Raw genomic sequence first — 115,343 nt, 5'->3', positions numbered from 1 at the left:
CCGACCTCATGATCTCACTGCCCGAGGCGGGCGAGATCGGTGACGTGCTGGGGGCGCTCGACGGACCGGTGGTCGAGCTGTCCACCGAGATCAGCGTCAGCCTCCCCCAGCTCCTCGACGGGTTGAGCCTGTGGCTCGCGGTGCACGAGCCCCGCTGGTGCACGATCTCGGAGGCTCGGCCCGGGTGGCTGGCCTCGCCCCCGCTCGACACGACGGGGTTCAGGATGGCCGTCGGCATCGTCGAGGGCGACAATCTCTGTCTGCTGGAGCCGTCACCGGACGGAACCCTGATCGCGCGCGGTCACGGGCCCGACAGGGTGCGGCTGGCGCGTGAGATGGTCGCCCACATCCAGGCGTGGGACATGGCGGACCGGCCCATGACGACAGGGCTCCACATCGACGCCTACCGGGGCGCCCCTCCGCCCGGCGTACTGGTTCTGCGCAAGCGCCACACCACCCTGGCCCTGTCGTGGCAGGACTCCTGACCTTCGCCTCCCGCGGACCCCGGCCGACGGCCCACGACCGCGCGGAGACCTGACCACCGAGCCCTGGGCACCGATCCGGCGCCCAGGGCTCTCTCGCGTTCAAGCGGCCCGGAGGGCGGCACCGGGTCCCGGAATCTCCGGCGGAAAGAAAAAAATCACACCGTTTCCCATCGCCCCGGCCCGATGGGGAAAAAGCCCAGGCCAGCCCATGGGTCCTTATTCCGAGGAGTTTCGGAGAGAAGATTCCCACCGGTCGAGTGAGCCCGCGTTTCCGCAGGTCAGAGCAAATGTGAATGTATCTTTCACGTTTGCCTCGCCCCGATCGCATGGGTAAGGATGAGTCATCTTCCAGCCGGGCCCCCGACCAGGGGTTTCTTCGGCATGCCACCGACCGCCCACCCCGAGGAGGGGACGATGATCCATGCCCGAGGGCTGACCCGGCGATTCAAGGTCGGGAAAGGAGTCGTCGACGCCGTGCGCGGCCTCGACATCGATGTGGAGGAGGGCCAGTTGGTGGCCTTCCTCGGTCCGAACGGCGCGGGCAAGTCCACCAGCCTGCGCATGCTGACCTCCCTGCTCCCGCCGACGTCGGGAACCGCGATCGTCGCGGGCCGCGACGTCGTGTCGGATCCGGCGGGGGTCCGCGCCCGCATCGGGTACGTCGGCCAGAAGAACGGCTCGGGGGAGAACTTCCGGGTCCGCGACGAGCTGGTGACCCAGGCGCGCTGCTACGGCCTTCGCCGGTCCGAGGCGCACCGGCGGGCCGACGAGGTCCTCGGCCTGCTGGACCTGGAGTCCCTGGCCACCCGCAAACCCGGCACCCTCTCGGGCGGCCAGCGCCGCCGCCTCGACATCGCCCTGGGGCTCATCCACCGGCCCGGCCTGCTCTTCCTGGACGAGCCCTCGACCGGCCTCGACCCGCAGAGCCGCGCCCACATCTGGGAGCACATCCTGCGGCTGCGTGAGCTGCACGGCACGACCCTCTTCCTCACCACCCACTACCTGGAGGAGGCCGACACCATGGCCGAACGGGTGGTGATCATCGACCACGGCCGGATCATCGCCGACGGAACCGCCGATCGGCTGAAGGGCGATCTGGCCGGTGACCGCGTCACGGTCACCGTCCACGACGAGCCACAGGCGGCGAGGGCCGCCGAGGTCGCCGCGCGGATCGCGGGATCGGACGCGGTCACCGTCGCAGGCAGGACGGTGCGGCTGCGGGTCCCCCACGCGGGCGCGGCGCTGCCGGAGTATCTGCGCCACCTGGAGGCATCGGGGGTGAAGGTCGCCACCGCCGAGACCGCCCGGCCCACCCTGGACGACGTGTTCCTCGCGCTGACCGGCCGCAGCCTGCGCGAGAGCGACGAGAGCCCTCGCTCAGACTCGGCCGGCCCGCACGACGCCTGACCCATGGCACCGCGCCCCTCACACCGACCGGCCACGCCCAATGACCGTGACCCGCACATCCCTGCCCGCACAACCCCTCACACCGACCGGCCGCGCCCGACGACCACGACCCACGCGGCCCTCACCCCCACAGCCCTCTCCCCGCCGGCAAGAAAGGCCGCCCCGTGCGCGTACGATCCTTCCTCCGCGACACCGTGACCGTGTTCTCCCGCGAGTTCGCCCCCGTGCCGCGCGAACCCCTCGGCCTCCTGTTCACCATGGGCCAGCCGCTGCTCTTCCTGTTCCTGTTCGGCCCGCTGCTCGGGGGAACGCGGAGCTTCGAGGGCTCGCCGTGGCAGTGGTTCGTGCCAGGCATCCTGATCATGATGTGCCTGTCCGGGCCGATGATGGCCGGATACTCGCTGCTGGTGGAGCTGATCGGCGGCTCGATGGAGCGCATGCTGGTCACCCCGCTGAACCGCACGGCGATGCTCGTCGGCCGGACGATGAAGGAGTTCGTGATCCTGCTCGCCCAGGCCGTGCTGATCATCGTTCTCGCGGTGCCGCTGGGCTTCCGCCCGCACCTGCCGGGTGTGCTGACCGGGCTGGTGATACTGACCGTGTTCGGGATCGGCCTGGGCGCGCTCTCCTTCACCCTCGCGGTCGCCTCCGCTCCGAGCGGCAACCTGTTCTACGGGGTCACCCAGCTGGTGTTGTTTCCGCTGATTCTGCTCTCAGGCGTGCTGCTGCCGATGGACTTCGGCCCGGCGTGGCTCCAGGTCGCCGCCACGCTGAACCCGGTCACCCACATCGTCGACGCGGAGCGGGCGCTGTTCTCCGGCCGTTTCGCGGACGCCTCGGTGCTGTACGGAACGCTCTGGGCCTGCGCCGTCGCCGCGGTCGGTCTCGCTATGGGCACCAGGTCGATGCGCCGCGGCATCTGACCTCGGCGCCTTCGGGAGCGGGCACCGAGGCCGGGCCGGTTCCCTGCGCGCGGGTCGGGGGCGAGCCGGCCCGGCCCGCCCTCGACCCGCATGGAAAGCCGAAGAGCCCCGTCTTCGAGATGAAGGACGGGGCTCTTCGGGGTGCGCGACTACTGGGGGGTGGGGGTGTGCGAGGGCGTGGCGGTGGGCGTCGGAGTGGGGGCGGGGCGCTCCTTCGCCGGCTCCTTGGTGACCTTGCAGTCGTAGGCGGCGATGGCGTACCCGGGCAGCAGCTTGCACGTCGTCCAGACCGGACCGACCTTGTAGGCGTAGACGGCGGGAAGCCCGCCGTCCTCCCCCGCGGGACCCTGGGGTCCTTCAGGCCCGGTCTCACCGGGGGCGCCCTTCGGCCCGGCGGGTCCCTGCGGGCCGGTCTTCCCCTGGTAGCCGCGAGGTCCGGCCGGCCCCTGGGTTCCGACGCCGTCCTTGCCGTCCCTGCCGTCCTTGCCGTCACGCCCGGCGGGTCCCTGGGGGCCGGGGCCGGCGACCGTGCTCTGGCCCTGGGCGGACTGCTTGGCCCACCACGTCTTGACCTCGGTCGGCTTGCACTTGGTGGTGGCGGAGACCAGACGCACCAGACCGGTGCTCTTCAGCTTGCACGCGTAGATGAGGTCGGCGCCTGAGGTCTGGGCGGCGGAGGCGGTGGTGATGCTGGACATGCCGACCGCGAGAACCGCGGTAGCCGCGATCGCCAGAGGCGTCTTGAAACGCATATGGAACTCCAGGAAAGAAGGGAAGGCCGTGGTGCGGCTCGACAAGAGTGGCAGGTGGGAACGGTCCACGCTGCCATATCAGACCATGTGATGAAAAAGAGACCGACTTCCACTCCTGGCTCAGCAGTTTCTGCGGCATTTCACTATTAAATGCACTTTTGTCGAAAATCACACTTATCGTGCTGGGCGCGCCTTTTGGCATTCGGTTGTCTCCGGTGACCACCGCCCGTACCGGAACCCGGACCGCGGGGAGGGATCTCCCCGCGGTCCGACGGCCCCGCGAACCGTGGCACCGACCGTTCGGCCGGTGCCGCCGTGACACCGGCGCCCGCTATGGAGGGGCCGGTGGTTTCGAAGAGCGACGTACGCTCTGCCGCTACGACCGGACGATCACCACGGGGAGGGCGCCGGCGGCGCGACCACCGGCGGGCGGTCGTCGCAGGTGATGGTGTTGGGCAGCATCCACGGGGCGAGCCAGGCCCCGGTGGTGCCGCCCCCGTCGTTGCCGCCGAGGTCGGTCAGGGAGAACTCCGAGCCGGTGGGCGGGAAGTTGAACGAACCGCAGTTGTTGACGCCGACCGCGCCGCCGTTGCGGGCGTCCACGTTCTCGAAGGAGGCCGATCCCTTCACCCGGGCGCTCACCACGGAGGTGCCGGTGCCGTCGACCCTGATGTCCTTGAAGTGGACGTTCGTGATCGAGTACAGGTCCTTCACCCCCCACTCGCTGACCAGCATGATCGCGTTGTAGGTGTTGTCGAGGAAGTGGTTGCCGACCACCTGGATGTCGGCCTCGATGTTCTTGTCGAGCGCGTAGAGCCAGATGGCTCCCAGGCCGATGTTCCAGTTCAGCTCGTACGTGCCGGCCCGGACCGTGGTGTTGTCCTTGATCGCCAGTTTCCCCGCGAACGCCTCGGCGCCGAAGCGGGAGCCGACGTGGATGCCGCTGCCCTCGCGGATCGGGTCGGCGACGAGGTTGCCCGAGACGGTGTTGTCCGAGCCGCCGTAGACGGCGATGCCGTTCGCGAGGGTCGGCGTCTGCACGGTGTTGCGGTCGAAGGTGTTGCGGGCGTTGGCGATCTTCTCGGACCACAGGGCGAGGCCGTCGTCGCCGGTGTTGCGGATGAAGTTGTTCGACACGACCGAGTCCGTGACGCCGCCGTGGAAGTTGAGGGCGTCGGCGATCTGGTCGACGATGATGTTGTTCGTGATCCTCAGGTTCTTCATCGGCCCGTCGAACCACATGCCCACCTTGGTGCGGTGGATGTAGAGGCCGTCGACGGTCGAGTCGCTCAGCGCCCCGCCGATGCCGTTCACCTGGTCGGTGTCGATGCGCTCGCGGACGTCGCCCTCGATCGCGAAGCCGGACAGGTGCACGTTCCTGCTGCCGCCCTTTGACGCGTCCTTGCCGTAGAAGCCGACGCCGGTGTGCACCGAGCCGTCGGGGGCCGGGGAGGGAAGGGCGACCTGTCTGCCCTTGATGATCGTGTACCAGTTGCCGGCGCCCTCGATCGTCACATCGTCGACGACGATGTGACGGTTCACCTGGTAGACGCCCGGCGGGATGTAGACCTTGAGGCGGCCGCGCTTGGCGAAGGCGATCGCCCTGTCGATCGCGTCGGCGGAGTCGCGCCTGCCGAGCGGGTCGGCGCCGAACGCCAGCACGTTCGCCGCGACGAGCCTGACGTGCGGCGCGCCGACGAGCTCCGAGCCGAGCAGGTCGATCACCGTCCACGCCGCGTTGCTCCCGGCCGGGACCGTGAGCCGCACTCTGTCACCCGCGCGGTACGTCCTGCCGAGCAGGAGACGCTGCTCGTCGTAGAAGTGGGTCGGCCGGAACGGCTTCGTGATCGTCGGAGTGGGCGTCGTGGCACTGGGCACGCAGGCGCACTCGGTGATCCACCAGTCGGGGTGCAGCAGGTCGGCGTTCGGATCGTTCGTGAACGGATACTGGTTGTACAGCCACGAGTACTGCGACGTGAGGGTCATCACCTTCCCGCCGCCGCCGTTCACCGTGACATGTAGCGGCGCGGTGATACCACCGCCGTTGGGGGCGTCCGGAATGCTGTAACGCACGGTGATCGCGTTCGCCGCCTTCGGCAGCGTGAACTCGACGTGCCGCCCCGGCGTCAGCCTGACCGCCCTACGGCCCGACGCCTCCCCCGCGAGCGTGTACGCGTCGCGGTCCGGGCCGATGGTCGTGCCGTTCGTCGTGGCGTTCTCGGCCTCCTGCTCGGTGAAGGCGACATCGGCGCCCCGCCCCGCGACGAGTGACGGGTCGAGGGCGGCGCGCGTCACCACGGGGGCCGGGGCACCGCCCGTGCCCGCGAGGGCGGGGGAACCGGGCACGACGCCGAGGCCGGTGAAGGCCACGATCACCGCCGCGATCGCCGCCGGTCCTCTTCGCGGCGCCCTTCGCGGTGGCCCGCCTGTCCGTCTCGCCGCGGCTTCCGTGATGCTCCGTGACATTCGGATGCTCGTTTCTCTCGGGGGAACACCTGAAAACGCTCGGGGCGGAGCGAACGCCACGAGGGTGAGGCGACAGTAGGACTCCGGCGCCTCACCCCACAAGAGTCTTGTGAAATAGTTTCGTAATCTTGCTCTATACCTGCGGACACCTCACAGATTCTTGCAATGTGTGTCATGGATCATTGCGATGTTCCGTAACGCACGGCCCACTCCGATGCGACGCGAGCGACTGGGATCCATGGCCGCGCGGGCACGCGTCCGGGCGCCCGCGGTCACGATGCCGGAAAAGATCAGGGGAAGACGGTTCGCTCCGCCCGCGAAGACTCCGCGGGTGATGTGCGTGCGGAGCGATACCGTCCAGACGGCCGACGCCCCGGCGAACACGAGGGTGAAACGCCGGAGCGAGCCTCGCGTCGTCCCGGTCTCCGGTGCGCGGCGAGCCGGGCGGCGAAAGCGGAAGGGGGCAACGCGCGCTCGCGCCGTGGAGGGACCCGCGGGCCTTCAGCCGCGACCTCAAGACCGGAGCGCCGGCCTGTCGCGGGCAACCGGCCCGCACATGTCAGGGCAGGCCGAGGATCTTGGCGCCGGGACGGCGTCGGCGAACGTCCCGGACCGCCCTCGAAATCACCTACGGCCGGAGAGCCGCTCGGGCGACGGCGAGCCGGGCATCGAGGGCCGATCGGTGCGATATGGGTGTTTGCGCTAACATTGCTGCGAGCAATGTAAGGCCCGCGTTACGGCCGCGTCAATCGTTCACATCACAGAAACCTGCCCGGACTGCACCGGGGTTTTCGGCCCTCCCAAAAGAGGGGCACGCCCTCATGAGCCGGGAGCTCGGCGCCCGCGCCTCTCGTCTCCGCCGAGGCGCCCCCTCCCCCGCCGGACACGTGGAACGACCGTCGATCCGGCGGACACCGGGAGTGGGCGAGAAGATTTCCACCGATCGGTCCCTCCTCCCCAACTTGTCAACCAGGGGTCTTGAGGAAGTCAGCTGTATTCGGTCAGAATTCCATGGTTGCCAACCGGTAACTTCTGTGAAACTTTCACATTCGCAGGCAACGCGACGCGATCTCCCTCTGGACGAATGCCCAGGCCGGGAAACGTTTCGTTAGCAATGCCCAGGTCAGCGAGGGTTGTGACTCGTTGACGGTGGATCGGACCGTCGGATGTACTCCCCGACAACGCACTTACAGGAGCAGGCCATGGAGATCTGGAAGCCCAGATGTTAGCGATAACAAATCTCGATGGCCACTGCCCCCTCGACCTGGCCAAGGAGCGTTGGATGCCCGTCTCACCTCGAACGCGAGCCCAGGACGGACCTTTGGCCCGTCTCCCGGTGTGTCGGCGGCGACCCGCCCACCTCGCGACGACGGCTCTGATCGGCTCTTACCCGCTCTCGAAGCCCGGCCTGCTCCTCCGGACCGACTCCATCCGCTGACGCCTCATCACCCCCCCAAGGAACCGGCATGCTCTTCACCGCGATCCCAGACATCGCCTCGAAAGCACGACGAACCATCACCATCGCGATCGCCGCCGCCCTCGGGGCCGGCGTCGTGGTGGCCGTCCAGCAGACCGCCTCCGCCGCGGAGGCGACGCTCGGAGCCGCCGCCGCCCAGTCGGGCCGTTACTTCGGCGCGGCCATCGCGGCGGGCAGGCTCGGTGACTCCACCTATGTGAACATCCTGAACCGGGAGTTCAACTCGGTCACCGCCGAGAACGAGATGAAGTGGGACGCCACCGAACCCCAGCGCGGCAACTTCAACTACAACAACGCCAACCGCATCGTGAACCACGCGATCGGCCAGGGCAAGTCGATTCGCGGGCACGCCCTGCTGTGGCACCAGCAGATGCCCGGCTGGGCCCAGGGGTTGTCCGGCTCCGACCTGCGCAACGCGGCCATCAACCACGTCACCCAGGTCGCCACCTACTTCCGCGGCAAGATCCACTCCTGGGACGTCGTCAACGAGGCCTTCGCCGACGGCGGAGGCGGCGGGCGCCGTGACTCCAGCCTCCAGCGAACCGGCAACGACTGGATCGAAGCCGCCTTCCGCGCGGCCCGCGCCGCCGACCCCGGTGCCAAACTCTGCTACAACGACTACAACACCGACGGCATCAACGCCAAGAGCACCGGCATCTACAACATGGTCCGCGACTTCAAGGCACGCGGCGTGCCCATCGACTGCGTCGGTTTCCAGAGTCACCTGACCAACTCCGCCCCCAGCGACTACCAGGCCAACCTCCAGCGCTTCGCGGACCTCGGCGTCGACGTCCAGATCACCGAACTCGACATCTCCGGCTCCAACCAGGCCAACGCCTACGCCGCCGTCACCCGCGCCTGCCTGAACGTCGCCCGCTGCAACGGCATCACCGTCTGGGGCATCCGCGACAGCGACTCCTGGCGTACCGGCCAGAACCCCCTCCTCTTCGACGCCTCGGGCAACAAGAAGGCCGCCTACACCTCCGTCCTGAACACCCTCAACTCGGTCACCCCCAACCCGTCCCCCACGCCCACCCCGACCCCCACCCCCACGGTCACTCCCACGCCGGGCCCGGGCGGGCCGTGCCGGGTGGCGTACACCCTCAACGCCTGGAACACCGGACTCACCTCGTCGATCACCATCACCAACACCGGCTCCTCCGCGATCAACGGCTGGTCGCTGGTCTTCGGCCTGCCGTCCGGCCAGACCATCACCTCGGGCTGGAACGCCACCTACTCGCCCTCCAGCGGCCAGGTGACGGCGCGCAACGTGAGCTACAACGGCTCGATCCCCGCCGGCGGCTCGGTCGACATCGGCTTCCAGGCCAACCACACCGGCAACACCTCCGCGCCCTCCTCCTTCACCCTCAACGGAAACACCTGCTCCCGAGCCTGACCTCCCGGTGGGGAGAGGCCGTCCGCCCGGGATCGGCGGGCGGACGGCCATACCACCGGCGACCCGGCGGCCTCGGCCTCCAGCCCGATCACAACGGCAATCCGGCAGCTCCACCTCGTTCTCCCCCCAACGGCCGGACCTGCGGTGTGACCTGACCTCACCCCGCGCCCCCGGTCCCGTCGTCCACCGGACGACGGGACCGGGCACCCCCCCACCTGCAACACCACAGAAAGGAACGCCGTGTCACTGAGCCGTAGGCAGTTTGGCAAGGCCGCCCTGACGTCGGCCGCCCTCGCCACCACCGGCGTGGTCGGCTTCCCCCGAGCGGCGTACGCGGCGAACGCCGCGTACGTCTTCGGCTACTTCACCGAGTCCCCGAGCCAGCAGGCCGCCGACTACGGCCTGCACCTGGCGGTCAGCCGGGATGGCCTGAACTGGACCCCCCTCAACCAGAACAACCCCGTGGTCACCCCCACGGCCGGCCAGCTGGGCCTGCGCGACCCGCAGATCTTCCGGAAGCTCGACGGCACCTTCGTCGTCGTCGCCACCGACCTGAAGGGCCTCAACTTCGGTACGCCCAGCCAGTACCTGCATGTCTGGGACTCGGTCAACCTCACCGACTTCACCGGCTACCGCCGCCTGCGGATGCACACCACCGGCGGCCATACCTGGGCCCCGACGGTCTTCCGCGACAACTCTCGCGGGCAGTACGGCATCGTCTACTCGTTCAACACCGGCGGCAGGGACATCCTGGCGGTCAACTACACCGCCGACTTCCAGTCGGTCAGCGCGCAGCAGACCTTCTTCAGCCCCAGCTTCAACGTGCTGGACGGCGACATCGTGGTCGACGGCTCCACGACGTACCTCTACTACAAGAACCTCAACGACGGAAACCTGTACGGATCCCGCTCCTCCACGGGCCAGCCCAACAGCTTCACGACCTACACGAGCGGGATCCGCATCGGCAACGCCATCGAGGCGCCGTTGCTGCAGAAGACCAACGAGGGCGGCTGGCGCCTGTGGGGTGACTCCTTCAGCCCGGTCAACAACGACTACTACCTGTGGTCGTCGTCGAACATCGGCGCGAACGCGTGGTCGGCGGTGAACCAGCGCGACTACACCCCGCCGCTGAACTCCAAGCACGGTTCGATCGCCGGGATCACCGACGCCGAGTACAACGCCCTCGTCTCCCGGTGGGGCCTGCCGAACTGGGTGCGGCTGAAGTCGTCGAACCTTCCCGACTATTTCGTGCGGCACGCCAACCGGATCGGGCGGATCGACTCCTACCCGTTCGACCCGTATCGAGAGCAGCTGTGGCGGATGGTGCCGGGTCTGGCCGACTCGGCCGGGGTGTCGTTCGAGGCGGTGAGCGTGCCCGGCAGTTTCCTGCGCCACAACAACTACGCGATGCGGCTGGACCCGAACGACAACTCCACGACCTTTCGTGCCGACGCGACCTTCTACCGCGTGGCCGGGCTCGCCGACGGAAGCTGGTCGTCGTTCCGGTCGTACAACTTCCCGACCCACCACCTGCGGCACCAGAACAACCTGCTGCGCATCGACCCGATCAACGCGTCGTCGAGTACCTCCGACCGGCAGGACGCCACGTTCAGGGTGACGTCATGATCGCCATGTTAACGCTAACAAAGACCTCCAGGGGAGGACGTATGCCTTTTATCAGGCGAAATCGCCTGCGCATGCTGCTGGCCGCCATCACCTCGATCATGCTCACCGGCGCCCTGCTCACGCTCGCCAGCCCCGCGGCGACCGCGGCGACCGTCGACACGAACGCCTGGTACGTGCTGGTCAACCGCACCAGCGGCAAGGCCCTGGACGTCTACAACCTCTCCACCGCCGACGGCGGGCGCATCACCCAGTGGACCCGTAACAACAACAACAACCAGCAGTGGCAGTTCGTCGACTCAGGCGGCGGCTACTACCGCATCAAGTCACGCCACTCCGGCAAGGTGCTGGACGTCAGCGGCTTCTCCACCGCCAACGGCGGCGCGATCGTCCAGTGGGCCGACCTCAACGGCACCAACCAGCAGTGGCGCCTCGCCGACTCACCTGACGGCTACGTGAGATTCGTCAACCGCAACAGCAACAAGGCCCTGGAGGTGCAGAACGCCTCCACCGCCGACAACGCCAACATCGTCCAGTACGACGACTGGGGCGGCAACAACCAGCAGTGGCAGCTCGTCCAGGTCGGCGGAACGAACCCGACGCCGAACCCCACCCCCACCCCCACTCCGACGCCGGGTCCCGGCGGCAACTACACCAACCCGGTCGTGTGGCAGGACTTCGCCGACGGCGACATCATCCGGGTCGGCGACGCCTACTACTACTCGGCCTCGACGATGCACTACTCGCCGGGCGCGCCGATCCTGCGTTCCTACAACCTGGTCGACTGGGAGTACGCGGGCCACTCGGTCCCCCGGCTCGACTTCAACTCGAACGCCTACGACCTCAACGGCGGCCGGGCGTACGTGAAGGGCATCTGGGCCTCGACCCTCAACTACCGGCCGAGCAACAGCACCTACTACTGGATGGGCTGCATCGAGTTCAACCGCACCTACGTCTACACCGCCTCGGCGGTCGACGGCACCTGGACCAAGCGCTCCCAGATCAACAACTGCTACTACGACGCCGGCCTGCTCGTCGACGACAACGACACGATGTACGTCGCCTACGGCAACGGCACGATCAGCGTCGCCCAGCTCTCGGCCGACGGCCTCAGCCAGGTGCGCGCCCAGCAGGTGTTCCAGACCCCCTCCAGCGTCGGCGGCACCCTTGAGGGCGCCCGCTTCTACAAGCGGAACGGTTACTACTACATCTGGCTGACCAAGCCCGCGAACGGCCAGTACGTGCTGCGCTCGACCAGCCCGTTCGGCCCGTACGAGATGCGCCAGGTCCTGCTGAACATGCCCGGCCCGATCTCCGGCGGCGGCGTGCCCCACCAGGGCGGACTGGTGCAGACCCAGAACGGCGCCTGGTACTACATGTCGTTCGTCGACGCCTACCCCGGCGGCCGGGTGCCCGCTCTCGCGCCGATCACCTGGACCGGCGACGGCTGGCCCACGATCCAGACGGTGAACGGCGGCTGGGGCGTCAACTACCCCAAGCCGAACATCCAGACCAACAAAACCGTTCAGTCGATGATCGGCCCCGACACCTTCACCTCCCCCTCGCTCGGCCACCGGTGGGAGTGGAACCACAACCCCGACAACTCGCGCTGGTCGACCGGCAGCGGCCTGCGCCTGCAGACCGCGACCGTGACGAACGACCTGTACAACGCCCGCAACACCCTGACCCACCGCATCCAGGGGCCGTCGTCGACCGCGACGATCGAACTCGACTACTCGCAGATGGCCAACGGCGACCGCAGCGGCCTCGCCATCCTGCGTGACCAGTCGGCCTGGATCGGCATCAAACGCGACAACGGGGCGACCCGCGTCGTGATGACCAACGGGCTGACCATGAACAGCAGCTGGCAGACCACGGGAACCGGCACCGAGGCGGCGAGCGCCAACGTCTCGGGCGGCCGGATCTGGCTGAGGGTCAACGCCGACATCCGGCCTGGCTCCGGGCGGCAGGCCCGCTTCTCCTACAGCACCGACGGGACCAACTTCACCACGCTCGGACCGGCCTTCACGATGAACAACGCCTGGCAGTTCTTCATGGGCAACCGCTTCGGGATCTTCAACCACGCCACCCAGGCCCTCGGCGGCGCGGTGACCGTGCGCCGCTTCGACCTCACGACCCCGTAAGAACCGACCCGAGCAGCCCTTCCGCTCCTCACCGGATGAAATCGGAGTAAATCTTGAGATTCAGACCCATGGCCGTCATCATGGCGGCGGCCACGTTGTTGATGAGCCTGTTCGTGGCCGTCCAGACCGCGAACGCGGCGACCGTCGACACGAACGCCTGGTACGTACTGGTCAACCGCAACAGCGGCAAGGCCCTGGACGTCTACAACCTGGCCACCAACGACGGCGCCCGCATCACCCAGTGGACCCGTAACAACGGCAACCAGCAGCAGTGGCAGTTCGTCGACTCCGGTGGCGGCTACTACCGCATCAAGTCCCGCCACTCCGGCAAGGTGCTGGACGTGCACAACTTCTCCACCGCCAACGGCGGCGCGATCGTCCAGTGGGCCGACCTCAACGGCACCAACCAGCAGTGGCGCCTCGCCGACTCGGCGGGTGGCTACGTGCGCTTCATCAGCCGCAACAGCAACAAGGCCCTGGAGGTGCAGGGCGCCTCCACCGCCGACGGCGGCAACATCGTCCAGTACGACGACTGGGGCGGCAACAACCAGCAGTGGCAGCTCGTCCAGGTCGGCGGAACGAACCCGAGCCCCACCCCCACCGTGACCCCGACGCCGGGCACCTGCACCCTTCCCTCGACGTACCGCTGGACCTCCTCGGGCGTGCTCGCGAACCCGAGGTCGGGCTGGGTCTCGCTGAAGGACTTCACCGTCGCCCCCTACAACGGCAAGCAGCTCGTCTACGCCACCACCCACGACTTCGGCACCAGCTGGGGTTCGATGAACTTCAGCCTGTTCACCAACTACTCGGAGATGGCCTCGGCCAGCCAGAACGCGATGAACTCCGGCACCGTGGCGCCGTCGCTGTTCTACTTCGCGCCGAAGAACATCTGGGTGCTCGCCTACCAGTGGGGCGGGGCGGCGTTCTCCTACAAGACCTCGACCGATCCCACCAACCCCAACGGCTGGTCGGCGGCGCAGACGCTCTTCACCGGCAGCATCACCGGCTCCAACACCGGCCCGATCGACCAGGCGCTCATCGGTGACAGCCAGAACATGTACCTGTTCTTCGCCGGCGACAACGGCAAGATCTACCGGGCCAGCATGCCCATCGGCAACTTCCCCGGCAACTTCGGCTCGAACTACACGACCATCATGACCGACACCACGAACAACCTGTTCGAGGCCGTCCAGGTCTACAAGATCCAGAACGAGAACCGCTACCTCATGATCGTCGAGGCGATCGGTTCGCAGGGCCGCTACTTCCGGTCCTTCACCGCCACCAGCCTCGGCGGCAACTGGACCCCGCAGGCCGCGACCGAGAGCAACCCCTTCGCCGGCAAGGCCAACAGCGGCGCCACCTGGACCAACGACATCAGCCACGGTGAGCTGCTGCGCACCAACGCCGACCAGACCATGACCATCGACCCCTGCAACCTGCAGCTGCTCTACCAGGGCCGCAACCCCAACTCCAACGGAGTCGACTACGGCCTGCTGCCCTACCGCCCCGGCCTGCTCACCCTGCAGCGATAACACCATGACACCGATCCGGCTCGAACGTCTCCGACGCTCACCGCGAAGGCGCACACCCCATCGGGTGAACGTCGTCACGGCACGCGATCAGGACCGGTTCGAGCCGGAACGGCGCGAGACCGATCCCCTCTGAACCGCCCCGGACGCGTCGGAGACGCCGAGCCGCCGCGTCCGGGGCCACCAACACCCCCCCAACGAACACCGCCTGAGGGAGACGACCGGTGAGACCCGCACTTCGCACGGCGAGAAGAAAAGCTCGCCACCTGGTCCTCTGGACACTGAGCCTGCTGATGTTGATCGCGTTGTCCCCGCTCTCCGCGAGGGCGGACAACCCGATCGTCCAGACCATCTACACCGCGGACCCCGCGCCACTCGTCCACAACGGCCGTGTCTACCTCTACACCGGCCACGACGAGGACGGCTCGACCTACTTCACCATGCGCGACTGGCGGGTCTTCTCCTCCACCGACATGGCCAACTGGACCGACCACGGCTCGCCCATGAGCCTGGCCACCTTCGCCTGGGCCGACGCCAACGCCTGGGCCGGCCACGTCGTCCCCCGCAACGGGAAGTTCTACTGGTACGTGCCGGTGCGCAACCGGGCGACCGGCGGGATGGCGATCGGAGTCGCGGTCGGCGACAGCCCCACCGGGCCTTTCCGCGACGCGCTGGGCCGCCCGCTCGTCGAGAACGGCGAGATCGACCCGCACGCGTTCATCGACGACAACGGCCAGGCTTACCTGTACTGGGGCAACCCCCGTCTCTGGTACGTCCGGCTCAACACCGACATGATCTCCTTCTCCGGCAGCGCGACCCAGATCCCGCTCACCACCGCGGGCTTCGGCACGCGCAACGGCAACGCGAGCCGGCCCACCCTCTACGAGGAGGGGCCCTGGGTCTTCAAGCGCGGCAACCTCTACTACAACGTGTTCGCCGCCGAATGCTGCTCGGAGTTCATCGCCTACTCCACAGCGCCCAGCGCCACCGGACCGTGGACCTACCGGGGAACGATCATGCCCCGCCAGGGCAGCAGCTTCACCAACCACCCCGGGATCATCGACTTCAACGGCGGATCCTACTTCTTCTACCACAACGGCGCGCTGCCGGGCGGCGGCGGCTACACCCGCTCGGTCGCCGTGGAGAAGTTCACCTACAACGCCGACGGCACCATCCCGACCATCAACATGACCACCGCCGGCCCCCCGCAGGTGGGAACGCTGAACCCGTTCGTACGCCAGGAGGCCGAGACCATCGCCTGGGCGAACGGCGTCGAGACCGAGCCCTCCAGCGAAGGCGGCATGAACGTCGGCTTCATCAGCAACGGCGACAACATCAAGGTCAAGGGCGTCGCCTTCGGCACGGGCGCCTCGTCGTTCACCGCCCGGGTGGCCTCGGCGGCGAGCGGCGGCACCATCGAACTCCGCCTGGGCAGCGCCACCGGCACCCTGGTCGGCACCTGTTCCGTCCCGGGGACCGGCGGGTGGCAGAACTGGACCAGCGTCACCTGCCCGGTGAGCGGGGCCACCGGAACCCGCGACCTGTATCTCCGCTTCACCGGCGGCAGCGGCAACCTGTTCAACCTCAACTGGTGGCAGTTCACCGCCGGTGGCGGCACCGGGGGAAACCTGCTCACCAACGGGAACATGGAGAACGGCACGACCGGGTGGACGGCCTCGGGTGGCACCCTGTCGTCGGCCACGAACGTCGCCTACGCCGGCAGCCGCTCCCTGCTCAACTCCGGACGCACCTCGGCCTGGCAGGGCCCCCACCAGAACGTGACCTCGCTGCTCACCAACGGCAAGAGCTACACCACGAGCGTCTGGGTGCGCTCGCAAAGCGGCACCCCCAGCGCGAAGGCGACCCTGACGTACACGGCCAACGGCACGACGAACTACCTCCAACTCACCCCCGCGCAAACGGTGAACGCGAACGGCTGGACCCAGTTGACCGGTACCGCGACCGTGTCGTGGACCGGCACCCTGACCAACGCCTCCTTCTACGTCGAGACCGCCGCGGGAACCGACGGCCTCTACATCGACGACGCCTCCTTCCAATAACCGGCCCCCTCGCCAGGGGTCCGATCGTCGATCCCCCGACCGGCGGGCCCCTGGCGCCGCGCCCACCCCCCACCCCTGAGGAGCGATCTCAATGAGAAAGAACCGGCTACGGGCGTTAATCGCCCCGGTCGTCACCGTGACGCTGGCCCTCGCGATGGGAGCCGTGGCGCTCTCCACGGCCACCCCCGCGCAGGCGTTGAACAACGGCGTGGGCCGCACCCCGCCGATGGGGTGGAACACCTGGAACACCTTCGGCTGCAACATCAACGAGACGCTGATCAAGCAGACGGCCGACGCGCTCGTCAACAACGGCATGCGCGACCTGGGCTACCAGTACGTCGTCGTCGACGACTGCTGGTTCGATCCCAACCGCGACTCGGCGGGCAACCTCCAGGCCAACCTGTCGCGCTTCCCCAGCGGGATGAAGGCCCTGGGCGACTATCTGCACGCCAGGGGCCTGAAGTTCGGCCTCTACCAGGCCCCCCTCGACAAGACCTGCGCCCAGTACTTCAACTCCTACCCCGGCGCGACCGGCAGCCTCAACCACGAGGTCCAGGACGCCCGGCAGTTCGCCGCCTGGGGCGTCGACTATCTCAAGTACGACTGGTGCTCGCCCACCGGCAGCATCGACGACCAGGTGCGCACCTTCGCCAAGATGCGCGACGCCCTGGCCGCGACCGGCCGGCCGATCCTCTACAGCATCAACCCCAACAGCATTCACTCCAAGACCGGCCCGCAGCGCAACTGGGGCGACGTCGCCAACATCTGGCGCACCACCGAGGACATCACCAACGCCTGGAACACGAACCAGACCAACGGCTACCCGATGGGCATCCAGAACATCGTCAACGTCAACGCCCCCCTCTCCGGCTACGCCGCACCGGGGCAGTTCAACGACCCGGACATGATGGTGGTCGGCCGGGGCGGCATGAACGACACCGAGATGCGCAGCCACTTCGCCCTGTGGGCGATCATGGCCGCTCCCCTCATCGCCGGTAACGACGTCCGGAACATGGACAACGCGACCTCCACGATCATGAAGAACCAGAACCTGATCGCCATCAACCAGGACACCCTCGGCCTTCAGGCCGCCCAGATCAGCAACGACGGCACCCGCCGCATCCTGGCCAAGCGGCTGAGCAACGGCGACGTCGCGGTCGCCCTGTTCAACCAGGGCGGCAGCACCACCACGATCAGCACCACCACCTCCGCGATCGGCCTGTCGGGTAACTCCTTCAACCTGCGCGACGCCTGGACGAACGCCGTCACCTCGACCACCGGCGCCATCTCGGCGAGCGTTCCCGCCCACGGCACCGTCGTGTACCGGGTGAGCGGCGGCACGCCCAACCCCACGCCCTCCCCGACTCCCTCGTCCACGACCCGCATCCAGGGGGTGGGCTCGGGCCGGTGCCTCGACGTGACCGGCGTCTCCCAGACCAACGGGACCCAGGTGGGGATCTGGGACTGCAACGGCCAGACCAACCAGCAGTGGACCGCCACGGCCGCCGGTGAGCTGCGGGTCTACGGCAACAAGTGCCTGGACGTCAACAACAACGGCACCGCCGACGGCACCACCGTCATCATCTGGGACTGCAACGGCCAGAACAACCAGAAGTGGCGCTTCAACGCCGACGGAACCATAACCGCCCTCAGCGCGAACAAGTGCCTGGACGTCGTCGGCAACTCCACGGCCAACGGCGCCAAGACCCAGATCTGGTCGTGCAACGGCGCCGCCAACCAGCGGTGGAACCGCGCCTGACCACAACACGCCCAAGCTCCGGCTCCTCGTACCACGTGAGCCGCCGGAACCCGCTCGCCGCCGCTGTGTGCCCAGCGGCGGCGAGCGTGCCCCCTACGGCCGCCTTCACGACGACGGGCGCGGGTGACCGCGCAGACGTCACGTGAAGGCGGCCGACACGCGTTCGAAGGCGGACGCGGCACGGGCCTGGAGGCACGGGTCGCGCGGGCGGGTGAGCGCCGGTCCCGATGGCGTCAGCCGGCCCGCTCGTGGTCGGCCAGGACCTCGTCGACGACATGCCGGTGCTCCGCGGCCTTCCGCTCGTCCCCGTCGATGTTCTGGGCCAGGGTGATCAGCGCCTTCCACAGTGCCCAGCCACGAGCACGCGCCCACATGGCGTCGTCCTGGGCGACGATGTCACGGAAGACCTCCCGGCTGTGCCCGGAGAACATCGTCCACGCGATCACCAGGTCGCAGGCGGGGTCGCCGACGCCCGAGGTCCCGAAGTCGATGACCGCCCTCAGCTTCCCGTCCCGAACCAGCAGGTTCCCGCTCGCGATGTCGCCGTGGAACCACATCGGCGGCCCGGACCAGGTCGCATCGAGCGCGGCGTCCCACACGGCCGCCGCCCGGACGGTGTCGACGCGGCCCTCCAGGGCGGCGAGCGTACGGCGTGTCTCCTCGTCGTAGTAGGCCGGTGGCGTGCCCCGGTGGAAGCTGTGCGCGCCCGCCGCCGGCCCGCCGGTCGCGTCGGCGCGTCGCAGGGCGAGGACGAACTCGGCGACCGAGGCCGCGAACTCGGACAGGTCGTCGACACGCTCGGGGCTCGCGGTCTCACCGTCCAGCCAGCCGCGGATCGACCAGTTGAACGGGTATCCCTCGCCGGGAACCCCCTTGGCGAGGGGAACGGGAATGTCGACCGGCAACGACGGGGCGAGCACCGGCAACCACCGGTCCTCCTTGTCGACGGCGGGAGCGTAACCGGCCGCGGTGGGAAGGCGCGCCGTCATCTCGTCGCCGAGACGGTAGGTGCGGTTGTCCCACCCGTCGACCTCGACCGGTGTCACGGGAAGGGCGCTCCAGTGGGGGAACTGGGCGGCGACCAGCCGCCTCACCAACCCCGCGTCGATGCCCGCGCGCCCGTCGATGCTCCTGCTCTCCACCACTCCGAGAGTGTGTCGGCCCTCCTCTCCACCACGCAAAAGGTTTTCGGCGTCCGTACGTTCGTCGCAGCTCTCTGGCAGCCACGGCGCCACCGTGAGAAAATCCGCACGAACAAGCCGAACTCCACTTTTGTCCGGTGCCCCGAACGCCTAAAAAAGGACGAACTTTCGATGAGACGATGGGCTGCCCTCGGGGTCTCCGTGCTGATCGCGTCCATGTCGGGCACCATGACCCCCGCCGCCGCCGCGCAGGCGGGCGCCCCCGATCCGGTACGCGCGCTCAAGCAGCACCTCCGAGACGAGCACGGCGTTCGGATCTCCGAGACCAACCGCTTCTTCTATGGCGAGAAGTCGACGGTCTCCGGGAGCGGGATCCTGATCAGAGGTCGTCTCCAGTTGTCCCCGTCGGGTCCAGTGGCCGCGGATTTCACCTGGTGGGACCTCTCCCGGCCGAAGAAGGGGACCCCGTCCAAGAAATCGGACCCCTACCGGGTGATCCGCGTCGGCAAGACCACCTACGACGACGCCACCCGATACCCCGGGCCCGTTCCGGACGGCAAGAAGTGGGTCCGCTTCCCTGACGAGCATCGGGGACGGATGAACCGCGACATGGCCCGGGGCGCCAGCCTGCAGCCGATCGACGTCTACGACCCGTCCATGATGAGGGCCGTACTGAAGCGCTCGGCGAGCAAGGCCGTCTCCGGCGGTTTCCTCTACCGGGGCACCGTGAGCTACCAGGAACTGCGCAGGATCTCCAAGAGTCCCCCCGTCGCCTGGACCTCGGGCAAGCGCATCGGTAAGAAGAGCAAGGGGAAGGTCTCCTGGCGACTCTGGACCGGCCGTGACGGTCTGCCCAAACGCCTGGTCACCGCCGACAGCGCGGGAGCGGGGAAAGCGCCGCTGGTCAAGCGGAGCGACACGCGCTACACCGACTGGGGATGCCCTCTCGTCATCGCCGCCCCGCCCGCCGACGAGGTCATCTCCGAGAAGGACCTGCGGGAGTACGCCCGCAGACAGAACGCCTCCGCTCCGACGGACTCAGGGAACACCTGACACACTCCGTCGATAACGCCGCGCGGTCGCCCGTAACCCCGCTCTGCGGCTCCCCCGGCGGTCCGGACGGCTCGGTGCGCGGGTCGGGCCGACTACCGCGCCGGGTGCGGGTCGGCACGACGGATGTCAGGCGGCCAGAGCCAGCGTCGGAGGCAGGTAGGTGATGTCACTGGTAGCGGTGTAGAGGCGCCAGTTGAGCGAAGCGGGACGACTGACCACGCTCACACGCAGCCCCGCCCCCGCCAGCCAGACGGCCAGGTCGGTGAAGTAGCCGTCTCCCGAACCGATGACGACCCGCTCGAACCGCAGGTCGATCCTGCCGCTCACCGCCGCCTCCGCGAGAGCGCTGTCGGCTCCGTCGGTCCCCGGGCGGATCAGCAGCTGCGCCCCCCGGATCGCGATCCCCGCGTTCACCATGGAGCGGGGGTTCATCGCGACGATGAACTGATCCATGGGGCCGATCGGGACGCGCTCGCGATACTCGTTCATCGTCTGCCTCACCTCGGCCGTCGTCGGCGCGGAGGACGCCGTCAGGTTCTCGATGTCCAGAAGGTGGATCGACCGTCCGTCACGCAGAGATCTCATAGCCCGCCCCACTCACTTCTCATCGTGGCAAGTAAGTCGAGAATAAATTCTGTGAACTTAGTATGCAAGTTTTTTGCCGTCGAGACGTTCACAGTGGAGTCGACCGGAGGACATGGACATCACCCGCTCCTCCCCCGCACCCGGTTGAGCTACGACATCACCCCGCCCTTCTGGAAAAGGACGGGGTGATGTGAGCTTCCCAAGGTCAGGCGATGGTGGCCTTCCATCGGCCGCGCCGCAGGTGGATCGTCCCGTCAGGACTGATACGGACGTGCGCGCCGTACAGCGGCAGCGATCCCTCCCACAGCCAGTGGTCGCGGGCCTCGTCGAGCACGTCCCACAAGCGTCGCGGTCCGCCCTGGTGCACGGTCGGGAGTTCGCGGCCGGTCTGCTCGGCGCGTACCCAGGATCCGTCCCCGTGCACCATGAGCGCGATCCGGGTGTCGCCGTTCTCGCGGTAGTCGTGTTCGATGCCGGGAGCCATGATCTCCAGCATGGAGCGCAGCTCCCAGGCGTTCTCCTCGATGTCGATCACGGGATGTCGGCCGGTCGAGACGTCCTCGCCGTCCGCCGCACTCGCGGTCTCCGTCAGGCCGGCCGGGCCAGGCGAGTAGTCGGCGCCGGTGCCGACGTCGAGGACGGTGCCCTCATCGCCGATGCGGGCGTGCCGATACATCTGCACCACCAGACCCGGCAGCGTGGACGAGGAGGCGGGCCGCCCGGTCGGCCCGCCGTCAGCCTTGGCATGGTCGGCGTGGAGCGTGCCGACCCTGGTGACGAGGGTGCGATCCCGGTAGGCGGCCTCCAGCCATGCCTCCTCGTCGGCCGGACCGTGCCGGAGCTCCCAGTGGCCGCTACTCCAAGCCCACCACGCAGGCACGAACCGGTGGCGGGGAATGGAGGCGACGGCGTCACGCTACCGTGATCCCGGGTGGGTGACGCGGTCGGCGAGCCGCCGCGCGTGAAGGCGCCAGTCCATGACGGTCAGTCTCCTCTTCTACTTCAGAGGCGGGGACGTCATCGGCCGATCCCTCTCGCCGGAATCGGCCTATGATGCCGTGTCGGGTGGAGCCCGTGACCACGAGAGCGCCGCCCTCCTCTTTCACCCCCTGATGGGATGAAAGTCGGCGTCTCCCGTGGTCACGGGGGTCGTGCCCGGCCACCTCCCGCCCGGCGTCGGGTGGAGGTCCGGTCGTCTCTCCCGTACGGCCCGGACGCGCGATGTCGCACCCCCGCGTACGGAATGGGTCGTGACAGGCACGCTGAGACCTGGCTCCACGTGCCGCCACGCGATCAGGGGGCCGGGGCGGCGTGGACGCGTTCGGCGATCCGGCGTGCGACGTCGGCGAGGTCGAAGGCCGGGGCGTCCGCGTCCGGAGCACCCAGGCCGGGTCCCCAGTGGACGACCTCGCCGCTGTAGCCGGTCCACACGGTCAGCGCCTCGCCCACCAGCAGGCGGGGCTGTCCGCCTTCCCGGACGAGTTCGGGGAAGATCTCGTGGTCGGCGAGCCTGGCCCGCAGCCGTTGGAGGGCCGCGATGGCGAGTTCCCGCTGCGTGACGTGTCGGAGGCGGTCGCTCGCCGGGGTGGCCGGTGGCGGAATCATGGTGTGCGTCCTCTCGCGTGGTGGGAGCCGGTGAAGGAGGTGAGCGGCCCCGAGGCCTTCCGGCGTCGGAAACCGGTGATCGTCCCGGGGCCGCCTCTGGCGGGCGCGGGGGCCGGGCGGGGTGGGGTGTAGGCCGCGCCCTGTAGAGGACCCGCCAGAGTTGAAGGGTCAGATGGGCGATGCGTCGGCGGGTTCCATGAGCGCCTCCAGGCATTCCCGCTGATGCCGCAGCCACGGCTGCCGGTCGAACAGCTCCACCAGCAGGTCGGCGGCACCTGCGGGATCGGCCGAGGGATACAGGACCATACGACCGGTGTTGAACCAACGGAACATTTTTGGCACGCTCCAAACGAGCAGGCCCGGAGCGAGGCTCAGCACGTAATGGCCACCGGCCGTTTTCATGACGTCGGAGTCCCGGGTGGGGATACCGCGTTCCGCCAAGGCACGGCACAGTTGCTCCATGGCGAGCTTCGGGAGCCCTCGGCGTAGCTTCGCGCACAGTTCGGCGAGGCTCCGGGTGCCGAAGACTTCCGCGTTGACGGTGGCCTGCCACCGCCCGTCCACACGGGCGAAATCGACGCCGGGGAACTCGCGGCGTGCGGTGTCGAGCACACGATCCATGACGGCGTCGCACTGCTCGGGACGTGAGGTCATTGTCGCTCCGGATGTCCGGCTGACTGATCGACCACACCGTAAGCAGCCGTCACCGTCCGCAACCGAACAGATGCGAACGAACTCTGAGTTCGCCTACACGAGGATCTTGTGGCGCTCGGCGAGGTGTCGTGCCTCGGGCGCCCAGGAGGGTTTCGCACGTCGCGCCAGGGAGGAGACCATCTCCCGCAGCAACCGCTTCTGATCCAACTCCTCGGGACACTCCCGCTCGATCCGCAGGAGGTGAACGAGACTGGCCGCGTCGTCACCAAGGTCCTCGCAGGCTCGCGCGACCTCTGACAGATGCGTGGTCCGGCGCTCCACCGAGATGGTCTGGGTGAGGTCGATCTCCTCGGCGAGCCGCACGATCGCCGCAGGCTGCCGCGTCTCGTACTCGATGCTGACCATGTGGATCGCCACGTTCATCCGCCCGAAGAACAGGCCCATCATGGGTCGCCGCTCGTCAACGCGTCGAGCGAGGTCGTAGGCCGGTCCCCGAAGAAGCTCCCGCGCCCGGTCATCGTCGCCGACGCGGGTCAGCGCGATCGACGCCATCAGGTGCAGGCCGCCGAACACGCTGATGTGGCGGTCGTCGCCTTCGGCGACCGAGGGTTCGATCTGCTCCATGCCGTGGCGAGCGACGTCGTAGGCGATGTCATGCATGTCGTCGCTGAGAAGGCTCTGCCCGAGGTTCCATTGGGCGTAGGCGATCATCAACGGGTCTTCGCTCTCCTCGGCGTAGCGCATCGCCCGGTCTGCTGCCAGGTGCGCCAGGTCCACGCGGCCCAGGTGCTTGAGCACGCCGCGCGCGAGGATGTAGGCGTCCGCCGCGGCCTGGCACGCGGCCAGACGATCCTCACCGCTCGGAGTGTTGAGCAGCAGGTGCTCGGCGTCGCCGAGAATGCCGGGCAGGCTCCGCATCAGGATCGAATACTTGGTGGGCGCGGTGAACCACGCCTCACGGGCCGCGGTGACCCGCTCGACGACCTGTTCGGCATCCGGTGGTTCGAGATCACCGGCCAATGTCCGATAGGTGAACATGGCACGTTCGATGTCGCCGACCTGCGGACGGCCAGGTTCGTGGGAGTCGCGGGGACTCTCACCGAGGAGCACGGCGGTGCGTACGCCAAGGACAAGGGCGATCTGCCGCAGCAGCGGTATCGAGGGGATTCGCTTGCCTTGCTCGATCAGTTCGATGTGCCGGGTTGTGCAACCTGCCCGCGTTGCCAGCGCCGTGGTGCTCATGCCTTTGGTTTCACGTTGGCGCCTGATCATGTGCCCTGTGATGACGTCGCTCATACGACCCCGCCTCCCCTGAAGGCTCTCCCCCCTCAGGCTAGATGTGCGGGGCTCGCCCACGCCCGGGGTTTTTGGCTACATCCCCCTGGCGTTTTCCATACGGGCGAGACATGCCGACAGTTTTCGGATGAGACGGCGCTGAACCATACCCTCAGCAGTTACCGAGGCGATCATAAACATCGAGATTTTCCGGAGATCCCGCTGGTCCGCCTGCCGATCCCACAGGAACGACTCGCCTTCCGGCCTTCTCGCAAAGTCCCAGAAATTATGATCGACTCAGTATTGTCTCGGTCAGTGGAATTCACTCCCCCAACACAGAAGAGCCGATATATGACGAGTGCCGAAAGCGAATCAAGTGCCTCGATCGCCTCTTTCTGGGATGCCTTCGCCGCCTCCTTCGACGAGGAGGCCGACCACGGTCTTCGCGACCCCGCCGTCAGGACCGCCTGGGCAAAGCGCCTGCGCTCCTGGATGCCCGCCTCGCCCGCCGACGTCCTGGATCTGGGATGCGGCACCGGCTCGTTGTCCCTGGTGCTCGCCGAGCAGGGGCACCGGCCGGTCGGGGTGGATCTGGCCCCGCTGATGATCGAGCAGGCCCGGCGCAAGCTCACGGCGGCAGGCTTCGACGCCGCGATGATGGTGGGTGACGCGAGTGACCCGCCCGCGCGGGCCGGGACGTCTTTCGACGTGGTCCTCTCCCGTCACCTGTTGTGGACCCTGCCCGATCCGCGGGAGGCGTTGCGCCGGTGGATCGGCCTGCTGCGGCCCGGCGGGCGTTTGGTTCTCATCGAAGGGCGTTGGGCGTCGGCCGAACCGAGCGAGGATCAGCTCTACGAGGGGAGGTCCGAGCCGCTGCCGTGGGCGGGCGGGGTCGAGGCGGAGCGTCTCCTGGCGGCGCTTCGGCCGCTGGTCGAGACCGCCCGCGTCGAGCCGCTGCCCGATCCCGTCCTGTGGGGACGGGCCATCCAGGACGAGAGATACGCCGTCGTCGCGTTCGCGTAGTCGTTCGCGCTTCAGGCCGGACCCCTGAGAGACGGCAGCGGTACGGCCGGATGAATGCCGTAGAGAGTGATGTCAGCCCTCCACCCCGATGTGCACGGGGCCCGCCTCCGGGGAGACCGCCCTCAGGATGCCGCTCGGGATACGGAACACCCGTCCCGGGGCCGCGGGCCACCACAGTCGTCTGCGAGCGATGACCCGTCCCCCCTGCCGGAGCACGATCCGGGGGAACGGGATGTAACGGTCGCTCCACAGCAGCAGGCGGTGTCGGGCCGGGGCCGGGTCTCCGGGACGGAAGATCTCCGGCGCCACCCAGCGGAAGGGCGCGTCGGCGAAGAGACGGACCTGTTCGGCCGGGGCGCTCCGTCCGGCCAGCCAGTCGATGACGGAGCGTGCCACATGGGCGCCGTCGATCGCCGCGATGTCGGCGGTGTCCACCGGATGGAGCAGATTGCCCACCGCGAACACCCCCGGCCGCTCGGTACGGAGCGCGTTGTCGACCAGCGGGCCCTTCGTGCCGGGGTCCAGGGTGATCCCCGCGGCGCGTGCCAGCTCGTGGTCGGGAATCCAGTCACCGGTGAGGACGAGCGTGTCGCACTCGACGATCCGCCTCCTTCCGGTGTCGAGGTCCTCGATCTCGACGGCCCGCAGCTGTGGCCGGCCGATCACCTTCGTCACCCGGGTGCGGGTGGCGACCCTGGTCCGGAAGAGGATCCTGCCGGGAACGCTGAACAGGGAGTAGGAGTCCGGCCGGGGATACTCGGTGGTCATCAGAACGGTCCGGCAACCGGCTTCGCGCAGGGTCAACGCGGCCGACCAGCTGACCAGCTCGGCGCCGACGACGACGGCCTTCTTGCCGACCTTCCCGTGCCGCAGGTGGACGAGGTTCTGCAGGTGCCCGGTGGTGTAGACGCCGTGGGCCCGGTCTCCGGGGATGAGCCGGGCCGGGCGGGGGCGCTCCCGGGCACCGGTGGCCAGGATGACGGCCCGCGCCTCGACGCGGACGCGCCCTTCGGGGGTGGTGGCTTCGATCACGCGTTCCCCGGCCCAGTTCGTCACGGTGGCGTTCGTCAGGATCTTCGCGCCGGCGGCCTCGGCCTGCCGGACGAGTCTCCTGGCGTAGGCGGGACCGCTCATGAAGCGTCTCATGTCCCTGATCCCGTAGCCCGGATGATCACTGTGCCGGGGGATGCCTCCGGCCGCGCTCTCCCGTTCCAGGACGAGGACGTCGCCGTCGACCTTCGGCGCGAGCGCGCGGGCGGCGCTCAGTCCGGAGGGGCCGGCGCCGATGACGACGACGGCCGGGGTGAGGACGGTGACGTCGCCGGACGTGGCCCCCACCGGGGGTGTCAGCGGTGTCATTAGTGCTCCTCAAGCAGCTTCTTGACCTCGGCGCCGCAGAAGAATCCCTGGCAGCGTCCGTTCATCGCCCGGGTACGGCGGCGCAACCCCTCCAGGGTGGCCGGTGGGATCGGCGACGCGAAGGTGTCGCGGATCTCGCCGGCGGTCACCCGTTCGCAGAAGCAGACCACCCGGCCGTAGGCGGGGTCGGCGGCGATCCGGGCGGCGTCCTGGTACGGGCGGGTGAACGCCTCCCCGAGGTTGGGCATCCGGGGCGGTTCCGGCAGGTTCTCCCGTGGCACGAGCGCCAGGCCGGCGTCGCGGGCGAGTTCGGCGACGTACTCGGCGATGGCGATGCCTGCGGTCAGACCGGTCGAGCGGATCCCGCCGACCAGCACGTAGCGCCGCCCGGCGTCGGCCTCGATGAGGTAGTCGGGGTGGTCGCTCGCGGCCCGCAGACCGGCGTAGGTCGCGGTGACCTCCTCGCGCAGCAGGTCGGGCATCAGCTTCGCGCCCTTGTCCAGCAGGAAGCGCAGTCCCTGCTCCGAGGTCCCGGTGTCGGTGCGGTCCGTGAGGTCCTCGGCGGTGGGGCCGAGCAGCACGTTGCCGTAGACGGTGGGGCTGATCAGCACGCCCTTGCCGCGCGAGCTGGGCACCGGCAGCACGATCCGGTCGACCATCGGGCGGGCCGCCTTGTCGTAGACCAGCAGCTCGCCACGGCGTGGCGTGACCGTGAACCGGTCGTGGCCGAACAGCCGGTCGACGACGTCGGCGCCGAGTCCGGCCGCGTTGACCACCCAGCGGGCCCGCACCTCCCCGCCGGAGGTACGCAGCACCGTGTGGTCTCCGCGGTCCTCGACCGAGGAGACGGCCCGGTTCAGCAGCGGCGTCACGCCGCGACCGACCGCGTCCGTGGCCAGCGCGAGGTTGGTGGTCCAGGTGCAGATGATGGACTCGTCGGGCACGGTGAGGCCGCCCAGTGCCCCCTCCCCGAGGTGGGGCAGCTGCCGGTACACCTCCTCGGGGCCGACGATCTCCGTCCGGTCGTAGCCGTTCTGCTCCGCCTTGTGGCGCAGGCCCGGCAACGCGTCGAGTTCCTCGACGGTCCAGGCCACCAGCAGGGCCCCGGTGCGTTCGACCGGGATGCCGGTCCGCTCGGCGTACTCCGACAGCAGGTGGTAGCCCTCGCGGACCAGCCGGGATTCGAGGGTGCCGGGTCTGGCGTCGAAACCGGTGTGCAGGATGGCGGTGTTCGCCTTGCTCGTGCCGTCACCGACGTCCTCACGCGCGTCCAGCAGTGCGACGCTCAGCTCGTAGCCGGCCAGCTTCCTGGCGATGGCCGAGCCGACGATACCGGCGCCGATCACCGCCACGTCGAACGTGCTGTTCACCGTGCTCCCTCTCCGGGCAGGGTGGTGGCGACCGCCTCTTTCCAGCGGGAGCGGAAGTCGGCCGTCCGGTCGGCGGACCACCGGGGTTCGTAGGTGGTGCTCGGCTCCCACGGGTCCACCGCGTCCGCCAGGGAGAGCGACGGGTCCAGCGCGGCGCGGGCCAGCGCCACCGCCCCCATCGGGGTGGCGTGCTGGGAGGGGTAGACGTCGATCGGGATCCGCGTCAGGTCGGCGACCGACTGCATCAGGACCGCGCTGCGGGTGAGCCCGCCGTCCACCCGCAGCCGGGTCAGCGGCTGCCCGAGGTCGGCGGCGACGAGGTCGCCGAGCTCGGCGACCTGCGCCGCGATCCCCTGCAGTACGGCGAGCACGAGGTGCCCCGCACCGGTGGAGAGGGTCAGCCCGGAGAACGAGGCCTTGGCGTCGGGACGCCACCAGGGCGCCGCCAGCCCGGCCAGCGCGGGCACGCACAGCACCCCTTCGGCGTCCGCCGCCGCGACCGTGTCCAGGTCGGCGGCACCGCGGATGAAGCCGAGATCCTGAATCCACCGTACGGCGGAGGCGGCCGTGTAGACCTGGCCGTCGAAGCAGTACGAGGTCTCTCCCCGGACCCGCCAGGCGACCGAGGCGGCCAGGCGGGCGGTGGAGCGTACGGCGGAGGTGCCGGTGTTGGCCAGCAGGAACGCGCCGGTGCCGAAGGTGCACTTCGCCTCGCCCGCGCTGAGGCAGTTCTCGGCGAGCAGGGCGGCCTGCTGGTCGACCACGAGTCCGCCGACGGGGACGTTCCCGCCGAAGGCGGAGGTGTGGCCGACCACCTCGTCGCAGGCGACGATGCGCGGCAGGCGTTCGCCGCCGAGCCCGAACAGCTCCAGCAGTCCCCGATCCCACTCGCCGTCGTCCAGCCGGGTGACCAGTGACCGGCCGGCCGTGGCGACGTCGGTGACGAACTCCCCGGTCAGGTGGTGGATGATCCAGGAGTCGGAGGTGGTGACCACCCCCTGCTCCGTCACGTTCCGGCGTAGCCAGGCCATCTTCGGGGCGGAGAAGTAGGGGTCCAGGACCAGCCCGGTGGTCGCGGCGATCCGGTCCCCGTACTCCCCCAGCTCCGCGCAGATGCTCTCCGAGCGGCGGTCCTGCCACACGACGGCGGCCGAGAGCGGTTCACCCGAGGCGGGATCCCACGCCAGGACGGTCTCGCCCTGGTTCGCCAGTGTGACGGCGTCGATTCGTACCCCGGCCCGCGCGACGGCCTGACGGCCGGCGTCGAGCACCGAGTCGAGCAGTTCCCGGGGGTTCTGCTCGACCCCGCCTCCGGGCAGGTAGGTGGGGCGGACCGGGAGCTCGGCGAGGCCGAGCACCTGGCCGCGGGCGTCGACGACGATCGCCTTGGTGCCGGAGGTTCCCTGATCTATCGCCAGTACGGTGGTCACCGTCGGTGCGCCCCCTCCGTGTGCCCGCCCTTGGCCGTACCCGAGGCGTCGGCGGTCAGCTCCGCGTCGATGGACTGCATCTTCGGCATCACCAGGCCCTTGGCGCCCCTGGTGAACAGCAGGTAGGCGAAGTACACGGCGCCGATGGCGAGCATGAGGAGCACGTAGACCCACGACTCCACGAACGAGGAGTCACGGAAGAGCAGCAGTTCGAAGGCGAGCCAGAGCAGCGCGACGACGATCACCGGGATCTCCCAGCGGCCCAGGTCGAAGCCCTTGCTCGGCGGCAGCGACCTGCGCTTGACCACGTACATGATGACGGTGCCGGTGTAGATGATCGCCGGCAGCAGGGTGGCGGCGGCGAACAGGCCGAACAGGGCGTCGGTCCGGGTGGAGAAGATCGCCAGGATCAGCTCGCCGACGACGAGCATGAAGACGGTGGCGTTCAGCGGGGTGCCGAAGCGGGGGGAGACCTTGTGCAGGCCCTGCCAGCCGGGGAAGCGCTGGTCGCGGGACATCGCCCAGACCAGGCGGACGCCGGTCATCATGATCACCATGCCGCAGGCGAAGATCGCGATGACCACCAGCACGAGCAGCCCCGTACCCACGACGGGGCCGAGCGACCGGCTGATCACGTCCGCGACCGGGGTGCCGGACTTGGCCAGCTCGATCGGGTCGCCGGCGAGCAGGGTGACCGCGACCAGGAACAGGAAGCCGAGCACACCGGAGGCCAGCACCGCCTGCCACATGGCGCGGGGGACGACACGGGCCGGGTCCTTGGTCTCCTCGGCGAGGTTGGCGGCCGACTCGAAACCGACGATGGTGAACGCGCCGAGCAGGAAGCCCAGCATCCACGGCCCGGCCGAGGTGAGTGTGCCCATGCTGAGGTAGCCCTCGGAGGGGACGGCGCCGGTGCTGAACAGGTTGGCGAAGTTCAGTTCCTTCGCGATGAACCCCACGATCAGCAGCAGCAGGACGAGCGCGATCATGCCGATCAACTCGGCCGTCACCGCGAAGTTGTTGACCCGCTCGGTCCACTTGGTGGAGAGGCCGACGAGCAGCGCCTGGCTCAGGATGACCACGCCGGTGATCGCCCAGGCGTTCATCGCGTTGCCCTCGTAGCCGAGCAGCACGGGCATCACGGTGGAGGCGATGGTGTAGTCGACCGCCACGACCACGACGCCGAGGAACGAGAACGAGACCCAGCCGATGATCCAGCCGAGTACGGGGTTGGCCAGCCGGGACATCCACTGGTAGGAGTAGCCGGTCACCGGGATGCGCGCGGCCAGCGAGCCGAAGATGAACGCCACGGCGAGCTGACCGATGATCACGAGCGGCCAGGTCCAGATGCCCGCCGGTCCCGAGCTGTTCAGCACCGAACCGTACGTGGTGAAGATGCCGGTGGCGATCGAGACGAAGGCGAACGCCACGGCGAACGAGGCGAAACGCCCCGTACCTCGCTTCATCGCCTGCTTGTAGCCGAATTCCGCGACATCGGAGGAAGATCCCCGGCTCTCAGCCGCAGGTGGTGAATAATGGGTCATGGATTCCCAACTCCTGTGTTTCCTGTCAGAGGGTGCATCGGTGCGGTCGTCCGAAGCCGGGTGGCGTTGCCGCGCCGCCCGGCTCTTTCAACGGTCGGGAACGTTCAAGAAAGCACGATCACCCCGCCTTTGCGGGTGAACGTGTCCTGGATGGCGGACGGTGGTTCCGCCTCGGTGACGAGGCCGGTGAACTCGCCCACCTCGGCGACCCGGTGCCGGGCGACCAGGCCGAACTTGCCGGAGTCGGCCAGCACGTACGAGCGCGCCGCGTTCCTGAGGATGATCTTTCGCACCGCGATCTCATCCAGGTGGTAGTCGGTCAGACCGGCCGCGGCGTCGACGCCCCCCGACCCGAGGAACGCGATGTCCGGGTTCAGGTCCGTGAAGAACGTCTGGGCCACCGGACCGGAGAGCGCGAGGTCTCCGGTCCGCAACCGGCCTCCGCAGACGAGAACCTCGATGCCGGGCCGCTCGGAGAGCTCGGCGGCGACCAGCAGGGAACAGGTGGCCACGATCCCGGTGAAGTCCAGTGACAGTGCCCGCGCCACCTGGACGGCGGTGGTCCCCACGTCGATCACCACGGTCTGGCCGGGACGCACCAGGGCGGCGGCGGCACGTCCGATGCGGGCCTTCGCGTCCGCGGCGGTCCCGGTGCGCTCGGCGAACGGGGCCTCCTCGCCACCGACCTGCCCGAGCGCGATCGTCGCGCCCCCGTGGACGCGGGACAGCCTGCCCTGGCGCTCAAGCACCACGAAGTCGCGGCGGATCGTCTCCGCCGACACGCCGAGCTCCTGCGCGAGGTCGTCGGTGCTGACGACACGGGAGGTACGCAGCGCCTCCCCGATCCGCGCGTGCCGCTCAGCGGGCAGCATGCCTGCCCACTTCTGTGGAAATTTGTGCTTGCATGACGGAGATTATGCTTATGTGTGGTTATCCGGTCAATACACAGCGCTCTCGGAGAGGGAAACCTTTACCGGCGGTAGGGATCAGGCAGCGGGCGGGCGTGGCAGCGCGAAGCGCGCGCACGTGGTGGATGGGGCCACCGCCCCCATCCACCACGGCCCGGCCATCCACCACCGGGCGAAGGCCGAGCCGTGGCGGGAACCGCCGGTCAGTGGGTGCAGGTGGCCGAGACGGTGACGTTGTAGATCCACCACGCGCCGCCGGGCGCGGAGTAGACCAGCGACGACGTCGTGCTGTAGCCCGTGCACGCCTGGCCCGCCGCCAGGAGTGCCGCGCGGGCGGCCTGCGAGCCGTTCGCGATGGCGGCGGACGGGCTCGCGCCACCGGCCTGCTGGGTCTCGGTGCGCGGCACGGTGTACGACGGCGGCGTGGACGAGGGGACCTCGCAGTTGCCCGACGCGGTCGCCTCGTAGATCCACGCCGAACCGTCGGGCGCGGTGTAGAGGTGCCTGGTGGTGACGGACACGCCCGAGCAGACCTCGCCCGCCGCGGCGGCCTGCTGGTTCAACTCGGCGCGGGCGTTGTTCTCCGCGGCGCTTTTCCCCGCCGCCGGGCTGGGGCCCCAGCCCGAGGAGGTGGCCGAGCGAAAGGTGGCGGCGAGCGCGGCGGGAGCGAACAGCACCGCGCCGACGGTCAACGCCAGGGCGACGACGAGGGCGAGGCGCAGAACCTGGGCAGGACGACGAACGCTGAGTTCCATGGTGTCCCTCTCGCAAGAGGCCGGAGGTTCGGGATCGTCACCATAAAACCGGGCAGAGCGAGCCGACCAGCGCCCGGAGCGCGGGCAGGCATCCGCGCACGTCAAGGCTGAAACTTTCAGTCAGGTCCGCACCACAGGCGAAAGCCGCATGCGACATCGCCCGCGCGGCTTCGTCCCGCGTTCTTCGCGGCGAACGGACCTTTCTCTGTGCCCCTCCCTCGGCGAGGGCGATGTGGAGATGCCACCCGCTTTTCGAGGACATGCTTGAGAGCCGGGCGTGACGTGGAAGAACCTCATCCCCCCAAAAGCTTCAAGGTGGCATTAAATGCAATTTTCTGATTAAAAGCCAGAATACGGACAAACCGTGGAGGCCAATTGTCGAGCCGACGCGATCGGCTTAAGCTTCACAAGTCACCCTTTCCGCTGAAATATCATTTCCGTTTTTGGCGATGATCTGATCCCCGGCTCACCACCGCCCCCTCCCGAAAGGGTCCACCATGTTTCCCGCCCAACCTTCCCCCGACAGCGGCATGCGCGGGGACCGTTCCAACACGAACTGCGACCCGGACGCGATCGCGCCGACCGTCTTCCAGCTGCTGCTGACGCGCCTGGAAGACCACGTCAAGGAGGCCGGGATCACGCAGAACGCGGTGTGCACCGCCGCGGTCACGGATTTCTGCGCGGCGGTCGCGGACCCCCAGCTCGACACGCTCGCCGGGCCCGCACTGACGGTCCTGAACAACCACGTCGACGCGGCGATGCACGCGTGCTCGCCCCTGGTCGGCGGGTGCTCGGTCTTGTCCTACGTGTCCATGGTCGCCATCAGAGCGACCACCTCCTACGCGAGGGCCAACAACATCGTCGCCAACGAGGACGAGAACACGCGGGTGAACGCGGCGGTGCGCGCGCGCTTCGACTCGTACGTCGTCGTGTGCGAGCGGCGGCTCTACCTGAACCACGCGGACGTCCCCGCCGACCTGAAGGTCCTCATCCAGAACCACGCGCCGGGCTCGCTCAAGGACCCCCTGGTGGAGGCCGCCGAGCAGGTCCTCCACGCGGTGCACACACCCAACGATCCCACCCCGACCCAGAAGACGGCGCTGATCCAGGCCCTGGAGAACCTCGCGGTGGTCCAGGCCATGTACGCCAACAAGCTCGCCGTCGGCTCCGGCGCCCAGGGCGGCACTCTGCCCAACATCAGGGTCACCGACGCGTGCAAGACCCAGAAGCACTTCAACAAGCACGTCGAGCGGTTCTACAAGGACACGCCGACCGGCATGCTCATCTATGCCGCCCTCGTGCAGCCGTCGCGCAGGCCCCCCGAGAAGCACGTGTCGAACATCGAGGTCACCGAGGACACCGTTGAACCCGGCCGGTTCTGGATCGGCACCCGGGTGAGGCAGTACCGGGCGAACGCCGCACGGGTGGGCAACAAGGTGCGTCTTTCGGTGATGGACGAGATCTCGACGGTGGTGCACGAGATCGGGCACCAGGTCGAGTTCTACCTTCCCGTGGTCGAATGGGTGCGCCTGCAGCAGATCCTCAGGATGCGCATGGTGGGCCCTCGACTCATTAACATCTATCCCAACGCGGACAAGCCGGAACCCGCCTTCGACATCGGTGCCATGCCGGCGTTCGAGGCGTACTACACGCCGCTGAACCAGTCGAGAAGCGGAAAATACTATCCCGCCAAGGTCTACTCCTCGGGTGACACCGAGCTGCTGTCCATGACCGTGCAATTCTTCAGCCAGCCGAACACCGCCATCCTCATGATCCAGCACGACCCGGTGCTCGCCGCGACCGTCCTGCGGGCCATCCGCCCTGACGACTTCGCGAACTTCCCCGCCAACCTGCTGGCCCTGCTCCCCACGTAATCCCCTTCACGCATCGCCCGCGACCACGAGGCAGCGCTCGCGAACCGCCCTTCACGGCAGGGAGACCCATGCTCGTAAGGAAAGCCCCGACCGGCGAACGTGCACGCACAAAGGGCCGCGCTCCGGCCGAGCCGCGCGACGCGGGAGGGGACGGCACGAGCGCGGTCCCGGCCGACCCGGCACGCGGGCGGGGCCGGTCCGGGCGCCTCGTCCGTGCCGTGACGGCCGCCGCGCTCGCACCGGTCGCCGCCGCGGCCCTGACCTCCCCCGCGGTCGCCGCACCCGGTACCGCCACCGGGGGCAAGGGACTGCGGTGGGAGGCGTGCGCCGGGGTAAGCGCGCCGGACCTGCGATGCGCACGGGTCACCGTCCCCCTCGACCACCGCCGCCCGCGCGGCCGCACCATCTCCGTCGTCATCTCCCGGCTGCCCGCCACCGACCCGGCGCGGCGCCGGGGCGTTTTGCTCACCACCGGCGGCGGCCCCGGCGGGCCGGGCGTCCCGCTGCCCGTCAGCCTCGCCCCGGCGCTGTCCCCCGAGGTCCGCGCCCGGTATGACCTGGTCGGATTCGACATGAGATTCGTCGAGCGCAGCACACCCATCGGCTGCGGGCAGCCCGAGGAGGAGCCCGGCGGGTTCTGGGTACGCCCCGCGCCCCCCGGACGCCTCCCCGCCGAAGCCGCCGAGGCCCGGCGGTACGCCGAAGGCTGCGTACGGGCCTCCGGCTGGGCCCTGCCGCACGCCACCACCGCGAACGCCGCCCGCGACATGGACCTCATCCGCGCGGCCCTCGGCGAGGAGAAGATCTCCTATCTGGGCGGCTCGTACGCGGGACTGCTCGGCACCGTCTACGGCACGCTGTTCCCCCGTCGCGTGGACCGGTTCGTACTGGACAGCCCGGTGAACGCCGACACGATCTGGCGGCCCTACGAGATGGGCCGCACCCCTGCGTTCGAGAAGGGAACGGTGGCCCTCGCCGCCTGGGTCGCCCGGCGGCACTCCGAATACGGTCTGGGGGAGACCACCGCACAGGTGCACGCCACGCTCACCGGGATCCTCGACCGGGCCACCCGAGCGCCCGTCGTCATCGGCGGTCACGCCTGGACCGTCGGCGAGCTGGGTGCCCTGCTGGTGGCCGGGATCTACGACGAGCGCACCTTCGGCGTCGTCGCCGCGGTCTTCGCCGCCGTCGCGGCCGGACGGGAGCCGTTCCTGCCGTTCCCCATCCGCCCTCCGCGGCCCGAAGGCGTGCCCGGCGTGCCCGCCGACCACCACACCGCCACCAACATCGCCTACCGCTGCGCCGACGCCCCCTGGCCGCGTGACCCGCGTGTCTACCTGCGCGACATCGCCTCCCAGCGGGACCGCCACCCGCTGTTCGGCCCGGCCAACGCCAACATCAACCCATGCGCGTTCTGGCCGCCCGCCAAGGACGAACCGGTGCGGCTCGACGGCAACCGCGCGCCGGCCGCCCTGGTCGTCGCGGCCCTGCGGGACGTGGCGGTGCCGCCGTCTGTGAGCAGGGCCGTGGCCGCGCGCATCCGCGGGTCACGCCTGGTCACGATCGACGCCCACACCCACGCCCCGTTCCCGCACTACGGGAACATCTGCCTCAACGCCACGGTCACCCGCTACCTCACCACCGGTGAACTGCCGGCCACCGACACCGCCTGCTGACCCCGCCGCCCAGCGCCCTCCTCTTGTCCGTCCTGAGCTTCCCCCAAGGTCGGGCAGTTAGCGTTTCCACAGGTCACGCAAGTCCGTTGAGGGAGCCCTGACGCGGAGCAACGAAGTGAGCTTCCCCCAGCAGTCGGACACCGGCGATCGCGCGGTTCTGAACGAATCACGGCTGGGATGGACAGGGTCAGGTGACGGATCGCGCCACCAAGGCCATGGCCTGCCGCATGGCGTTCCGTACCTCGTTGGGACCGTCGCCGCGCTGCAGCGCGGTCAGTGCGGATGCGCTGATCGCGCCCACCATCGCGCCGACCAGGGCGGAGGCGGTGATCGTGTCGAGTCTGTCGGGAAACGCCCGCTGCAGCGCCTGGGCCAGTTCGGTCTGCGCGGAGAGGTAACGCTGCAGCAGCCGGGCCTGTAGCGCCGGCACCGAGGCCGCCAGCCGCGCGCGAAGTGCGGCGAGCCCGCTGGGCAGGTCGCTGTCCCAGGTGTTGGCGATCATCTGGTCCATCGCCCGCACCAGCACCTCGGGCAGCCGTTCCCCGGCGCGGCGCTCGGCGATCGCCTGCAGCGCCAGATCGACGCGCACGTCGGCATTGGCCAGGAGCACATCCTCCTTGGCCTGGAAGTGGAGGAAGAAGGTACGGGGGGACACCTCCGCGGCGTCGGCGATCTCGGCCACGGTCACGTGGTCGTAGCCCTTGTCCTCGAACAGGAGCACCGCCGCCTCGATCAGTGCCTGCCGGGTGCGCTGCTTCTTGCGCTCTCGCAGTCCGTGTTTTTCCACCACGCAGGACAGTTTAGTTCATCTTCCGCATTGATGCATACTATGAATTGATGCATAGACTGTAGCGAGTGGATGGAGATCGTTCATGGGAAGTCTGGACGGACGCGTCGTCCTCATCACCGGGGCAGGGCGCGGCATCGGGCGGGAAGAGGCGCTGTTCTTCGCCGCCGAAGGCGCCAAGGTCGTCGTCAACGACCCCGGCGTCGCCATCGACGGCACGGGCGGCGACGCCGGGGTGGCCGCGAAGGTCGTCGAAGAGATCACTGCCCGCGGCGGACAGGCCGTGGCCAACACCGACAGCGTCGCCGACTGGGACGGCGCCCGCCACATGGTGCAGACGGCCCTGGAGTCCTTCGGCGACCTGCACGTCGTGGTCAACAACGCGACCATCGAACGCAACATGGGCCTGACCGACCTGTCGGAGGAGGACTTCGACGACGTCGTGGCCGTCAAGCTGAAGGGCACCTTCGCGGTAACACACTGGGCGGCCCGCCACTGGCGCGACCGGTATCAGGCAGGGGTCCACACCGACCGCGCCGTGGTCAACACCTCCTCCGGCTCCGGGCTGCTCAACCCGCTGCCCGCGCAGGTCTCCTATGCGGCGGGCAACGCCGGAGTCGCGGCGGTGACCACCGTGGCCGCCCTCGAACTCGGCCGATACGGCGTGCGGGTCAACTGCATCTCCCCCTCGATGGCCCGCACCCGTCTCACCGTCGCCGTTCCCGGTATGAGCCAGGAACCACCGCCGGGCCGGTTCGACCCACTGCACCCGGCCGCCGGCGCGTCTGTCGCCGCCTACCTGGCCAGCACAGCCTGCCCGTTCACCGGCCAGGTGCTGTCGGTACGGGGCGGAACGGTCACGGTCAACCACGGCTGGTCCCTCGGCGGCCACATCCACAAGGACGGGCTGTGGAGCGTGGAGGAACTGGCCGAGAAAGTGAAGGAGTTGCCGATGGACGACCCGTTCGACAAGCTCGCCCAGGCCCTGACCGGCGCACTCGGCACCGTCGGACGCGACCAACTCCAGGAGATGATCAACGCCCTGCTTGACCGGGGAGTCCACTCCGACGCGGCCTCCGCATGACGCGATGAGCCACATCCCGGACCGCGTGCTCAGTCACGCGGTCCGCTTTCCGCGACAGGTCGCCTTGGACGCGTGCGGAGGGAGTTCGTACCGGGTGCCGCATCGGGCGCGACGTCGGAACAACTGCGGCACGGAGGGCTTGATCGTGTGACGGCGCCGGCCAGATGCGCGATCCGGCTCAGCCCGCTGCCGCCCTCGCGTGAATCGGCTGGTGCCACTCCAGGGCCTCGGGAGTGTCCCGGTATTCCGTCGTCGCGCCCTCCTCTACCACGTGCGCCGCACGACACATGCCACAAGAAGACAGCCGCCTCGGCTCATTGGTTTACAACAACCTCAACAGTTCACAGGGATGCTCACCAACGGGAGACAGCAGGCACCGAGGGACACATAAAGATCTCCCCCTTTGACCGGTGGATTGTAGAGCCCCATGAAGACATACACGAAATAGGTTAATTTCGGACTTATAGTGCAAATCTAGCAAATTTTCGCAAGTTGCATGATTCTCGCTCGACACGAGAGAGCCGGATGGGATAAAACACCTCTGAACTTTCCCAGGAGTGGCCGACACTCGCCGCGCTTTCCCTCCTGAACGGAGCCCGGTGAACCAGCAAATGCCGGCAACCGCCGCTCTCCGACCGCTCACCGCTGAAGATCCGCCGCAGATTGGCCCGTATCGCCTGGTGGGGCGTCTCGGAGCAGGCGGTACGGGAGTCGTCTTCACAGGTATTGACGCTCTCGGAGTCTGACCCGGCGCGGGAGCACCGAGGAAACATCATGCGCTCGACCTGGAGTGGATCATCGAAGAAAAACGACGAACCGCGCCGGCTCCCGACCCTGCGGACCGGCGTTGTCGGAGTCTGTCACCGTGCCGCAGCTATTAATTCCCAAAAATGAGTAATGCTGCGGCCTTCACGGCGTATCTAATGGGGTGAGGGGGCCCGTATCGCACACCTCGGGCCGTCCGCGTCAGCGATCTTGAGGAGAGTAGTCGCCGTGTCGCATTCTCCGGAGCCCACCTACAATTATGCCCTTCCAAGGGCGTTTCCCTTCTACATCACGTGCGACGTTTCCCACTCGATGCACGCCCCCCGCGAGGACGGCAGGCAGACTCCGTTCGACATCCTTTCCAACTGTGTCGGGGAGCTGCTCTTTCAGCTCGAGGCCGGTGATCCGGGGGTGAGCGAGGCCGCGCACGTGTCCATCGTGGCCTTCCATGACAGGGCCGACGTGGTGCTCCCGCTCACCCGGCCCTGTGACGCGAGCAACATCCCCGCGCTGCCCAAGGGCGGTCAGACCAATTACGAGCAGGTGTTCCTGACCCTGCGGCAGCTCATCCAGGCCGACTGCTCCCGCCTGGCCGGGCAGTACCAGCTCAAGGCCCCGGTGGTCTTCTTCATCACCGACGGCGAGCCCTTCGTCGGAAAAGGCCGCCAGCCTGCCGAGGTATGGTTGCCCGCCCGTGCCAGGCTGACCGACCCCGCGTTCCCGCACCGCCCGCACATCACGGCGATGGGCTTCGGCCAGGTCACCGAGCAGACACTCTGCCAGGTGGCGACATCCTTCCGGAACAACCCGTTGGCGTACGTCGCGGACGAGTCGATCCAGGCGGTCAAGGTGGTAGCGGCGATAGCCCAGGCGGTCCAGGACAGCATCGGCAGCTCGATCAGGAATTCCGACTTCGTGATCCCGATTCCGGCCGGCATGCGCCGGCTCCCGTGCGGAGGCTCCTGATGGGCCCACCGGGCCGGGTCCGTACCAGCGCGGTCGCCACCCTCGTCATCGGGTTCGCCGTCGCCGGCTGCGGCGGGTCCGGCGACTCGGGACGGCAGATCATCGTCAACGCGCGGGCGGGAGAGCGTGAACAGCTCGTCGCCGAGATCTACGCCGCCGCGCTCGACCGGGCCGACGTCGACGGCGTCGCCAAGAAGGTGGCCGAGATCGCGGACTACACGAAGCAGTCGGGCGACGCACGGGTCGCCATCGACTACGACCTCGACGTGCTCATGGCCGCGTCGCCGGCCCCGTCGACGCCGGACGACCAGCGACTCCCCACAGCCCTCCCCGGGCACACGCTCGTGAGCAGGACGGCGATCCAGAGCCGCGCGGTGCTTGCCGTGTCCCCCTCGCTGCAGCGGGACGTCCGGACGGTTGCCGAATTCGCGCAGAAGTACCAGAACGATACGACCCGGGTCACTGTCCTGGTCCCGCCGGAGTTCAGCGTGTTCAACCGGGCACTGACCGACCGGGGACTCGCCGTCAGCGGTCAGGCGGACTTCGACGCCGCCGCCCTGACACAGTCCGGTTTCACGGGAGGCGCGATCGTCCCGGCCGGCTCGAAGAAGGGGGACCTCGTCCCGCTCGAAGACCCGGACAACATCCTGCCTCCCCGGACGCTGAGCGTGTTCGCCGGCGACCAGGTCGCCGAGAGGGCTCCTGAGGCCGAGCGGGTGCTCCAGGAGGTGACGGACGTACTCACCCCGCAGGTCGTCGACCGTCTGCTCACCGAGGTGAGGAACAACAGGAAGAAACCGGCCGACGTGGCGAGGGACTGGGCGGGCGACAACGTGTCGACGTCGTCCGGGTTCCCTCCGGCACAGACGATCCTGGCCCTGTTGCTGGGCGGGGCAGCAGCGTTCACCGCGCTCTACCTCCTCGGCTGGCGTCCCGCGACCGCCGCGCGTGGAGGGAGGCGGCCGCACGTGGCGCCCCCCGACGCGCCGCGGTCCGTTGTCACGCAGGACACCCGCGTGGTCGTCGGTCCCGAGCCCAGGCGGATCGCCGTGCACCTGCCCTGGAGCACCACCTCGGCCGATGCCGGGCTTGCACTCGACGGAGGCCTGGTCAAGGGCACGACGGTGCGCGCCGCCACGGTACGGGGCCGCACGCACAGCTTCCGCGGCGAGACCCGGCAGGACGCGTACGGCGTGCGGCTCAGCGGCGACGAGCGCTGGGTCATCGCGGTCGTGGCCGACGGCCTGGGCAGCGCGCGCCACGCGGAGATCGCGTCCACGGTCGCCGTCAGGGCCGCGCTGGACGGGATCGACTCCGCGTTGCGGTCCGGTGAACGCCCGCAGAGCTGGGACTGGAAATCCGTGCTCGCCCACGTGTCCGACACGGTCCGGCGGACCACCGAGTCCCTGGGCGCGCCGCGGCCGGGCACCAATACCGAACGCACCCCTTCCGCACGACCCGGGACCACTCTGACCGTGGCCGTCCTCCCTTCGGAGGGAGAGGGGCAAGCCGTGTGCGCCGCCGTCGGCGACTCCCCGGCCATCCTCGTCACCGGCGGCCGGTGGCAGGCGTTGGCGGGCGAAGGAGGAGGCGACAACGTGACGGCGGCGATCCCGGGCGACCTCGCCGACATCCAGGTCCAGATGTTCTCGTGGCGCGCGGGTGACCTGCTGGTGCTCAGCAGCGACGGCTTCGCCGCGGGCGTCGCGGGCGGCCGGACCCCGCTGGCCCAGCGGCTGTCCCAGACCTGGCGAACCCCGCCGAGCCTGGTCGACTTCGTCCGGGAGGTCGACTTCCGCCTCTCCACCTTCGACGACGACCGGACGGTGGTCGCGATCTGGGCCGGACGCCACGATACGGCCGTGCCGTGACGGATCTTCCGATGATCGTCCACGTCGGCGAGCTGACATTCACCGGGGAGGGGCCGGCGCTCCGCGACGGAGGGCAGACGGACGGACTGCGGCTCTGCATCGCCCCCGACCGGCGCACCTACCTGTTCAAGAGGTACAAGTCCGAGACCGCCGACGAGGTGCGCGTCCCCGCGCTGCATTCCATGATCCGCTGGCGCAGGGAGCTCCCGGACGAGGAGCGTGCGGTGCTGGACGAGAGGTGCGCCTGGCCGATCGCCGTCGTCGGCACGCCCGCCAGGGCCGAGGGCATCCTGATCAGGCTCGCCGAAAGGTCGATGTTCGAACAGCGGACCTCCGGCTCGGGTGAGGCGACCGAGACCCCGCGTCACCTCGACGAGCTCACCCGGAGCCCGGACCGTGCGAGGCGGATCGCGCAACGGTACGAGGTGAAGAAGGCGTACTACGAGCCGCCGTACAAGCTGGCCGTGCTCGGTGAGCTGCTGGACACCGTCACCTGGCTGCACCAGCACGGGTACGCGGTCGGGGATCTGCAATTGCGCAACGCCGTCTTCACGATCGATCCGCGCCCCAAGGTGTACCTCCTCGACTGCGACTCCTGCGTGCCGCTCATGGGTGAGGGCGCGATGCCTCCTGTCGACCCGGAACAGTGGAAGCTTCCGGTGGAGCGGCGTGGGGTGGCCTTCGACGTGACCTCGGACCACTACAAGTTCGCCTGGGCGGTGGTTCGCTGCGTCCAGGAGACGGTCGAGACCTGGCAGCCGGATCCGGTGGTCCTCCGAAGGGTCATGCCGTCGGCCCTCGCCGACACGCTCATCGAGTGCAGCCGTACCCTGCCGCCGCCCGGTGTGCGGGAACGGCTCCGAGAGGCGGCCGCGGTGTGGCCGAGGATGGTCATCGGGGAGCGGCTCTACGTCAACGTGGACGGCTTCATCAAGAAGCCCTGGCCGACGGGCGAGTCGGCCGTGACGCCGGCCCCGATCACTGCCACGCCTCCGGTGCCGGCCACCTCGGCAGGTTCGGGAGGAGAAGCGAAGTGGGCGGTCGTGGCGGTGGCCGTGCTGATCGTGCTCTTCTTCCTCGTCATTGCTCTGGGTAAGTGACCTCGTTCAAGGGGAGTGAATCGAATGTCAAGCACCAGCCGTGTTCCGGGCGTCATGACCGCACCCCCCGCGGAGTAGCCGATGCTTCGCCACCTCTCGATGCTCGCCGTGTCATTGGCCGTGTTCACAAGCCCGGTGCTACCGTCCCCCACGCCGACCGTGCCCGGCGGCTGTGAGCCACCCGACGTACGGCGTCAGGAGCTCCAGGTGGCGAGAGACACGCTTCTGAACGTGCCGGACGCGGACATCGACATTCAGGTGATTCCCCAGACCCTCCTGCCGACCTCGACGTCCTACGTCATCGACTACGTGGTGGAAAACTGCTCGGCGGACCGTGGCATCGCCGCCCGGGACAACGTCGTCTACACGGTCATCCTCGAGGTCGGCCCGAAGGTCCCAGATGTGCGAAATCTTTCCCGCGCCGACGCCGAAACCGTCCTTGATGCCGCTGGCCTGGGCAAGGACCCGCGGCCGGCGAGCGCGAGCGCCGACTGGAAGGTGGCCGGCCAGGATCCGCCCGCGGGCCAACTGGTGAGCTTCGGCACGGCCGTGCGAATAGACCTGGTCTCCCCGAATCCGCCCCCGCCCGAGGTCATCACTCCTGCACCACCGCCAGTGAGGCCGGGGTCCCAGGTGACCGTGCCGTCGCTGATCGGACTCGGCCCGGCAGTGGCCAGGCTGCAGCTCTCGGAGGTCGGCCTGGTGCTCCGCGTGGATCCCGATTCGCCCGAGACGGGGTCGATCAGCAGCCAGGATCCCGTGGCCGGCAGCCAGGTCTCCGAGGGCACGACCGTGACGGTGTCGCTGCAGAAGGCGGTGACGGAGCCGCCGAACCCGGGCGAGACGGTCCCTGGAGAGCCCCCTGGGACCGACAATGGCTCCTCTTCACCGCTGATCCCCGTAGCGCTCGTAGGGATCGTGCTCCCGGGACTGGCAATCGCCCTCGTCCTCGTCCTCGTCGCCCGGACCCTGCGGGCCCGCCCTGCCGTGCGAACAAGCGATCCGCACCAGGCCCAGTCCCGGCCACCGTCCCAAACCAAGCCGTATCCCCAGGTCCCGCCCCAAACCCAGCCCCAGCGGGTGCCGTCGATCCACTGCGATCCGCACCCCGATCCCACCCCGCGCCTGGAGATTCGCCTGACCGGCTCTCCGCCGCCTGGCGCGGCCCCGTCCGCCCCGGTGCCGGACATTCGGGTGGAACTGTTCGCGGACCCCGGCCGCCAGGAACTAAGAGAGGTCGTATCGTGACAGTCCACATCGAAACCGAGCCGGGCACTGCCGATCTCCTGCTCTTCCCGGACCCGAGAAACGCGACGGCGGAGCTGTCGCGGGCCCTCGACACGCACCGCACGCTTGAGCGGGTCGAGGACGGCCCCCAGCGAGCGGGGTCGGCCTTCCGCGGCGCGCTCAACGGCAGGGTCGCCGACGCGGGCGGCGAACTGCTGCGCGGCATCGAACTGGGCACGGTCCTGCTCGGCGGCTGGCTGCAGTACCGGGAGCTGGGGCTCGCCGCACGCAGGAGCGTCGAACAACCCGGAAGCACCGAAATAGTGCGCCTGGACGGACACACGATCACGTCAAAGCACGCCCCCTACGTCGACGTGTACATCGAGGGTCAGTACGTGGCCCGCATCGGCTTCGGCATCGACCTGGAGTTCGGCGTCGGCCTGCTCCAGGCGAGCATTCGCAACGGTCGCCTGATGAGCCTGCGCGCGGGCGACTGCTCGGCGAGCATAACGTGGAGCGTGGAGGGCTTTCCGGTGGCCCAGAACACGGCGAGACTCACCATGCCACTCCAGCTCAGGCTCGGTGACGGGATCCGCCTCGTCGGCACGGACGCATCGCAACCATGACCGCGTCACCGCCGATCCGACCGCCGTTCGGGTGGTCCAGCAGGCCCGGAACCTAGTGTCCTGCGCCTGAAATTTGCCGCATAAGTTTGTATGCTGATGTGCGTGTCACACCCAGGGCCCTCCGCAGTGGAGATTCAGCTGACCGAGGCCGAGCGTGCTCGGCTGAGCGCCATGTCGGCGGAGTCGTCGAGATTGGCGATCCGGGCGAAGATCGTGCTGGCGTGCGCCGAGCCCGGGACGAGTAACGCGCAGGTGTCACGAGAGCTGAAAACAGCGCTGGCCACGGTGCGTAAGTGGCGTGCGGCGTTCGCCCGCGGCGGCCTGGACGCCTTGGCCGACGAGACGCGTTCCGGGCGGCCGAAGTCAGAGCTGACAGTGACCGACACCGAGCGGGTGACGCTGCGGCGGTGGGCGCAGCGCAGTAAGTCCTCGCAGGTCCTGGCGATGCGCTCGAAGATCGTGCTGGCGTGCGCGGACGGCAAGGACAACAAACAGATCGCCGCCGAGCTGCGGGTGCATCCGGACACGGTGTCCAAATGGCGCACCCGGTTCCTGCGCCTGAGACTGGACGGCCTTATCGACGAGGCACGGCCGGGCCGGCCCCCCTCGATCACCCTGGACCAGGTGGAGCAGGTCGTGGTGGCAACGCTGGAACAGACCCCCACCGGCGCCACGCACTGGTCGAGGACCTCGATGGCCCGGCGCAGCGGACTGTCCAGGTCGACGATCGGGCGGATCTGGCGCGACTTCGGGCTCAAACCCCACCGGGCCCAGACCTTCAAGCTGTCGAGCGATCCGTTGTTCGTGGAGAAGGTCGTTGATGTGGTCGGGCTGTATCACAATCCGCCCGAGCGCGCGGTGGTGTTGTGCGTGGATGAGAAGTCCCAGATCCAGGCCTTGGACCGCTCACAGCCGGTGCTGCCGATGATGCCGGGGATGCCCGAGCGCCGCACCCATGACTACGTACGCAACGGGATCACCAGCCTGTTCGCCGCGTTCAACATCGAAGACGGGACCGTCATCGGCGAGCTGTACCGCCAGCACCGCGCCGCCGAGTTCAAGAAGTTCCTCATCACGATCGACAAGACGGTCCCGGCAGGGTTGGACATCCATCTGATCTGCGACAACTACGGCACGCACAAGACTCCGGCAATCAAAGCGTGGCTGGCGCGTCACCCTCGATTCCACATGCACTTCACCCCGACCGGCTCCTCGTGGATCAACCAGGTCGAGCGCTGGTTCGGTTTCCTGACCGACCAGCTGATCAGGCGCGGAGCCCATAAGAGCGTGCAGGCCCTGGAAAAGGACATCCGCACCTGGATCGACCAGTGGAATGACAACCCGCGTCCGTTCGTATGGAAGAAGACCGCGGAAGAGATCCTCGAATCCCTCGCTAGATATTGCCGACAAATTTCAGGCGCAGGACACTAGTGACCCGTCTCTGAATGTTGGCGGGGTTATTTTGGGACAGGTGCTGCTCCCGATCGGAGGGGCCAGGGCAACGTTGTATGCAGGGCCACTCGCTCCGGGATCTGACGGTGAGGTCTCAAACCCGCCAGCCCATGGCCGTAATTGCTGCTGGACTGGGCGCGTGTCCACCACCTCTACCTCTACCGCCGCCTCTGCCGTGCCGACACGATCACCGCTGATCGGTTGGCTGGCTGTTATTTCAGTGATGTTGGGGATCTTCTCGATCGTTACCGCCGAGATCTTGCCGATCGGCCTGCTGACGTCCATCGGGTCCAGTTTCGACATCTCCAACGGTGCAGCGGGCCTGATGATGACGATTCCCGGCATTCTGGCCGCGATCGCCGCCCCGACGGTCACCGTCGCGACCGGGCGATTCGACCGGCGTTTGATGCTGTGCGCCTTGATGCTCCTTTTGGCCATCGCGAACTTCCTCGCGGCTGCCGCACCGGCCTACTGGGTCATGGTGATTTCCCGAGTTCTGGTCGGGCTGGTCATCGGTGGTTTCTGGTCGATCGGCGCCGGTATTGCCGTACGGCTGGTGCGAACGGAGCGGGTCGGTACGGCGACTGCGGTGATCTTCTCCGCCGTCCCGCTGGGATCCGTACTCGGTGTACCCGCGGGCACCCTCATTGGGCACCTCGCGGGCTGGCGGATGGCCTTCGTCGTCATGGGGGTGATGACGGTGGGGGTGTTTCTCGCGCTGATCGTGCTGGTGCCACCGCTGCCCGCCGTCCAGGTGACGCGGTTAACGGTCCTGGGCGACCTCTTCCGCAGTGCCGGTGCCCGTGTCGGGCTTGTTCTGACGTTTCTCATAGTGATGGCCCATTTCGGGACCTACACCTATGTGACTCCTTTCCTGCAGCAGGTCACCCAGGTAAGCCCTGGTCTGATCACCACGTTCCTGCTCGCGTACGGCATCGCCGGCATCATCGGCAATTTCATCGCGGGCGTGACGGTGACACATGGCCTGCGGGCCACGTTCGTCGTCAGCGGCTGCATGCTCGCCGGCGCAACCCTGCTGCTTCCGGTCCTTGGCAGGGGATATATCGGCGCGATCGTGCTGCTCATTGTGTGGGGGTTGGCCTACGGCGCCATCCCGGTCTGCTCGCAGACCTGGTTCTCCACCTCGGCCCCCCACGCGCCGGAGGCGGCCTCCATTCTCTTCACCTCATCCTTCCAGGCCACCATCGCCATCGGCGCTCTGCTCGGAGGTGTCGTGGTGGACGCGACTTCCCCATCGACCGTCATGGTGCTCGGTGGAGCGACCGCGATCCTCATGGTGCTGACGGTTACTGTCGGCCGAGCCGTACCCGAAGCGGCATCACCACGTTCAGCCGTGAAGTGATCGAGGGTGTCAACGACGTCCGAGTCCTCCCCAATCGGCATAATCACGCACGCAGACAGCAGCAGCATGACCGACGGGTCGACGCCTCACCGACGGTGTAGTGCATCGCGATCTGGGAAACGATCACTCTCGATCTGGTGGCCCGTCACGCAGCTTTGGCCAGATAACTGGTCCAGCTTCGGATGGGCGAACTGGCAGCGAAGTTCGTCGGCGCTCCCCCCAAGGCCGGGTAGTTAGGGTTTCTGGCCTGCCGGCAAGGGGCGGGGGGAAGCCGTGGTCGCGGTGTAGATGCCGTGGCCGATCTTGCGGATGAGGCCGCGTTCAGCCCAGCGAGACAGCTGCCGATACATCGTGTTCAGGGTGATGTCGCCGAGGTGGAGGGCGATGTCGCGGGGGTGCCAGAGCCGGTCGGGATGTTCGTGGATCAGTGTCAGGACGCGGTGGTGGCGGCGCTTGTTCGAGGTGGTGTGCCGGTCGTCGCGGGAGGCGGTGGGGAGTGTGTGCGGGGGATCGAGGAGGGTGATATCGAGGCTGGTGACGGCGCGGCTGCGATCGGGTCTGCCGTCGGGGAGGCGTTCTTTGTAGCGGGACATGGGTGACGTGACCTTGCGGGTGCTCACGCGCGGGCGGCGTGGTGGGAGCAGGGTGGTCAAGGTGGCGTGGCCGATGGCGCCGACCAGGTCCGTCCCGTCGGTGATCACACCGGTGGCCTGGAGGACTTGGTCGCGGGCGGTCTGGAAGGCGATGGTGAAGGAGCAGCGGTCGGGGTCGGTGCCGGGGCGGGACTCGGCCGCGTCCACCATCACCGTGCGCAGCAGTTGGTAGAGCGTGAGCAGGGCCCACATCTCCTGTTCCAGGCCGGGGCGGTCGCCGAACCTCGCACCTGGTGTTCGACGCCCGGCCAACGGCCCGGACACGACCTCGAACAATCGGCGCATCGACACGCTGCCGACCCGTGAGGGTAGGTCCCGCAGGCGGCGCTGCACGGTTCGGGTCTCGTCCAACACCGCGTCGACCGGCTCGAACGGCACCAGCGCGGTCAGCTCCCCGAGGTGCCCGAGCGCGAACACGCCCTCGGCTACCGTGACAAGACGGGTGACGGCAGACTGTGCGGACAGCGGAGTCTCCTCACGAAGAGCGATCTTGGTCGAAAGCCCTTCTACCGGAGCTCCGCTCCTTCGTTCATGCCCCGTTCACTCAGCGAGACGCCCTTGCGCCGCAGCTCCAGGCTCTAACTACCCGGCCTTGGGGGAGGGCCCCTCTTTTACACCGCATCTCGGACGCGACCCACGTCAACAAGTCGCGCGGCAGCAGCATTCGGCATACCGTCAGCGCACGCCAGAACGATCCGGGCCCGCTCGGCCGCTCTCCGGTCCCACGACCCCGCCCGACGCACCAACTCGGCACGCTCGTCCTCAGACAGCGAGATCACCACGGCAGAAGGCCCAGGATGCGACACCCGAAAATGGCAGCAACTTACCCTCTGGATTTGCGGCGCATCACACTAGTGCTTAACCTGGGCAACCGTGCAATTGAGGCTTCACCGCAGGTCGGAAGGGGAGAGGGCGGACGAGTCGGCCTGTAGGCCGGGTTCTGATCCGGCCTGCCCCTGACCGGCGGCTGGAGTCAACCCATAGCGCCTCCACCCAAGCCGGTGCGCTTCAACGGCCGGCAACCGCTCCGCCCACCCGACCCGGGGGTGGGGCGGATGCCCAGCGGCCCGAACTCGTCGAAGGCCGCGGCGGCTTGGCCTGTCGGGTCGTTGAAGCAGTCAGTCGACCAGATGCGATGGGACCTCCAGGTGCGAGACTCGGACGGTCACTTGACGGCTCCTTGCATCAGCGCCTTGACGAAGTTGCGCTGAAAGATCAAGAAGATCACCAGCGAAGGCAGGATGATCAGCAGGGATCCGGCGCAGAGCAGCACGATGTCGGTGCCGTACTGCCCCTGGAAGGCGCCCAGCCCGCCGGCCACGGTGCGCTTCGTCGGGTCGTCGACAAGGACTAGGGGCAGCAGATACTGGTTCCAGCTGGAGAGGAAGAAGAGCACGGATAGTGCGGACCACGCCGGGGTGGCCAGCGGCAGGTGGATGCGGCGGAACGTCTGCCAGGTGTTGGCGCCGTCGACTTTCGCGGCTTCGGCGAGCGCGGGCTCGGTGCCGAGGAAGTGTGCGCGCATCCAGAAGACGCCGAATGGCATGAGCAGTCCGATGAGCGGCAGGATGATCGCCAGCCGCGTCCCGAGCAATCCCATGCTGCGCAGGTCGTAGTACAACGGTGTGATCAGCGCCTCGAACGGCAGGGTGAGTCCGACGAGGAGAAGACCGTAGATCGCCTTACCGAAGGGCACGTTCAGCTGGGCGAGGGCGTAGCCCGCGGCGGTGGCCATCGCGACCGTGGCCGGTACGACGCCGAGCACGATGAGGGTGCTCGAGCGGAACAGCGCGACGAAGTTCGCCGCGCTCCACGCATCGACGAAGTTGTGCCAGTGCGGGTCGCTGGGCCAACTGAGGCCTTGCGGCGTGCTGCCCGGCGGTGCCAGTGCCGTGGTGAACATGCTCAGCAGCGGTACCACGGCGAACAGCATCAGCGCGAGAAGGATCCCGGTGCGCGTTACTCGATGGGCGAGGCCCGATGTGGTCATTTCTCCCTCCCGAGACGCTGGATCGGCCAGATGACCACCAGCACGATGACGGCCAGGAACACCGCGAGCGCCGAGGCCTGGCCGACGTGCTGCTGCAGGAACGTCAACCGGTAGATCTGCACGCCGGGCACCATCGTCTGGTAGCCGGGACCGCCTTGCGTCGCGACCTGGACGACGTCGAAGCTCGCCAGCGCGGCGATGATCGTGAACGTCGTGCACACGACGAGTTCGCGCCGCAACCCGGGCAGCGTCACGGCGAAGAACTCACTGACCCGCCCGGCCCCCTCGAGCCGGGCCGCCTCGTACAGCGCCGGGTCGATCTTGCCGATGCCCGCGAGCAGCAGCACCGTGCAGAAGCCGAGCATGACCCAGACCCCGATCACACCGACTGCGGGCAGGGCGAAAGTGAAGTCGCCGAGCCAGGCCCGCGTGTACTGATCGAGGCCGACCGCGCGCAGGACCTGATTGACCAGGCCGTCCGAGGAGTACATCCACGTCCACGCGATACCGGCCGCGACCAGCGGAAGCACCTGCGGGACGAACAGTACGACCCGGGCGGTGGTGCTGAACGCGCCGGGCTTCAGTTCGCGGATGAACGACGCGGCGACCAGACCGAGCCCGACCGGCAGGACCGTGTAGAACACGACGAGGACGAACGCGTGCACCACCGATTGCAGTAGCTCCGGCTGGGTGAAGATCGCTTTCCAGTTGTCCAGTCCGGCAGGCGTCGCCGGGCCGATGCCGTCCCAGTCGTAGAACGAGTACTGCACGGACTGGAGCATCGGGAACAGCACGAAAACGCCGTACATGCCGAACGCCGGCACAACCCAGAGCAGCGCGCTCCAACTCCGCCGCCGGCGTGCCGCAGGAACGCTCGACGGGTCGGTCACAGCCGCAGCCTGCCGCATCGCCTCCGGGGCCGGGACGGACGGCGCCGCATCACCCCTGGGTCGGCTCGCCGCGATCATCGCCCGAGATCGCGTTCGTAGTCGGACTGCACCTTGGCCGCGAACGCCTCGGGCGTCGTCTTGCCGGCCAGCAGCAGCTGCGTTTGCGGGACGAGGCTGTTGACGTGGATCGAAGCCGTCGCATCAGCCATGAAGCCGACCAGCCCGTTGCTCTTCAGCAACTCCTGGAACGCGTTGACGGTGGCGGCGACCGCCGACCCCTCGGGCGCGGTCGAAGCCGGCGCGTCGGTCGGTCCCGCCGGTACCAGCCCGCCGAGGGTGATCGTCTCCTGCCGCGCCTGCTGGTCCGTCTGCACGAAGTCCAGGAACGCCGCCGCCACGTCCGCGTTCTGTGACTTCGCCGGAATCCCCAGGTTGGCGGCGGCGGTCATCGCGTACGACGGCCCACCGGCGACGTCGGGCGGGAACAGGAAGAAGCCGAACTGACCGGGTGCGGTCTTGTCGAGGTTCGGAGCCTGCCAGTTGCCGCTCGGGAAGAACACGCCGTTGCCCTTGATGAACTCGGCCGGCGCCCGGGTCTGGTCGATGTCGTTCGCGTCGGCCGGCAGGTATCCCGCCTGTCCCCAGCGTTGCAATGTCGTGGCGCCCTTGACTGTCGCCGCGTTGTCAATGCTCGCGCCGGGCTTGGTGTAGTTCCAGTCCTGGACGGCTTGCGCGTCACCGGCGTAGGAGATCATCAGATTCTGCAGCGGATAGACGCTGCCGCCGTCCTTGCCGTTGGTCATGATCGGCTGGAGCCCGGCGTCCTTCGCCTTGGCGAGCAGCTGCTCGAACTCGGCGACGGTCGCCGGTGGCCGCGTCATCCCGATCCGCTGCGCGAGCGCCTTGTTGTAGTACACCCCGGTCAGGCCGAAACCGGCACCCGCGGCGTACAACGAGCCCGTCCCCCGCTGTGTGCCGTCCGGGCCGACACGGGTGGAGGCGAACTGCGACTGCGGCCACGCGTTCCACCCATAGGCCTCCACATACGGGTCGAGGCTGAGCAGCAGGTGGTCCTTGGTCAGGTTGCCGAGCTGCGGCACGCGGACGAGGTCGGGCACGTTGTCCCCGGCGAGAGTGCGCGCGATGGTCGTGGTCAAGGTGGCGTAGTCCTGGTTCTCGACCTTGACGGTCACGTTGCCGTGCTTGGCGTGGAACAGCTTGCCGAGTGCGGTGTAGAACGGGACGTCGACGCCGCTGGTGACGAGCAGCTTCAGGGTGACCGGTTCGCTTCCGATACTGGTGGAGACCGGCTTGGACGGTACCGGGCCGGCTTCGGAGGTGCCGCCGGGTGCGCAGGCGGCCAGCAGCAGGGCAGCCGCCGCGGCGACCCCGGTCGCCCGGAGGTTCCGGCGGTAATGGATCAGCGATCGCACGGGAAGTCCTTAAGGCTCGATGGTGCGGGTTGACTGGAACGCGCGGCGTACCGCGTCGCCTGCCTTGCCGGCGGCGTGGTGCGCGTCGGTCATCACGGCGAACATCTCGAAGAAGCCATGGATCTGCCCCGCGTACTCGATCAGCTCGACCGGCACGCTGGCCACCCGCAGACGCCGGGCATAGTCCTCGGCCTCGCCACGGAGGAAGTCGTGCTCGGCCGTGATGATCGTCGCGGGCGCGACACCGCGCACGGATTCAGCGTGCAGGGGGGATGCATACGACGCCGTGCGGTGTGCCGGGTCGGGAACGTACGTCGCCCAGATGTGCTGGAGCCGACGGTAGGTATTGGGGCCAAAACCCGGCTGGCCCGCGAAGGTCTCGTACCGCCGCCGGAACGCGACCTTGTAGTCGGTGTTCTCGAAGCTGTCGAGTACCGGGTAGACGAGGAGCTGGGCGGCCAGTCGAACACCTTCGTCACGTGCTTTGAGCGCGACAGCCGCGGCGAGGTTGCCGCCCGAACTGTCTCCACCGACAGCCACGCTGCCGAAGTTGCGGCGTGCCCATGCGACGGCTGTCCAGGTGTCGTCAAGGCCGGCTGGAAACGGGTGCTCGGGCGCGAGCCGGTAGTCGATGGACAGCACCCCGCACCCGGCCCGGTTCGCGAGTTCCCGGGCGACGCCCTCGGCGGTGTCGAGGTCTCCGTGAATCCAGCCGCCACCGTGTGCCCAGACCAGCACCTCCTGTTCCCCGCCCTTGGGCCGGTAGAGCCGGGCCGGTACGCCGTCCGCGTCGACCGACTCGACGGAGGCAACCGGCGCAGTCTCACCGGTCACGGCCAGCACCTTCGCACGTGCGTCCGCCCGCACGGCCGCGATGTCGGCGGCCCACGGGTCGGGCGATGATCCGGAGTTGTCCAGGAAGGCCTGAACCTGCTTGTGCGGCTGCGGCGGAGTGTCTCCCCCGCGGACGGCCGGGATTCCCCGCCGGGAAGCTGCACTCATTCGATCGCGCCTCTCGCCAAAGTTAAGACTGAGCACTCAGTCGGTTTCGCCGAGGTTACCGAGTGCTCAGTCGGTTTGTCTATGCTTGCCTATGACCCGCCCCGACCATCGTGAGGAGATCAACCGTGTCCCCTGCCCAGAAGCCCAAAACCTCAGCGAAGGGCCTCGAGACACGGGATCGCATCGTCGACGTCGCCGTACGATTCATCGCCCGCAACGGAGCGCGCGGCACGAGCCTCGCCGACATCGCGGCCGAGGCCGGCGTGTCACAGACCGGGCTGCTCTATCACTTCCGCAGCAAGGAGGCGCTGCTCAACGCCGTCATGGATCGGCACCTGGCCTTCTCCGAGCAGTGGCTGTGGGGCGAGGGACCCGACCCCGGCATCAAGATCGTCGACATCATCGCCAAGCACATGGCCAGCTGGCCCAGCCAGCACGACAGCAAGGTGGCCAGCCTGCTCGGCATGAACACCGTCGTCCTCGGCGAAAACGTCAGCCCCGACACCGAACTCCACCAACGGCTGGTCGATGGCTACCGAACAACGATCGACCGCGTGACGGCAACCCTGCGGTCCGCACAGGAGCGCGGCGAGATGCGGGAGGACATCGACCCGCAGCTCAAAGCAATGGAGATCATCGCTTTCTGCTCCGGCATCGAGGCCGCGTGGCTGGTGGACCCGAATATCCCGGTCGCCGCGGCAGCCGCCCAATGGGCCGCACAGCAGACCAGGCAGTTAGCGACCGGGCCGGCGACGTCCTGACGACACGCCACCGGAAATCCGGCAATCATCGAATTGTTCACGGGGCCGCGCTGCCGGCGAGCGAGGCCCCTCTCTGTTCTCCCGGGCTGCGGCCAGTGCGGGTGCCATTAACGAACGTGTCACCAGCCCCAACCACGGATGATCACGACTGATTGTGTGCCTGTAATGGCAACTTCGCCGGGATAGATCACTTGACCTGGAACGCGCGCCCTTACCTGGGCCGGGGTCGTCTACGTCGCGTTCGTGGGCTGGTCGGCGGCGATGACCAGGCGGGCCAAACTCATCCTGGACGCCCTGGACATGGGTTGTGGCGGCGCGACCGTGCCGGGACGCCGGCCGGTCCGGGTCTGGTGCATCACTCCGACGCCGGCAGTCAGCTTAGGTTCAAGCCGTCGGCTGGAGGTGAACGAGAATCATCCAGTTGTCCTCGTCCTTCGTATAGGTGGCCCGGACCCTGTACCTCCCAGGATCGAGATCGATGACGAGCAGATCGTCGGGCTCCAACTCAGCGCCGGGGATCGCAGAGTCGAAGAGCACTACCGGCTCTCGTACCTCCCAGATCAAGTCCTCGTCATCATCCCAATCCGCTTCACCTGCCAGGGCTCGCCCATGCTCTGGCCGAGTACATCGACAGGCACAAACCCGAGGACGTGCTCTTCCGAACGACACGCGGGAATCTGATCCGTCGCGACTACTTCAACGCCGAAGTTCTGAAGCCCGCGATCTTCTCGGCGGGAGTACCGGCGGACATGACGTTCCACGATCTTCGGCACACCTTCGCCAGTACGGCCCTCGCTGAGGGTGTGCCCATCTCCGAGGTGTCCCGGTGGCTCGGGCACGAGTCCATCACCACGACCGTGGACCTGTACGGGCATCTGGTCCCGGAGGCATCTGAGCGGGCGCGCACGGCGCTGGACAATGCCTTCGCCTCGGCCCTCGGGTCCGCGTAATGTGCCCCCGATGTGCCCCCTCAAGGATTCGATCTTCCTGAATGAGGGTTCCGCCGCAGGTCAGGGGCGGGAAAGGCGGACGAGTCGGCCTGTAGGCCGGGTTTTGTCCTTCACGTGTGTGAAGGGGCGACCATCCATCTAGGACCGACGTTGCCGTCGGCCTCAAGCGGTCTACCCGCGCGACTCGGGCGAGCAGCCCTCAGGCGTCGCGCGCGGGACGCTCCGGAGAGCGCCCCTTCTTGACCTTGCTCCAGGTGGGGTTTACCGAGCCGCCCACGTCACCGTGGGCGCTGGTGGTCTCTTACACCACCGTTTCACCCTTACCCCGTCCTGCGACGAGGCGGTCTGTTCTCTGTGGCACTTTCCCGCGGGTCACCCCGGGTCGGCGTTACCGACCACCCTGCTCTGTGGAGCCCGGACCTTCCTCGGCGGGTCTCGCAAGAGACCCGACGCGGCCGCCCGGCCGGCTCGTCCGCCGTGATCCAAGCCTAACGGCTCCCAAGTGGACTCCAACCGAGCGGCAAGTCGCGTGCGCTGGAATACGGATCAAGCGAGACGTGACGGACGAGCAGCGGGGGAACCGATGAGAGCACCGACAACCGGCGAGGCGGCCGGTTTCGCACGCCGTGAGGATTTCGGCCGCCGCGGAGGGCGGGTGTTTCACCGTCTCCGCGGCCGAGGTCTGTCATGGACGTGAGAGACCGTCCGCGCGGGGATCTCAGCACCCCCGCGGCCTTTCTGCCGCAGGGCTCCACCACCCCTGCGGCCTTTCGTGGACGCGAGACCGCCGAAGCGGGGGGCTCATCGCCTTCACGGTCTGTCGAGGTGAGACCAGCGGTTCAGTGGAGGTGCGAGGTGTCGTTGAACGTCTTCACCACCGCCGGGCCGTCGGCGTAATACTCGATCAGGGACAGGGCTGACAGGTCGAGATGCATGCGGTACAGCGCGCCGAGGGGAGCGAGCAGCGCGGACTGCAGCAGCATCTTGATCGGCGTGACATGGGAGACGGCGAGGACCGTCCTTCCCTCGTAGCGCTCTATCAGCAGGTCCCCGATCGCCTGGACCCGCCGCGCCGCCACCCCGAAACTCTCCCCACCCGGCGGCGCGGCGGACGGGTCCGCCAGCCACGCGGCGAGTTCGTCGGGCCAGCGGCGCTGGATCTCGGTGAACGTGTAGCCTTCCCAGGCTCCGAAGTCGGCCTCCCGCAGCCCCTCCTCGACGACGACCTCAAGTCCCGTCCTCGCCGCGACGATCTCCGCGGTGGCGCGGGCGCGCTTGAGCGGCGAACTGACGATCACCTGGATGTCGTACGGCTTCCCGGCCAGCTTGACCGCGGCGGCCTCGGCCTGGGCGACGCCGTTGGGCGTGAGTTCGGGGTCTCCGAGCCCGGAGAACCTCCGTTCGATGGAGAGCGGCGTCTCACCGTGCCGGAGAAGATACAGCGAGGTCGCGGTGGAGGTGGGTGGACGCCAGCCAGTGCTCGAACCGGAGGGAGCGATCGTCGGAGTCGCCTGGGCCGTACCCTCGGCAGGCTCTCCCGTCCGGCCCGCCCGTGCCGATGTCTCCGGCGCCTGCGCCGGCCGGTCCCGCGTGCCGGAGATTCTGCCACCGGATGCCTCCGGGGCGGAGGCCCGGCCTCCGGGACCCCCCGCGCCGGAGACTCCCCTCCCGCCGGGCGCTTCACCGACAGCGGACCGGCTCCCAGGCGCTCCCGCGCCGGAAGAGCCGGACGAGGCCGAGGAGTCAGAGAGGCGCCAGGGGCGCCCCTTGGCCGCGGCGTCCATCGCCTCGTTGGCGAGGCGGTCGGCGTCCTTGTTCTTCTCGCGAGGGATCCAGCGCCAGGTCACCCTGAGACGTCTGGCGAGGGCCGCGGCCTCCAGGGCGAGAGGGCGCAGGCCCTCGTTCTTGATCTTCCACCGGCCGGCCATCTGCTCGATGACCAGCTTGGAGTCCATCCGGACCTCGACCTGCGCGCCGTCGCCGGCGAGGGCGAGGAGCGAGGTCAGGCCCGCGATGAGCCCGCGGTACTCGGCGACGTTGTTGGTCTGGGTGCCGATCGACTCGGCGGTCTCGACCAGCACCTGCCCGTCGGCGGCGTCCTTGACGACGGCACCGTAACCGGCCGGGCCCGGGTTGCCCCGCGAGCCGCCGTCCGCCTCGATGACGTACGAGGTCACAGGGCTCACAGACCGGACTCGGCGGTACGGACGAGGATCCGGCGGCACTCCTCGCAGCGGATGACCTCTTCGTGGGAGGCGGCCTTGATGCGGTTGATCTCGGCGATGGACAGGCTCGTACGGCAGCCGAGGCAGCGGGCTCCCTGGAGCATCGCGGCGCCCACCCCGAACTGCTCCCTGAGCTTCTCGTAGAGGGCGAGCAGGTCGGCCGGGATGTCGCCGGCGACCTCGGTGCGCTTGCCCTGGACCTCGTCCTTCTCCTTGTCGATCTCGGCGAAGGCGGCGTCCCTGCGGTCCTCGGCGGAGCCGCGGGTGCCGGCGAGTTCGTCGCGCTCGGCCACGAGCTTGGTGACCCGCTCGTCGGCCGCCTCGCGGCGCTCCATGATCTCCAGCACGACCTCCTCCAGATCGTCCTGCCTGCGCTTCAGGGAGACGATCTCGGACTGGAGGCTGGACAGGTCCTTGGGCGAGGTGACCTGGCCGGAGTCGAGGCGCTTCTGGTCGCGCTCGGCGCGGGTGCGGACCGAGTCGACGTCGGCCTCGGCCTTGCTCTGCTCGCGGGCGAGGTCGCCGGACTCGGTCTCGGCGGCGATCACCTGGGTCGCGATGCGGGCGATGCGCCCGGAGAGCTCGTCGATCTGGGCCAGCTCGGGAAGGGTGCGGCGGCGATGGGCCAGCCGGTCGAGGGCGGAGTCGAGTTCGGCCAGGTCAAGCAGACGCTTCTGGGCCGCAGGGGCTGCTTTCACGTGAAATCCTCGCACTTTGCTGTTGTGTTCCAGGCGTCCGTGACCGTCTCGGATACGCGCGTCTCAACAGTAATCCCCCTGGCGGCCGACGCGGACGCGAGATGGTGCGCCGCGTCGGCGAGCCAGGGCCATTCGGTGGCCCAGTGGGCCGCGTCGATCAGCGCGGGGCCGCCGGAGTTCTCCATGAACTCGCTGGCCGGGTGGTGGCGCAGGTCGGCGGTGAGGAAGACGTCCACCCCGGCGGCGCGGGCCGTCCCGAGCAGGGAGTCTCCGGATCCACCGCTGACCGCGATCCGCTGGACGGCACGGTCAGGATCTCCGGCGACCCGCAGGCCGCCCGCCGTGGCGGGGAGCCCGCGGGCGGCCTGCCTGGTGAACTCGGCGAGGGAGACGGGCTCGGGCAGCGAGCCGACGCGGCCCAGTCCGCGCCTCGGGTCGTCGGCGGCTGGGCTGAGGGGGACGAGCGGGCCGGTCAGGCCGACGGCGCGGGCGAGCGCGTCGGAGACTCCGGGGTCGGCGACGTCGGCGTTGGTGTGGGCGGTGAAGAGCCCGATGTCGTTCTTGATCAGAGTGTGGATCAGGCGGCCCTTGGAGGTGGTCGCCGCGACACTCGTGGTGCCGCGCAGGTAGAGCGGATGGTGGGTGACGACGAGGTCGGCGCCCCAGTCGAGGGCCTCCTCGGCGACGACGGCGACCGGGTCGACCGCGAACAGGATCTTGCGCACCTCGGCGGCGGGATCCCCGCAGACGAGCCCGACCGCGTCCCACGACTCGGCCCATCTCGGGTCGTAGCGGGACTCCAGCTCTGTGACGATGTCGGCAAGCGTAGGCACGTGCGCAGAATATCGGCCCTTTCCACCGTCAGGCCTCCTCCTGGAGCGCCAGGCTCCCGGTGGTCTGCCAACGGCCTCCTCGGGATTTCCCCAGTGATTGCCCCGGCGGCTTCCACGGCGTGGGGGCATCGCCTAGCGTCAGTGAACACTGACACCCGGAGGGCGTGCGCATGGGGCCTAATGTCGCGATCATCGGTGCCGGATTCGGCGGCCTGTGCATGGCCATCCAGTTGGAGAAGGCCGGCATCCGTTCGTACACGATCTTCGAGAAGGGGTCCGACGTCGGGGGGACCTGGCGCGACAACACCTATCCGGGGGCGGGCTGCGACACCCACTCGCATCTGTACTCCTTCTCCTTCGAGAGATACTCCAGCCGGACGCGTCGCTATGCCGGGCAGCCGGAGATCCTGGGTTACCTGCGGGGGTGTGCCGACAAGTACGGCCTGCGTTCCCGTATCCGGCTGAACACCGCGGTCGTCTCCGCCGCCTTCGACGAGTCGCTGGGCAAATGGCGGGTCCGTACGTCGGCCGGAGAAGAGTTGTTCGACGTGGTGGTGTCGGCGATAGGTCAGCTGAACCGGCCCCAATTGCCCGACATTCCGGGAATATCGACATTCAGTGGAGCGGCCTTCCACTCCGCGCGCTGGGACCACTCCGTCGACCTGGCGGGCAAACGAGTCGCCGTGATCGGGAACGGGTCGTCGGCGGCGCAACTCGTCCCGAAGGTGGCCGAGGTGGCCGGGCACCTGGACCTCTTCCAGCGAACCCCCAACTGGGTGATTCCCAAGCAGGGCACCGACTTCAGCCCGCGCGTGCGGACAGCCTTCCGCCTCGTGCCGTTCCTGCAGCGCGCCTACCGCGAGTGGGTCTACCGGTACGCGGAGCACATCCTCTACCCCGCCCTGGCCGGGGGCTGGAGCACGGACCTGGTGCGCAAGTACGCCCTCGGGCACCTGCACGAGCAGGTCTCCGACCCGGTGCTACGGGCCAAGCTGACCCCCTCCTACCCGCTCGGCTGCAAGCGGGTCGTCATCGACAGCGACTTCTATCCCGCGCTGACCCGCCCCGACGTGGACGTCGTCACCGACCGGATCACCCGGATCGTCCCCGGCGGCGTGGAGACCGTCACCGGAGTCCGCGAGGCCGACGCGATCGTCTACGCGACCGGCTTCGAGACCTCGGAGTTTCTGAGCACGATCGAGGTCACCGGACGCGGCGGGCGGCGACTGGCCGAGGAGTGGAAGGACGGCGCCGAGGCGTACCTGGGCATCGCCGTGCCGCACTTCCCCAACCTGTTCCTGCTGTACGGCCCCAACACCAACCTCGGTCACACCTCGATCGTCTTCATGCTCGAATGCCAGGTCCGGTACATCATGGGCTGCCTGCCGCAGCTGGCCTCGCGCGGGCCGATGGAGGTGAGGCCGGAGGCGATGGACACCTGGCGGCAGAACCTCGACCGGGACATGGAGGGCATGGTCTGGCAGGCGGGCTGCACGAGTTGGTACAAGAACGCCTCGGGCAGGGTCACCGGCAACTGGCCGGGCAGCGCGACCGCCTACCGCCGTCTCACCAGGACCCCGCGCCCCGAGGCCTTCCAGTTCGCACGCTGACCCACTCCGCGTACGCGGGTACGCGGGTACCCGCGTGCGCGGGTACCCGAAGTCACCCAGATCGTCGTCGCTCTCCCGGTCAACGCCCATTCCACGCACGCGAGTACGCGAAGAGTTCGCGGGCGCCCTCCTCGTCCAGCGGGACACCCACTCCGCGCAGGCGAGTACGCGAAGGCCCGGCGGGCCGATAGCGTCGTGGCGAACCAGAGCCGTCCGCGCAGAAGGGCCCGCCCGTGTCCGCCGACCTCCACCGCGACTCCGTGGTCGCCGATACCCACAACGATCTGCTGATGGCGGTCGCCGCTCGTCCGCCTCGCCGCTGGGCGTCGTTCTTCCGGGAGCGTTGGCTGCCGCAGTTGCGTGAGGGAGGGGTGAACCTCCAGGTGCTGCCGGTGTTCGTCGACGAGCAGTACCGTCCCGAGGGGGCGTTGCGCCAGACGTTGCGCATGATCGAGTGTGCGCACGTGCTGGCCGAGGGCAACGCCGAGTCCGTCCGGCTGTGCCTGGACGGTGCGCAGATCGACCAGGCCCTCGCCGAGGGCAAGATCGCTCTGGTCCTGGCGATGGAGAGCATGCCGGGCCTGGACGCCTCGGTCGAGCTGCTGCCCACCGTGCACCGGCTGGGTGTGCGGATCGCCTCGATCGCGCACTGGGGCCGCACCGCGCTGGCCGACGGCAGCGGCGAGGACGCCACCGGCGGCAGGCTCACCGGCGCCGGGATCCAGGCGCTGCGGGAGATGGAACGCCTCGGGGTGATCTTCGATATCTCCCACCTGAGTGCCTCGGGGGTGGAGCATGTGCTGGAGTTGGCGAGCAGGCCGGTGATGGCCACCCACTCCTCGGCCCGCGCGTTGCGCGAGCATCACCGTAATCTCACCGACGAGCAGATCCGGGCCGTCGCCGCGACCGGCGGGGTGGTGTGCGTGAACTTCGTGGCCGCCTTCTTGTCCGAGGATCCGGCCGAGTACACCGTGGATCGGCTGGTGGACCACCTCGCGCACGTCGCGGGTGTCGGCGGTATCGACCACGTCGGCCTGGGCCCCGATTTCGTGCGTGAGGTGCTGCAGGATGTGACTCCCCCGTGCTGTGAGATGGACTACGACGTCGATCCCTTCGCGGCCCTGCCGGGGCTGTCGGGGCCGAGTGGGCTGCCCCTGGTCACCGACGCCCTGCTCAAGCACGGCTTCGCCGACGAGGAGATCACGAAGATCATCGGCGGCAACGTACACCGCCTGTTCCGCGCCGAACTGGGCAGGCCCGCCTGAGCGAGCCCGGCCGGTGCCCGGGCGACGGGGCGCGGTGCGACGGAATCCCTCGTTGAGTCTCGGCTCCTCACCGTCCGTAGCGTTCCTACCCACGGGTAGGTGACAGCGCGTGGGGTGCCCGATTCGTCCTGTGCATACCTCTGTACCCCGGCCGCACCCCGGCCCGGACGGCGCTTCCTGACGCGCTAGTGTTCCCTTGTGGCAAGGGGATTTGGGCGATTACGTCGCGAAGATCTGCTCCGGACCGCCTGCGATGTGATCGCGGCCCGGGGCTTCGGTCACACGCGCACCGCCGACATCGCCCAGGCGGCCGGCGTCAGCCAGGCGCTGCTCTTCTACCATTTCGAGACCAAGGAGAAGCTCTTCGCCCAGGCCTTCTCCTACGCCGCCCAGCTCGACCTGGACGCGCTCACCAAGGTGGAGGAGTCCGGCGGCTCTCCCCTCGACCGGCTGCGGGCTCTGCTCAGGTTCTATCCGCCCAGCGGGAAATCCAAGTCGTGGGCCCTGTGGATCGACGCCTGGGCCGAGTCGATACGCAACACCGAGCTTGAGGAGACGTCCCGCAGGATCGACATGCGCTGGAAGGAGGCGCTCCGCGCGATCATCGACGACGGCGTCGCGGCGGAGGTCTTCACCTGTGCGGACCCCGAGGGCACGACCTGGCGGGTCATGTCTCTCATCGACGGCCTTTCCACGCAGGTGACGGTGCACCGGCGGGTGCTCTCGCGGGCGCGGATGACCGAGTTCATCCGGACGGCCACGGCGGCGGAACTGGGCCTCTCCCCCGCCGAGCTGAGTTGAACAGTCCCCCGGGCGACACGACCAGGAGCATGGCGAGGGCGATCAGCCCGCCGCCGAGGTAGACGCCCACGGTGAGCGGTTCCCCGTGCAGCGCCACGGCGAGGGCGGTCACCCAGAGCGGCTGGGTCGACAGGATCACCGCGGCGGACACCGGCGAGACGTGGACCTGGCCCCAGGATCGGGCCAGGAAACCCAGGGCGCAGGCCACGATCGACAGGTGGCCGAGGATCACCCAGTCGCCCGGCGTCGAGGGCAGGGTGAGACCGTCCGGCGTGGCGAGGGCACCCGTCATGGCGGCGATGGTGCCGAGCTGGATCACCGTGACCGCGTAGGCGTTCTGCCGCGCCTCGGCGGAGTTGCCGAGCAGCAGCGTATGGACCGCGTACAGGACCGCCGCCAACAGGGTGGCGACCAGCGCGGGCAGGGCGATGTCCCCCTCCGCCTCCCTCATCAGGGCGAACGCGGTCATCGCGGCCGTGGCCAGCGCCACCGAGGCCCAGACGCGGGCCGACGTCCTGGCTCCGAGCAGGAACAGTCCGAGAACAGGGGTGATCACCACGTACGAGCCGACCGTGAACCCCGAGACCGACGAGGGCAGATCGTGCAGTGAGACCGCCTGGGCCGTCTGGGCCACGCCGAACAGCAGGCCGAGCAGGATGCCGGTGAGCCAGGTGTTCTCCGAGAGCCCTCGAAGGCTTCTCGGGCGCAGCGCGAGCAGCACGAGGGTGGCGATGCCGTACCGCTCGGCGAGAAGGTCCGCCACCGGCACGCGGACGATGAGATCCTTCATCAGCGGGAAAGCCGACCCCCATGCGGCGCTGACGAAGATCAGAAGCACGATTCCCAGAACGGGCCGGGGGGTTACCACTGCCATATCCGAAGGGTCGCATCACCCTCGGCGACCAAATGGTCACCGAAAGGGTCGGGGGTGACACGGATACAACGCTGAGTGAAAGACGCAACACCGGCGCGAGGGGCCTCATACCTCCACTTGTCTTTCCGCCGGGGCCGACGGGAGCCGACGGGGGCACAGCGCTCAGTGGGTGCCCTTCCGACGGGGGGCCGACGGCGGCCCGGCGCTCAGCGGACCGAGCGGATCTTCCAGACGAGGACGGCGCCGAGGAGGACGAGGGCCGCCGAGGTCATGTAGAGGACGGGATAACCGCCGAGACCTGCCACGATCGGACCGGCGATGGCGGGGCCGAGCACCTGGGGGCCGGAGTTGGCGATGTTGATGACGCCGAGGTCCTTGGCACGTCCCTCGGCGGCGGGCAGGACCTGGGTGACGAGGGCGTTGTCGACCGAGAGGTAGATGCCGAAGCCGATCCCCATGATCGCGGCGCCGACCGTCGCGACCTGCCAGTGCGGCCAGAAGGCGAGCATCACCGCGGGGATGACGCTGATCAGGCCGGAGATCGTGACGAGCGCCCTGCGGCGGCCGAGCCTGTCGGAGACGACGCCCGCGACGACGGTGGTGAGCACGACGGCCACGGTGTAGATCAGGATCAGCACGAGCAGACCGTCCTCGGCCTTCTCACCGGGGAAGAGCCTCTCGTAGCCGACCGCGTCGGCGAGGAAGTACAGCAGGTAGAGCGTGGCGACGGCGTTGCCCAGCTGCATCAGGAAGCGGGTCAGCCAGGCCCAGAAGAAGTCGGGGTGGGTGCGAGGGCTGATCCAGAACCCCTTCAGGAAGGCTCCGAGGTCGAAGGGCGGCCTGTCCGTCAGGCGGGGGTCGGGGGTGGTGAGGACGAAGGGGAGCACGCAGAGCGGGATCAGCGCCGCTATCAAGAAATATCCGGATTCGGTGGTGGTGGCGACCATGGTGACCAGGACCACGGCGAACACCACCCCGAGCGACTGGGGAATCCCGATCCAGCCCGAGACCTCACCTCGCTGACCGACCGGTACGTGGTCGGGCACCCCGGCACCGAGCGCGGCCTGCATCGCGTTGAGCCCGGCCTGCGCGAGACACCAACCGGCCGTCACACCGAGGATCGAGCCCTGGCCCGCCAGCAGGACCAGCGCCCCCGCACCGGCCAGCGCCCCGCCCAGCGACCACGGATGCCTGCGCCCGAAACGCCCCGCCGTACGATCCGACAGCGCTCCGGCGACGGGGTTGAACAGCATCGCGACGGCGGCCCCCACCCCGGTCACCAGTGCCAGCGACCCTTCCTTGCCCGCCGGGTCGATCGCCGCCACCTGCGAGGGCAACAGCACCTGGAGCGGCCCGAAGTAGGCCATCCAGAGCGCGAGGTTGGCGAGCGAGATGCCGGCCACCCACCAGGGCCCCACCCTGCGGGTCGGTTCGGCGAGCGCCGCCCGCGGGTCGGGGACAGGCTGGGCGACGCTCATGGAACCTCGCATCTCCGCGGCTCGGCTCTTCGTGGGCCTCGGCATCTTCGTGGTTCGACATCCTCACGGCTCGGCGCCTACACGGTCCAGCGTTTCCCGTCTCGACATCCTCACAGATCGATATCTCCGCGAAACGGATCGCCGTCCTGAGGCTCAACGCCTCCCGGTGGCACTGGGTGACGGCCTCCCGGTGGCGGAAAGCCGGAGAGGCCGGGAGGCGTCCCCACGGAGGAACCGGGGCGAAGAAGCGGAGCACCCGGAGAAGGGCTCAGGAACGGTCGGTGCCCGTGAGCAACTCCAGCGCCTCCTCCTCGGTCAGGGCGTCCAGTTCCTCGATCAGCAGTTCCTCCAGCGCCTCGGCGAGGGAGGCGACGGTACTCTTGGCGAAGATCGTCCGGATCGGGACCTCGACCCCGGTGTCCCGCCTGATCCGCGCCCCCACCCGGGTCGCCAGCAGGGAGTGCCCGCCCAGCGCGAAGAAGTCGTCGAGGACGCCGACCGGCCCCGTGCCGAGCAGTTCCTCCCAGATCTCGGCGACCAGCCTCTCCGCGTCCGTACGCGGCGCGACGCGGCGCGTGGCGGGGAGGGCGGCGGACGGTTCGGGGAGCGCGGCGGCGTCGACCTTGCCGCCCGAGGTGAGGGGAAGCGCGTCCAGCGTCACCCATGCCGTGGGGACGAGCTGCCGCGGGAGCGACCGCTCCAGGTGCTCCCTGAGGGCGGCCGGGCCCGCGGTGCCCGTGACGTACGCGACGAGCTCCTCCCCCCTGCCGGTGACGAAGGCCTGCCGCACCCCGGGGTGGGCGAGCAGGCGGCTCTCCACCTCGCCCGGCTCGATCCGGAACCCCCTGATCTTCAGCTGGGCGTCCAGCCGCCCGAGGAACTCCAGCCGCCCGTCGGAGCGCCAGCGCGCCCGGTCGCCGCTTCGGTAGCGGCGCGCTCCCGGGGCGCCGTACGGGTCGGGGACGAAGGCGGCGGCGGTGAGCGCCGGCCTGCCGAGGTAGCCCCGGGCCACTCCGGCTCCGCCGATGACCAGTTCCCCGGTCGCGCCGGGCGGAAGGGGGTCTCCCCTGCCGTCGAGCACGTGGACGACGGTCCCGCCGATCGGGCGGCCGATCGGAGGGCGTCCCGCGACGTCCCCCGCCCCCAGGTCGGCGGCGGTGGCGATCACCGTCGCCTCGGTCGGGCCGTAGGTGTTGACCAGCCGGACACGGTCGCCGAGCAGACCCCGCCAGCGCTCCACCGCCGCCGCCGAGACCTGCTCGCCACCGAGGATAACCAGGCGGAGCGAGGACGGCCACGCGGTCTCCCTCGGGTCCTCGGTCAGCGAGTGCCAGTAGGCGGTCGGCAGGTCGAGTACGGTGACCGCCGCTCCCTCGGGGGAGGCGAGCAGGGCGGGCAGCGACACCGCGCCTTCCGGCAGGAGCACCAGCGTGGCTCCCGCCGCCAGCGTGGGGAAGACCTCCTCGACGTGGGCGTCGAAGCCGAGCGAGGCGAACTGGACGACCCGGTCGGCCGGGGTGAGGCGGTAGTCCTCGCGCATCCAGCGCACCCGCGCGGCCACCGCGCCGTGCTCCACCAGCACCCCCTTGGGCACGCCGGTGGATCCGGAGGTGGTGATGACGTACGCGGCGTCCCACGGCGCGGGGAGGTCGACGACCTTCCCGGAGCCTCCATGGCTCGGAGAGGTCGTGGGGGCGACGGCGACGCGGCCCGGTGGCGGTTCGCGCAGGGTGATCAGGTGGGTGGCCGAGCTGTCCGCCATCGAGAAGGCCAGCCGCTCGTCGGGGACCTCCGGGTCGAACGGCAGGTAGGCGGCCCCGGCCCACCAGACGGCGAGCAGCGCGGTGATCGCGTCGACCGAGCGGGGCAGGCAGACCCCGACGACGCCCCCCCGCCGCACGCCGCCCTCGCGCAGGACCTCGGCGAGCGCGCCCGCGCGGGCGAGCAGCTCGCCGTAGGTGACGCTCTGTTTCCCGCAGACCACGGCGACGGCGTCCGGTGCCCGCCGCGCGGCCTCCAGGATCATCCCGGGAACCAGACCGGCCTCCGAGGCGGAACCCGAGACGGAACCCGAGACGGAACCCGAGACGGTCGAGACGGTCGAGACGGAACCCGAGACGGGGTCCGAGACGGTCGAGACGGGACCGGTGTTCGCCGCACGGTCGATGTCCGGGACCGGCCCGGCGGACAGGGCGCGGATCTCGGCGTGGTCGGCGTCGGTCCAGATCCGCAGGGTGGAGAGCGGGGTGCCGGGGGCGGCCGCGACGGATTCGAGGAGGAGGGCGAACCTCGCGGCCAGCCGGCCGACCTCTCCGGTCTCGAACAGGCCCGTGTCGTGGCAGAAGGACAGGTCGAGCCCGTTCTCACCGGACCACGCCTCGACGAGGAGGTCCACCTTGGCCTGGTGGAATCCGGCGTCGAGGTCGGCCACCTTCAGGTCGCCGAACGTCCTGCGCGGGTTGGCGTCCTGGGTATGCAGGATGAGCATGGAGGGCAGCAGCGACTCGGCGGGATGGCTGAGCTGCTCGAAGGGGACCGCGGGGTTGCCCAGCGCGCCGAAGACCTCGCCGCGGGTACGGCCGATCAGTCCGGTGAACGGCGGGTCGCCCGACAGGTCACCGCGGAGGATCACCGTCTGGGAGACGTAGCCGACCATCGGCTCCAGCTCGACGCGGTCGCGGCCGGCGACGACGGTGCCGACCAGGAGGTCGCTCTGCCCGGTGTGCCGCAGCAGCATCGTCTGGTAGGCGGCGACGAGCACCGTGAACAGGGTGGTGCGGTGCTCGGCGGCGAGCCGCTCCAGCCGCCGCGCGGTGGCGGGGGGCAGCAGGACGCGCTGGACCTCCCCCTGCCCGCTCGCCTTCCCCTGGCGGCGGAACGGCAGCTCGGCCGGTGGCGGTTCCGCGAGTTTCTCCCGCCAGTACGGCACGGCCCGCTCGGCCCTGCGCCGGTGCCATCGCGCGTAGTCGCCCGCCTGGACGGGCAGCGGGCGCAGCCGGGGCTCCTCCCCCGACAGGCGGGCGGCGTAGCAGTCGGCCAGGTCGTCGAGGATGACGTTGAGTGACCAGCCGTCCGCGATGATGTGGTGCATGGTGAGGCAGAGCACGTGCTCGTCCTCGGCGACCCGGATCACCGCGACGCGCAGCGGCGGTGCCGCCTCCAGGTCGAACGGCGTGTTGGCCCGCTCGGTGACCAGGCGTTCCGCCTCCTCGCGGCCGCCGGAGTCCAGCCATTCGATCCGGGGTGCCGACGCCTCCTCCACCACGGCCCAGGGCACGCCCTCCTCCTCGGCGAACCTGGTGCGCAGGCTCTCGTGGCGGGCCAGCAGGTCGGTGAACGCCCGGGTCAGCGCGGCCGGGACGAGGGTGCCGCCGAGCAGACGGACGAGATACACGTTGTAGGAGGCGTTGCCCGGGTCGAGGCGCTGCAGGAGCCAGAGCCGCTCCTGCGCCGGGGACAGGGGCGCCCTCATGCGCCCGGCGCCAGTTCGTCGAAGATCGCCGCGAGTTCCTCGGCGTCGAGGCCGTCGAGCCGCTCGCGCAGCGCGGCGACCTCGGCGAGGTCCAGGTCGTCGTCCAGACGGTCCAGCCGCCTGGCGAGCCCCGCGACGGTCGGGTCCTCGAAGAGGGCCGGGAGCGGCACGGCGGCGCCGAAGCGCGCCTGGACCCTCGCGACGATCTGGGCGGCCATCAGCGAGTGGCCGCCCAGCTCGAAGAAGTCGTCGTCGACCCCGATCGGCTCGTCGATTCCCAGCACCTCCGCCCAGATGGCGGCGAGCTCGTCCTCCGCCGCCGTCGACGGCGGCCGGTAGGGGACCGTCCTCACCGGCGCGCCGACGGGTACCGGCAGGGCCGCGCGGTCGAGTTTGCCGTTGGGGGTGAGCGGCAGGGCGTCGAGCGTGACGAGCTGCGCCGGAACCATGTAGTCGGGCAGGCTCGACCTGAGCCTTTCGCGCAGCGCCTCCCACAGCCCCGCCGTCGCCGACCCCGCCGCGGGGACCACGTACGCCACCAGAGCGGGCAGGCCGTCGGGTCCCTCGCAGGCGCCGACGGCGGCCTGGCGAACCTGGTCGGCCGAGCGCAGGACGGTCTCGATCTCGTCCAGCTCGATGCGGAACCCGCGGATCTTGACCTGTCTGTCGGCGCGGCCCAGGTATTCGAGGCGGCCGTCCGGGGCGCGCCTGACGAGGTCGCCGGTCGCGTACATGCGCGCTCCCGGACGGCTCGTGAAGGGGTCGGGCAGGAAGCGGGTGGCGGTCAGCGCGGGCATGCCCCGGTAGCCGCGGGCCACCCCGTCCCCGCCGATGTGCAGTTCCCCCGCCGCACCGTCCGTGACCGGCAGGCCGCCGTCGTCGAGGACGTACAGGGACGTCTCGGAGATCGGCTCTCCCAGGCCGATCCCCGTGGGGGAGGGCGCGACGGTCCCGGCGGTGGACCACACGGTCGTCTCGGTCGGCCCGTACACGTTCCACAGGCTCGTCCCCGGGGCGAGGAGCGCGTCGGCGAGGTCGCGCGGCAGCGCCTCTCCCCCGCAGAGCCGGGTGCGGATCGTCTCCGGTACGCCGCCCGCCTCCAGCAGGATGCGCCAGGTCGCCGGGGTGGCCTGCAGGACCGTGATCCCCTCCGCGACCGCCAGCGCCCGCAGCGCCGCGCCGTCGGCGGCCTCCCGCGCCGAGGCCACGACGATCCGCGCCCCGCACGCCAGGGGCAGCAGCAGTTCCAGCACGGAGATGTCGAACGACAGGGTGGTCACGGCGAGCCAGCGGTCTTCCGGGGTGAGTCCCAGCCTGCCGGAGAACGCCCCGAGGAGGTTCTCCACCGCGCGGCGCGGCACCTCCACGCCCTTGGGCCGCCCGGTGGAGCCCGAGGTGTAGATCACGTACGCCAGACCGCTTCCCGGCCCTCCTGGAATGTCGCGGCGGCGGGCCGGGGCGGTGTCGCCTCCGAGGGCGGGCGGGAGCGGCTGCGAGTCGCTCCCGCCCGGCCCGGGGAGTGCGGCACCGTCGGGAACGAGCGCGGGGAGCGGTGGGACCGTGCCATCGAGGGCGAGCCGGGACGCCGAGGAGACGGCATCGTCGGGAGTGAACCGGGACGGCGGGGAAACGGCGCCGTCGGGGGTGCCGTCGGGGGTGAGGAGAAGCGTCCTGGGGACGTCCGCGAGCAGGCGCCGGTCCACCCCGGACTGGGTCAGCACCAGCTCGATCCCGGCGTCCTCGCGCATGAGCCGCAGCCTCTCCTCGGGGAAGGCGGGATCGAGCGGGACGTACGCGCCGCCGGCGGCCCAGACCGCCAGGACCGCGACGACCATCCCCGTGGTGCGTTCCATGCACAGTCCGACCGGAACCTCGGGGCCCACCCCCTGCTCGCGGAGTGTCGCGGCGAGGTCGTCGACCCGCCGGTACAGCTCCCGGTAGGTCAGCGTGCCTCCGGGTCCGCTCACCGCCACCGCGTCGGGCGTCGTCTCCAGCGGTTCACGCGCCGGTTCCAGGGTCGTCACCACGGTTGTACACCTCTCAGGTCGGACAGCCGGAGGTCCGGGTCGGCTCCGGCGCGCTCCACCACGTCGGTGAAGGTCCGGATGAGGCGCCGAGCGGTTCCGGCGGAGAACAGGTCGCTGCTGTAGTCGAGGACGCCGCCGAGACCTTCGGGGCCCCGCCAGGCGTCCACGGACACCTCGGCCTTGGTGCGCCCCGCCGCGGGGGCGGGATAGACCTCGACCGACAAATCACCCATCGTGCTCCGCAGCAGGTCCCCCTTGGGCAGGTTGTGCAGGTTGAACATGGCCTGGAAGAGCGGCGGCCTGCTCAGGTCGCGGGGCAGGCGCAGCGCGCCGAGGATCCGTTCGAACGGTGTGCCGGCGTGCCGCAGTCCCCCGAAGAGCGCGGTGCGGGTGCGTTTGAGCAGCTCGCGGAAGGTGGGATCGCCGGACAGGTCGGCGCGGAGCACGAGCGTGGTGGCGAAGTAGCCGATCAGCGGCTCGATCTCCGGCCGGTCCCTTCCCGCGACCGGTACCCCGACGCACAGGTCCTCTCGCCCGGAGGCCAGCCCGAGGGTCGCCTGGTAGGCGGCGAGCAGCGCCATGAAGAGCGTGCAGCGCATCCCCCTGGCGACGTTCTCCAGCCGGGCGATCGCCTCTTCGGGAACGAGCAGGCTCTCCTGACCTCCGCGTCCGCTCCAGCGGGCCGGGCGGGGGTGGTCGGCGGGAAGGTCGAGGGCGGGCGCCCCGGCGAGCGTCCTCGTCCAGTGGCCGAGGCTTGAGGCGTCCTCGTCCGACTCGGCGCGGCGCCTCTGCTCCTCGGCGACCTGCGGGTACTGCGCCGGGAGCTCCGGCAGCCCTGGCGGCCTGCCCTCGCGGTGCGCGGCGTAGCACTCGGCCACCTCCCGCATCAGGACGTCGAGCGACCAGCCGTCGACGACGATGTGGTGCAGGACGATGCAGAGCAGGAAGTCCTGCTCGCCCAGTCGCAGCAGCGCCACGCGCAGCGGCGGGCCGTGTTCGAGGTCGAAGGGCCTGTTGATGAGATCCACCACGACCGGAGCCGGATCGCCGGTGACGTCCACCCGCTCCACCGGTACCGGCCGGGCCGGTACGACGACCTGGACGGGACGGTCACCGGCCAGCCGGAACCGGGTGCGCAGCACGTGGTGCCGCTCGGCCACCCGGGTGAAGGCGGCGGCGATCGCCTCCGCGTCGACGGGACCGCGCAGGCGCACGCACCAGGGGGTGTGGTAGGTGGTGTCGCCGGGGTCGAACCTGCCGAGGAACCACAGACGCTCCTGCCCGAACGACAGCGGCCACTGCCCGCCGCCTTCCCCGTCCCGTTCCCGCATCCTGCTCAGCAGCGCGGCGCGCTGCGCCTCGGGGAGGCGCGCCAGTCGTTCGAGCAGCGCGGCACGGCCGTCGGGCCCCGCCCGGTGGTCAGACGTGACCACCGGCCACCTCCCGCACACCCTGCGCGCCGAGATCCTGGGCGGCCCGCGCCCCGCCGCCGCCCGGTGAACCGGCGGAGGAACCGTTCTGGCCGTGGACGGAGGGTCGCTCGACCGGGACGATGCCGCACAGTCCGGCGACCTCGCCGAGCGGGACGTCCCCGGCCACCGAGGCGACCAGCAGACTCTCCACCCCGCGCAGCAGCGCGTAGGCCGTGGGACGCGGCAGGTAGGCGGTGTCGGCCGTCAGGTACAGCTCGCAGGTGTTGGTGGCGGTGCCGGTGGCGAACAGGGCCGTGGCGTCCACCTCGGGCCAGGATCCGACGTGGAAGGTCCTGGTCCGCTCGGTGAGCGTGGCGATCGCGGCGGGGTCGCCCGGTGGCTCCACCGCGGGCAGGTGGGGCCAGTGGCCGACGGTCCGCGTGTCGTTGAAGTAGGCCGACAGGTCGACGGGTCCGCCGCGCTCGCGGCCAACCTCCTCGCGCAGCGCCATCATCCGGTACGGGTGGTACTGCGCGTTCCGGTAGGCGGTCAGCGCCTGCCGGTGCCCGACACGGGCGGCGTCGGCGAACGTGCCCCCCGACAGGCCCAGGACGAAGATCCCGTCCTGCACGGCGCTGCCCGCCATCGCCGCGACCCGGGGATCGTGCCGGTTGGCCACGACGAGCTGCATGACCACCTCGTCGTGGCCGGTGAGCGTGCCCAGCAGCACGGCGCTCGCCGTGGTCAGCACGCTGGCCGTGCTGATCGACCAGCGCGCCGCCAGCACCTCGGCCGCCGCCGCGGTGGCGGCCGACTCCATGCCGACCTTGACAAACCTCGGTTCCTCCGGCGTCGTACGGGGGAAGTCGAACATGCTCAGCGGCGCCCTCTCCAGGACCGCGCGCCAGTGACGCAGCGTCCGCTCGCCTCGGGCGGCGCCAGGACCTTCGCGCTCGAAGGCGGCCTGGTCCATCGGCTGCCAGGCGGGCGCGGGCGGCTCGCCACCGGCGAGCAGGTCCCGCCAGTCGCGCGCCAGCACGTCCAGTGCCCCGCCGTCCACGGCCAGGTGGGACAGGGTGAGGGCCATCGCCCTCGGGCGGCCGTCGACGGTCACGACGGCGCATCGGAACGGCAGCTCGCTCGCGTAGTCGAACGCGGTGGCCGCCAGCCTGGTGGAGATCTCCCGCGCCGCGGTGGTCGGTTTGGCGCCTTCCGCGTCGTACACCTCGACGGTGAAGCGGCCCTCGCGTGCCACGCGCTGGACCAGCCCGCCGGGCGTCTCCTCGTAGGTCGTCCTCAGCGTCTCGTGCCGCTCGACGAGCACGCGCAGCGCCCGCAGGACGGTGTCGAGGTCGCGTCTGCCGTAGACGGGCAGCACCCAGGGCATGTTGAAGTAGGGGTCGTCGTCGTCCAGCCACCGGGTGAGCCGCCAGATGGCGAGCTGGCCCCAGCTGAACGGCGCCTCACCGCCCCGTACGCCGGTGAACTCCACGGACGTCGCGCTCAGCCGCGCGAGGCCGGCCGTCATCGGGTCCGGCCGTTCTCTTCGCCGACGCCCTCGTGGGACGCCCTGTTCCATCCATTTACCAGCGACATCGACATTTCAGGCGCCTTCCGTCCGGCCTGTCGCGGCGGCCTCGAACGACCCCCGCGGCTCCCTGTGATGACTTCTCCCCGCCGTTTCGCCGGCGGGGAGCCGACGACGGGTATGCGCTCGGGCGTCTCGCGCCTGGCCGGGGCGTTCCATTGGAAAGGCCCTGATTCGACACCGGCGCGGGCGGATACCGCCTTCTTGTCCGGCGAGAGGCCGGTGCGCGTCACGACGCCTCCGTACTGTCGGGAGGGGAACCCGGGCGCGTTCCCTTACGGCGGAAAATGGCATCTCCCGAATGGGGGATCCCATGACGACCGACCGGATCGGCCCGGCCCCGAGGGGACGCGCGGATCCGATGGCGTTGAGGACTTGCGCGGCACGGAATACGGCTCCGACACCGAGATGCGCGAACGCCCGGCGTGACGTGTCCCGACCACATGTCACGCCTTCACACCGTGCGAGGGCACGGCGACTTCTTCGCCGTGCACGAGCGCGGCGAATCGGTGGCGTCGCTTGGAGTGAGGCTAAGGATCACGCGCCGAATTCGTCAAGGTTTCACGGTTGTTTTACAGTCCGATAAAACTAAACAAAATATCTCTCCAGGGCTTTTACCAGATAAATCGACCTATTCTTCATTCTTTGAAAATTTGTCATCCTCTTAGTCATTGACTCCGTCCCGCCGGGCTCCTGCTCTCCGCCGGGATGTTCCCGGGCCTTCCCCGTCTCCATCGGCCCCCGCGGCCCCCATCGGTCCCTGCCGGTCCCGTCCGCCTCCAACGGTTCCCGTCAGCCCTCGCCGGCCCCCATCGCCCCCGTCGTTCCCCCTCGGTGGCCGGAGCGCCGGAATCGGCCCGTCCGCCGGCGCACGGGCCCCCTCACCGGGGCACGGGCACGGATGGACGGACGAGATGAGACGCGCGAGCGCGATTCCCGGGCGGGAGGCCGGGGTGGGAGCATGTCATTCGTCATGACGACCCCAAAGGAAGGCCACGACCGGTGAGGCGGCTACTCACGGTCCTGCTGCTCGCGTCCGCCGCGCTGCTCGGCGCGGGCGTCCCGGCACAGGCCCACAACGTGCTGATCAGCAGCGACCCCAAGGACGGTACCGAGCTGGCCACCGGTCCCGAGAAGATCACACTCACCTTCGACCAGCCCGTCCGGCAGGGCTTCGCGCAGATCAGCGTGATCGGCCCGGACGGCACGCGCTGGGAGGAGGGCAAGACGACCGTCGACAGGGCGAAGGTGAGCGTCGGTGTGAAACCCCTCGGCTCCGCCGGGGAGTACGCGGTGGGCTACCGGATCCTCTCCTCCGACGGCCACCCGGTCTCCAGCAAGATCACCTTCACCCTCACCGCCCCCGGCCCCGGCGCGTCCGCCCAGTCCTCCGCCGATCCGGCCGTCGCCACCCCGGCCACCCCGGCCGCCCCCGTCGCCTCCGCCGCCGCGCCGCAGGAACCCGATCTGGGCGCCCAGGCCGCCGAGGCCGCGCAGAACGGCGGTGCCGGGATGGCCGTGCTGTGGATCGCGGGCTCCATCGTCCTGCTGGGCGGGGCCACCGTCGTGGCGATGCGCCGCACGAAGGAGCAGGGGGGCGCGGGATGACCCTGACCGCCGAGCCTGCCGCCGAGGCCGGCACCGCCAGGAGGCTGGTCGTCGGCGGGCTCGTCTCCGGAGCCCTGGTGGCCGTGCTGACCGCGACGGCGCTCTCCCGCCAGGAGGCGGTGCCGGGGATCGCCATTCCCGGACCGCTGGTGGAGTACGGGCTGCCGGTGCTGCGGGTGCTGCTGGACCTCGCCGCAGTGGCGGTGGTCGGGCTCAGCCTGCTGCCGAAGCTGCTCGGGTTCGACGACCCCGACCGCACGGAGCCGGTGATGCGCCGGGCCCGGCCGACGGCCGTGACCTTCGCCTGGGCCTGGGCACTGCTGGCGCTGGTCGTGATCGTCTTCCAGACGGCCGAGCTGAACCCCGGCCTGGTCCCCACCCCCGGCATGATCGCCGAGTACGTCGACAGCGTCGGCGCCGGGCAGGGCATGCTCTTCAGCGCCGCCTGCGCGCTGTCCTACGCCGGGATCGGGCTGCTGGCCGTGCGGTACGGCGAGAAGGTCCCCGCCGAGCTGCGGATCGTGATCGCCTTCTTCGGGCTGCTGCCGATCCCGGTCACCGGCCACGCGGTCGACTCGCTCTGGCACGACCCCATCATGATCTCGATGGAGCTGCACGTGATGGGCTCGGCGGCGTGGACCGGCGGCCTGCTCACGATCATCCTGCTGGTCACCGGGGACCGGGAGCTGCTGGCGCGGGTGCTGCCCGCGTTCTCCAGGCTCGCGACCCTCGCACTCGTCGTGGTCAGTGCCTCCGGCTTGGTGAACGGCCTGGCCACGATGGCCCTCACCCCCGGGGTGGAACTCCCCGGGGCTCTCCTGACCAGTGAGTACGGCCTGCTGGTGCTGGCCAAGGTCGCGTGCGTGGCCCTGCTGATCCCGTTCGCCGCCCACATCCGCTTCCGCCTGCTGCCGCACATCGCCGAGAGGCGGGCGACGGCGGTCGTCGCGTGGGCGGCCGCCGAGATCGCCGTGATGGGGCTCGCCTACGGGGTCGCGGTCGCGCTGACCACTGCCTCCCTGTCCTGAGCCCGCAGCGTGTGGCGGCCGAAGGACCACTCCGCGGCCAGCCACAGGACCGCGAGTCCCGCCCCCCCGATCACCATGGTCGCGGGGGGCACCAGCGGCGGCGCCATGAACATCGCGTGCTGGAAGCGCAGTGCCTGGTCGATCAGGAGGGTGGCGCCGAGGGATCCGACCAGCGCCCTGACCACGGGATTCCTGATCAGGAACGCCAGGTCGACGGCGAGCGCCCCGGCGATGAGGAAGACCGGGATCGCCGAGCGCGGGAAGTCGGCCGCGGCGAGGAGCGGCCAGATCAGCGTACGGAAGACGACGTAGGCGCCGATCACGGCGGTGGCCGAGAACATCCGGCCGATCATCGCGCGGGCGTAGACGGCCACCAGGACGGCGGCGATCGCCGCGTAGAGCGGGTAGAGCTGGTCGGGCACGGGCAGCGCGAAGTGGAGCGCCACGGCCCTGTCGGTCACCGGCAGGCCGATCTGGTCGGCGGCGAACTTGATCAGGATCGGCTCGGCCTCGGGCGCCCCCCGGTCCCAGGCCGAGATGGCGTACACGCCGTACTCCTGGTGCTGGGCCGGGAACCAGACGTTCTCGAAGAGGAACACGAAGAGCCCGCCGAGGACCAGCGTGCGCGTCCGTCCCGGGAGCGCCCGCACGAACCAGCCCCGGATGACGCCGCAGATCATGAAAAGCGTGCCGATGTAGAGCATGAGGTGGGACGGGCTCCACGAGGTGATGTCGAGCCCGTTGATCCGGTGGTTGATCAGGTCCAGCGGGACGGCGACCAGGAAGATGCCCGTGCCCCAGGCGATGAGACGCTGCGCGAGTTTGTCCACGCCGTAGCCGGTGTAGATGTGGATGATCGTGAGAGCGAGGGCGAGAGCGGTGCCGACGCTGTTGAGCAGGTGCGGCGGCGCCAGGTCGTCGCGAAGCCACTTGAAGTGCCAGGAGACGTCCCAGGACGCTCCGAGCACCTTGAACGAGAAAGCCACCAGCCACCCGAGGTAGAGGACCCTGAACAGATCCTCCGGGGTCTCCCTGCCGGCCTCCCCGCGCGTCCAATACGGCAGAGCCCACTCGATCACGGGAGTGGCTCTTCTTCGAAGGCTCTCTACTGGCTTCACGCGTCGAAATGATGCCGCTCCTTCACCTCGGTCCGCAATCGGGGACAACCCTGAGGATCGGGACGCCTCCCCTGCTCCACGTGGGTGGATCACCCGTGTTCGTCCCCGCCGCGACGACCGGCGACCGAACCGGTCGGCGAATGACTGCCGGAACGCTCCTGAGAACGGTCTCAGGAGCCTTTCAGCTGCAATCAGTAGGCTCTCGTCATGCAACGTGGGGGAAAACGGACCATCCGCATCTCGGGGATCGCTGCGATCGTCGTGCTGGTCGTCGGCGCCGCGGCCTGGCTGGTGTGGCCGTCCGCTCCCGGCGTACGGGCCCAGGACCAGATGATCACAGTGCTCGACGGGCCGGAGGACGACCAGCGGGTCACGCTGGACACGAGCTTCTTCCCTCCCGCCGGCGGCGGCAGGGCCCCTGCGGTGCTGCTCGCGCACGGGTTCGGCGGCAGCAAGCTGAGCGTGCGGGACGCCGCCGTACGGCTGGCGCAGGAGGGTTACGCCGTGCTGACCTGGTCGGCGCGCGGCTTCGGCCGCTCCTCGGGACAGATCGCGTTGAACTCCCCCGACTACGAGGTCAAGGACGTGCGCCAGCTGGTCGACTGGGTCGCCAAGCGGCCCGAGGTCCGGCTCGACGCGGCGGGCGACCCTCGGGTGGGCATCGCGGGCGGCTCCTACGGCGGGGCGATCTCCCTGATGGCCGCCGCCCACGACCCCAGGATCGACGCGATCGTCCCGCAGATCACCTGGTACGACCTGGCCGACGCGCTGTTCCCGAACGCCACCGGGCAGGGCCCGGAGAGCGGGGTGTTCAAGCGCATGTGGGCCGGGCTGTTCTTCAGCCGGGGCGGTCCCACCCCGGGCGCGGCCGGTCTGGCCGCCCTCGGCCAGACCGGCGCGGGAGCCGGGGAAGGCGAGGAGGACGCGGAAGCCGGGAACGGGTCGCCGCCCGCCCAGCCCAGGCCGCTCACCGCGGAGGAGGTCCGGTGCGGCCGGTTCCTGCCGGAGATCTGTGACATGTACCAGAAGGTGGCAGAAAGCGGACGGGCGACGGCGGACGCGGTGGAGACACTGCGCAGGTCGAGCCCGATCTCGGTACCCAGCAGGATCAAGGTCCCCACGCTGCTGCTCCAGGGACAGCGCGACTCGCTGTTCACCCTGGGGCAGGCCGACGCCAACGCCAGGGCGATCGCCGCCACCGGCGCCCCGGTGGAGGTCGCCTGGTTCGACGGCGGCCACGACGGCGGCAACGGCGAGGTCGACTGGCTGCACGAGAAGACGCTCGCCTGGTTCGACCGCCACCTGAAGGAGAGCGAGACGGCCGGGCAGGAGGGCGCCTTCACCGTCACCCGCGACGGCGGGCGCGACCCGGGCACCCGTCGCCCGGTCCAGTTGCACGCCGTCGCCGACGGCTACCCCGGGCTGAGCGGCACCGGCCAGACCTCCGTGCCGCTCAGCGGCCCCGAGCAGCAGGTCGCGAACCCGCCGGGCGGTTCCCCCGCCTCGATCTCCGCGGTCCCCGGCTTCGGCGGTCTCGGCGGCGCCGCCACCGCGAACCTGTCGATCGACATGGCGGGCCAGAGCGCCGTCTTCGACTCCGCCCCGCTCACCGCCCCGCTCCAGGTCACCGGCAGCTCGACCGTACGGGTGCGGGTGACGCCCGAACGTTCCGGGTCCCCCGCGGCCAGTGACGTCGCGGAGGGCGGCCCACAGAGCGGCACTCGGAGCGGCCCGGAGAGCGACACTGAGAGCAGCACCGGGAGCGGTGAGGCGCGGGCGGCGGACGAGGTGACGCTGTTCGCCAAGCTCTACGACGTCGCGGGCGCGACCCAGGCACCGCTCCTGCCGGAAGGGCTCGTCGCCCCGATCAGGATCGCGATCCCCGAGGGCGGCTCGGGGGAGGCCACGGTGACCCTGCCGGCCATCGACCACAGGTTCGACGTCGGGCACCGGCTGCGCGTCGCGTTCACCACCACCGACCTGGGTTACAGCACCCCCGCGGCTCCGGCCGTCCACACGGTCGCCCTCGCCTCGCCGGAGGTGACCGTCCCCACCCACGCCACCCTGCGCACCCCCTCGACCGGCCCCGCCTGGTGGATCTGGGCACTGCCGCTGCTCTCCCTCGTCGTCGCGGCCGTCCTGCTGCTCGCCGGACGCCGCCGCGCCGCCGACGAGCACGACCCCGAGCTCGACTCCGTGCCACTGCGGATCGGTGGCCTGACCAAGGCGTACCGGAACGGCGAGCTCGCGGTGAACGACCTGTCGTTCACCGTCGAGCACGGCCAGGTGCTCGGCCTGCTCGGCCCCAACGGGGCGGGCAAGACCACCACCCTGCGCATGCTGATGGGCCTGATCAAGCCCGACGGCGGCGAGATCCGGATCTTCGGCCACCGGGTGGTGCCCGGCGCCCCGGTCCTGTCCAGGCTCGGCTCGTTCGTCGAGGGGCCGGGTTTCCTGCCGCACCTCAACGGCCGCGACAACCTGGAGCTGTACTGGAAGGCGACCGGCCGCCCCGTCGAGGACGCCCGGTTCGCCGAGGCCCTGGAGATCGCCGGGCTCGGCAACGCCCTGGACCGCGCGGTCCGCACCTACTCCCAGGGCATGCGCCAGCGTCTCGCCATCGCACAGGCCATGCTCGGCCTGCCCGACCTGCTCGTCCTGGACGAACCCACCAACGGTCTCGACCCGCCCCAGATCCGCGAGATGCGCGAGGTCCTGATCCGCTACGCCGGAGGGGGACGTACGGTCATCGTCTCCAGCCACCTGCTCTCGGAGGTGGAGCAGACCTGCAGCCACGTGGTGGTCATGCACCGCGGGCGTCTCGTCACGGCCGGGACCGTGGCCGAACTGCTGAGCAGCCGCACCCCGGTCAACGGCTCCGGCACCCGGCTGGAAGACGTCTTCCTGGACCTGATCGGAGAGAAGGCGTGAGCGACACCGACGGTGCTCGTGGCACCATGACCGGCCCGGCGGGCGACGGCCCCGCGCGGGCGGGGACCCCGCGGAACGGCGTCGCGGAGAACGGTTCGGCGCGCGGGTACGCGCCGGGGCGCACCCTGCCGCTCTCCGTGGAGATCGTCAGGCAGTTCAAGCGGCGCCGCACGCTGGTGATGTTCGGCCTGTTGCTCGCGCTGCCGTGGATCCTGGTGATCGCCTTCAAGCTCGGCGCCGGATCCGGGCAGCCCACCACCACGCTGCGCATCTCCGACCTGGCCACCGAGGGCGGGCTGAACTTCGCGGCGTTCGCCCTGTCGGTGTCGGCGAGCTTCCTGCTGGTCGTCGCGGTCGCGCTGTTCTGCGGTGACACCGTGGCGAGCGAGGCCGGCTGGTCGTCACTGCGCTATCTGCTCGCCGCACCGATCCCGCGCGACCGCCTGCTGCGCCAGAAGCTGATCGTCGCGATGGGCTACTCGGCGGCGGCGGTGATCTGCCTGCCGGTGATGGCCCTGCTCGCCGGGACCCTCGCCTTCGGGTGGAACGACGTCCGGGTGCCGGGGACCGGTGAGACGATCGCCGCCCTGGACGTGCTGCCCAGGTTCGCGGTGGTGATCGGCTATGCCCTGGTCAGCCAGTTCGTGGTCGCGGCGCTGGCCTTCCTGCTCTCGGTCAGCACCGACTCCCCGCTGGGAGCGGTCGGCGGAGCGGTCGGTCTGGTGATCGTGAGCAACATCCTGCAGGCGGTCGAGGCGCTCGGCGGGCTCAGGGAGTTTCTGCCGACGTTCTGGAACACCGCGTGGCTGGACGCCCTCGCCCCCCAGCCGGAGTATGACGGCATGCTCAAGGGGGTGGCCGTCTCCGTCACCTACTCGGCCATCCTGATCGCGTTCGCCTTCCGCCGTTTCCGCGCCAAGGACGTCGTCTCCTAGCGGAACGCGCGGGGGCGTCTTCCGCGGGACCTCCCGCCGCGCGAAGCCCTCCCGGCCGGCCCCCGCGACGAGAGCCCCGCGAAGGGGCTCGGCCGCGGGGACCGGCTCGCGGGAAAGGTCACCAGTGGGGAGGACGGTCCTCGATCAGACGGGCGTCGTCGTCGGCCTCACGCCACTCGTTCCAGCCGAGATCGGTGTCGTCGACGGTCTGGTCGGGCAGGATCGGCAGCCCGTCGTCGGCGAGGTCGACGGGGCGCAGGTCATCGGGCTCGGGCACTGTCACGAGCCCCATGCTAGCCACCCTCGCGGCCCGCGCTCCCCTTCTCGGGAAAGCCCGCGCCCCGCGTCCGGAGAGGGCCCGCGCCCGCGCTGTACGGGGACAGGCCAAGGCCCAGACGGTACGATGCGGTGGCAGGTTCCGGCTATCCCCCCGTGAGGCGCCATGACAACGCCAGCAGGATGGCGGCGAGACGGCAATCTGCCCAACGAGCTGACCAGCTTCGTGGGGCGCACCAGGTTGCTCACCACACTCAGGCAGCGACTGGGCGAGCACCGCCTGGTCACGGTGACCGGCATCGGGGGCGTCGGCAAGTCCCGCACCGCCCTGCGGATCGCCCACCAGATGCGGGGTGACTTCAAGGACGGCGTCTGGTTCGCCGACCTGGCCCGCCTCCAGGACCCGGGGATGGTCCGTCACACGATCACCTCGGCCCTCGGGATCGCCGACCAGTCCGCCCGCTCGGCGGACGAGACGCTGGTCGAGTGGCTGGGCGACCGCGAGATCCTTCTGATCATCGACACGTGCGAGCACCTGGTCGACGCGTGCGGCACCCTCTTCGAGGACCTGCTCGGCAGCGCCCGCGGGCTCACCATCCTGGCGACCAGCCGTCAGTCGCTGAACTGCAGGGGTGAGCACACGGTCACCATCCCGCCGCTCACCGTTCCCGGCGACTCCTCGGGCGAGGACGTCTTCACCAACGAGGCGGTGCAGCTCTTCGTCACGCGGGCGAGCGCGGTGGTGCCCAACTTCATGCTGGACGAGGGCAACATCGGCCCGGTGGCCGAGCTCTGCCGCCGGCTCGACGGCATACCGCTCGCCATCGAGCTCGCCGCGGTCCGGATGCGCGCCCTGTCGGTGGAGCAGATCCTCGGTCTGCTCGCCGACCGGTTCAGCCTGCTCGCGGGGGCGAGCCGCACCGCGCTGCCCAGGCACCAGACGCTGCGGGCCGCGATCGGCTGGAGCCACGAACTGTGCGAGCCGGCCGAACGGCTGCTGTGGGCGCGGCTCTCGGTCTTCGCGGGGGACTTCGAGCTCGACGCCGCCCGCTATGTCTGCTCGGGCGACAACCTCCCCTCCGAGGACATCATGGAGCTCATCTCCAGCCTGGTGGAGAAGTCGATCCTGCTGAGCGACGGCACGCCCTCCGGACACCGCTACCGGCTGATCGACACCCTGCGGCAGTACGGCGAGGAGTGGCTGGACAAGCTCGGCGAGAGCGCCGTGATCAGGGAGAGGCACCGCGACTACTACCTGCAGCTGGCCAAGCGGAGCGAGGACGCCTGGTCGGGCGCCCGTCAGGTCTACTGGTACGTCAGGATGCGCCACGAGCACGACAACATCCGCGTCGCGCTCGACCACTGCCTGCGCACTCCCGGCGAGGTGCAGGCGGGGCTGAAGCTTCTGTCCTCGCTGTGGTTCATGTGGGTGGCCTGCGGGCTGGCCCGCGAGGGCAGGCTTTATCTGGAGAAGACCCTGGAGCTGGCGCGCCAGCCGAGCCCCGACCGGTGCAAGGCGCTGTGGGTGCTGTCCTACATCAACAGCGCGCAGGGAAACATCACCGGCGCCATCGAGGCCGCGGAGCAGTGCAGCTCCGACGCCGTCAGGGTCGGGGACTCCGGCGCGGTCATCCTCGCCACCAAGATGCTCGGCACGGCCGCGTTCCTGCAGAACGACCTGCAGAAGGCGAGCGCGCTGCTGGGCGTGGCGATCGAGTTCCACAAGAGCGGCCGCGAGCTCAACCCGGGCCTGCTGCCCTCGATCGTCGAGCTGTCCATGGTGCTGCTCATCCAGAACGAGCCGGCCGAGGCCGAGGTGCTGCTGCGCGACTGCATCGCGGTCTGCACCCAGCGCGGCGAGCTGTGGCTGCGCTCGTACGCCATCTACGCGCTCGCCAGCGTGTACCAGGTGATGGGCCGCTCCCCCGAGGCCATGTCGAACGCGCGCGAGGCGCTGCGACTCAAGCGTTACTTCCACGACGTGCTCGGGATCGGCCTCGCGATCGAGGTGGTGGCCAAGCAGGCGCTGGAAGACGGGCAGGCGGAGCTCGCGGCCCGGCTGATGGGCGGCGGCCAGGCCAACTGGCGGACCTTCGGGATGCCGCAGCTGGGCTCCCCGTTCTTCAACTCCGAGCACGACCGCTGTGTCAAGGAGTGCAGGCGCATCCTCGGCGAGGAGGCTCACGAGAAGGCCTTCGCCCAGGGCAGGAAGCTGAACCTGGAGGAGCTGATCGTCCTCGCGCTCGGAGACCACGAGGACGGTCAGATCGTTCGGGGGTGAGTCATCGGGCGGAGGGCTCGGGCGCCTCGGCCTGCCAGGCGGACGTGTACCGGGAGCTGGTCAGCGAGTAGTCGACGCTGCCGCTGATCCAGAACTCCAGACCGCGCACGTAGGCGAGCACCGCCTCGGAACCGAGCGCCTCCAGCGAGGGGCGCAGTGCCACCATGTCGGCGATCGCCCGGTTGCGCATGGCGCCGATCGCCTCCATCGCCTGCTGCCGCGAGTAGCCCCGGTGCCTGGCGAGCACGCTCACGAGGTTGTTGCGCGAGTTGGCGCCGTCGCTCTCCTTGGCGTACGAGATGAGGTCGTTGTCCCAGACGACGACGTCGTTGGCGCTCTCGGTGATCGCCTTGACATCGGGGTGGCGCCACTCCTCGGGGGTGAGGCTGCATCCGCTGGCGATGTCGATGAGGGCGAATACGGTGAGCATGGCGCCGGTGCGCCGTCGCATGAAGATGTAGTCGTCCACCTGCGGCACGATGTCGGCCTCGCGGTTGGCGGCCTCCCACACCTGGGCGAAGAGGTAGTCCTTGGTAACGGCGCGCCAGCGGTCGAGCTGGTCGTCGTCGCCGTACCTGGAGATCCTGGTCTTGATCTCCAGGAGCGTCCTGGCGAAGACGTCGTCCACCTCCTGCCCGGCCTCAAGGTCGTCGAGGACGGTGAACAGCCGGGGCAGGGCCCGGCTTATCTCACCGGCGCCGCGGCCCGACTCGCAGAAGGCGTCGTCGAAGGCGAACAGCCACACGCACCAGTCGGTCGCCAGGCGGAGCGTGTGGTGTTCGGCATAGGGATACGTGCGGGCTCCCAGCCAGCCGTACTTGGCCTGGCGGTAGCGCTGGACGGTCTCGGGATCCTCCAGGATGCCCGTTTCCACCAGCCAGTCGAGGGTCTCGGTGTTGACCCGCTCGACATGGGGGTTGACCTCGCTGGGGAAGGGACAGGGCAGCGGAGGGATGCGGAGAGACAGGTCTGACCTACGCGTAGTAGTAGTTCCCACTCCCCAAGGATGGCCGAAGGACGCTTGTTTTCCTATACATCAGGAAACACCTGGATATCGTGGACTTCTGATTCACCACGTGAATCATTTTCAGGTGTTCGTCCCCCGTCGTCGGTGCGGCCCGCCACGACCTCGGCTCCTACACGGGCTCGGAGCCGCCCCGGCTCGCCGAGGCGGACGGACGGGTTGCGAACCCCTCATGCCCAGGGTCAGGCTGCATGTGACCCACCGCGCCCCGGTAGGGTGCCGTGTGATCGCCGAGAGCAGGCGGAATTCAGCGGCCCCCCAGCGGGTTGAGCTGAAAAGACGACCGACGAAAGGCTGGAAACGGTGTTCGACCCGACGGATCTCTACCGGCTCAGCGGAGACGTCCCTGAGCTGACCGATCCGGTGCTGCTCTACCACTTCGACGGGTTCGTGGACGCGGGCGGCGCCGGAAAACTCGCCATCACCCACCTGCTCGACGAGCTGGAGCACCAGGTCGTGGCCACCTTTGACGTGGACCGTCTGCTGGACTACCGCTCCCGCAGGCCCACCATGACCTTCGACACCGATCGTTGGGTCGCCCTGGAGAGCCCCGAGCTCGTGCTCCACCTGGTCCACGACACCACGGGGACCCCGTTCCTGCTGCTCAGCGGCCCCGAGCCCGACCGCGAGTGGGAGCTGTTCACCGCGGCCGTCGACACGCTGGTCACCCGGCTGAAGGTCGGCAAGCTGGTGACCACCCACGGCATCCCGATGGCCGTCCCGCACACCCGCCCGCTGGGCGTCACCGGCCACGCCAGCCGTCCCGAGCTGGTCACCGGCCAGACCAGCGCCTTCGGCAAGGTCCAGGTGCCCGGCAGCGTGGCCTCGCTGATCGAGTTCCGGCTCGGCGCCAAGGGGCACGACGCCCTCGGCTACGCCGTACACGTCCCGCACTATCTCGCCCAGGCCGAATACCCGGCGTCCGCGGTGACCGCGCTGGAGGCGGTCACCAAGGGCACCGGGCTGGTGTTCCCGCTGGAGAGCCTGCGCGAGGCCGCGGAGAAGACCGACGCCGAGATCGCCGAGCAGATCCAGGCCTCCCAGGAGCTGTCCACCGCCATCACCGGCCTGGAGCAGCAGTACGACGCGTTCGCGGCGGGCTCCGAGCGCGAGAGCCTGATGGCCGAGTCCTCGGAGATGCCGACCGGCGACGAGCTCGCCGCCCAGTTCGAGGCGTTCCTGGCCGAGCGTGACGAGCGGCGCGGTGACTGACCCGCGCGCCGGCCTCGCCGGGCGCGAAAGCGGGCACCCGTCCCCTGCCACCGACCCGCCGGCCGCGCCATGACCGACCTGCGCGTCGGCCTTGTCGGCTACGGCGTGGCCGGGGCGTTCTTCCATGCCCCGCTGATCTCCACGACGCCGGGTCTGAGACTGTCCGCGGTGGTCACCGGCGATCCCGGGCGGGCCGCCGAGGTGTCGGAGAAGTACGGCGCGCGGACGACCGGGGACGCCGCCGAGCTGTGGGACTCCGTCGACCTGGTCGTGATCGCCTCCCCCAACCGTACGCACGTCCCGCTCGCGCAGGCCGCGCTGAGGGCGGGCCTGCCCGTGGTGGTGGACAAGCCGCTGGCCGCGACCACCGCGCAGGCGCGCGGCCTGGCGGATCTGGCGGGCGATCTCGGCCTGATGCTGACCGTGTTCCAGAACCGGCGCTGGGACGGCGACTTCCGCACCGTCGAGCGCCTCGTCGCCGAGGGCGCGCTGGGCGAGGTGCGCCGGTTCGAGTCGCGTTTCGAACGCTGGCGGCCGGTGCCGAAGGGCGGCTGGCGCGAGACGGGCGGGAGCGAGGAGGTCGCGGGACTGCTGTACGACCTCGGCAGTCACCTGGTCGACCAGGCCCTGCGGCTGCTCGGTCCGGCCGTCGAGGTCTACGCCGAGTCCGACGTGCGCCGCCGCGGGGTGAACTCCGACGACGACACGTTCATCGCCGTCTCCCACGCGAGCGGGGCCCGCTCCCACCTGTGGGTGAGCGCGGTCGCGCCCCGGCTGGGCCCTCGTTTCCGGGTGCTGGGCTCGCGGGCCGGCTACCTGAAGTACGGCCTGGACGTGCAGGAGGAGCAGTTGCGCGCCGGGCTGACCCCCGCCTCCCCCGGCTTCGGCGAGGAGCCGTCCGAGCGGTGGGGCACCCTCGGCGCGGAGGGCGGAGGTCCCGGCGAGGAGGCCCGTGCCGTCCCCACCGAGCCCGGCGCCTACGCCGACTTCTACCGGGACGTGGTGGCGTGCCTCACCCGGGGCGCCCCGCCACCGGTCGCCCCCGAAGAGGTCGTCGAGGCGCTCACCGTGCTGGAGGCCGCCCGGCGCTCGGCCGCCGAGCGCCGGGTCGTCACTCTGGAAACCTCCGGTTCCTGACCGTCAGTCGCGCAGGCGTGCGCGCAGGAGACGCGAGTCGCCCTCGCTCCAGCCGTGGGAGGCGAGCCACTCCAGCGGTCCGCCGAAACGGTCGTCGAGGACGCTCAGGAACCGCTCGATGTACTCCGACCTCGGCCGGTGGTCGTCTGCCGGGCGGGTGTCGAGGTCGGCGCGGTAGGTGGTGCTGGAGCGCAGCCGCGCCAGGATGCCCTCAAGGCGGTCGCCCGTGGCGACGTAGTCGGCGACGATCGCCTCGCGGGTGGCGCCGGCGACCTCCAGCGCGAGGGCGCAGACGACGCCCGTGCGGTCCTTGCCCGCCGCGCAGTGGACGATGGCGGCCCCCTCGTCGAGGGCGAGGGCGCGCAGGGCGGCCAGGACCGAGTCGGGACGGTCGCGAAGGTAGCCGTAGTAGAACCCGGTCACCCGGAGCTCGGCGAGATCCTCCTCCAGCCGCTCCTCCGTCCAGGGCAGCACCTTGTCGGCCTCGATGGTGTCGGCCTCGACGTCGGTGTACACGCCGCCCTCGGCGAACAGGGTGTGGTGGTGGATGTTCACCTCCGGCACCTTGGTGAGCGGCCCCGGCCCCTCCAGACGCACCTCGGGACCCGAGCGCAGGTCGACGACGTTGCGGAGCTTCAGAGCGGTGACGAGTTGCCGGATGTCTCTTCCGGTCAGCCCTTGCAGGTTGTCGGACCGGTAGATCCGGCCGAAGCGTGTGGTCCCGCCGTCCACCGTGGCGAGCCCGCCGAGGTCGCGGACGTTGACGGCACCTTCAAGATCGATCCAACGCGTGAAGTCGTTCATCGCCTTCGAGTCTATACATCGCCTTACGTCCGGACCGTTAACTGCCGACGTCGGCATCCGTAATCGTCGATGTCCTCGTTTGGCATTGGTAAGTGCGCCTTTTCTCCCTTTATGGGTGACAGTGGAAGGACCGGTCCTGTACTCCCCGCCACAAGGAGGTCGCGTGGATCAGAGGAGACGTCCCCCGCATTTTCTGGTCGATCCGGCCCTGCCGGCCCCGATCTCCTCGGTCTTACGCGCCAGTCCGCAGGCGCTGCGCGCGGCCCGGCTGGGGCAGGCTCCCCGGCGCAGGGGACCCGACCCCGTCAAGCTGGTCGCGATCGCCGGCCTCCTGCTGCTCATGGCGAGCCTGAGTCCTACGGGAGGCTTCGTCGCCGTCCTCGTCCTCGTCGTCTTCTCCACGCTGCGCGGTGTGAGCGACGATCCCGAGGGCCGGCGGGAACGGCGGCGCGTCCGGGTGGCCATGGAGTACAAGGACCGGTTCATCCTGCCGGAAGACCTCGACCGTGACTGCGGAGACCTGCTCCGCCGCGCGCAGGACGCCGAGGAGTCGATCCTCACCTCCGAGATCAACAGGGCGAACCTGCTCGACACCGTCGACAACGCGGTGACCCTGCCCGAGCAGACCTGGCAGATCGCGAGGAAACTGGTGCTCCTGTCGGACATGAGGGCCGAGCACAACCGGCTCGTACCCGGCGAACCCCCACCCGAGGTGGCCGAGTCCTTCGCCCCCTACGTGAAGGCCCTGGAGACCGCCGAGATCTCGCTGACCAGGCGGGTCCGCGCGCTGGAGGAGTACGCCAGGCAGGTGCGCAAGGCCGACGGCGTCTACCGCGCCTACCAGCAGTTGCGGACACTCGCGGAACGGACCCCGCGCTACGAGGCGCTGGTCGCCGAGACCGCGCAGGACACGCTGGACATCCCCGGCCTTGAACGCCTGAGCGAACAGGCCCGGCAGGTCGAGAAGCTGTTCCACGAGAGCATCGACGAGGCGCGCGACGCCGCCCGGCACCTGCTGACGGCCTCCGAGCCCTGACACGCGGCCCCACCCCCGGCGTGAGCACGGCACGCTGCACTCACGGGCACGAGCACGGCACGCACGAGCACGGCACGCACGAGCACGGCACGAGCACGGCACGCACGAGCACGAGCAGAGGTACGACGCGTTGACCCGCGCCCCGGTCCCCGCACGGGACGGGTGGGACGCGGGCCCGGCGCTAACGTCCCAGCACGAGGCAGGTCGCCTTCGCCTTCTTGGACGGGTCGCTCTCCGAGGTGGCGGTGAGGGTCACCTTCGCGAGGTGGCCGCTCTTCGCCGCGCGCAGCGCGTTCACGGTGACCAGGGTGTTCCCGCCGGAGTCGGCGGTCGCGAGCTCGTTGGGCAGCGAGGCCGTCCAGCCGCGGCCCTCGACGCTCGCCGACAGCCGGTAGACGTCACCCTTGAGGTATGCGCTCACGTCCTCGGGGTGCTGCCCCCGCGCCGGGGCGACCCTGCCGGTGTTGAACAGCGGGAAGCGGCAGGACATCAGGTCCTTCCCCTTCGGGACTCCGACGGACGGCAGCAGCCTCACTCCGCGCCCGTTCGGGCCGGCGCCGTCCAGGGAGCGGATCGCCACCGTGTACGACAGGACGCCCTCGCGGTCGCGCTTGAGGTCCAGGACGTAGAAGTGGAGCCGGTTGGCCCGGTCCACGTACTCGAACTCCGAGCCCGAGCCGGTGCCCGCGTGGAACAGCGCGTCCGACAGCTGACGGTAGTCGCCGATCGTGATGGGCACGGCGGTGCCGTCCGGCAGCACGTAGTCGGTCATGCCGATGTCCTGCGGGTTGGCGTCGACCACCCACTCGAAGGGCGCGCGGTCCTCGTTCTTGGTCTTGGCCAGCAGCACGCCGGAGTCGGGGGTGAAGGAGTCGGCGCCCATCCTGTCCACGACCTCGACGGTGTAGTTGTCGTAGCCGCCGCCGTCGCAGAACGGGTCGGTGTTCACGTCGCAGGCCGGGCTGCGGTCGCCGTTCCCGAAGGCGATGTTGACGCCCGACAGGCCGCCGGGTCCCGGCTGCGCCACCCGGGCGGTCACCTTGGCCACCACCAGGCCGGAGTCGGCCAGCGCCTCCCTGGACAGGCGCAGCACGTTCGCCTCGTCCACCATCTCCAGCTTGATCTTGTTGCGGAGCATGTGCTGGGCGCCCATCGAGCCGCCCGAGGTGGGCGGGATCAGCCAGCGGCTGTGCGGGCCGCCGGGGCCGTTGAAGCTTCCCCGGCTGAGCATCTCCCAGACTCCGGTGTACGCCCGGCGCGGTGGCACCCCGAACGGGTTGTTGTAGTTGTCGCCGATGCCGAGGATGTGGCTGAGCTCGTGGGCGTAGACGCCCTGCCCCGAACTCTCGGCCTGGGTGGAGGAGCCGCCTCCGGCGTTGGGCCAGATGGACGCGGCCGAGGCCCAGGACGTCCACTCCACGTAGCGGGTCCTGGCCCAGTTGGGCAGGGCCGGGTCGGGCGGGCCGAAGTCGTCGGTCACCGCCTCCTTGGTGGGGAACTTGATCGGGCCGAACTCCTGCCAGGTCGCCGACTCGTCCTGCCCCGCGCTCAGGTAGAAGACGAAGTCGAAGCCCGCGGGGACCTCCTGGCCGACGGAGCCGACCCACGCGGCCCGCGCGTCGGTCCTGATGTTCCTGGTGCAGGTGTCCCCGGACGGGCAGGCCGTGCCTCCCTGGAACTCCATCGCGTACTCGTGTGACTTGCCCGGCATCAGGTACGGGCCGAAGGAGGCGAGTTCCACGCCGTAGCGGCCTCCGGAGTCCTCCATCCAGTATTCGTGGATGGTGTGCCCCCGGTTGAGCTCGTTGGGGGTGTTGAGGAAGTCCTGGTAGAACCGGGCGACCTTCTCACGGGGGATGTCGTGGGCCTCGGCGCTGGGGTTCTTGAACACGGTCGAGCCCTTGGGCTGGGTGACCACGAACGGCTGGTTGGGATAGTCGACGAGGACGAGCGCGCCACGGAAGGTCCGCTTGGACCCTTTCGCCGAGGGGTCGGCCCAGTTGGTGCCGGGGGGTCTGCGGTAGTCCGCCCACGTCATGTGGTCCGGGTTCTTCCAGTTCTGCGGGTCGATCGGTGCCGGGGCGGCGGGGTCGGCCCGCCGCGCGGCCCCTGTCTCGGGGGCGTCCTGCTGCCAGGGCTGTGTCCGGGGCCAGTGGTCCACGCGCCAGGGGTTTTCCGGGTCGGGAGCGGGCTCGGCGGAGGCGGGAACGGAGGTGAGACCGATGGGGATCAGTACGATCGCGGCAAGCAGTACCTTCAGCAACCTGGGGGGTCGTATCACGCTAAAACGGTATAGACAGCTTTCAAATAGATCAACAACCCGCTGTCAAGGAGGTCCACGAGACGTTTACCCGAGATGCATTTGAGATCTTCGGTTCATCCCCTTAACCTCTCCAAAGGGGACGAACCTACAGGAGTGCCTATGTCGACGCGGGCCGGTCGGACCATCGGCACGCGTGCCCGGGCGGTCGTCTCCATCCACTGCGCGCCCCTCGTCCTGCCCGTCGCGAGTCCTCCCGTCAGGGACGGCGCGATCGTCGTCAGGGGCGACCGGATCGTGCGGGTCGGACCGCGCGCCGAGATCGAGGCCGCCCACCCCCTGCTCTCCCCGGTGCACTGGCCCGGCATGATCGTTCCGGGGCTGATCGACGCGCATCTCCGGCTTGAGAGGACCTCGCCCCCGGCCTCCGTGCACGGCGTCACCGCGGTGGGAGGCATCGCCGCGGATCTCGACGCCGCCTCCACCCTCGGCGAGGCCGGGCTGGACGGCGTGACCTACCTGGAGACCCGCTGCGAGGACGAGGAGCGGTGGGAGGACGAGGGACGCGACCGCCTGATCACCGCGATCCGCGAGGTCGACCACCCCGGCGTCATCGGCATCGCCGCCCACTCCCCCGACCCCCTCGTCATGGAGGACCTCGCCGTCCTGTCACGGACGTTCGGGCTCCGGCTGCACGCCGAGCCCGGCCGCCGCCCGATCGCCTTCCTCGACGAGGTGGGGGTGCTCACCGCGGGCTGTCACATCGCGATCTCCGGTCCGCTCGACGAGGCCGACCGCAAACTCCTCAAGGTCCGCGGCACGGTGATCGCCATCTCGTCGCCGTTCGCCGCGGAAGGTCTCCTCGACGGCGGGAGCGCGATCGCCGTCGGCACCCGTACCGGCGGCGACCCGCTCTCGGTCGCCCGCGCGCTCTCGCACGCCCCGGACCACGACCGCCTCCTGGTCGAGGCGGTGACGCTGGGCGGCGCCCGGGCGCTGGGCATGGACGAGGGGCCCGGCCGCCTGGGCTCCCTGGGACGGGGCGGCCGGGCCGACTTCGCCGTCTTCGCCGTGGAGGCCGGCGAGCGGGACGCCTACACCGCCCTGCTCCACGAGGGACCCGGCCGGTGCGTGGCCACCTTCGTGGGCGGCCGGGCTCACTGGCGCCTCGACGAGAGCGCGAGCGCCCCCGGCACCGCGAACAGCAGACGCCTGGCCTGACCTAGTACTACAACAACGCTTTGTGATTAGTCAGTCCGGCTGTATGTCGAGCGCGGTGACCGCTGAGGACCTTCAGGCGTGGATGACGGGCCTGGACGAGATGTTCGCACGGGTGGCGGGCCGCTTCGGGCGGGTCGAGCCGCGTCAGCGGGCGCGGGCCTTCACTCCCGACCTGAAGGCTGAAGCGTCGGCCCGTAATTTCGGTAACCCCGAGGGCCGGCGGTGAGCCGGCGGCTTGCGTTGAAGACGGCAGGCCGATGTCTCCATGAAGGCTTACCTTCCCGGCCCACGGCGACGTCGCGGTGGTCGGCTGGTGACACGTCTCTTGACGGCACCCTGCCCCACCCGCACCGGCGCCCCGGGGTTCCGGACACTCAGGTCACGGTTCCACGGGTTTCGGGGCAAGACCGCGTGATCACCGGTGTCGCTGGGCTCAGCTGCGTACGGAGATCATCTGCTTGATCTGGTCGAGGACCAGTCCGGGCTTGTCCTTGGCGACGTCGTGCGAGGTGCCCTCGGCGGTGATGAGGGTACGTTCCGGTCCTGCTTTCGTGAACGCGGCCGCCGCGTCACGCCATCGCCGAGCGTCTTGCGGCGAGTCCTCGAAGGGGGTCTTCCCCGACACGATGACGGTGGTGGGGAGGCTCTTCGGCCAGGAGACCCGGTGGTACGCGTGGTGCACGGGGCCGAAGTTCGCCGCCGTCGCGATGAGCTGGCGGTTCCGCTTGGTCGACGGCTGCTTTTTGAGCTCTTCGATCTGTGGCGTGTAGGCAGCCAAGATACGGGCGATCTGCGCATCGGTATAGAACGGAGGCAGGTTCGCGTCGACAAGCACCGCGCCCGAGACCCAGCGAGGATGTTCACGGACGAAATAGGTCGCGACCTCACCGGCCTGCGAGTGCGACACGAGAATCACGTCACGGGTGACGCCGAGCTGACGCAGACCGGCCCGCAGGTCGGAGACCGCGCCATGGACGTTCCAAGCGCCTTTCACCTCGTCGCTGTCACCGAGGCCGGCCCGATCGTAGGTGATGATTTTCGACCCGGTGGCCTTTGACAGCCGCGGGACCAGGTCATTCCAGTAGGAGGAGTCCTCGCCGCCGCCGGAGTCCAGGACGATGGCGGGGAGGTGTCCGGGCGTCACGTGAAACGCCAGCCGACGTCCGTTGTTGGAGATCATCCGCAACTGCGACGCCCTCGACGACGGCTCTGGTCCCTGCGTGCCGGTTAAGGCGATCGGGCCGGTGGGAGACGCCGAGCCGGAAGCCGCCGCCGGAGCGGGCGTCGTGGAGTCACCGCACGCGGCCAGTGCCCCCACCATGACAGTGGGCAGAACGAGGGCGATACCAACCCGGCGAAGCCGGGACGAAGTCTGCATGATCATGAAATCCTTGTGATGACGGCCGCCGCGAAGCGCCTCACAGCCTCTGACGCGGTGCCGGTCGAGTGGAACAGGGCCAAGTCTTCTCGAACACCCGATCTCGATCGATCCCGCCAACCGGCCAGTTGCGGTTGTGGACGGCTGCAGGAGCATGCGGGGGTATACCCCCTAATATCGATCAATTCGGGCGCGGCTATCGATCGTCCAGGTCCTTCGGCCAGGCCTCGCCGCCGGTGACGGAGGTGAACGCCCGGTCGCGCTGGTTGCGGTCTAAGCGGTACGGGTCAGGTCGCGGACGACCTTTCCCCGCCGGGGCGGTTGTGTGGCTGTCTCGTGTGCCCGTGCCGCCTGGTAGGCCGGGTAGATGTCTCGGACCGGGACGCGGAAGCGGCCCCGGTCGGCGAGTGCTGTGGCTGACGTGAGTCCGTGGACGCCGTCGGGCCACGACCTGGGCCGCGACCGCGACCGAGTGGTTCCCCTCCAACCCGTGGCGTCTGCGGTCCGGTCCCTCGATCGTCGCGGTTCTCGAGCGCGCGGATGACTTCAGCACTGCGACATGCGAGCTGTGGCTTCCCGCCGAACTGACGTGACGGACCGCGGTCGCGGAGTCAACCGCGGTGACCTCGCCGGCGCTTGTGCGACGGCGGGTCGGGTGGTGAAAGCGATCATCTTGTTCGAAGTGAACCCTGGCCGGCTGTGAGCGGGTATGGGAAGCGAGCCATCGGCGATCCTGTTCAATCCAGTTCGTCGTAGGTGCCGACGCGTTCCCGAACAGAGCGGCTAGTGCCCTGCGTCAGAAATTCGTCGGCAATATCGGGCTAAGGATTCGAGGATCTCCTCGGCGGTCTTCTTCCAGACAAACGGGCGTGGGTTGTCGTTCCAGTCGTCGATCCAGGCGCGGATGTCACTCTCCAGGGCTTGCAGGCTTTTGTGCACTCCGCGCCGGATCATCTGGTCGGTCAGGAAGCCGAACCAGCGCACGACCTGGTTGATCCAGGAGGAGCCGGCCCGACCTCGTCCGCCCCCGCCCCGCTCGCCGCGCGGTCCGTGCACCGCGCGGTCCGTGCACCGCGCGGTCCGCCGTCCGAGGAATCGGCCGCACCCCCTCTTTAAATCCCCGCGAAGATGAAACAATGAGTCATGCCGGAAAACACGTCCCACGCGGTCACCATCAAGGAAACGCCCGTCATGATGAAATTCATGATGCGCCTCTTCAACCCCATGATGCGCAAGCAGATACGCAAGGGTAAATCGAGCTCCGTCGCCGGCGTCATACTGCTTCATATCACCGGAAGAAAGACCGGGAAAAAATACGAGATTCCTGTCATGAAGCAGGACGAGAGCGGCAGGTCGTGTGTCTACACCGAGGCCCGATGGAAGGCGAACCTGCGCGGTGGCGCCGATATCGAGGTGACCGAGATGGGGGTGCGCACCCCCATGCGCGCCGAACTGATGGACGATCCCGACACCATGGCCGCCGAGATGGAGTCCCTGATCGAGAAGATCGGGCTCAAGGAGGCACGGCAACGGCTCGGCATCGTCGTCAACGTCGACCGCACACCGACCCGTGAGGAGCTCGCCGAGGCGATCCGGCGGCGCGACCTCGGGGTCGTCTATCTGACACCGCGCTAGGGAGCGGGGCAGGGCCCCCACCGGGAGGAAAGTCCCGGCGGGGGGACCCTTCGCTCAGTCGGGGCGGCCGAGCGAACGCAGGTTGTTCGCGTGCCTCGGAGAAACCCTCCGGGGGTATTTCTTGGTCTCGGCCTTGCGGGGGTTCTTGGGGCGGGTCTGCGGGGGCGGCGAGGGCAGGGTGTCCGAGGCTCCGGGCAACCGGACCGACAACGCGTGGTTGAAGACGTCGCGGGGATCCCATTTCGCCTTGACCTGCTGCAACTTCGGATAGTTGTCCTTGTAGTACAGCTTGTGCCAGGGCACTCCCGAGGTGTTCAGCGCGGGATCGGCGAGGTCGTTGTCGGGGTAGTTGATGTACGCGCCGTCGTAGGCCTCGCCGGGGACGGGAACGCCGCCCGTGTCGGCGTGCATCTCCCGATAGGCGTCGCGGATCGACGCCAGCCACCTGTCGTCCTCCGCCGGGTCCCACCAGCCGACGTCGAAGAAGCCGATGAGCGGCGCGGTCCTGTGCGGGTTCGCCGTGGCCGCGGGATCCACTGCGTTGATCTTCCCGCCGAGCGACATCAGGTAGACCGAGGCCCCGACGTCCCCCTCGCCCTCCGTCAGATACCTGTAGACGACCTTGAGCTGCGCCGGCGTCCAGGGCTTTCTCAGGTAACCGGCCTTCGACTTGAACCTGAGCGCGTAGGCACCGGCTCCCGAGTCGTAGGAGAGGGTGACCCGCAGCCACGGCGCCACGCTGAAGTAGTCGAAGGTGGGCTCGATGCCGACACCCTCACCGACGGTCTGCACCAGGGTCCACAGGATGCCGTCCGCGCCGGGCACGTCGCCGTCCATCGCGGTGAACAGCTCGATCCTGCCGCTGGAGCGGTGGTACATGGTCAGCGAGCTGTCGATGCTCTCGAAGGCGGGGTCGCCGTGGTTCTGCTGTTGCCAGCGGGCGTAGTTGTCCGCCAGCCGGGAGAGCGCCTCCTCGGTCATGTTCTCCCAGCTCCAGCTGGCCGAGACCACGAGCTGCTGCGCGGGGGGCCTGGGCAGCAGGGTCGCGGGGTCGTTGCCTCGGGCGTTCGGGGAGCGCATCAGGTAGCGGGTGACGATCCCGAAGTTCCCGCCACCACCACCGGCGTGCGCCCACCACAGGTCCCGGTTGGGGTCGCGGGCCTCGCGGGTGGCGACGACGATCCGCGCCCGGCCCGAGCGGTCGACGACGACGACCTCCACACCGTGGAGGTGATCGATCACGAGCCCGTGCCTGCGCGACTGGGGACCGTACCCGCCGCCGGCGATGTGACCCCCCGCCCCCACGCTCGGGCAGCCACCGGCCGGGATCGTGACGCCCCAGCCGAGGTAGAGCGAACGGTAGGCCTGCCCGAGCGTGGCACCGGCCTCGATCGCGAACGCCTTGTGGGCGGGGTCGAAGTAGACGTCGTTCATCTCCGAGACGTCGATGATGATCGACGTGGCGGGGTCGTCCACGAAGTTCTCGAAGCAGTGACCGCCGCTGCGTACGACGATCTTCTTGCCCGCGCGCACGGCCTCGTTCACCACCTGCACGACCTGCTCCGCGGAGTGGACGACACGGACCGACTCCGGCTGCGCGAGAAACCGGGAGTTGTAGCCCCTGGTGATGAGTTCCGCGTATCTCGGGTCGTCCGGCTTTATCGTCGCCGCGTTCGGAGGGGGTGCGCATTCGGAACGCCCGTGCGACGACCGGCCCGCGGTCGTCGCATTCGCCGCCGATTCACCGGTGGCCAGCCCTGCGGCCGCCCCTCCCGCGACGGCCATCGCTCCCAGAAATCCACGGCGTGTTGCTTTGGCCACCGTCGTTACCAGACCTTTCGCATTTCACGTTCTCATGAGCGTTCCTCCCCGGGGAGGAATGATTTTCCTTCGCCGAGGTGCCCTCGGCGTTCCTTTTACGGCGGGATTCACGGTTCCTGCCGACGCGCGGTCCCGTGAATTCGCGAACCTCGGGAAAAGGCCTCAGCCCTCGCGGGAGAGCAGTTCCTCGGCGGCCTCCTGCAGCAGGCCGCTCGCGGCACGCACCTCGGCTGCGAGCGGCCGGTCCGCCCGCAGCGGCGGGGACACTCTGGCCAAATCGGCCCAGAGGCCGGAGGCCGTCTCGTTCCGCCCGGCGAGCGCGCCCCGCTGGGCCACGCCGACCGCGAGGGAGCCGACGACGAGCCACGCCAGCTCCACGGCCTCGGCCACCGAGTTGGCCCCGTTGAGCGCCATCGGCACGTGGTCCTGGTTGCCGCCGTTCGTCGGCAGCGCGGTGAGGGAGGCGGGATAGGCGAGCTGCCTGATCCTGGAGACGAAGGAGGTGGCGCTCAGCTGCACCCCGGCCAGCCCGCTGCCCGCCCCCGGGCGGGGGGTGAGCATCGGCGGCACCCCGCCGTTGTACGTCGGATCGCACAGCAGGGCGAGCTGCCGTTCGGCGAGGAAGGCCACCTGCTGCACGCAGAGGCCGATCTGGTCCGAGCACAGGCCGACCGGCATGGCATGGAAGTTGCCGCCGTGCAGCAGCTCACCCTCGTAGAAGATCGGGTTGTCCGTGCAGCCCATCGCCTCGCGGACGAGGATTTCCTCGGCCCCGTACAGCTGGTCGAGCACCGCGCCGAGGACCTGGGGGGCGCACCGGAGGCTGTAGGGCTCCTGCAGCGGCCGGAGCGGGTCGCGTTTCATGCCGACGGGAAGGTCCTCGCGGATCCACCGGGCCACGGTCAGCTGCCCCGTCTGCCCCCTGGCCCGGCCGATGCCCGCGTGGTAGGCCTCCGGGTTGGAGCCGAGGATGTCGGCGATCCTCGCCGTCAGCATCCCCACCGCCCTGACCAGCCGCAGCACCGCCTGGTGGTTGAGTATGCACACCGCCAGGCTCACGCTGGTCCCGTTGACGAAGGCCAGCGCCTCGCGGGCCGACCACTCGACCGGTTTGGCGTCCATGTCGGCGAGGGCCCGCGCGGCGGGCACGACCGACCAGCCGCCGTCGCCGCCGCGCACCCACGCCTCACCGGTGCCCGCGTGGGCCATCGCCGCGTGGGCGAGCGGCTGCAGGTCCCCGCTCGCGCTCACCGTGCCGTCACGCGGGATCGACGGGGTGAAGCCCGCGTTCCACAGGTCGGCCAGGGACTGCCAGAAGTCGGGCGAGACGGCCGAGTGGCCCTTGCGCATGCTGCTGAGGCGGAGCCAGACGATCAGGCGACACACCTCGGGGTCCAGCGGCCTGCCCTGGGCCGAGCCCAGGTGGGCGATGAGGCCCGCGCCCTGCTCCATGGGGGAGTCGGCGGCGGAGAACGCCACCAGGGGGCCGAACCCGTGGGTGACCCCGTAGACGGAGTCCGAGCCGGAGAGCCGTTCGGCGAGCAGGTCGACGCTGGCCCGCATGCGGTGGGCGTCCTCGTGTTCGCACGGCTCCACCCGGGCGTCCCAGTGCGCGCTCCTGACGATCGAGGCCAGGCTCTCGGTGGAACGTCCGTCGATCAATGCTGTCACGTGTCTGCTCCCGCGTCGGAAAGGGAAGGTCGCTGTAGTCGCCGGAGCTTGCCCGTGTCGGAGCGGTCGATCCGATCGACCAGGCGCACCTGGCGCGGCCGGGCGTCGAACCGCCCCACCGCCGCGCGCACCTCCGTGACGGACAGCGGTGCGCCGTCCTGCTGCACCACGAGCAGGTCGAAGTTCTCGCCGCTGAAGGCGTCCTCCACCGGGAGAAAGGCCAGATCCGCGCAGTGGAGCACCGATCTCACCGACTCCTCCAGCCTGTCGAGGTCGATCCTGCGGCCGTTGATCTTCACGAGCCGGTCGCGCCTGCCGTCGAAGCGGAACCTGCGCTCGTCGAGCCGCCGCACGTAGTCGTCGGTCCGCCAGACGTCCGTGGGCGCCTCGCCCGGCCGGAAGGCGAGCCGGGGGCTCCGGACCACCAGCGGCGCCTCCTCCTCGTACGGGTCGCCGGGCCGCCCTTCGGGCGGGAGGCCGGCCGGACCGCCGGCGGGGTCGCCGGGGACGGCGAACGCGACGTCGTCGAAGAGTTCCCACGGCGGCCCGTCCGGAGTCCAGGTCCGCGCGGCGATCCCGCCCGCCTCCGTCGAGCCGAAGACCTCCACGATGCGCATCCGCCTCGTCCCCGCCTCCTTGACGACGGACTCCGCCGTCGCGGGAAGCGTCGCCGTGCTGTGCAGCACGCTCAGGTGCTCCGTCCCCCGCACCCAGGCCACCTGCCTGCGCAGGATGGAGAAGGTCCAGGGAACGGCCACCACGGCCCAGCGCCGGGACGCGGGGGGAGGCATCGCGCCGAAGTACTGCGGGCGGTACCACGCGGGCAGCCGCAACCTGGCCGGTACGAGCACGCTCGCGAGCGCGCCGTACACGTGCCTGGGCGGCGCGAAGGAGAGCAGGGCGCTCGGGCGGTCACGCTCGATCAGGCCGGCCAGCAGTCCCGCCTCCGACCACATCTGCTCGCGGGTCCGGCGCCAGCACCGGCTCGGTCCTGTGCTGCCCGAGGTCTCCAGGTCCACGGTCTCCGCGAGGGCCTCCAGGACGAACCTCTCGACATCGGGGCCGTCGCCGAGCAGGTCCCAGCGGACCAGCCAGGGACTCTCGTTGATCCGCGGCGCCGCGAAGCCGGAGCCGAGCAACTCGGCGGGGGTCAGCTCTTCGTAGGTCACGTCACGAGGCACGGCATCTGGCACGGCGTCGGCGGACACGACGCCGCCGTGTTCGGGAACTCGTTGCGCGGTCAATTCGACCCCGCGGAGAGTTCGACGAAGTCAAGAAAGTCCTGGACCGTCCTTATGCGCGCCAGGTCCTCTTCCGGAATCTCCACCCCGGTCTGCTCCTGCATGGAGAAGGCGACCTCGACGACGGCCAGGGAATCGAGTGCGAGGTCGTCGGTGAACGACTTTTCTGGCAATACCCGCTCTGCGGGCACGCCCGCGACCCTCTCCACGATGTCGGCCAAATTCGAGAGCATTTCCTGCTGCTTGGTAGACATTTTCTGAAATCCCTTCACGGTCACACCGGACGGCTTTTCTGACTTTTCACGCCGGTCAGAGTGATCAGTCCCGCCAGCGGCGCAGGACCAGAACCGCGTTGTGGCCGCCGAATCCGAAGGAGTTGCTGACGGCCACGTCGGCCGCGTGCTCCTGGGCCCGGTGCGCGACGAAGTTCATCTCCGGGTCCTCCGGGTCGTCGCAGTTGACGGTGGGCGGGACGATCCCGGTGCGTACGGCCTCCATCGCGATCATCGCCTCGACGGCGCCGGCCGCCCCCAGCATGTGACCCGTCATGCTCTTCGTCGAACTCACCGGCACGGACGTGGCCCGCTCGGCGAACACCCGGCGGATCACCTTGATCTCGGCGGTGTCGTTCATCCGGGTCCCGGTGCCGTGCGCGTTGACGTAGCCGACCTCGGCGGGGGTGACTCCCGCGTCCCGGAGCGCGAGACGCACCGCCCGCTCGACGGCCACCCCCTCCGGATGCGGGCTGGTCAGGTTGTGGGCGTCCGTGGTGGCCGCGTATCCCGCCACCTCCCCGTACACGCGGGCCTGGCGCGCGAGGGCGTGTTCCTCGCTCTCCAGCACCAGGATCCCGGCGCCCGCGCTCATCACGAACCCGTCGCGACCGGTGTCGAACGGCCTGCTGGCGGCGCGCGGGTCTCCGGAGCGGCGCGACAGCGCCCTCGCCCTGGCCGCGGCGGCGATGTCGAAGGGGGTGATGGTGTCGTCGGCGCCCCCCGCCAGGACGACGTCCGCCTCACCGAGCCGGATCAGCCGCATCGCCTCGCCGACGCAGGTCGCCCCGGTCGCGCAGGCGGTCGCCGTGCAGGCGGCGGGCCCCTGCGCGCCGACGTGCAGGGCCACCTCGGAGGCGACCGTGACGACGCCCGTGGAGGTGAAGGTGTACGGGCTCAGTGCCATGAACCCGCGCTCGGCGAACGCGGCGCCGGCGTCCACGACGGCGGCGCTCGCGCCGCAGGCCGTGCCCACCGTCACCCCGAGCCTCGGCGCGAGCCCGGCGTCGACGTCGAGCTTGGCGTCCCTCAGCGCGAGGGTGGCGGCGACCAGGGCGAGGTGCGCCGGTCTCGTGGTGCGGCGCACCAGCGAGGCCGGGAGCCACACCCCGGGGTCGAAGTCCAGGACCTGGCCGCCGATGCCCACCGGGAGCCCCGAGGTGTCAATTCCAGAAAGCTCGCGAATACCGCTTCCGCCCTGGATCAGATTCGACCACGCGGTTTCCCAGCCCACCCCGAACGGGGAAATGACTCCGTAACCGGTGACGACCACCCTCTTGAGCGGCGCACCTCGCGGAGAACGAATGTCGTCGATGACCACCAGCGCCTCACCGGGAAGTTCGGGAATCCGATGCCGGGCTCGACGGTAACCGAGACCAGTGGATTCGTCACCGCCTCGGATACGCTTTTCAGGTGCGAGCGGTGAAAAAACTCCTATTACACGGAGGTGCCGTCTCACAAGACCCGGCCGGGTTTTACCTGCCGGTGAGGGCGGGGCCGCCGGCGGTTTCCCGGCCACTTCCCGTCTTGTTTTCCCGGCTGATTTCCGCCGCTTCCCGCACGTTCTCGGCCCGCACCCTCGACGCCCCTCGGCCCGCACCCTCGACGCCCCTCGGCCCGCACCCTCGACGCCCCTCGGCCCGCACCCTCGACGTCCTTTCGACGCCCTCTCGCTCGTTCCCCCGTGCTCCCTCGGCCGCCCTTTCGCGCCCGGCGCCCCGGCCGCGCGGTCGTCCCCCGGACGCTCCTCGTCCACACCCGTCCCGCGACCCCGGGATGAGCGAGATCGCTCCCGGGCGGCGCGCCCGTCCCGCGGTTCTTCGCCTGGCATGACACGATGTCCCGCCAGCGAGACATCTGCTTACGGGATTGACCTGAGTTCGTCCAGAAACTCCTGTGACGCAGGTAACAATAGTGTCACCCGAGGAACCTCCCTTGCCGACCCTTCGTTTCCACAGATATGGCTATATGCGTAGGTCCAACCGTTTGATCCTGAGCGCACACTCAGGAGGGCCTTTCATCGCGTCTCTAGGCGGGCTGAGACTGGGAGAGCGTTGTTGAACGACCTGGTACAGGTGCACCTGCTCGGGCCGGTGCGTGCAACGCGGGGCGATCACGAACTTGACCTGGGGTCTCCGACCCAGCGAGCGCTGTTCGCGGCACTGGCCACGCGCCCCGGAACCACTCTTAGCCGACAGGAGTTAATCAATGCGGTATGGGGCCCAAATCCTCCCATAACTGTCGAAAGCAGCATTTATACCTATGTAGCTCGCCTTCGACGTACTTTTGAGCCGAAAAGGCCACGAAGGGCGCCCTCCGGACTCCTGGTCGCCGACGCCAACGGCTACCTGCTCCAGCTCGACGCGCGCAAGATAGACGTCCAGGTCTTCGAGAAGCACCTGGAGGACGTACGAGAGCTTCAACGGTCCGGCCCCTGGCCCGAGGCGGTGAAGAGGCTGGAGGCGGCGCTCGCCCTGTGGCGCGGGCCGGCGTTCGGCGGCGCGGTCGGCCCTCTCGCCGACACCGAGCGGATCCGCCTGGACGAGCTGCGCGTCACCGCCATCGAGGACCGCGCGCAGCTCCTGCTGGAGGCCGACCGCGCCACCGAGATCATCAGCGACCTCTCCAGCCTCGTCAGGACCCATCCCATGCGGGAGCGGCTCCACCACCTGCTCATGGTGGCCCACTACCGCTGCGGGCGCCGGGCGGACGCGCTGAAGCAGTTCCACAGCGTGCGGCGCCTGCTCATCAGGGAGCTGGGCATCGAGCCCGGCGAGGACCTGCGCAGGTGCCACGACCAGATCCTGAACGGCACCCTCCGCTCCCCCGCCCCGGCCCCCGACTCCCCGGTGACACTCTCCTCCCCCGACAACGCCCTCCCACCGGCGTTCGCGCCGCCCCCCGCCCAGCTGCCCCGCGACATCCCCGGATTCACCGGCCGGCTCAGGGAGCTGGAACGGCTGGAGGGGTTCGTCACGGCGGCAGACCGGCTGGACGAGGCCGGACTCATCCTGATCAGCGGTGCTCCCGGGGTGGGCAAGTCTGCGCTCGCCCTGCGCTTCGCCCGCAGTCTGACCGAGCGCTTCGACGGAGGCCAGCTCCACCTCGACCTGCGGGGCTTCTCCAACACGGCCCAGCCGATGATGCCGGCCGAAGCCCTCGACCACCTGCTGGCCGGGCTGGGAAGCACTCCCAAACCCTCCGAGGACCTCCAGGTCCGCTCCAGCCGCTACCGGAGCCTGGTGGCGGGCAAGCGGATCCTCATCGTGCTGGACAACGCCAGGTCGGCCGAGCAGGTGCGTCCGCTGCTCCCCGGCGACCCGTCGTGCCTGGTGCTGGTCACGAGCAGGAACAGGCTGTCGGGGCTCACCACCCGCGACGGCGCCCTCAGGATGACGCTCGACCTCATGCCGAAGGAGGACGCGGCCACCTTGGTGAGGCACGTCATCAGGCAGGCGAACGGGTACGCGGAGCATCCCCTCGTCCACCGGCTCTGCCAGGTCGGCGACCACCTGCCGATCGCCCTGCGGATCGCGGCGGAGCGGATGACGAGCCGTTTTCACGGCGGGCTCACCAGCGTCGGCCAGACGCCGCCGGGACGCGAGGACCTGCTGGAGAGCCAGGACGTCGAGTGCGACGAGCAGTCGTCCATGCGTTCGGTGTTCTCCTCCTCCTACCTGGCGCTGCCCAACGACGCCGCGGAGATGTTCCGCCTCATGAGCCTGCACGAAGGCCCGACGTTCGACCTGACGACGGCCGCCGTCACGGCGGACGTCGACGTGCACCGGGCGAGACAGAGCGTCGACTACCTACTGAGCGGGCATCTGCTGAGGATCACGCCGGACAACCGGCTCCGGTTCCACGACGGCATGCTGCGCGCGTACGCCAAGGACCGCGCCGTGGCCGAGATGCCCTACCAGACGAGGCGGGCCGCCGTCTCGCGGTTCCTCGGCCACTACGTACGGACCGCGGACATCGCGCTGCGCCTGCTGTATCCGGGGCGCTGTCCCGTCATCCCACCCCTCCCCGCACCCCAGGGGGTGCCGCGCCCGCGCTTCGAATGCCCCGAGCAGGCGAGGAACTGGCTGGAGACGGAACTGCCCAACCTCACCGTCGCCGCGCGGCAGGCCCAGGCCTACGGCGTGTCCCACGCCAAGGAACGGCTCCCGCCCCTCATCCAGAACTTCCTGCACGCCCGGCCCGAGGCTCATACGAGCGTCCCGGCGAACAGCCCGCGTCCCGAGGGGCCGCCCTCGATGTAGTCCACCCGCAGTTTCGCCCCGGTGAAGGCGTCCTCGTACTGCTCCCGGGTGAACAGGGTGTTCACGTGGGTGACGGTGAAGTGCCGGACGGGGGTGGCCGCGTCGGCCACCACGTAGTGGACCTCCATCACGCTCGCGTCGCCCTCGCGCACCGTACGCGAGACCCTGGCCAGCGTGCGCCCCTCCACGGTGACCACGTCCCCGGCCACGTAGCCGGGCAGGAAGCGTTCGGGAAACCACCACGGCTCGACGACGAGAACCCCGCCGGGCACCAGGTGGGCCGCCATCCGCCCGATCGCCGCCGCGAGCTCCCGCTCGTCGCGCATGTAGGCGATGGAGCTGAACATGCAGGTGACCGCGTCGAAGGCGCGGCCGAGCGCGAAGTCGCGCATGTCGCCCTGGTGCGCGACGACCCCGGGGATCCGCGTCCTCGCCACGGCCAGCATGTCCGCCGACAGCTCCAGCCCCTCGACGTGGTCGAAGAGTTCGGCGAAGAACCTCAGGTGCGACCCGGTCCCGCACGCCACGTCCAGCAGCGCGGCCGCCGTGGGGAGCCGTTCGCGGATCAGCTCCGCGACGGTCGCCGCCTCGGCCGCGTAGTCCTTGCCCCGCCCCGCGTAGATCGCGTCGTAGACGTCCGCCAGCTCGGCCTCGTACATGCCCCTCCCCTTCTCAGCGGCCGGCGGCCGGGACCGCGGCACGGTAGGTCTCGACGAGGGCCTCGATGCCGGCCGCCACCTCCGCGGGGGCCGGCATCGCGTTCATCTCGTCGCGGATCCTGCGCGACTCCTCGGCGAAGGACGGCTCTTCGAGCAGCCGCAGCAGTGCCTGCCGCACGCCGGCGCCGGTCGCCTCGCTGCTGTGCATCGTCAGGCCCGCCCCCTGCTCGGCGAGGTAGCGCGCCCGCAGCGGCTCGTCGAACAGGTTGGGCAGGACGAGCTGGGGGACCCCGCTCGCCAGCGTCGTGAAGAACGTGCCGCTCCCGCCGTGGTCGATCACCGCCGTACAGGTCGGCAGCAGCGCGTGCAGGGGGACGAAGCTCACCAGCCGCACGTTGTCCGGCACCCGCTCCAGCTGCGCCTGGTGGTGCTCCGGCAGGGTGGCGACGATCTCCACGTCGAGGTCGGCGAGCCCGTCGAGGATCTCCTGGACCGGCACCAGATAGCCGTCCAGGTTCTCCACCGAGGTGGTCCCCAGCGTCAGGCAGACCCGCGGCCGCTCGGGCGCGACCCGCAGCCAGGGCGGGATCACCGCGCGGTCGTTGTACGGGATGAACCGGACCGGGACCCGGTGCGGCTCCGGCCCCGCGGCCGGGTCGGGCGGCAGCTCCAGGGAGGGCGGTGTGTAGTCGATGGTGAAATGACCGGTGGTCATCTCCTCGGAGAACTCCACGCCGAACCTGCGGCCGTGCGCGGCGATCCACGCCTGCAGCATGTCCTCGCGCTCCTGCGGCGGCTGCTCCGCCTTCGCCCGCAGGTAGTGGCCGCGCATCCGGCCGAACAGGTCCAGGCTCCACATGAACCGCGCGTGGACCGCTCCGCACGCCTTCGCCGCGATCGGCCCGGCGTAGGTCACCGGCTCCCAGATGACCAGGTCGGGCTCCCACTTCCGGCAGTACTCGACGAGTCCGTCGATCATGGGTTCGTTGACCAGGCGGCACCACCAGGGGACGAACTGGGCGTATCCCCGCTTGAAGTGCTCCCAGGTGAGCTGCTCGGGGTGGTCGTCCGCCATGTCGAAGAAGGGCACCGCCCTCTTGTGCTTCTTGCGGGGGTCGAAGAAGCCGAACGCCCGGTTGGCCCGCCACAGGCTGTGGTCCCTGCCCACCGGCACCGCGGTCAGCCCCGACCGGGTGATCACGTCGGTCAGGTCCGGCTGGCTCGCGACCCGCACCTCGTGCCCCTCGGCCTGCAGCGCCCACGCCAGCGGAACCATGACCAGGAAATGCGACTTCTCAGCGTAGGTTGCGAACAGAATACGCATACTCGTCCTTCCGGGCGCGCGAACGCGGAGTGGCGAAGGCCGTGCCCCGTCGCGACAGGTTTCCGACGGGACACACTCCAACCCCTATCACATTTGTTCCGCCAAAAGGCAATACCATTTTGCGGGACGGCGGGGGTTGATTTCCTGAGGAGCTCGAACAGTAGTCTCAGGCACCGCCGCAGACAAAAACGCAGGAGCTCCGATGAAAGGCATAGTCCTTGCCGGAGGAAACGGGACGCGTTTGCATCCGCTGACCCTCGCGACCTCCAAGCAGTTGCTTCCCATCTACGACAAGCCGATGATTTACTATCCCATCGCGGTGCTGATGCTGGCACAGATACGCGACATCCTCATTATTTCCACGCCGGACACCCTTCCGTCACTGCACGCGCTTCTGGGTGACGGGTCGCACGTGGGGGTGAACTTCACCTACGTGCCGCAACGGGAACCGCGCGGCATCGCGGAGGCGTTTCTGCTGGGCGACTCGCACATCGACGGGGATCCCTGCGCGCTCGTGCTGGGAGACAACCTCTTTCACGGCGCGGGCTTTCCCGACCTGCTGCGCAGGGCCCGGGAGGAACTGGACGGCTGCGTCATGTTCGGCTACCCGGTGAGCGATCCCGAGCGGTACGGCATCGGGGAGCTGGACGCCGAGGGCAGGCTGGTCTCCATCGAGGAGAAGCCGAGCGTTCCCCGCTCCGACCAGGCCATCACCGGCCTGTACTTCTACGACAAGCAGGTCGTGGACATCGCCAGGGAGCAGCGGCCCTCGGGCCGCGGCGAGCTGGAGATCACCGACGTCAACCGGGTCTACCTGGAGCAGGGCAAGGCGAGACTGCTGCCGCTGGGACGGGGCTTCACCTGGCTGGACGCCGGGACGCACCAGTCCCTGCTCGAGGCGAGCCAGTACGTGCAGATCCTCGAACGCCGCCAGGGGGTGCGGGTCGCCTGCCTGGAGGAGATCGCCCTGCGCATGGGATTCATCGACGCCGAGGCGTGCTACCACCGGGGCACCGAGATGAGGCAGTCGGCATACGGCCGGTACGTCATGGACATCGCTCGATCACTCGCGTGACTGACAGCAAAGGTGCAGGCAAATGCGGATCTTGGTCACTGGCGGTGCCGGATTCATCGGCTCGAACTTCGTCCGGCGCACGCTCTCCGGCGCCTACGAGGGGTTCGAGGACGTCCGGGTCGTCATCGTGGACAAGCTGACCTACGCGGGAACCATGGAGAGCCTGTCCACCGTCGCCGACGACCCCCGGCTGGAGTTCGTCGAGGGGGACATCTGCGACGCCTCGCTGATGGCGCGGGTGATGAAGGGCGTCTCCCTCGTCGTGCACTTCGCCGCAGAGACCCACGTCGACCGGTCGATCGACAGCGGCGCCGACTTCGTCGCGACCAACGTGGTGGGCACCCAGACGCTGCTCGAGGCCTCCCTGCGCGCCGGGGTGGGGAAGTTCGTGCTCGTCTCCACGGACGAGGTCTACGGGTCCATCGAGTCGGGCTCGTGGGTGGAGAGCCACCCGCTGGAGCCCAACTCCCCCTACTCCGCCTCGAAGGCGGCGGCCGACCTGCTGGCGCGGGCGTTCTCCAGGACCTACCGCTTCCCCGTCTCGATCACCCGCTGCCCCAACAACTACGGCCCCTACCAGTTCCCCGAGAAGGTGATCCCGCTGTTCGTCACCAACCTCCTGGACGGGGAGCGCGTGCCGCTGTACGGCGACGGCCTGCACGTGCGCGAGTGGACGCACGTCGACGACCACTGCCGGGGGATCGCCCTGGTCGCCTGGAGGGGCAGGCCCGGTGAGATCTACAACATCGGGGGCAACGCCGAGCTGACGAACCGGGAGCTGACCCGGGCGCTGCTGGACATCGCCGGAGCGGACTGGTCCATGGTCAGGCAGGTGGAGGACCGCCCGGGGCACGACCGCCGATACTCGGTCGACAGCTCGAAGATCACCGCCGAGCTGGGCTACCGGCCGCTCACCCCCTTCGCGGAGGGTCTGGCGGCGACGGCTCGCTGGTACGCGGACAACCGCAGCTGGTGGGAGCCGTTGAAGAAGGAGAGGGCCGCCTCGGTCGCCGCGGACCTCGGACCCGGCGCGGACGTGCCGGCCGGCCCGTGACCCGGCGCGAAGGCGCACGACCGCGCCGTCCGGGACCCGGCGCGAAGACGCGCCGTCGCGCTCCCCCGGCACCCCCGGCAGCCGGTGCGAAGACCCACCGGGGCGCGCACTCCCGGACCCCGCGGGAACCACTTCCGCCAACGCCCCCGGCACGCGATCCGAAGCGCGGCGAAGGCCGCGGAATTCCCATTGACCGCCCCGGAACCCGTATCTGTCTCGCTGGCGGGACAAACGGCCTCCGGCCGCGGGGAGCGGGGAGCTTTCTTATTACACGCGTCGCTATATGGTGACGAACGGAACCGATACGTTAACCTCCAGAGCTGGAAAGCGGTGCTGGGAATGGAGATCATCGGAAATGGTTTTCTCGCGAGACATCTGCGGCCGATCAGCGACGCACACCCGGAGATGACGATTCTCGCCGCCGGGGTGTCTCTGTGGAAGAATTCCGATTCCGACTACGAACGGGAAACCGCTCTGGTCGAGGAGACGATCACAAAGAGCCTTCGCCAGGACCGGATACTCGTCTTTTTCTCGACCGCCTCGATGAGCATGTACGGCGGTCCCGGCTGCCGTGGCCGCGAGGACGAACCCGTGGAACCCGTGACCCCGTACGGATGGCACAAGCTCGCGCTGGAGCGGCGGATCCAGGACTCGGGGGTGCGCCACCTCATCCTGCGGCTCGGCTATGTCGTCGGCCCGCACGTCCCGGCGAACCGGTTGATCCCTTCCCTCATCGAGCAGATCCGCTCCGACAACCTCACGATGTACCGCAGCGCGCGCAGGGACCTGATCGACATCACCGACTGGGTGCGGGTCATCGACATGCTGCTGGCCGAGCGGATCACCCAGGAGGTGGTCAACGTCGCCACCGGCGAGTCCGTGCCGATCAAGCTGATCGTCGACCACCTCGAGTCGCGCCTGGGCGTCACGGCCCGCAGGCAGATCATCGACGAGGGCACGTCCCATCACATATCCGTGGAGAAGCTGCGGAGGCTGGTGCCCGCGGTGAAGGAGATGGACTTCGGTCCCGACTACCACAGGACCGTGATCGACCGCTATCTGGAGGCGACCTCCCAGCTGCGGGACGGGTCACCGGAGTTGCGGCCCACCGGCTCCTCGCGCCGGCCGGCGTGAGGAGCCGGGCGAGCAGAAAGGTACGCCATTGCGCACACCGGAGGTCTTCGTCAGGGGGATCGGCGCGTTCGTCCCCCCGACGGTAAGCGTGGAGTCGGCGGTCGCCGACGGGTTGTGCTCCGCCGAGCACGCCAAGGTCCACGACATGCTGGGGGCGGCGGTCGCCGGTGACATCCCCGCTCCCGAGATGGCGCTGCGGGCGGCGCGGGAGGCGATCGGACGCGGCGGGGCCGACGCCGGGGACCTCGGGTTGCTGCTGTACGCCGATGTCTGGCACCAGGGCCCCGACGGCTGGTCGCCGCAGTACTACCTGCAGCGTCATCTCGTCGGCGGCGACCTGCTCGCCCTTGAGGTGCGTCAGGGGTGCAACGGCGTGCTCAGTGCCCTGGAGCTGGCCGGGGGGTTCATGGCGGGCGATCCGCGTCGGCGCGACGCGCTGATCGTCACGGCCGACAACTTCGGCACCGCCCGGATGGACCGGTGGTGCTCGGGTCCCGACTTCGTCCTCGGCGACGCGGGAAGCGCCGTGGTGCTCAGCCGTGAGACCGGCTTCGCCCGGCTGCTCTCGGTGAGCTCGATCTCCGTCCCCGAGGCCGAGGAACTGCACCGCGCGGGCACTCCGCTCTTCCCTCCGAGCGCCACCACCGGTGAGGCCGTCGACTTCAGCGCGCGTGCCGAGGAGTTCGGCCGCATGTGCTCCGTCGACGGTGACCTGGCGCTCGCCTGGGTCATCGTGCAGCAGCGGATGATGCGGGTCCTCGGCCGCACCCTGTCCGAGGCCGGCATCACGGCGAACGATCTCACCCGGACCGTGTTCACCAGCCTCTCCCCCGAGGCCGTCGAGCACCGCTGGATGTCGGTCCTCCGGATGCCCATGTCGAAGTCCAGCTGGGACTACGCCAGGACCGTCGGCCATCTCGGCGCGAGCGACCACCTCGTCTCCCTGGACCACCTGCTGTCGACCGGGCAGCTCGGCCCCGGCGACCACGTGCTCCTGGGGGGCATCGGTCCCGGCGTCACCATCTCGTGCGCGGTCCTGGAGATCCTCAGCACTCCCCCGTGGATCTAGGGGGAGCCGTCTCGGAAGGGGAGGACCGGTTCATGGAGTTCGGTCTCACCGGCGCGCGCCGCGAGCGGCGCGACGCGATGTTCGACGGCGCGCGCAAGCGCCTCCACGACGCGTCGGGGCCGTCATCGGAGCAACTGTCGGCGCCACCGTCTGAGTCGCCGTCGCGGCCGTTCACCCGCGAGCGCTGGCGCGCCGTCGCCGAACTGGGCGCCACCGGCCTGTGCCTGCCCGGGGAACACGGCGGCGGCGGCCTCGGCGCCCTGGACACCGCGCTGTGCCTGGAGGCCCTGTCCGAGGGGTGCGGCGACACCGGCCTCGCCTTCGCGGTCTCGGCGCACCTGCTGGCCTGCTGCGTCGCGATCCGCGACAACGCCGGCGAGGAGGTGCGCGCGGAGCTGCTCCCCGGCCTCGCCTCGGGGGAGCTGATCGCGGCCAACGCGATGACCGAGGACGAGGCCGGATCCGACGTGAGCAGGCTCGCCACCACCGCCCAGCGCGACGGCGACCACTACGTGCTCGACGGCGTGAAGTCCTTCGCCAGCAACGCCCCGATGGCCGACGTCCTCGTCACGTACGCCGTCACCGATCCCGCCCTCGGTTTCCTCGGCATCAGCGCCTTCGCGGTGCCCCGCGACCTGCCGGGGGTCCGGGTGGGCGAGCCGATGGCGAAGATGGGCCTCGACAGCTGCCCGGCCGGGCGGGTGGAGTTCTCCGGGTGCCGGGTCCCCGCCAGGTTCAGGCTCGGCCCTGAGGGCGGCGGAAGCACCGTCTTCCAGGGCTCGATGGCGTGGGAGCGGGCGTGCCTGCCCGCCGTCTACCTCGGGATGATGGAGGAGCAACTGCGCCGGGCGGTGGAACACGCCCGTGCGCGGCGCCAGTTCGGCCGCGCGCTGGGCGACTTCCAGGCGGTCTCGCACCGGCTGGTCACGATGAAGCAGCGGCTGGAGGGAGCCAGGCTCCTGCTTTATCGGGCGTGCTGGGCGCTGGACGAGAAGGACCCCGACGCCGCCACCGCGGCGGCGCTGTCGAAGATCGCCGTCTCGGAGGCGGCCGTGGCGAGCAGCCTCGACGCGATCCAGATATTCGGCGCCACCGGTTATCTCGGCGCCGCGGGCGTCGAACGCCAGCTGCGCGACGCGGTGCCGAGCACGATCTTCTCCGGTACGACGGAGATACAGCGGGAACTCGTCGCGAGAGGGCTCGGACTGTGAGCCTGCACCGGCTGCTCATCGACAGCGCCTCCCGCTTCCCCGACAACCTGGCCGTCGCGGGCCCGGCGGGCGAGATGCGCTACGCCGAGCTCGACCGCCGGGCCGACGTCCTGGCGCACGCGCTGTCCCGCGAGGGTGTGCGGCCCGGCGACCGCGTCGTGATCTGGGCGGAGAAGTCACCGCTCGCCGTCGTGGCGATGCAGGCCGTGCTGCGCCTGGGCGCCGCCTACGTGCCGGCCGGCGAGACGACGCCGGTGGCCCGGGTCGCCGCCATGGTCCGCGACTGCCGCCCCCGGGCCGTCTGCGGCTCCGGCGACCGGCTGCGGCGACTCGTCAAGGACCTGGAGGCGGACGTGCGCGCCGTGGACCTCGACGAGCACTCCGGCGAACACCCCGACGAGCACCCCGGCGAGCACCGTGACCGGGTGCGGCCCGTCGACCATCCGGTCGACCCCGACGACCTGGCGTACGTGCTCTACACCTCCGGCTCGACCGGAACTCCCAAGGGGGTGTGTGTCAGCCACCGCGCCGCCCGCGCCTTCGTGGACTGGGCGGCGGCCGAGCTGGACGCGCGGCCGGACGACCGGTTCGCCAACCACGCGCCCTTCACCTTCGACCTGTCGGTGCTCGACCTGTACGCGGCGTTCTCCGCGGGGGCGGCGGTCTGCCTCGTCCCGTCCGAGCTCGCCTACGCCCCCGCCAGGATGGTGGACTTCCTGCACCGCGAGCGCGTCAGCGTCTGGTACTCGGTGCCGTCCGCGCTCACCCTGATGATGCGGGACGGCGGCCTGCTCGACAGGCCCGCGCCCGGCGCGCTGCGGGCGCTGCTCTTCGCGGGCGAGCCCTTCCCGATCGGGGGGGTCCGCGACCTGGCGGGCTGGACCCGCGCACGGCTGCTCAACCTCTACGGCCCGACCGAGACCAACGTCTGCACCTTCCACGAGGTCGTCCCCGGCGACCTGACCCGCGACCGCTCGGTGCCCATCGGCCGCGCGGCCTGCGGCGACACGGTTCGGGTGACGCGGCCCGACGGCGGGGAGGCGCGCCCCGGCGAGGAGGGCGAGCTGGTCGTGGAGGGGCCCACCGTGATGCGGGGCTACTGGGGTGCCGCGCCGCAGCGCGGCCCGTACCGCACCGGCGACATGGTGCGGGTGCTCGCCGACGGATCGCTCGACTACCTCGGCCGCCGCGACCACATGGTGAAGGTACGCGGCCACCGGGTGGAGCTCGGCGAGGTCGAGGCCGTCCTCGGCGGTCACCCCGAGGTGGCCGACGTCGCCGTGATCGTCGGCGGCGAGGGCGCCGACGCGCGGCTCCACGCGTTCGTGGTGCCCGTACGCGACAGGACACCGGGCGTGCTGAGCCTCAAGCGGCACAGCGCGGAACGACTCCCGCCCTACATGATCGCCGACGAGTTCCACTTCGTCGGCGAGCTGCCCAGAACCCGCAACGGGAAGATCGACCGGGCCGCACTGGGCTCGGAGACCACGCCGTATGGCCGGCTGTGAAGGAGACGACCATCATGACCACCACCGACCTGTCCGAGCGGGAGATATCGGACCGGCTGATCGCCTTCATCAGGGAGCGGTTCCTGTCGGGGGATCCGCAGGGAGAGCTGGACGAGGACACCCCGCTGCTGGAGTGGGGGATCCTCAACTCGCTCAACACCGCCATCCTGGTGAGTCACATCCGCGACGAGATGGGGATCGACGTGGCGTTCGAGATGATGGATCCCCGGGCCTTCAAGAGCGTCCGCGGCATCGCCTCCGCGCTGCGGCTGCTCTGAGCCTCTCCCGGGTTTGAGGACCTCCGTCGCCCTGTTCGATTTCGATCCTCGCGACCTGCGTCTCCGGCACCGGAACCGGCTGACGATGCCGGACGTGGGCCGACCGTGATCGGGCAACGAGATCTTGAGGGCCGGGGTTCTCCCGTCGCGTCGCGGTCGAGCGGCGCGGGGACCGACGCTTCACCCACCGGGTGCCCCGGCCTCGCGGCCTCAGCCGGTCCCCGTGCCGCCGCGGTGGTGGGCGGTGAGTCTTTCCAGTTCGGGGACGAGGTCGTTGGGGGTGGGCATGGTGTGCATCTCCTCGCGGAGCCGTGCGGCGGCGTGGGTGTAGGAGGGGTCGCCGAGCAGGCGCAGCAGGTCCTCGCGCACCCGGGCTCCGGTGGCCTCGCCACCGCGCACCACCAGCCCCGCCCCCAGCCCGGCCAGCCGCTCGGCCCGGAGCCCGTCGTCGAACATGAACGGCTCGATCAGCTGCGGCACCCCCTGCCCCGCCATGGTGAGGAACGTGCCGGTCCCCCCGTGACTGATCACCGCGGAGCAGGTGGGGGCGAGGGCGTGCAGGGGGACGAAGGAGACGAGGCGGGTGTTGGTGGGGATGTGGTGGAGTTCGGCCTGTTGTTTTTCGGGGAGGGTGGCGATGATCTCGATGTCGAGGTCGGCGAGGTGGGTGAGGATGTCTTGGACGGGGACGGAGTAGCCGTCGAGGCGTTCGGTGGCGGAGGTGCCGAGGGTGAGGCAGATTCGGGGTTTGGTGGGTGGGGTGTGGAGCCAGGGGGGGATGACGGCGGTGCCGTTGTAGGGGATGTAGCGCAGCGGCAGGTAGGTGTGGGGCAGGTCCAGGCGTAGTGAGGTGGGGGTGTAGTCGATGGTGAAGTGACCGCTCGTCATGTCCTCGGAGAAGGTGGTGCCGACCTTGGCGGCGCGGGCGGTGAGCCACTGGGCGAGCACGTCCTGCCGGTCGCCGGGCGGCTGCTGCTCCTTGACGCGCAGGTAGTGGCCGCGCATGCGGGCGAACAGGTCGAGCCCCCACATGAAGCGGGCGTGCGCGGCCCCGGTCGCCTTCGCCGCGATCGCGCCGGCGTAGCTGAGCGGCTCCCAGATGACCAGGTCGGGTTTCCAGTGCCGGCAGAAGTCGGTGAGCTCCACGATCATCGGATCGTTCACCACCCGCCACCACCACGGCACCACGCCGCCGTAGCCCCACTTGAGGTGTTCCCAGGTGAGGATCTCGGGGCGGTTCTCGGCCATGTCGAAGACGGGCGCGCCGGGCGCGACGTGCTCGCGCGTCCGGGAGAGACGCCGCAGCTCGTGGTCCCTGCCGACGGGCACCGCGGTGAGGCCGGCGCCGGTGATGACGTCGGTGAGCTCCGGCTGGCTCGCCACCCGCACCTCGTGACCGGCGT

Annotated in this window: 89 protein-coding genes, 1 other RNA gene and 1 pseudogene (1 of these 91 running past the window's edge); 45 read left to right on the top strand and 46 right to left on the bottom strand. The window is 69.6% G+C overall.

Annotation, left to right across the window (positions count from 1 at the left end; genetic code table 11):
- From fxlM to ACFY3V_RS17730, 3 genes are all read left to right on the top strand, one after another.
- On the top strand, positions 1-485 hold the final stretch of the coding sequence (gene fxlM / locus ACFY3V_RS17740) for a methyltransferase, FxLD system (protein ID WP_389774433.1). It extends 688 nt beyond the left edge of the window; only the last 485 of its 1,173 coding nucleotides appear in the window; its start codon lies off the left edge, out of view; it ends in the stop codon at positions 483-485.
- A gap of 414 nt (positions 486-899) precedes the next feature.
- Positions 900-1,892: an ATP-binding cassette domain-containing protein gene (locus ACFY3V_RS17735; protein ID WP_362900463.1), complete on the top strand. Its 993-nt coding sequence runs from the start codon at positions 900-902 to the stop codon at positions 1,890-1,892.
- 164 nt (positions 1,893-2,056) lie between these two features.
- On the top strand, positions 2,057-2,815 hold the full coding sequence (locus ACFY3V_RS17730; protein WP_362900339.1) for an ABC transporter permease: 759 nt from the start codon (positions 2,057-2,059) through the stop codon (positions 2,813-2,815).
- A 149-nt stretch (positions 2,816-2,964) separates the two neighbouring features.
- Here the strand turns inward: ACFY3V_RS17730 and ACFY3V_RS17725 are convergent, their stop codons facing one another.
- A complete protein-coding gene (locus tag ACFY3V_RS17725; RefSeq protein ID WP_350950380.1) occupies positions 2,965-3,567 on the bottom strand; it encodes a hypothetical protein in 603 nt (200 codons plus the stop codon).
- Between the two features lie 390 nt (positions 3,568-3,957).
- Positions 3,958-5,943, bottom strand: coding sequence for a glycosyl hydrolase family 28-related protein (locus tag ACFY3V_RS17720; protein WP_389774429.1), 1,986 nt, complete (start codon positions 5,941-5,943; stop codon positions 3,958-3,960).
- Positions 5,944-7,499: 1,556 nt separating this feature from the next.
- Here ACFY3V_RS17720 and ACFY3V_RS17715 point away from each other — a divergent pair.
- The 6 genes from ACFY3V_RS17715 (at position 7,500) to ACFY3V_RS17690 (ending at position 18,021) form a co-directional block, all read left to right on the top strand.
- Complete coding sequence (locus tag ACFY3V_RS17715) at positions 7,500-8,906, top strand: endo-1,4-beta-xylanase (RefSeq protein ID WP_389774426.1); 1,407 nt, start codon at positions 7,500-7,502, stop codon at positions 8,904-8,906.
- Positions 8,907-9,146: 240 nt separating this feature from the next.
- The gene (locus ACFY3V_RS17710) at positions 9,147-10,532 is read left to right on the top strand and encodes a glycoside hydrolase family 43 protein (protein WP_362900345.1); all 1,386 of its coding nucleotides are present in this window, start codon (positions 9,147-9,149) and stop codon (positions 10,530-10,532) included.
- A 41-nt stretch (positions 10,533-10,573) separates the two neighbouring features.
- Positions 10,574-12,673: a family 43 glycosylhydrolase gene (locus ACFY3V_RS17705; RefSeq protein ID WP_362900347.1), complete on the top strand. Its 2,100-nt coding sequence runs from the start codon at positions 10,574-10,576 to the stop codon at positions 12,671-12,673.
- Positions 12,674-12,774: 101 nt separating this feature from the next.
- Entirely contained in the window at positions 12,775-14,205 is a 1,431-nt protein-coding gene (locus tag ACFY3V_RS17700; RefSeq protein ID WP_389774752.1) for a non-reducing end alpha-L-arabinofuranosidase family hydrolase, read from the top strand.
- 221 nt (positions 14,206-14,426) lie between these two features.
- A complete protein-coding gene (locus ACFY3V_RS17695) occupies positions 14,427-16,262 on the top strand; it encodes a family 43 glycosylhydrolase (RefSeq protein WP_389774422.1) in 1,836 nt (611 codons plus the stop codon).
- 91 nt (positions 16,263-16,353) lie between these two features.
- Positions 16,354-18,021 carry a glycoside hydrolase family 27 protein gene (locus ACFY3V_RS17690; protein ID WP_389774419.1) on the top strand — a complete coding sequence of 556 codons (1,668 nt, stop codon included), beginning with the start codon at positions 16,354-16,356 and terminating at the stop codon, positions 18,019-18,021.
- A 233-nt stretch (positions 18,022-18,254) separates the two neighbouring features.
- Here the strand turns inward: ACFY3V_RS17690 and ACFY3V_RS17685 are convergent, their stop codons facing one another.
- Positions 18,255-19,163, bottom strand: coding sequence for an aminoglycoside phosphotransferase family protein (locus ACFY3V_RS17685; protein WP_389774417.1), 909 nt, complete (start codon positions 19,161-19,163; stop codon positions 18,255-18,257).
- A 171-nt stretch (positions 19,164-19,334) separates the two neighbouring features.
- Here ACFY3V_RS17685 and ACFY3V_RS17680 point away from each other — a divergent pair, with 171 nt between their 5' ends.
- Complete coding sequence (locus tag ACFY3V_RS17680) at positions 19,335-20,216, top strand: hypothetical protein (protein WP_389774414.1); 882 nt, start codon at positions 19,335-19,337, stop codon at positions 20,214-20,216.
- Positions 20,217-20,342: 126 nt separating this feature from the next.
- Here ACFY3V_RS17680 and ACFY3V_RS17675 read toward each other — a convergent pair whose 3' ends face one another.
- The 5 genes from ACFY3V_RS17675 to ACFY3V_RS17655 all read right to left on the bottom strand — a co-directional run bounded on the left by ACFY3V_RS17675 (position 20,343) and on the right by ACFY3V_RS17655 (position 24,332).
- Entirely contained in the window at positions 20,343-20,801 is a 459-nt protein-coding gene (locus ACFY3V_RS17675) for a hypothetical protein (protein WP_389774411.1), read from the bottom strand.
- Positions 20,802-21,006: 205 nt separating this feature from the next.
- Positions 21,007-21,681 (bottom strand): hypothetical protein, encoded by a 675-nt coding sequence (locus ACFY3V_RS17670; protein ID WP_389774408.1) that lies wholly within the window; start codon positions 21,679-21,681, stop codon positions 21,007-21,009.
- Between the two features lie 413 nt (positions 21,682-22,094).
- Positions 22,095-22,406, bottom strand: a complete 312-nt coding sequence (locus ACFY3V_RS17665) for a hypothetical protein (RefSeq protein ID WP_389774405.1) — start codon at positions 22,404-22,406, stop codon at positions 22,095-22,097.
- A gap of 168 nt (positions 22,407-22,574) precedes the next feature.
- Positions 22,575-23,027: a hypothetical protein gene (locus ACFY3V_RS17660; RefSeq protein WP_389774402.1), complete on the bottom strand. Its 453-nt coding sequence runs from the start codon at positions 23,025-23,027 to the stop codon at positions 22,575-22,577.
- 126 nt (positions 23,028-23,153) lie between these two features.
- Positions 23,154-24,332: a helix-turn-helix domain-containing protein gene (locus ACFY3V_RS17655; RefSeq protein WP_389774749.1), complete on the bottom strand. Its 1,179-nt coding sequence runs from the start codon at positions 24,330-24,332 to the stop codon at positions 23,154-23,156.
- Between the two features lie 354 nt (positions 24,333-24,686).
- Between ACFY3V_RS17655 and ACFY3V_RS17650 the strand changes: the two genes are divergently transcribed.
- Positions 24,687-25,358, top strand: a complete 672-nt coding sequence (locus tag ACFY3V_RS17650; RefSeq protein ID WP_389774399.1) for a class I SAM-dependent methyltransferase — start codon at positions 24,687-24,689, stop codon at positions 25,356-25,358.
- Positions 25,359-25,430: 72 nt separating this feature from the next.
- Here ACFY3V_RS17650 and ACFY3V_RS17645 read toward each other — a convergent pair whose 3' ends face one another.
- The 6 genes from ACFY3V_RS17645 to ACFY3V_RS17620 form a co-directional block, all read right to left on the bottom strand.
- Positions 25,431-26,717, bottom strand: coding sequence for an FAD-dependent oxidoreductase (locus ACFY3V_RS17645; protein WP_362900403.1), 1,287 nt, complete (start codon positions 26,715-26,717; stop codon positions 25,431-25,433).
- On the bottom strand, positions 26,717-28,087 hold the full coding sequence (locus ACFY3V_RS17640) for an NAD(P)/FAD-dependent oxidoreductase (RefSeq protein WP_389774396.1): 1,371 nt from the start codon (positions 28,085-28,087) through the stop codon (positions 26,717-26,719). The genes ACFY3V_RS17645 and ACFY3V_RS17640 overlap by 1 nt, the downstream gene beginning before the upstream one ends.
- Positions 28,084-29,517: an FGGY family carbohydrate kinase gene (locus tag ACFY3V_RS17635; RefSeq protein ID WP_389774393.1), complete on the bottom strand. Its 1,434-nt coding sequence runs from the start codon at positions 29,515-29,517 to the stop codon at positions 28,084-28,086. The genes ACFY3V_RS17640 and ACFY3V_RS17635 overlap by 4 nt, the downstream gene beginning before the upstream one ends.
- Entirely contained in the window at positions 29,514-30,983 is a 1,470-nt protein-coding gene (locus tag ACFY3V_RS17630) for an amino acid permease (RefSeq protein WP_362900409.1), read from the bottom strand. The genes ACFY3V_RS17635 and ACFY3V_RS17630 overlap by 4 nt, the downstream gene beginning before the upstream one ends.
- Before the next feature lie 182 nt (positions 30,984-31,165).
- Positions 31,166-31,933 carry a DeoR/GlpR family DNA-binding transcription regulator gene (locus ACFY3V_RS17625; protein WP_362900411.1) on the bottom strand — a complete coding sequence of 256 codons (768 nt, stop codon included), beginning with the start codon at positions 31,931-31,933 and terminating at the stop codon, positions 31,166-31,168.
- A 239-nt stretch (positions 31,934-32,172) separates the two neighbouring features.
- Positions 32,173-32,724 carry a hypothetical protein gene (locus ACFY3V_RS17620; RefSeq protein ID WP_362900413.1) on the bottom strand — a complete coding sequence of 184 codons (552 nt, stop codon included), beginning with the start codon at positions 32,722-32,724 and terminating at the stop codon, positions 32,173-32,175.
- A gap of 497 nt (positions 32,725-33,221) precedes the next feature.
- Here ACFY3V_RS17620 and ACFY3V_RS17615 point away from each other — a divergent pair, with 497 nt between their 5' ends.
- Entirely contained in the window at positions 33,222-34,598 is a 1,377-nt protein-coding gene (locus ACFY3V_RS17615; RefSeq protein WP_389774388.1) for a hypothetical protein, read from the top strand.
- A gap of 68 nt (positions 34,599-34,666) precedes the next feature.
- Positions 34,667-36,274, top strand: a complete 1,608-nt coding sequence (locus tag ACFY3V_RS17610) for an alpha/beta fold hydrolase (RefSeq protein ID WP_362900417.1) — start codon at positions 34,667-34,669, stop codon at positions 36,272-36,274.
- A 187-nt stretch (positions 36,275-36,461) separates the two neighbouring features.
- Here the strand turns inward: ACFY3V_RS17610 and ACFY3V_RS17605 are convergent, their stop codons facing one another.
- A complete protein-coding gene (locus tag ACFY3V_RS17605) occupies positions 36,462-37,064 on the bottom strand; it encodes a helix-turn-helix domain-containing protein (protein WP_362900419.1) in 603 nt (200 codons plus the stop codon).
- An 82-nt stretch (positions 37,065-37,146) separates the two neighbouring features.
- Between ACFY3V_RS17605 and ACFY3V_RS17600 the strand changes: the two genes are divergently transcribed.
- From ACFY3V_RS17600 to ACFY3V_RS17565, 8 genes are all read left to right on the top strand, one after another.
- Positions 37,147-38,145: an SDR family NAD(P)-dependent oxidoreductase gene (locus ACFY3V_RS17600; RefSeq protein ID WP_362900421.1), complete on the top strand. Its 999-nt coding sequence runs from the start codon at positions 37,147-37,149 to the stop codon at positions 38,143-38,145.
- 993 nt (positions 38,146-39,138) lie between these two features.
- Entirely contained in the window at positions 39,139-39,876 is a 738-nt protein-coding gene (locus tag ACFY3V_RS17595) for a VWA domain-containing protein (RefSeq protein ID WP_389774383.1), read from the top strand.
- The gene (locus tag ACFY3V_RS17590; protein WP_389774379.1) at positions 39,876-41,747 is read left to right on the top strand and encodes a protein phosphatase 2C domain-containing protein; all 1,872 of its coding nucleotides are present in this window, start codon (positions 39,876-39,878) and stop codon (positions 41,745-41,747) included. Before ACFY3V_RS17595 ends, ACFY3V_RS17590 begins: the two co-directional genes overlap by 1 nt.
- Entirely contained in the window at positions 41,744-42,847 is a 1,104-nt protein-coding gene (locus ACFY3V_RS17585) for a hypothetical protein (protein WP_362900427.1), read from the top strand. Before ACFY3V_RS17590 ends, ACFY3V_RS17585 begins: the two co-directional genes overlap by 4 nt.
- 231 nt (positions 42,848-43,078) lie before the next feature.
- On the top strand, positions 43,079-44,095 hold the full coding sequence (locus ACFY3V_RS17580) for a PASTA domain-containing protein (RefSeq protein ID WP_389774374.1): 1,017 nt from the start codon (positions 43,079-43,081) through the stop codon (positions 44,093-44,095).
- Positions 44,092-44,700 carry a hypothetical protein gene (locus ACFY3V_RS17575; RefSeq protein WP_389774371.1) on the top strand — a complete coding sequence of 203 codons (609 nt, stop codon included), beginning with the start codon at positions 44,092-44,094 and terminating at the stop codon, positions 44,698-44,700. Before ACFY3V_RS17580 ends, ACFY3V_RS17575 begins: the two co-directional genes overlap by 4 nt.
- A 126-nt stretch (positions 44,701-44,826) precedes the next feature.
- The gene (locus tag ACFY3V_RS17570; protein WP_362900433.1) at positions 44,827-46,131 is read left to right on the top strand and encodes an IS630 family transposase; all 1,305 of its coding nucleotides are present in this window, start codon (positions 44,827-44,829) and stop codon (positions 46,129-46,131) included.
- Between the two features lie 160 nt (positions 46,132-46,291).
- Positions 46,292-47,515 carry an MFS transporter gene (locus ACFY3V_RS17565; protein WP_389774367.1) on the top strand — a complete coding sequence of 408 codons (1,224 nt, stop codon included), beginning with the start codon at positions 46,292-46,294 and terminating at the stop codon, positions 47,513-47,515.
- 233 nt (positions 47,516-47,748) lie between these two features.
- Here ACFY3V_RS17565 and ACFY3V_RS17560 read toward each other — a convergent pair whose 3' ends face one another.
- The 5 genes from ACFY3V_RS17560 to ACFY3V_RS17540 all read right to left on the bottom strand — a co-directional run bounded on the left by ACFY3V_RS17560 (position 47,749) and on the right by ACFY3V_RS17540 (position 53,483).
- A complete protein-coding gene (locus tag ACFY3V_RS17560; protein WP_389774364.1) occupies positions 47,749-48,585 on the bottom strand; it encodes a transposase domain-containing protein in 837 nt (278 codons plus the stop codon).
- Positions 48,586-49,333: 748 nt separating this feature from the next.
- On the bottom strand, positions 49,334-50,158 hold the full coding sequence (locus tag ACFY3V_RS17555; protein WP_362900438.1) for a carbohydrate ABC transporter permease: 825 nt from the start codon (positions 50,156-50,158) through the stop codon (positions 49,334-49,336).
- Entirely contained in the window at positions 50,155-51,048 is an 894-nt protein-coding gene (locus ACFY3V_RS17550) for a carbohydrate ABC transporter permease (protein WP_389774361.1), read from the bottom strand. The genes ACFY3V_RS17555 and ACFY3V_RS17550 overlap by 4 nt, the downstream gene beginning before the upstream one ends.
- Positions 51,049-51,122: 74 nt before the next feature.
- Positions 51,123-52,481 (bottom strand): ABC transporter substrate-binding protein, encoded by a 1,359-nt coding sequence (locus ACFY3V_RS17545; RefSeq protein WP_389774358.1) that lies wholly within the window; start codon positions 52,479-52,481, stop codon positions 51,123-51,125.
- A 9-nt stretch (positions 52,482-52,490) separates the two neighbouring features.
- Positions 52,491-53,483 carry an alpha/beta hydrolase gene (locus tag ACFY3V_RS17540; protein WP_389774355.1) on the bottom strand — a complete coding sequence of 331 codons (993 nt, stop codon included), beginning with the start codon at positions 53,481-53,483 and terminating at the stop codon, positions 52,491-52,493.
- A 125-nt stretch (positions 53,484-53,608) separates the two neighbouring features.
- Here ACFY3V_RS17540 and ACFY3V_RS17535 point away from each other — a divergent pair, with 125 nt between their 5' ends.
- Positions 53,609-54,244, top strand: a complete 636-nt coding sequence (locus tag ACFY3V_RS17535; RefSeq protein WP_062353155.1) for a TetR/AcrR family transcriptional regulator — start codon at positions 53,609-53,611, stop codon at positions 54,242-54,244.
- 384 nt (positions 54,245-54,628) lie between these two features.
- Here ACFY3V_RS17535 and ACFY3V_RS17530 read toward each other — a convergent pair whose 3' ends face one another.
- Positions 54,629-54,913 carry an Imm21 family immunity protein gene (locus ACFY3V_RS17530; RefSeq protein WP_389774351.1) on the bottom strand — a complete coding sequence of 95 codons (285 nt, stop codon included), beginning with the start codon at positions 54,911-54,913 and terminating at the stop codon, positions 54,629-54,631.
- On the opposite strand from ACFY3V_RS17530, the gene ACFY3V_RS17525 reads away from it, so the two are divergent.
- Positions 54,838-55,194 carry a tyrosine-type recombinase/integrase gene (locus ACFY3V_RS17525; RefSeq protein WP_389774746.1) on the top strand — a complete coding sequence of 119 codons (357 nt, stop codon included), beginning with the start codon at positions 54,838-54,840 and terminating at the stop codon, positions 55,192-55,194. The genes ACFY3V_RS17530 and ACFY3V_RS17525 overlap by 76 nt on opposite strands.
- Positions 55,195-55,270: 76 nt before the next feature.
- Here the strand turns inward: ACFY3V_RS17525 and rnpB are convergent.
- The 4 genes from rnpB to ACFY3V_RS17505 all read right to left on the bottom strand — a co-directional run bounded on the left by rnpB (position 55,271) and on the right by ACFY3V_RS17505 (position 58,950).
- Positions 55,271-55,665, bottom strand: an RNA gene (gene rnpB, locus ACFY3V_RS17520) — RNase P RNA component class A.
- Positions 55,666-56,033: 368 nt separating this feature from the next.
- Complete coding sequence (locus ACFY3V_RS17515; protein ID WP_389774743.1) at positions 56,034-57,371, bottom strand: bifunctional RNase H/acid phosphatase; 1,338 nt, start codon at positions 57,369-57,371, stop codon at positions 56,034-56,036.
- Positions 57,372-57,376: 5 nt separating this feature from the next.
- On the bottom strand, positions 57,377-58,117 hold the full coding sequence (locus ACFY3V_RS17510; RefSeq protein ID WP_350949549.1) for a C4-type zinc ribbon domain-containing protein: 741 nt from the start codon (positions 58,115-58,117) through the stop codon (positions 57,377-57,379).
- Positions 58,114-58,950 (bottom strand): Nif3-like dinuclear metal center hexameric protein, encoded by an 837-nt coding sequence (locus tag ACFY3V_RS17505; protein ID WP_389774349.1) that lies wholly within the window; start codon positions 58,948-58,950, stop codon positions 58,114-58,116. Before ACFY3V_RS17505 ends, ACFY3V_RS17510 begins: the two co-directional genes overlap by 4 nt.
- 170 nt (positions 58,951-59,120) lie before the next feature.
- Between ACFY3V_RS17505 and ACFY3V_RS17500 the strand changes: the two genes are divergently transcribed.
- The 3 genes from ACFY3V_RS17500 to ACFY3V_RS17490 all read left to right on the top strand — a co-directional run bounded on the left by ACFY3V_RS17500 (position 59,121) and on the right by ACFY3V_RS17490 (position 62,626).
- Entirely contained in the window at positions 59,121-60,560 is a 1,440-nt protein-coding gene (locus ACFY3V_RS17500) for an NAD(P)/FAD-dependent oxidoreductase (RefSeq protein ID WP_362906629.1), read from the top strand.
- Between the two features lie 233 nt (positions 60,561-60,793).
- Positions 60,794-61,825: a dipeptidase gene (locus tag ACFY3V_RS17495; protein ID WP_362906627.1), complete on the top strand. Its 1,032-nt coding sequence runs from the start codon at positions 60,794-60,796 to the stop codon at positions 61,823-61,825.
- A gap of 198 nt (positions 61,826-62,023) precedes the next feature.
- On the top strand, positions 62,024-62,626 hold the full coding sequence (locus tag ACFY3V_RS17490) for a TetR/AcrR family transcriptional regulator (protein WP_350949553.1): 603 nt from the start codon (positions 62,024-62,026) through the stop codon (positions 62,624-62,626).
- Here the strand turns inward: ACFY3V_RS17490 and ACFY3V_RS17485 are convergent.
- The 6 genes from ACFY3V_RS17485 to ACFY3V_RS17460 form a co-directional block, all read right to left on the bottom strand.
- Positions 62,571-63,500: a DMT family transporter gene (locus ACFY3V_RS17485; RefSeq protein ID WP_362906624.1), complete on the bottom strand. Its 930-nt coding sequence runs from the start codon at positions 63,498-63,500 to the stop codon at positions 62,571-62,573. The two genes, ACFY3V_RS17490 and ACFY3V_RS17485, sit on opposite strands and share 56 nt — an antisense overlap.
- A gap of 206 nt (positions 63,501-63,706) precedes the next feature.
- Positions 63,707-64,978, bottom strand: coding sequence for an MFS transporter (locus ACFY3V_RS17480; RefSeq protein ID WP_389774344.1), 1,272 nt, complete (start codon positions 64,976-64,978; stop codon positions 63,707-63,709).
- Positions 64,979-65,246: 268 nt separating this feature from the next.
- Entirely contained in the window at positions 65,247-68,450 is a 3,204-nt protein-coding gene (locus ACFY3V_RS17475; RefSeq protein WP_389774342.1) for an amino acid adenylation domain-containing protein, read from the bottom strand.
- Positions 68,447-70,477, bottom strand: a complete 2,031-nt coding sequence (locus ACFY3V_RS17470; RefSeq protein WP_389774340.1) for an amino acid adenylation domain-containing protein — start codon at positions 70,475-70,477, stop codon at positions 68,447-68,449. The genes ACFY3V_RS17475 and ACFY3V_RS17470 overlap by 4 nt, the downstream gene beginning before the upstream one ends.
- On the bottom strand, positions 70,471-71,910 hold the full coding sequence (locus ACFY3V_RS17465; RefSeq protein ID WP_389774337.1) for a condensation domain-containing protein: 1,440 nt from the start codon (positions 71,908-71,910) through the stop codon (positions 70,471-70,473). Before ACFY3V_RS17465 ends, ACFY3V_RS17470 begins: the two co-directional genes overlap by 7 nt.
- Entirely contained in the window at positions 71,897-73,417 is a 1,521-nt protein-coding gene (locus tag ACFY3V_RS17460) for a condensation domain-containing protein (RefSeq protein ID WP_389774334.1), read from the bottom strand. The genes ACFY3V_RS17465 and ACFY3V_RS17460 overlap by 14 nt, the downstream gene beginning before the upstream one ends.
- A 1,062-nt stretch (positions 73,418-74,479) precedes the next feature.
- Between ACFY3V_RS17460 and ACFY3V_RS17455 the strand changes: the two genes are divergently transcribed.
- Both ACFY3V_RS17455 and ACFY3V_RS17450 read left to right on the top strand, forming a co-directional pair.
- Entirely contained in the window at positions 74,480-75,085 is a 606-nt protein-coding gene (locus tag ACFY3V_RS17455) for a copper resistance protein CopC (RefSeq protein WP_389774331.1), read from the top strand.
- Complete coding sequence (locus ACFY3V_RS17450) at positions 75,082-76,113, top strand: CopD family protein (protein ID WP_362906611.1); 1,032 nt, start codon at positions 75,082-75,084, stop codon at positions 76,111-76,113. The genes ACFY3V_RS17455 and ACFY3V_RS17450 overlap by 4 nt, the downstream gene beginning before the upstream one ends.
- On the opposite strand, the gene ACFY3V_RS17445 is transcribed toward ACFY3V_RS17450, so the two are convergent.
- Positions 76,071-77,192, bottom strand: a complete 1,122-nt coding sequence (locus ACFY3V_RS17445; protein ID WP_389774328.1) for a hypothetical protein — start codon at positions 77,190-77,192, stop codon at positions 76,071-76,073. The genes ACFY3V_RS17450 and ACFY3V_RS17445 overlap by 43 nt on opposite strands.
- 246 nt (positions 77,193-77,438) lie before the next feature.
- Here ACFY3V_RS17445 and ACFY3V_RS17440 point away from each other — a divergent pair, with 246 nt between their 5' ends.
- Together ACFY3V_RS17440 and ACFY3V_RS17435 are read left to right on the top strand one after the other, a co-directional pair.
- A complete protein-coding gene (locus tag ACFY3V_RS17440) occupies positions 77,439-80,162 on the top strand; it encodes a CocE/NonD family hydrolase (RefSeq protein ID WP_389774326.1) in 2,724 nt (907 codons plus the stop codon).
- Positions 80,159-81,097 carry an ABC transporter permease subunit gene (locus ACFY3V_RS17435; protein ID WP_350949565.1) on the top strand — a complete coding sequence of 313 codons (939 nt, stop codon included), beginning with the start codon at positions 80,159-80,161 and terminating at the stop codon, positions 81,095-81,097. Before ACFY3V_RS17440 ends, ACFY3V_RS17435 begins: the two co-directional genes overlap by 4 nt.
- A gap of 118 nt (positions 81,098-81,215) precedes the next feature.
- Here ACFY3V_RS17435 and ACFY3V_RS17430 read toward each other — a convergent pair whose 3' ends face one another.
- A complete protein-coding gene (locus tag ACFY3V_RS17430) occupies positions 81,216-81,380 on the bottom strand; it encodes a hypothetical protein (RefSeq protein WP_350949594.1) in 165 nt (54 codons plus the stop codon).
- Positions 81,381-81,539: 159 nt separating this feature from the next.
- On the opposite strand from ACFY3V_RS17430, the gene ACFY3V_RS17425 reads away from it, so the two are divergent.
- The gene (locus ACFY3V_RS17425) at positions 81,540-83,654 is read left to right on the top strand and encodes an ATP-binding protein (protein ID WP_389774324.1); all 2,115 of its coding nucleotides are present in this window, start codon (positions 81,540-81,542) and stop codon (positions 83,652-83,654) included.
- A gap of 1 nt (position 83,655) precedes the next feature.
- Here ACFY3V_RS17425 and ACFY3V_RS17420 read toward each other — a convergent pair whose 3' ends face one another.
- On the bottom strand, positions 83,656-84,651 hold the full coding sequence (locus ACFY3V_RS17420) for a 4-epi-cubebol synthase (RefSeq protein ID WP_389774322.1): 996 nt from the start codon (positions 84,649-84,651) through the stop codon (positions 83,656-83,658).
- A 330-nt stretch (positions 84,652-84,981) separates the two neighbouring features.
- Here ACFY3V_RS17420 and ACFY3V_RS17415 point away from each other — a divergent pair, with 330 nt between their 5' ends.
- Together ACFY3V_RS17415 and ACFY3V_RS17410 are read left to right on the top strand one after the other, a co-directional pair.
- Complete coding sequence (locus ACFY3V_RS17415; protein ID WP_389774319.1) at positions 84,982-85,890, top strand: proteasome assembly chaperone family protein; 909 nt, start codon at positions 84,982-84,984, stop codon at positions 85,888-85,890.
- A 69-nt stretch (positions 85,891-85,959) separates the two neighbouring features.
- Positions 85,960-87,027 carry a Gfo/Idh/MocA family oxidoreductase gene (locus tag ACFY3V_RS17410; protein WP_389774316.1) on the top strand — a complete coding sequence of 356 codons (1,068 nt, stop codon included), beginning with the start codon at positions 85,960-85,962 and terminating at the stop codon, positions 87,025-87,027.
- A 3-nt stretch (positions 87,028-87,030) separates the two neighbouring features.
- Here ACFY3V_RS17410 and ACFY3V_RS17405 read toward each other — a convergent pair whose 3' ends face one another.
- Positions 87,031-87,831, bottom strand: coding sequence for a tyrosine-protein phosphatase (locus ACFY3V_RS17405; RefSeq protein ID WP_350949570.1), 801 nt, complete (start codon positions 87,829-87,831; stop codon positions 87,031-87,033).
- Between the two features lie 163 nt (positions 87,832-87,994).
- Here ACFY3V_RS17405 and ACFY3V_RS17400 point away from each other — a divergent pair, with 163 nt between their 5' ends.
- Positions 87,995-88,867 (top strand): hypothetical protein, encoded by an 873-nt coding sequence (locus tag ACFY3V_RS17400; RefSeq protein WP_389774313.1) that lies wholly within the window; start codon positions 87,995-87,997, stop codon positions 88,865-88,867.
- Positions 88,868-89,048: 181 nt separating this feature from the next.
- Here ACFY3V_RS17400 and ACFY3V_RS17395 read toward each other — a convergent pair whose 3' ends face one another.
- Positions 89,049-91,148: a M6 family metalloprotease domain-containing protein gene (locus tag ACFY3V_RS17395; protein ID WP_389774310.1), complete on the bottom strand. Its 2,100-nt coding sequence runs from the start codon at positions 91,146-91,148 to the stop codon at positions 89,049-89,051.
- 141 nt (positions 91,149-91,289) lie between these two features.
- On the opposite strand from ACFY3V_RS17395, the gene ACFY3V_RS17390 reads away from it, so the two are divergent.
- Positions 91,290-92,348, top strand: coding sequence for a hypothetical protein (locus tag ACFY3V_RS17390; RefSeq protein ID WP_389774307.1), 1,059 nt, complete (start codon positions 91,290-91,292; stop codon positions 92,346-92,348).
- 55 nt (positions 92,349-92,403) lie between these two features.
- Positions 92,404-92,574, top strand: coding sequence for a hypothetical protein (locus tag ACFY3V_RS17385; protein ID WP_389774304.1), 171 nt, complete (start codon positions 92,404-92,406; stop codon positions 92,572-92,574).
- Between the two features lie 207 nt (positions 92,575-92,781).
- Here the strand turns inward: ACFY3V_RS17385 and ACFY3V_RS17380 are convergent, their stop codons facing one another.
- Both ACFY3V_RS17380 and ACFY3V_RS17375 read right to left on the bottom strand, forming a co-directional pair.
- Positions 92,782-93,882 carry an alpha/beta fold hydrolase gene (locus tag ACFY3V_RS17380; RefSeq protein WP_389774302.1) on the bottom strand — a complete coding sequence of 367 codons (1,101 nt, stop codon included), beginning with the start codon at positions 93,880-93,882 and terminating at the stop codon, positions 92,782-92,784.
- Positions 93,883-94,509: 627 nt separating this feature from the next.
- A pseudogene (locus ACFY3V_RS17375) lies at positions 94,510-94,731 on the bottom strand (IS630 family transposase); the annotation flags it as partial.
- A gap of 138 nt (positions 94,732-94,869) precedes the next feature.
- On the opposite strand from ACFY3V_RS17375, the gene ACFY3V_RS17370 reads away from it, so the two are divergent.
- The gene (locus tag ACFY3V_RS17370) at positions 94,870-95,361 is read left to right on the top strand and encodes a nitroreductase/quinone reductase family protein (RefSeq protein ID WP_362922873.1); all 492 of its coding nucleotides are present in this window, start codon (positions 94,870-94,872) and stop codon (positions 95,359-95,361) included.
- A 54-nt stretch (positions 95,362-95,415) separates the two neighbouring features.
- Here ACFY3V_RS17370 and ACFY3V_RS17365 read toward each other — a convergent pair whose 3' ends face one another.
- The 5 genes from ACFY3V_RS17365 to ACFY3V_RS17345 form a co-directional block, all read right to left on the bottom strand.
- Positions 95,416-97,182 (bottom strand): FAD-binding oxidoreductase, encoded by a 1,767-nt coding sequence (locus ACFY3V_RS17365; RefSeq protein WP_389774298.1) that lies wholly within the window; start codon positions 97,180-97,182, stop codon positions 95,416-95,418.
- Between the two features lie 162 nt (positions 97,183-97,344).
- The gene (locus tag ACFY3V_RS17360; RefSeq protein ID WP_350949575.1) at positions 97,345-98,853 is read right to left on the bottom strand and encodes an aromatic amino acid ammonia-lyase; all 1,509 of its coding nucleotides are present in this window, start codon (positions 98,851-98,853) and stop codon (positions 97,345-97,347) included.
- The gene (locus ACFY3V_RS17355) at positions 98,850-100,022 is read right to left on the bottom strand and encodes a long-chain fatty acid--CoA ligase (RefSeq protein WP_389774294.1); all 1,173 of its coding nucleotides are present in this window, start codon (positions 100,020-100,022) and stop codon (positions 98,850-98,852) included. The genes ACFY3V_RS17360 and ACFY3V_RS17355 overlap by 4 nt, the downstream gene beginning before the upstream one ends.
- 71 nt (positions 100,023-100,093) lie before the next feature.
- Positions 100,094-100,348 (bottom strand): acyl carrier protein, encoded by a 255-nt coding sequence (locus ACFY3V_RS17350; RefSeq protein WP_362906583.1) that lies wholly within the window; start codon positions 100,346-100,348, stop codon positions 100,094-100,096.
- A gap of 64 nt (positions 100,349-100,412) precedes the next feature.
- Positions 100,413-101,687, bottom strand: coding sequence for a beta-ketoacyl-[acyl-carrier-protein] synthase family protein (locus tag ACFY3V_RS17345; protein WP_350949578.1), 1,275 nt, complete (start codon positions 101,685-101,687; stop codon positions 100,413-100,415).
- Positions 101,688-102,441: 754 nt separating this feature from the next.
- On the opposite strand from ACFY3V_RS17345, the gene ACFY3V_RS17340 reads away from it, so the two are divergent.
- Positions 102,442-104,628, top strand: coding sequence for a BTAD domain-containing putative transcriptional regulator (locus tag ACFY3V_RS17340; RefSeq protein WP_389774741.1), 2,187 nt, complete (start codon positions 102,442-102,444; stop codon positions 104,626-104,628).
- Here the strand turns inward: ACFY3V_RS17340 and ACFY3V_RS17335 are convergent.
- Together ACFY3V_RS17335 and ACFY3V_RS17330 are read right to left on the bottom strand one after the other, a co-directional pair.
- Positions 104,574-105,287: a class I SAM-dependent methyltransferase gene (locus tag ACFY3V_RS17335; protein ID WP_362906579.1), complete on the bottom strand. Its 714-nt coding sequence runs from the start codon at positions 105,285-105,287 to the stop codon at positions 104,574-104,576. The genes ACFY3V_RS17340 and ACFY3V_RS17335 overlap by 55 nt on opposite strands.
- Positions 105,288-105,300: 13 nt before the next feature.
- Entirely contained in the window at positions 105,301-106,611 is a 1,311-nt protein-coding gene (locus ACFY3V_RS17330) for an activator-dependent family glycosyltransferase (protein WP_389774289.1), read from the bottom strand.
- Positions 106,612-106,813: 202 nt separating this feature from the next.
- On the opposite strand from ACFY3V_RS17330, the gene rfbA reads away from it, so the two are divergent.
- The 7 genes from rfbA to ACFY3V_RS17295 all read left to right on the top strand — a co-directional run bounded on the left by rfbA (position 106,814) and on the right by ACFY3V_RS17295 (position 113,940).
- Complete coding sequence (gene rfbA / locus ACFY3V_RS17325; protein WP_362906575.1) at positions 106,814-107,686, top strand: glucose-1-phosphate thymidylyltransferase RfbA; 873 nt, start codon at positions 106,814-106,816, stop codon at positions 107,684-107,686.
- 22 nt (positions 107,687-107,708) lie between these two features.
- A complete protein-coding gene (rfbB, locus tag ACFY3V_RS17320) occupies positions 107,709-108,740 on the top strand; it encodes a dTDP-glucose 4,6-dehydratase (protein WP_389774285.1) in 1,032 nt (343 codons plus the stop codon).
- 339 nt (positions 108,741-109,079) lie between these two features.
- On the top strand, positions 109,080-109,874 hold the full coding sequence (locus ACFY3V_RS17315; RefSeq protein WP_362906571.1) for an NAD-dependent epimerase/dehydratase family protein: 795 nt from the start codon (positions 109,080-109,082) through the stop codon (positions 109,872-109,874).
- Between the two features lie 28 nt (positions 109,875-109,902).
- The gene (locus ACFY3V_RS17310) at positions 109,903-110,943 is read left to right on the top strand and encodes a ketoacyl-ACP synthase III family protein (protein WP_350949585.1); all 1,041 of its coding nucleotides are present in this window, start codon (positions 109,903-109,905) and stop codon (positions 110,941-110,943) included.
- A gap of 32 nt (positions 110,944-110,975) precedes the next feature.
- Positions 110,976-112,154 carry an acyl-CoA dehydrogenase family protein gene (locus ACFY3V_RS17305; RefSeq protein WP_389774280.1) on the top strand — a complete coding sequence of 393 codons (1,179 nt, stop codon included), beginning with the start codon at positions 110,976-110,978 and terminating at the stop codon, positions 112,152-112,154.
- The gene (locus ACFY3V_RS17300; protein WP_362906565.1) at positions 112,151-113,662 is read left to right on the top strand and encodes an amino acid adenylation domain-containing protein; all 1,512 of its coding nucleotides are present in this window, start codon (positions 112,151-112,153) and stop codon (positions 113,660-113,662) included. Before ACFY3V_RS17305 ends, ACFY3V_RS17300 begins: the two co-directional genes overlap by 4 nt.
- A gap of 14 nt (positions 113,663-113,676) precedes the next feature.
- Positions 113,677-113,940 carry a phosphopantetheine-binding protein gene (locus ACFY3V_RS17295; protein WP_350949588.1) on the top strand — a complete coding sequence of 88 codons (264 nt, stop codon included), beginning with the start codon at positions 113,677-113,679 and terminating at the stop codon, positions 113,938-113,940.
- Between the two features lie 210 nt (positions 113,941-114,150).
- Here ACFY3V_RS17295 and ACFY3V_RS17290 read toward each other — a convergent pair.
- Positions 114,151-115,343, bottom strand: a 1,193-nt coding sequence (locus tag ACFY3V_RS17290) for an activator-dependent family glycosyltransferase (RefSeq protein WP_389774276.1), incomplete at its 5' end; no start/stop codon positions are given.

It is taken from the genome of Streptosporangium sp. NPDC000095 (genome assembly GCF_042899335.1).
Taxonomy (GTDB): domain Bacteria; phylum Actinomycetota; class Actinomycetes; order Streptosporangiales; family Streptosporangiaceae; genus Streptosporangium.
The sequence above is the reverse complement of the archived record's forward strand: the minus strand, read 5'-3'. Positions and strand labels throughout refer to the sequence as shown.

Excerpts from the sequence above, each read along its gene's own strand:
- ACFY3V_RS17660 (WP_389774402.1), bottom strand. The coding sequence starts at position 23,027 with ATGGATCGTGTGCTCGACACCGCACGCCGCGAGTTCCCCGGCGTCGAT.
- ACFY3V_RS17700 (WP_389774752.1), top strand. The coding sequence starts at position 12,775 with ATGAGCCTGTTCGTGGCCGTCCAGACCGCGAACGCGGCGACCGTCGAC.
- ACFY3V_RS17610 (WP_362900417.1), top strand. The coding sequence starts at position 34,667 with ATGCTCGTAAGGAAAGCCCCGACCGGCGAACGTGCACGCACAAAGGGC.
- ACFY3V_RS17655 (WP_389774749.1), bottom strand. The coding sequence starts at position 24,332 with ATGATCAGGCGCCAACGTGAAACCAAAGGCATGAGCACCACGGCGCTG.
- ACFY3V_RS17715 (WP_389774426.1), top strand. The coding sequence starts at position 7,500 with ATGCTCTTCACCGCGATCCCAGACATCGCCTCGAAAGCACGACGAACC.
- ACFY3V_RS17645 (WP_362900403.1), bottom strand. The coding sequence starts at position 26,717 with ATGACACCGCTGACACCCCCGGTGGGGGCCACGTCCGGCGACGTCACC.
- ACFY3V_RS17380 (WP_389774302.1), bottom strand. The coding sequence starts at position 93,882 with ATGCTCCTGCAGCCGTCCACAACCGCAACTGGCCGGTTGGCGGGATCG.
- ACFY3V_RS17305 (WP_389774280.1), top strand. The coding sequence starts at position 110,976 with ATGGAGTTCGGTCTCACCGGCGCGCGCCGCGAGCGGCGCGACGCGATG.
- ACFY3V_RS17735 (WP_362900463.1), top strand. The coding sequence starts at position 900 with ATGATCCATGCCCGAGGGCTGACCCGGCGATTCAAGGTCGGGAAAGGA.
- ACFY3V_RS17450 (WP_362906611.1), top strand. The coding sequence starts at position 75,082 with ATGACCCTGACCGCCGAGCCTGCCGCCGAGGCCGGCACCGCCAGGAGG.
- ACFY3V_RS17675 (WP_389774411.1), bottom strand. The coding sequence starts at position 20,801 with ATGAGATCTCTGCGTGACGGACGGTCGATCCACCTTCTGGACATCGAG.
- ACFY3V_RS17475 (WP_389774342.1), bottom strand. The coding sequence starts at position 68,450 with ATGAGGGCGCCCCTGTCCCCGGCGCAGGAGCGGCTCTGGCTCCTGCAG.
- ACFY3V_RS17410 (WP_389774316.1), top strand. The coding sequence starts at position 85,960 with ATGACCGACCTGCGCGTCGGCCTTGTCGGCTACGGCGTGGCCGGGGCG.
- ACFY3V_RS17460 (WP_389774334.1), bottom strand. The coding sequence starts at position 73,417 with ATGACGGCCGGCCTCGCGCGGCTGAGCGCGACGTCCGTGGAGTTCACC.
- ACFY3V_RS17650 (WP_389774399.1), top strand. The coding sequence starts at position 24,687 with ATGACGAGTGCCGAAAGCGAATCAAGTGCCTCGATCGCCTCTTTCTGG.
- ACFY3V_RS17665 (WP_389774405.1), bottom strand. The coding sequence starts at position 22,406 with ATGATTCCGCCACCGGCCACCCCGGCGAGCGACCGCCTCCGACACGTC.
- ACFY3V_RS17425 (WP_389774324.1), top strand. The coding sequence starts at position 81,540 with ATGACAACGCCAGCAGGATGGCGGCGAGACGGCAATCTGCCCAACGAG.
- rfbB (WP_389774285.1), top strand. The coding sequence starts at position 107,709 with ATGCGGATCTTGGTCACTGGCGGTGCCGGATTCATCGGCTCGAACTTC.
- ACFY3V_RS17705 (WP_362900347.1), top strand. The coding sequence starts at position 10,574 with ATGCCTTTTATCAGGCGAAATCGCCTGCGCATGCTGCTGGCCGCCATC.
- rfbA (WP_362906575.1), top strand. The coding sequence starts at position 106,814 with ATGAAAGGCATAGTCCTTGCCGGAGGAAACGGGACGCGTTTGCATCCG.
- ACFY3V_RS17540 (WP_389774355.1), bottom strand. The coding sequence starts at position 53,483 with ATGAGTGCAGCTTCCCGGCGGGGAATCCCGGCCGTCCGCGGGGGAGAC.
- ACFY3V_RS17630 (WP_362900409.1), bottom strand. The coding sequence starts at position 30,983 with ATGAAGCGAGGTACGGGGCGTTTCGCCTCGTTCGCCGTGGCGTTCGCC.
- ACFY3V_RS17500 (WP_362906629.1), top strand. The coding sequence starts at position 59,121 with ATGGGGCCTAATGTCGCGATCATCGGTGCCGGATTCGGCGGCCTGTGC.
- ACFY3V_RS17370 (WP_362922873.1), top strand. The coding sequence starts at position 94,870 with ATGCCGGAAAACACGTCCCACGCGGTCACCATCAAGGAAACGCCCGTC.
- ACFY3V_RS17555 (WP_362900438.1), bottom strand. The coding sequence starts at position 50,158 with ATGACCACATCGGGCCTCGCCCATCGAGTAACGCGCACCGGGATCCTT.
- ACFY3V_RS17390 (WP_389774307.1), top strand. The coding sequence starts at position 91,290 with ATGTCGACGCGGGCCGGTCGGACCATCGGCACGCGTGCCCGGGCGGTC.
- ACFY3V_RS17615 (WP_389774388.1), top strand. The coding sequence starts at position 33,222 with ATGTTTCCCGCCCAACCTTCCCCCGACAGCGGCATGCGCGGGGACCGT.
- ACFY3V_RS17480 (WP_389774344.1), bottom strand. The coding sequence starts at position 64,978 with ATGAGCGTCGCCCAGCCTGTCCCCGACCCGCGGGCGGCGCTCGCCGAA.
- ACFY3V_RS17295 (WP_350949588.1), top strand. The coding sequence starts at position 113,677 with ATGACCACCACCGACCTGTCCGAGCGGGAGATATCGGACCGGCTGATC.
- ACFY3V_RS17405 (WP_350949570.1), bottom strand. The coding sequence starts at position 87,831 with ATGAACGACTTCACGCGTTGGATCGATCTTGAAGGTGCCGTCAACGTC.
- ACFY3V_RS17350 (WP_362906583.1), bottom strand. The coding sequence starts at position 100,348 with ATGTCTACCAAGCAGCAGGAAATGCTCTCGAATTTGGCCGACATCGTG.
- ACFY3V_RS17590 (WP_389774379.1), top strand. The coding sequence starts at position 39,876 with ATGGGCCCACCGGGCCGGGTCCGTACCAGCGCGGTCGCCACCCTCGTC.
- ACFY3V_RS17600 (WP_362900421.1), top strand. The coding sequence starts at position 37,147 with ATGGGAAGTCTGGACGGACGCGTCGTCCTCATCACCGGGGCAGGGCGC.
- ACFY3V_RS17725 (WP_350950380.1), bottom strand. The coding sequence starts at position 3,567 with ATGCGTTTCAAGACGCCTCTGGCGATCGCGGCTACCGCGGTTCTCGCG.
- ACFY3V_RS17485 (WP_362906624.1), bottom strand. The coding sequence starts at position 63,500 with ATGGCAGTGGTAACCCCCCGGCCCGTTCTGGGAATCGTGCTTCTGATC.
- ACFY3V_RS17330 (WP_389774289.1), bottom strand. The coding sequence starts at position 106,611 with ATGCGTATTCTGTTCGCAACCTACGCTGAGAAGTCGCATTTCCTGGTC.
- ACFY3V_RS17625 (WP_362900411.1), bottom strand. The coding sequence starts at position 31,933 with ATGCTGCCCGCTGAGCGGCACGCGCGGATCGGGGAGGCGCTGCGTACC.
- ACFY3V_RS17620 (WP_362900413.1), bottom strand. The coding sequence starts at position 32,724 with ATGGAACTCAGCGTTCGTCGTCCTGCCCAGGTTCTGCGCCTCGCCCTC.
- ACFY3V_RS17315 (WP_362906571.1), top strand. The coding sequence starts at position 109,080 with ATGGAGATCATCGGAAATGGTTTTCTCGCGAGACATCTGCGGCCGATC.
- ACFY3V_RS17440 (WP_389774326.1), top strand. The coding sequence starts at position 77,439 with ATGCAACGTGGGGGAAAACGGACCATCCGCATCTCGGGGATCGCTGCG.
- ACFY3V_RS17680 (WP_389774414.1), top strand. The coding sequence starts at position 19,335 with ATGAGACGATGGGCTGCCCTCGGGGTCTCCGTGCTGATCGCGTCCATG.
- ACFY3V_RS17690 (WP_389774419.1), top strand. The coding sequence starts at position 16,354 with ATGAGAAAGAACCGGCTACGGGCGTTAATCGCCCCGGTCGTCACCGTG.
- ACFY3V_RS17335 (WP_362906579.1), bottom strand. The coding sequence starts at position 105,287 with ATGTACGAGGCCGAGCTGGCGGACGTCTACGACGCGATCTACGCGGGG.